108 protein-coding genes and 17 pseudogenes (2 of these 125 only partly in view) are annotated in these 115,343 nt (G+C 41.2%); 55 read left to right on the forward strand and 70 right to left on the reverse strand.

What is annotated here, in order from left to right; translation table 11 throughout:
• Positions 1–717, reverse strand: partial view of an ISKra4 family transposase gene (locus KA717_19845; GenBank protein UXE64724.1) — the 5' portion only. Its footprint begins 564 nt before the window's first position; the window shows 717 of its 1,281 coding nt (coding positions 1–717); the start codon lies at positions 715–717; the stop codon falls past the left edge of the window.
• Positions 718–939: 222 nt separating this feature from the next.
• Here KA717_19845 and KA717_19850 point away from each other — a divergent pair, with 222 nt between their 5' ends.
• On the forward strand, positions 940–1,179 hold the full coding sequence (locus KA717_19850; GenBank protein ID UXE64505.1) for a hypothetical protein: 240 nt from the start codon (positions 940–942) through the stop codon (positions 1,177–1,179).
• Here KA717_19850 and KA717_19855 read toward each other — a convergent pair.
• The 3 genes and pseudogenes from KA717_19855 to KA717_19865 form a co-directional block, all read right to left on the reverse strand.
• A pseudogene (locus tag KA717_19855) lies at positions 1,152–2,433 on the reverse strand (ISKra4 family transposase). The gene KA717_19850 and the pseudogene KA717_19855 sit on opposite strands and share 28 nt — an antisense overlap.
• 156 nt (positions 2,434–2,589) lie before the next feature.
• The gene (locus tag KA717_19860) at positions 2,590–3,273 is read right to left on the reverse strand and encodes a hypothetical protein (GenBank protein UXE64506.1); all 684 of its coding nucleotides are present in this window, start codon (positions 3,271–3,273) and stop codon (positions 2,590–2,592) included.
• The gene (locus KA717_19865) at positions 3,263–3,403 is read right to left on the reverse strand and encodes a hypothetical protein (protein ID UXE64507.1); all 141 of its coding nucleotides are present in this window, start codon (positions 3,401–3,403) and stop codon (positions 3,263–3,265) included. Before KA717_19865 ends, KA717_19860 begins: the two co-directional genes overlap by 11 nt.
• Before the next feature lie 123 nt (positions 3,404–3,526).
• Here KA717_19865 and KA717_19870 point away from each other — a divergent pair.
• Positions 3,527–4,808: pseudogene (locus KA717_19870) on the forward strand (ISKra4 family transposase).
• Here KA717_19870 and KA717_19875 read toward each other — a convergent pair.
• On the reverse strand, positions 4,781–5,353 hold the full coding sequence (locus KA717_19875) for a hypothetical protein (GenBank protein ID UXE64508.1): 573 nt from the start codon (positions 5,351–5,353) through the stop codon (positions 4,781–4,783). The pseudogene KA717_19870 and the gene KA717_19875 overlap by 28 nt on opposite strands.
• Positions 5,354–5,530: 177 nt before the next feature.
• Here KA717_19875 and KA717_19880 point away from each other — a divergent pair, with 177 nt between their 5' ends.
• Positions 5,531–6,133 carry a hypothetical protein gene (locus KA717_19880; GenBank protein ID UXE64509.1) on the forward strand — a complete coding sequence of 201 codons (603 nt, stop codon included), beginning with the start codon at positions 5,531–5,533 and terminating at the stop codon, positions 6,131–6,133.
• 205 nt (positions 6,134–6,338) lie between these two features.
• Here KA717_19880 and KA717_19885 read toward each other — a convergent pair.
• From KA717_19885 to KA717_19960, 16 genes and pseudogenes are all read right to left on the reverse strand, one after another.
• Positions 6,339–7,142, reverse strand: a pseudogene (locus tag KA717_19885) (transposase).
• Positions 7,143–7,173: 31 nt separating this feature from the next.
• A pseudogene (locus KA717_19890) lies at positions 7,174–7,575 on the reverse strand (transposase).
• Between the two features lie 40 nt (positions 7,576–7,615).
• Complete coding sequence (locus tag KA717_19895; GenBank protein UXE64510.1) at positions 7,616–9,043, reverse strand: transposase; 1,428 nt, start codon at positions 9,041–9,043, stop codon at positions 7,616–7,618.
• Between the two features lie 129 nt (positions 9,044–9,172).
• Positions 9,173–9,934, reverse strand: a pseudogene (locus KA717_19900) (ISL3 family transposase).
• 59 nt (positions 9,935–9,993) lie between these two features.
• Positions 9,994–10,533 (reverse strand): annotated as a pseudogene (locus KA717_19905) (transposase).
• Between the two features lie 735 nt (positions 10,534–11,268).
• Positions 11,269–11,448, reverse strand: a complete 180-nt coding sequence (locus tag KA717_19910; protein UXE64511.1) for a type II toxin-antitoxin system HicB family antitoxin — start codon at positions 11,446–11,448, stop codon at positions 11,269–11,271.
• A 200-nt stretch (positions 11,449–11,648) separates the two neighbouring features.
• On the reverse strand, positions 11,649–12,029 hold the full coding sequence (locus KA717_19915) for a HEPN domain-containing protein (GenBank protein UXE64512.1): 381 nt from the start codon (positions 12,027–12,029) through the stop codon (positions 11,649–11,651).
• Positions 12,026–12,385, reverse strand: a complete 360-nt coding sequence (locus tag KA717_19920) for a nucleotidyltransferase domain-containing protein (GenBank protein ID UXE64513.1) — start codon at positions 12,383–12,385, stop codon at positions 12,026–12,028. Before KA717_19920 ends, KA717_19915 begins: the two co-directional genes overlap by 4 nt.
• Before the next feature lie 230 nt (positions 12,386–12,615).
• On the reverse strand, positions 12,616–13,296 hold the full coding sequence (locus KA717_19925; protein ID UXE58361.1) for an MAE_28990/MAE_18760 family HEPN-like nuclease: 681 nt from the start codon (positions 13,294–13,296) through the stop codon (positions 12,616–12,618).
• The gene (locus tag KA717_19930; GenBank protein ID UXE58362.1) at positions 13,293–14,426 is read right to left on the reverse strand and encodes a DUF262 domain-containing protein; all 1,134 of its coding nucleotides are present in this window, start codon (positions 14,424–14,426) and stop codon (positions 13,293–13,295) included. The genes KA717_19925 and KA717_19930 overlap by 4 nt, the downstream gene beginning before the upstream one ends.
• A gap of 347 nt (positions 14,427–14,773) precedes the next feature.
• The gene (locus KA717_19935; protein UXE58363.1) at positions 14,774–15,520 is read right to left on the reverse strand and encodes a hypothetical protein; all 747 of its coding nucleotides are present in this window, start codon (positions 15,518–15,520) and stop codon (positions 14,774–14,776) included.
• Between the two features lie 24 nt (positions 15,521–15,544).
• Positions 15,545–16,375 (reverse strand): DUF2092 domain-containing protein, encoded by an 831-nt coding sequence (locus KA717_19940; GenBank protein UXE58364.1) that lies wholly within the window; start codon positions 16,373–16,375, stop codon positions 15,545–15,547.
• A gap of 49 nt (positions 16,376–16,424) precedes the next feature.
• Entirely contained in the window at positions 16,425–17,330 is a 906-nt protein-coding gene (locus tag KA717_19945; GenBank protein UXE64725.1) for a formylglycine-generating enzyme family protein, read from the reverse strand.
• Positions 17,331–17,404: 74 nt separating this feature from the next.
• The gene (locus KA717_19950; protein UXE58365.1) at positions 17,405–17,944 is read right to left on the reverse strand and encodes a type IV pilin-like G/H family protein; all 540 of its coding nucleotides are present in this window, start codon (positions 17,942–17,944) and stop codon (positions 17,405–17,407) included.
• Positions 17,945–17,982: 38 nt separating this feature from the next.
• A complete protein-coding gene (locus KA717_19955) occupies positions 17,983–18,471 on the reverse strand; it encodes a hypothetical protein (protein ID UXE58366.1) in 489 nt (162 codons plus the stop codon).
• A gap of 5 nt (positions 18,472–18,476) precedes the next feature.
• A complete protein-coding gene (locus KA717_19960; GenBank protein ID UXE58367.1) occupies positions 18,477–18,965 on the reverse strand; it encodes a glycine zipper domain-containing protein in 489 nt (162 codons plus the stop codon).
• 570 nt (positions 18,966–19,535) lie between these two features.
• Here KA717_19960 and rpe point away from each other — a divergent pair.
• Entirely contained in the window at positions 19,536–20,231 is a 696-nt protein-coding gene (gene rpe, locus KA717_19965) for a ribulose-phosphate 3-epimerase (GenBank protein UXE58368.1), read from the forward strand.
• 104 nt (positions 20,232–20,335) lie between these two features.
• On the opposite strand, the gene KA717_19970 is transcribed toward rpe, so the two are convergent.
• On the reverse strand, positions 20,336–21,103 hold the full coding sequence (locus KA717_19970; protein UXE58369.1) for a peptidase: 768 nt from the start codon (positions 21,101–21,103) through the stop codon (positions 20,336–20,338).
• Positions 21,104–21,205: 102 nt separating this feature from the next.
• Here KA717_19970 and psaK point away from each other — a divergent pair, with 102 nt between their 5' ends.
• The 4 genes from psaK to KA717_19990 all read left to right on the forward strand — a co-directional run bounded on the left by psaK (position 21,206) and on the right by KA717_19990 (position 24,202).
• Positions 21,206–21,469, forward strand: a complete 264-nt coding sequence (psaK, locus tag KA717_19975) for a photosystem I reaction center subunit PsaK (protein UXE64726.1) — start codon at positions 21,206–21,208, stop codon at positions 21,467–21,469.
• Between the two features lie 261 nt (positions 21,470–21,730).
• Positions 21,731–23,218: an acyl-CoA synthetase gene (locus tag KA717_19980; GenBank protein UXE58370.1), complete on the forward strand. Its 1,488-nt coding sequence runs from the start codon at positions 21,731–21,733 to the stop codon at positions 23,216–23,218.
• A 178-nt stretch (positions 23,219–23,396) separates the two neighbouring features.
• Positions 23,397–23,717, forward strand: coding sequence for a DUF6464 family protein (locus KA717_19985; protein ID UXE64727.1), 321 nt, complete (start codon positions 23,397–23,399; stop codon positions 23,715–23,717).
• Positions 23,718–23,842: 125 nt separating this feature from the next.
• Positions 23,843–24,202, forward strand: coding sequence for a hypothetical protein (locus tag KA717_19990; protein UXE58371.1), 360 nt, complete (start codon positions 23,843–23,845; stop codon positions 24,200–24,202).
• 138 nt (positions 24,203–24,340) lie between these two features.
• On the opposite strand, the gene KA717_19995 is transcribed toward KA717_19990, so the two are convergent.
• From KA717_19995 to KA717_20025, 7 genes and pseudogenes are all read right to left on the reverse strand, one after another.
• Entirely contained in the window at positions 24,341–25,555 is a 1,215-nt protein-coding gene (locus KA717_19995; GenBank protein ID UXE64728.1) for a homocysteine biosynthesis protein, read from the reverse strand.
• A 33-nt stretch (positions 25,556–25,588) separates the two neighbouring features.
• On the reverse strand, positions 25,589–26,632 hold the full coding sequence (locus tag KA717_20000) for an AI-2E family transporter (GenBank protein UXE58372.1): 1,044 nt from the start codon (positions 26,630–26,632) through the stop codon (positions 25,589–25,591).
• A 220-nt stretch (positions 26,633–26,852) separates the two neighbouring features.
• On the reverse strand, positions 26,853–28,055 hold the full coding sequence (locus tag KA717_20005; GenBank protein ID UXE58373.1) for a 4-hydroxy-3-methylbut-2-enyl diphosphate reductase: 1,203 nt from the start codon (positions 28,053–28,055) through the stop codon (positions 26,853–26,855).
• Positions 28,056–28,145: 90 nt separating this feature from the next.
• Positions 28,146–29,180 (reverse strand): hypothetical protein, encoded by a 1,035-nt coding sequence (locus KA717_20010; GenBank protein ID UXE58374.1) that lies wholly within the window; start codon positions 29,178–29,180, stop codon positions 28,146–28,148.
• Positions 29,181–29,264: 84 nt separating this feature from the next.
• Entirely contained in the window at positions 29,265–29,843 is a 579-nt protein-coding gene (locus tag KA717_20015) for a hypothetical protein (GenBank protein ID UXE58375.1), read from the reverse strand.
• A 138-nt stretch (positions 29,844–29,981) separates the two neighbouring features.
• Positions 29,982–30,905, reverse strand: coding sequence for a class I SAM-dependent methyltransferase (locus KA717_20020; protein ID UXE58376.1), 924 nt, complete (start codon positions 30,903–30,905; stop codon positions 29,982–29,984).
• Positions 30,906–31,331: 426 nt separating this feature from the next.
• A pseudogene (locus KA717_20025) lies at positions 31,332–32,147 on the reverse strand (ISAs1 family transposase).
• Positions 32,148–32,240: 93 nt separating this feature from the next.
• On the opposite strand from KA717_20025, the pseudogene KA717_20030 reads away from it, so the two are divergent.
• The 3 genes and pseudogenes from KA717_20030 to KA717_20040 all read left to right on the forward strand — a co-directional run bounded on the left by KA717_20030 (position 32,241) and on the right by KA717_20040 (position 34,717).
• Positions 32,241–32,564 (forward strand): annotated as a pseudogene (locus KA717_20030) (ISAs1 family transposase).
• 93 nt (positions 32,565–32,657) lie between these two features.
• The gene (locus tag KA717_20035) at positions 32,658–33,785 is read left to right on the forward strand and encodes an ISAs1 family transposase (GenBank protein ID UXE58377.1); all 1,128 of its coding nucleotides are present in this window, start codon (positions 32,658–32,660) and stop codon (positions 33,783–33,785) included.
• A gap of 35 nt (positions 33,786–33,820) precedes the next feature.
• Positions 33,821–34,717 carry an ISAs1 family transposase gene (locus tag KA717_20040; GenBank protein ID UXE58378.1) on the forward strand — a complete coding sequence of 299 codons (897 nt, stop codon included), beginning with the start codon at positions 33,821–33,823 and terminating at the stop codon, positions 34,715–34,717.
• A 327-nt stretch (positions 34,718–35,044) separates the two neighbouring features.
• Here the strand turns inward: KA717_20040 and KA717_20045 are convergent, their stop codons facing one another.
• Complete coding sequence (locus tag KA717_20045; GenBank protein UXE58379.1) at positions 35,045–36,124, reverse strand: IS1 family transposase; 1,080 nt, start codon at positions 36,122–36,124, stop codon at positions 35,045–35,047.
• Between the two features lie 356 nt (positions 36,125–36,480).
• Here KA717_20045 and KA717_20050 point away from each other — a divergent pair, with 356 nt between their 5' ends.
• From KA717_20050 to KA717_20080, 7 genes and pseudogenes are all read left to right on the forward strand, one after another.
• The gene (locus tag KA717_20050) at positions 36,481–37,149 is read left to right on the forward strand and encodes a hypothetical protein (protein ID UXE58380.1); all 669 of its coding nucleotides are present in this window, start codon (positions 36,481–36,483) and stop codon (positions 37,147–37,149) included.
• Complete coding sequence (locus KA717_20055) at positions 37,119–37,559, forward strand: hypothetical protein (protein UXE58381.1); 441 nt, start codon at positions 37,119–37,121, stop codon at positions 37,557–37,559. Before KA717_20050 ends, KA717_20055 begins: the two co-directional genes overlap by 31 nt.
• A 378-nt stretch (positions 37,560–37,937) precedes the next feature.
• Entirely contained in the window at positions 37,938–38,897 is a 960-nt protein-coding gene (locus tag KA717_20060; protein UXE58382.1) for an SAM-dependent methyltransferase, read from the forward strand.
• Between the two features lie 71 nt (positions 38,898–38,968).
• On the forward strand, positions 38,969–40,027 hold the full coding sequence (locus tag KA717_20065; protein UXE58383.1) for an ISKra4 family transposase: 1,059 nt from the start codon (positions 38,969–38,971) through the stop codon (positions 40,025–40,027).
• Between the two features lie 45 nt (positions 40,028–40,072).
• Positions 40,073–40,777 (forward strand): annotated as a pseudogene (locus KA717_20070) (transposase).
• A 230-nt stretch (positions 40,778–41,007) separates the two neighbouring features.
• Positions 41,008–41,424 (forward strand): hypothetical protein, encoded by a 417-nt coding sequence (locus tag KA717_20075; protein UXE58384.1) that lies wholly within the window; start codon positions 41,008–41,010, stop codon positions 41,422–41,424.
• Positions 41,414–42,661, forward strand: a complete 1,248-nt coding sequence (locus KA717_20080; protein UXE58385.1) for an ISL3 family transposase — start codon at positions 41,414–41,416, stop codon at positions 42,659–42,661. Before KA717_20075 ends, KA717_20080 begins: the two co-directional genes overlap by 11 nt.
• Before the next feature lie 88 nt (positions 42,662–42,749).
• Here the strand turns inward: KA717_20080 and KA717_20085 are convergent.
• Positions 42,750–43,807, reverse strand: a protein-coding gene (locus tag KA717_20085) for an ISKra4 family transposase (GenBank protein UXE64729.1) whose coding sequence is annotated in 2 segments (ribosomal slippage) — positions 42,750–43,651 and positions 43,651–43,807 — 1,059 coding nt in all. Because the reading frame shifts where the segments join, the coding sequence is not laid out codon by codon here.
• A 157-nt stretch (positions 43,808–43,964) separates the two neighbouring features.
• Here KA717_20085 and KA717_20090 point away from each other — a divergent pair.
• A pseudogene (locus tag KA717_20090) lies at positions 43,965–44,270 on the forward strand (ISKra4 family transposase).
• 31 nt (positions 44,271–44,301) lie between these two features.
• Here KA717_20090 and KA717_20095 read toward each other — a convergent pair.
• A complete protein-coding gene (locus KA717_20095; GenBank protein UXE58386.1) occupies positions 44,302–44,478 on the reverse strand; it encodes a hypothetical protein in 177 nt (58 codons plus the stop codon).
• Between the two features lie 18 nt (positions 44,479–44,496).
• On the opposite strand from KA717_20095, the gene KA717_20100 reads away from it, so the two are divergent.
• Positions 44,497–45,651 carry an ISL3 family transposase gene (locus KA717_20100; GenBank protein UXE58387.1) on the forward strand — a complete coding sequence of 385 codons (1,155 nt, stop codon included), beginning with the start codon at positions 44,497–44,499 and terminating at the stop codon, positions 45,649–45,651.
• A gap of 41 nt (positions 45,652–45,692) precedes the next feature.
• Here KA717_20100 and KA717_20105 read toward each other — a convergent pair.
• The 5 genes and pseudogenes from KA717_20105 to KA717_20125 all read right to left on the reverse strand — a co-directional run bounded on the left by KA717_20105 (position 45,693) and on the right by KA717_20125 (position 48,224).
• Positions 45,693–46,247, reverse strand: a pseudogene (locus KA717_20105) (transposase).
• A 123-nt stretch (positions 46,248–46,370) separates the two neighbouring features.
• A pseudogene (locus KA717_20110) lies at positions 46,371–46,625 on the reverse strand (transposase family protein).
• 577 nt (positions 46,626–47,202) lie between these two features.
• Positions 47,203–47,445 carry a type II toxin-antitoxin system prevent-host-death family antitoxin gene (locus tag KA717_20115; protein UXE58388.1) on the reverse strand — a complete coding sequence of 81 codons (243 nt, stop codon included), beginning with the start codon at positions 47,443–47,445 and terminating at the stop codon, positions 47,203–47,205.
• Complete coding sequence (locus tag KA717_20120; protein ID UXE58389.1) at positions 47,445–47,750, reverse strand: type II toxin-antitoxin system RelE/ParE family toxin; 306 nt, start codon at positions 47,748–47,750, stop codon at positions 47,445–47,447. The genes KA717_20115 and KA717_20120 overlap by 1 nt, the downstream gene beginning before the upstream one ends.
• Before the next feature lie 264 nt (positions 47,751–48,014).
• A complete protein-coding gene (locus KA717_20125) occupies positions 48,015–48,224 on the reverse strand; it encodes a type II toxin-antitoxin system PemK/MazF family toxin (GenBank protein ID UXE58390.1) in 210 nt (69 codons plus the stop codon).
• Positions 48,225–48,335: 111 nt separating this feature from the next.
• Between KA717_20125 and KA717_20130 the strand changes: the two genes are divergently transcribed.
• Positions 48,336–49,379, forward strand: a complete 1,044-nt coding sequence (locus KA717_20130) for an IS630 family transposase (protein ID UXE58391.1) — start codon at positions 48,336–48,338, stop codon at positions 49,377–49,379.
• Here the strand turns inward: KA717_20130 and KA717_20135 are convergent.
• The 5 genes from KA717_20135 to KA717_20155 form a co-directional block, all read right to left on the reverse strand.
• Entirely contained in the window at positions 49,361–49,483 is a 123-nt protein-coding gene (locus tag KA717_20135; protein UXE58392.1) for a type II toxin-antitoxin system PemK/MazF family toxin, read from the reverse strand. The two genes, KA717_20130 and KA717_20135, sit on opposite strands and share 19 nt — an antisense overlap.
• Positions 49,470–49,655, reverse strand: coding sequence for a hypothetical protein (locus KA717_20140; GenBank protein UXE58393.1), 186 nt, complete (start codon positions 49,653–49,655; stop codon positions 49,470–49,472). The genes KA717_20135 and KA717_20140 overlap by 14 nt, the downstream gene beginning before the upstream one ends.
• A 322-nt stretch (positions 49,656–49,977) precedes the next feature.
• Complete coding sequence (locus KA717_20145; GenBank protein ID UXE58394.1) at positions 49,978–51,747, reverse strand: lipoxygenase; 1,770 nt, start codon at positions 51,745–51,747, stop codon at positions 49,978–49,980.
• Between the two features lie 383 nt (positions 51,748–52,130).
• On the reverse strand, positions 52,131–54,602 hold the full coding sequence (locus tag KA717_20150; GenBank protein UXE58395.1) for an ATP-dependent Clp protease ATP-binding subunit: 2,472 nt from the start codon (positions 54,600–54,602) through the stop codon (positions 52,131–52,133).
• A gap of 256 nt (positions 54,603–54,858) precedes the next feature.
• Positions 54,859–55,638 (reverse strand): hypothetical protein, encoded by a 780-nt coding sequence (locus KA717_20155; GenBank protein ID UXE58396.1) that lies wholly within the window; start codon positions 55,636–55,638, stop codon positions 54,859–54,861.
• Positions 55,639–55,839: 201 nt separating this feature from the next.
• Between KA717_20155 and KA717_20160 the strand changes: the two genes are divergently transcribed.
• From KA717_20160 to KA717_20170, 3 genes are all read left to right on the forward strand, one after another.
• A complete protein-coding gene (locus KA717_20160) occupies positions 55,840–56,667 on the forward strand; it encodes an A24 family peptidase (GenBank protein ID UXE58397.1) in 828 nt (275 codons plus the stop codon).
• Positions 56,668–56,765: 98 nt separating this feature from the next.
• Positions 56,766–57,971 (forward strand): argininosuccinate synthase, encoded by a 1,206-nt coding sequence (gene argG, locus KA717_20165; protein ID UXE58398.1) that lies wholly within the window; start codon positions 56,766–56,768, stop codon positions 57,969–57,971.
• Between the two features lie 343 nt (positions 57,972–58,314).
• The gene (locus tag KA717_20170; GenBank protein ID UXE58399.1) at positions 58,315–59,556 is read left to right on the forward strand and encodes a trypsin-like serine protease; all 1,242 of its coding nucleotides are present in this window, start codon (positions 58,315–58,317) and stop codon (positions 59,554–59,556) included.
• A gap of 236 nt (positions 59,557–59,792) precedes the next feature.
• Here KA717_20170 and gorA read toward each other — a convergent pair whose 3' ends face one another.
• From gorA to KA717_20200, 6 genes are all read right to left on the reverse strand, one after another.
• On the reverse strand, positions 59,793–61,148 hold the full coding sequence (gene gorA, locus KA717_20175) for a glutathione-disulfide reductase (protein UXE58400.1): 1,356 nt from the start codon (positions 61,146–61,148) through the stop codon (positions 59,793–59,795).
• 137 nt (positions 61,149–61,285) lie between these two features.
• Positions 61,286–61,726: a hypothetical protein gene (locus KA717_20180; GenBank protein ID UXE58401.1), complete on the reverse strand. Its 441-nt coding sequence runs from the start codon at positions 61,724–61,726 to the stop codon at positions 61,286–61,288.
• Positions 61,671–61,859, reverse strand: coding sequence for a hypothetical protein (locus tag KA717_20185; protein ID UXE58402.1), 189 nt, complete (start codon positions 61,857–61,859; stop codon positions 61,671–61,673). The genes KA717_20180 and KA717_20185 overlap by 56 nt, the downstream gene beginning before the upstream one ends.
• 140 nt (positions 61,860–61,999) lie before the next feature.
• On the reverse strand, positions 62,000–62,623 hold the full coding sequence (locus KA717_20190) for a DUF4263 domain-containing protein (protein UXE58403.1): 624 nt from the start codon (positions 62,621–62,623) through the stop codon (positions 62,000–62,002).
• Positions 62,620–62,928 carry a hypothetical protein gene (locus KA717_20195; GenBank protein ID UXE58404.1) on the reverse strand — a complete coding sequence of 103 codons (309 nt, stop codon included), beginning with the start codon at positions 62,926–62,928 and terminating at the stop codon, positions 62,620–62,622. The genes KA717_20190 and KA717_20195 overlap by 4 nt, the downstream gene beginning before the upstream one ends.
• A gap of 84 nt (positions 62,929–63,012) precedes the next feature.
• The gene (locus tag KA717_20200) at positions 63,013–66,714 is read right to left on the reverse strand and encodes an N-6 DNA methylase (GenBank protein ID UXE58405.1); all 3,702 of its coding nucleotides are present in this window, start codon (positions 66,712–66,714) and stop codon (positions 63,013–63,015) included.
• Positions 66,715–67,218: 504 nt separating this feature from the next.
• Between KA717_20200 and KA717_20205 the strand changes: the two genes are divergently transcribed.
• Positions 67,219–67,404, forward strand: a complete 186-nt coding sequence (locus tag KA717_20205) for an NAD(P)H dehydrogenase subunit NdhS (GenBank protein UXE58406.1) — start codon at positions 67,219–67,221, stop codon at positions 67,402–67,404.
• Between the two features lie 11 nt (positions 67,405–67,415).
• Here the strand turns inward: KA717_20205 and KA717_20210 are convergent, their stop codons facing one another.
• Positions 67,416–67,826 (reverse strand): transcriptional repressor, encoded by a 411-nt coding sequence (locus KA717_20210; GenBank protein ID UXE58407.1) that lies wholly within the window; start codon positions 67,824–67,826, stop codon positions 67,416–67,418.
• 34 nt (positions 67,827–67,860) lie between these two features.
• On the opposite strand from KA717_20210, the gene purS reads away from it, so the two are divergent.
• From purS to KA717_20250, 8 genes and pseudogenes are all read left to right on the forward strand, one after another.
• Positions 67,861–68,139 (forward strand): phosphoribosylformylglycinamidine synthase subunit PurS, encoded by a 279-nt coding sequence (purS, locus tag KA717_20215; protein UXE58408.1) that lies wholly within the window; start codon positions 67,861–67,863, stop codon positions 68,137–68,139.
• The gene (purQ, locus tag KA717_20220; protein UXE58409.1) at positions 68,139–68,819 is read left to right on the forward strand and encodes a phosphoribosylformylglycinamidine synthase subunit PurQ; all 681 of its coding nucleotides are present in this window, start codon (positions 68,139–68,141) and stop codon (positions 68,817–68,819) included. Before purS ends, purQ begins: the two co-directional genes overlap by 1 nt.
• An 860-nt stretch (positions 68,820–69,679) precedes the next feature.
• On the forward strand, positions 69,680–70,954 hold the full coding sequence (gene rpoD / locus KA717_20225) for an RNA polymerase sigma factor RpoD (GenBank protein ID UXE58410.1): 1,275 nt from the start codon (positions 69,680–69,682) through the stop codon (positions 70,952–70,954).
• A 186-nt stretch (positions 70,955–71,140) separates the two neighbouring features.
• Positions 71,141–72,328 (forward strand): AGE family epimerase/isomerase, encoded by a 1,188-nt coding sequence (locus KA717_20230; protein ID UXE58411.1) that lies wholly within the window; start codon positions 71,141–71,143, stop codon positions 72,326–72,328.
• Between the two features lie 151 nt (positions 72,329–72,479).
• Positions 72,480–72,824, forward strand: coding sequence for an STAS domain-containing protein (locus KA717_20235; protein UXE58412.1), 345 nt, complete (start codon positions 72,480–72,482; stop codon positions 72,822–72,824).
• A 137-nt stretch (positions 72,825–72,961) separates the two neighbouring features.
• Entirely contained in the window at positions 72,962–73,381 is a 420-nt protein-coding gene (locus KA717_20240) for a ribonuclease III (protein ID UXE64730.1), read from the forward strand.
• Positions 73,382–73,713: 332 nt separating this feature from the next.
• A pseudogene (gene rlmB / locus KA717_20245) lies at positions 73,714–74,457 on the forward strand (23S rRNA (guanosine(2251)-2'-O)-methyltransferase RlmB).
• A 134-nt stretch (positions 74,458–74,591) separates the two neighbouring features.
• Positions 74,592–74,873 carry a DUF1816 domain-containing protein gene (locus KA717_20250; protein ID UXE58413.1) on the forward strand — a complete coding sequence of 94 codons (282 nt, stop codon included), beginning with the start codon at positions 74,592–74,594 and terminating at the stop codon, positions 74,871–74,873.
• Positions 74,874–74,989: 116 nt separating this feature from the next.
• Here KA717_20250 and KA717_20255 read toward each other — a convergent pair whose 3' ends face one another.
• Both KA717_20255 and KA717_20260 read right to left on the reverse strand, forming a co-directional pair.
• Complete coding sequence (locus tag KA717_20255; GenBank protein UXE58414.1) at positions 74,990–75,328, reverse strand: divalent-cation tolerance protein CutA; 339 nt, start codon at positions 75,326–75,328, stop codon at positions 74,990–74,992.
• A 23-nt stretch (positions 75,329–75,351) separates the two neighbouring features.
• Positions 75,352–76,230: a pentapeptide repeat-containing protein gene (locus KA717_20260; protein ID UXE58415.1), complete on the reverse strand. Its 879-nt coding sequence runs from the start codon at positions 76,228–76,230 to the stop codon at positions 75,352–75,354.
• Positions 76,231–76,693: 463 nt separating this feature from the next.
• Between KA717_20260 and KA717_20265 the strand changes: the two genes are divergently transcribed.
• The 4 genes from KA717_20265 to ychF all read left to right on the forward strand — a co-directional run bounded on the left by KA717_20265 (position 76,694) and on the right by ychF (position 81,041).
• The gene (locus tag KA717_20265) at positions 76,694–79,033 is read left to right on the forward strand and encodes a DUF3488 and DUF4129 domain-containing transglutaminase family protein (GenBank protein ID UXE58416.1); all 2,340 of its coding nucleotides are present in this window, start codon (positions 76,694–76,696) and stop codon (positions 79,031–79,033) included.
• Positions 79,034–79,119: 86 nt separating this feature from the next.
• Positions 79,120–79,308 (forward strand): hypothetical protein, encoded by a 189-nt coding sequence (locus tag KA717_20270; protein UXE58417.1) that lies wholly within the window; start codon positions 79,120–79,122, stop codon positions 79,306–79,308.
• Positions 79,309–79,341: 33 nt separating this feature from the next.
• Complete coding sequence (locus KA717_20275; GenBank protein ID UXE58418.1) at positions 79,342–79,692, forward strand: phosphotransferase; 351 nt, start codon at positions 79,342–79,344, stop codon at positions 79,690–79,692.
• A gap of 257 nt (positions 79,693–79,949) precedes the next feature.
• A complete protein-coding gene (gene ychF, locus KA717_20280) occupies positions 79,950–81,041 on the forward strand; it encodes a redox-regulated ATPase YchF (protein ID UXE58419.1) in 1,092 nt (363 codons plus the stop codon).
• Here the strand turns inward: ychF and KA717_20285 are convergent.
• Positions 81,038–81,385, reverse strand: a complete 348-nt coding sequence (locus KA717_20285; protein ID UXE58420.1) for a metal-sensing transcriptional repressor — start codon at positions 81,383–81,385, stop codon at positions 81,038–81,040. The genes ychF and KA717_20285 overlap by 4 nt on opposite strands.
• Before the next feature lie 256 nt (positions 81,386–81,641).
• On the opposite strand from KA717_20285, the gene KA717_20290 reads away from it, so the two are divergent.
• Both KA717_20290 and mazF read left to right on the forward strand, forming a co-directional pair.
• Positions 81,642–81,878 (forward strand): hypothetical protein, encoded by a 237-nt coding sequence (locus KA717_20290; protein UXE58421.1) that lies wholly within the window; start codon positions 81,642–81,644, stop codon positions 81,876–81,878.
• Positions 81,879–81,882: 4 nt separating this feature from the next.
• Complete coding sequence (gene mazF, locus KA717_20295; protein UXE58422.1) at positions 81,883–82,227, forward strand: endoribonuclease MazF; 345 nt, start codon at positions 81,883–81,885, stop codon at positions 82,225–82,227.
• A 49-nt stretch (positions 82,228–82,276) separates the two neighbouring features.
• On the opposite strand, the gene KA717_20300 is transcribed toward mazF, so the two are convergent.
• The 10 genes and pseudogenes from KA717_20300 to KA717_20345 form a co-directional block, all read right to left on the reverse strand.
• Entirely contained in the window at positions 82,277–83,602 is a 1,326-nt protein-coding gene (locus KA717_20300; protein ID UXE64731.1) for an IS4 family transposase, read from the reverse strand.
• A gap of 187 nt (positions 83,603–83,789) precedes the next feature.
• A pseudogene (locus tag KA717_20305) lies at positions 83,790–84,593 on the reverse strand (IS4 family transposase).
• A pseudogene (locus KA717_20310) lies at positions 84,592–85,660 on the reverse strand (IS4 family transposase). Before KA717_20310 ends, KA717_20305 begins: the two co-directional pseudogenes overlap by 2 nt.
• Before the next feature lie 73 nt (positions 85,661–85,733).
• Entirely contained in the window at positions 85,734–86,120 is a 387-nt protein-coding gene (locus KA717_20315; GenBank protein ID UXE58423.1) for a hypothetical protein, read from the reverse strand.
• Positions 86,121–86,137: 17 nt separating this feature from the next.
• Positions 86,138–86,332: a transposase gene (locus KA717_20320; protein ID UXE58424.1), complete on the reverse strand. Its 195-nt coding sequence runs from the start codon at positions 86,330–86,332 to the stop codon at positions 86,138–86,140.
• A gap of 409 nt (positions 86,333–86,741) precedes the next feature.
• Positions 86,742–88,169 carry a transposase gene (locus KA717_20325; protein ID UXE58425.1) on the reverse strand — a complete coding sequence of 476 codons (1,428 nt, stop codon included), beginning with the start codon at positions 88,167–88,169 and terminating at the stop codon, positions 86,742–86,744.
• 19 nt (positions 88,170–88,188) lie between these two features.
• On the reverse strand, positions 88,189–88,461 hold the full coding sequence (locus tag KA717_20330) for a hypothetical protein (GenBank protein UXE58426.1): 273 nt from the start codon (positions 88,459–88,461) through the stop codon (positions 88,189–88,191).
• Complete coding sequence (locus KA717_20335; GenBank protein ID UXE58427.1) at positions 88,461–88,670, reverse strand: hypothetical protein; 210 nt, start codon at positions 88,668–88,670, stop codon at positions 88,461–88,463. Before KA717_20335 ends, KA717_20330 begins: the two co-directional genes overlap by 1 nt.
• A 174-nt stretch (positions 88,671–88,844) precedes the next feature.
• Positions 88,845–89,162, reverse strand: coding sequence for a clan AA aspartic protease (locus KA717_20340; protein UXE64732.1), 318 nt, complete (start codon positions 89,160–89,162; stop codon positions 88,845–88,847).
• Between the two features lie 47 nt (positions 89,163–89,209).
• Positions 89,210–89,485, reverse strand: coding sequence for a hypothetical protein (locus KA717_20345; protein ID UXE58428.1), 276 nt, complete (start codon positions 89,483–89,485; stop codon positions 89,210–89,212).
• 540 nt (positions 89,486–90,025) lie between these two features.
• On the opposite strand from KA717_20345, the gene KA717_20350 reads away from it, so the two are divergent.
• Both KA717_20350 and KA717_20355 read left to right on the forward strand, forming a co-directional pair.
• Complete coding sequence (locus KA717_20350) at positions 90,026–90,211, forward strand: hypothetical protein (protein ID UXE58429.1); 186 nt, start codon at positions 90,026–90,028, stop codon at positions 90,209–90,211.
• Positions 90,198–90,533, forward strand: coding sequence for a type II toxin-antitoxin system PemK/MazF family toxin (locus KA717_20355; GenBank protein UXE58430.1), 336 nt, complete (start codon positions 90,198–90,200; stop codon positions 90,531–90,533). The genes KA717_20350 and KA717_20355 overlap by 14 nt, the downstream gene beginning before the upstream one ends.
• A gap of 154 nt (positions 90,534–90,687) precedes the next feature.
• Here KA717_20355 and KA717_20360 read toward each other — a convergent pair whose 3' ends face one another.
• Positions 90,688–91,368: a Uma2 family endonuclease gene (locus KA717_20360; GenBank protein ID UXE64733.1), complete on the reverse strand. Its 681-nt coding sequence runs from the start codon at positions 91,366–91,368 to the stop codon at positions 90,688–90,690.
• Between the two features lie 113 nt (positions 91,369–91,481).
• Here KA717_20360 and KA717_20365 point away from each other — a divergent pair, with 113 nt between their 5' ends.
• The 4 genes from KA717_20365 to KA717_20380 all read left to right on the forward strand — a co-directional run bounded on the left by KA717_20365 (position 91,482) and on the right by KA717_20380 (position 98,401).
• Positions 91,482–91,658 carry a hypothetical protein gene (locus KA717_20365; GenBank protein ID UXE58431.1) on the forward strand — a complete coding sequence of 59 codons (177 nt, stop codon included), beginning with the start codon at positions 91,482–91,484 and terminating at the stop codon, positions 91,656–91,658.
• Positions 91,659–91,947: 289 nt separating this feature from the next.
• Complete coding sequence (locus KA717_20370) at positions 91,948–92,424, forward strand: hypothetical protein (GenBank protein ID UXE58432.1); 477 nt, start codon at positions 91,948–91,950, stop codon at positions 92,422–92,424.
• A 305-nt stretch (positions 92,425–92,729) separates the two neighbouring features.
• The gene (locus KA717_20375; GenBank protein ID UXE58433.1) at positions 92,730–96,992 is read left to right on the forward strand and encodes a hypothetical protein; all 4,263 of its coding nucleotides are present in this window, start codon (positions 92,730–92,732) and stop codon (positions 96,990–96,992) included.
• Positions 96,993–97,318: 326 nt separating this feature from the next.
• Positions 97,319–98,401: a PIN/TRAM domain-containing protein gene (locus KA717_20380; GenBank protein UXE58434.1), complete on the forward strand. Its 1,083-nt coding sequence runs from the start codon at positions 97,319–97,321 to the stop codon at positions 98,399–98,401.
• 492 nt (positions 98,402–98,893) lie between these two features.
• Here the strand turns inward: KA717_20380 and KA717_20385 are convergent, their stop codons facing one another.
• The 3 genes from KA717_20385 to KA717_20395 form a co-directional block, all read right to left on the reverse strand.
• A complete protein-coding gene (locus tag KA717_20385; GenBank protein UXE58435.1) occupies positions 98,894–99,217 on the reverse strand; it encodes a thioredoxin in 324 nt (107 codons plus the stop codon).
• A gap of 239 nt (positions 99,218–99,456) precedes the next feature.
• A complete protein-coding gene (locus KA717_20390; GenBank protein ID UXE58436.1) occupies positions 99,457–100,248 on the reverse strand; it encodes a PspA/IM30 family protein in 792 nt (263 codons plus the stop codon).
• Positions 100,249–100,422: 174 nt separating this feature from the next.
• Positions 100,423–101,478, reverse strand: coding sequence for a tetratricopeptide repeat protein (locus KA717_20395; GenBank protein UXE58437.1), 1,056 nt, complete (start codon positions 101,476–101,478; stop codon positions 100,423–100,425).
• Positions 101,479–101,742: 264 nt separating this feature from the next.
• Between KA717_20395 and KA717_20400 the strand changes: the two genes are divergently transcribed.
• The 4 genes from KA717_20400 to KA717_20415 all read left to right on the forward strand — a co-directional run bounded on the left by KA717_20400 (position 101,743) and on the right by KA717_20415 (position 104,978).
• The gene (locus tag KA717_20400; protein ID UXE58438.1) at positions 101,743–102,117 is read left to right on the forward strand and encodes a cytochrome c; all 375 of its coding nucleotides are present in this window, start codon (positions 101,743–101,745) and stop codon (positions 102,115–102,117) included.
• Positions 102,118–102,268: 151 nt separating this feature from the next.
• Positions 102,269–103,867, forward strand: a complete 1,599-nt coding sequence (gpmI, locus tag KA717_20405) for a 2,3-bisphosphoglycerate-independent phosphoglycerate mutase (protein UXE58439.1) — start codon at positions 102,269–102,271, stop codon at positions 103,865–103,867.
• Positions 103,868–103,915: 48 nt separating this feature from the next.
• Positions 103,916–104,149 (forward strand): preprotein translocase subunit SecG, encoded by a 234-nt coding sequence (gene secG / locus KA717_20410; GenBank protein ID UXE58440.1) that lies wholly within the window; start codon positions 103,916–103,918, stop codon positions 104,147–104,149.
• 25 nt (positions 104,150–104,174) lie between these two features.
• The gene (locus KA717_20415) at positions 104,175–104,978 is read left to right on the forward strand and encodes a hypothetical protein (protein ID UXE58441.1); all 804 of its coding nucleotides are present in this window, start codon (positions 104,175–104,177) and stop codon (positions 104,976–104,978) included.
• Here the strand turns inward: KA717_20415 and KA717_20420 are convergent.
• The gene (locus tag KA717_20420) at positions 104,975–105,586 is read right to left on the reverse strand and encodes a PEP-CTERM sorting domain-containing protein (GenBank protein UXE58442.1); all 612 of its coding nucleotides are present in this window, start codon (positions 105,584–105,586) and stop codon (positions 104,975–104,977) included. The genes KA717_20415 and KA717_20420 overlap by 4 nt on opposite strands.
• Before the next feature lie 153 nt (positions 105,587–105,739).
• Positions 105,740–106,810 carry a tRNA 2-thiouridine(34) synthase MnmA gene (mnmA, locus tag KA717_20425; GenBank protein ID UXE58443.1) on the reverse strand — a complete coding sequence of 357 codons (1,071 nt, stop codon included), beginning with the start codon at positions 106,808–106,810 and terminating at the stop codon, positions 105,740–105,742.
• A 729-nt stretch (positions 106,811–107,539) separates the two neighbouring features.
• Here mnmA and KA717_20430 point away from each other — a divergent pair.
• The 4 genes and pseudogenes from KA717_20430 (at position 107,540) to KA717_20445 (ending at position 111,372) form a co-directional block, all read left to right on the forward strand.
• The gene (locus KA717_20430; GenBank protein ID UXE58444.1) at positions 107,540–108,394 is read left to right on the forward strand and encodes an ISAs1 family transposase; all 855 of its coding nucleotides are present in this window, start codon (positions 107,540–107,542) and stop codon (positions 108,392–108,394) included.
• Positions 108,395–108,513: 119 nt separating this feature from the next.
• Positions 108,514–108,882, forward strand: a complete 369-nt coding sequence (locus KA717_20435) for an ISAs1 family transposase (protein UXE58445.1) — start codon at positions 108,514–108,516, stop codon at positions 108,880–108,882.
• A gap of 412 nt (positions 108,883–109,294) precedes the next feature.
• Positions 109,295–110,632 (forward strand): annotated as a pseudogene (locus tag KA717_20440) (IS5 family transposase).
• A gap of 533 nt (positions 110,633–111,165) precedes the next feature.
• Positions 111,166–111,372 (forward strand): annotated as a pseudogene (locus tag KA717_20445) (transposase).
• Between the two features lie 59 nt (positions 111,373–111,431).
• On the opposite strand, the gene KA717_20450 reads toward KA717_20445, so the two are convergent.
• Positions 111,432–112,811 (reverse strand): DUF4407 domain-containing protein, encoded by a 1,380-nt coding sequence (locus tag KA717_20450; GenBank protein ID UXE58446.1) that lies wholly within the window; start codon positions 112,809–112,811, stop codon positions 111,432–111,434.
• A 132-nt stretch (positions 112,812–112,943) separates the two neighbouring features.
• Here KA717_20450 and KA717_20455 point away from each other — a divergent pair, with 132 nt between their 5' ends.
• On the forward strand, positions 112,944–113,993 hold the full coding sequence (locus tag KA717_20455; protein UXE58447.1) for a hypothetical protein: 1,050 nt from the start codon (positions 112,944–112,946) through the stop codon (positions 113,991–113,993).
• A gap of 129 nt (positions 113,994–114,122) precedes the next feature.
• Here KA717_20455 and KA717_20460 read toward each other — a convergent pair whose 3' ends face one another.
• Entirely contained in the window at positions 114,123–115,079 is a 957-nt protein-coding gene (locus tag KA717_20460) for a transposase (protein UXE58448.1), read from the reverse strand.
• A gap of 153 nt (positions 115,080–115,232) precedes the next feature.
• Here KA717_20460 and KA717_20465 point away from each other — a divergent pair, with 153 nt between their 5' ends.
• Positions 115,233–115,343, forward strand: partial view of a hypothetical protein gene (locus KA717_20465; GenBank protein ID UXE58449.1) — the 5' end (the start) only. The gene runs 978 nt beyond the window's last position; only the first 111 of its 1,089 coding nucleotides appear in the window; the start codon lies at positions 115,233–115,235; its stop codon lies off the right edge, out of view.

Here is a 115,343-nt window from a genome sequence, read left to right on the forward strand (position 1 = left end):
CTCAATTTCTCTTTCTAATCTTTCTAGAAAACTCTTTTTTCCATACTCTGGTGCCGCACCTAGATAGATTGTATGTTGACGTTCTCCCTCACTATCGTATAGGGAAACGGTTCCCACCATTGCTTCACGGTAGCCATCCTCACACATCAGCATACAGGTTCCATCTAATCCTATTCCCACTGTTGCAATTTGGCTATCCTCCTTGGGCGGGGCATAACTCCACGCTTCTTCTTTTGCCTGTACCACACTTCCTACTGCTTCACTCAATCTTTGGATATAGGATAGCGCTACTTTTCTACCATGATTTTCTAATAAATCATTTTTCACCTCTTTGCCTGCCATCCCTGACATTTTTGAGGATACCTGTTTTGCCAATAATGGCGTTGATGTTATGATTATCCTTGCTTCTCTTTCTAAGGGGCAATACGTTTTTCCTCCTACTGAACGCTGATATACATGACGATTCACTATAACCTCACCATAAGGTGTTTGATATTCTTTCGGTTGCTCTCCCTTACTCTTCCAGATTTCTTCACCGATTTTTAAGGGTGAACCATCTGTATCTAAATATTTCAAGGCTTCTTTGCTGGCGATGCAACCTACTTCGTTTAAGCCTTTTTGAATATTTATTTCTGTATCCAACATTGAACGACTGAGTTCTAATGTTAGTTCTATTTTTATCTTTGAACCCTCTACATTAATTAGTTTTGCTGTCATCATTGTTTCCTCTTTGTCACTTTTCATCTCATGTTAACACTTTTCTTTTCCTTCATCAACTAAAAGTCGCACCCATGTGAATCATTCCTAGAACATCAAAGACAACTGCATAGTCGCAACGGTAGGGATAATCTTCAAACTCTATTCGGTGCCATCAAAATACCTAGTGACAATCAAATCCGCAATATCCTGGATAAAATCAAAGCCAATTCGTTATTTGTGGTGTTTAGTGACATTTATCAACTACTAAAGACCAGAGGAATATTGACTCGGTATGAGGTGTTAGACAAGCAATTACTAATTCCGCTAGATGGCACAGAGTATTTCTCCTCCCAAAATATCCACTGTGAGCAATGTTCCCATCGAACCCATAAAAACGGGACAGTGACTTACTTTCATTGGGTGCGACCTTTAGTTGATAAAAGCTGTTGTAATCAGGGTTCTACAGGGAACCCATATTGATCAAGTTTTGCCCAAAATTGACTCCATCGTTCCTTGGTCAATACCAAAGCTCGTAGGCTCAAAATAATTCCTGCTCCTTTTTCCTTCCATCGCATTCCTGAACAACATAATCGTTGTTTGACCAACGTCTTACAAGCTGCTTCCGTAACACCTGAACCAATCGGATACTTTTTCTCTAAGTATTCAGCATAATCCATTTGATGCTGATGATTCTCGTAATAAGTAATCGCCGCTTGTAGTTTCTCGGTAAGATTCTTAGAATGACTTTTTTCTTCTTTGACTTCTTTCATCAGATTTAGCAGTTCTCCTGCTTTTCCTTTTTCATGCTTGAGTTCTCGACAATTTTCAGTCAACCATTCTTTTTGTTTTGACACGGTATTCGGATGCAACGCTTCTGCCAACGCTCCTAAGTAACCAGAGGCATGATAGAAATCTAATATCTGTTCTTCCGTCTGCTTTTCTAAAAACTTCCAATTTGATTCTGCACCATCTGCTATACCGACAAATTTTGCCTCTGGATAACGGTTTTTCGCTCGCTCAATTTCTCTTTCCAATCTTTCTAGAAAACTCTTTTTTCCGTACTCTGGTGCCGCACCTAGATAGATTGTCTGTTGACGTTCTCCCTCACTATCGTATAGGGAAACGGTTCCCACCATTGCTTCACGGTAGCCATCCTCACACATCAGCATACAGGTTCCATCTAATCCTATTCCCACTGTTGCAATTTGGCTATCCTCCTTGGGCGGGGCATAACTCCACGCTTCTTCTTTTGCCTGTACCACACTTCCTACTGCTTCACTCAATCTTTGGATATAGGATAGCGCTACTTTTCTACCATGATTTTCTAATAAATCATTTTTCACCTCTTTGCCTGCCATCCCTGACATTTTTGAGGATACCTGTTTTGCCAATAATGGCGTTGATGTTATGATTATCCTTGCTTCTCTTTCTAAGGGGCAATACGTTTTTCCTCAAAGGTGAACGCTGATATACATGACGATTCACTATAACCTCACCATAAGGTGTTTGATATTCTTTCGGTTGCTCTCCCTTACTCTTCCAGATTTCTTCACCGATTTTTAAGGGTGAACCATCTGTATCTAAATATTTCAAGGCTTCTTTGCTGGCGATGCAACCTACTTCGTTTAAGCCTTTTTGAATATTTATTTCTGTATCCAACATTGAACGACTGAGTTCTAATGTTAGTTCTATTTTTATCTTTGAACCCTCTACATTAATTAGTTTTGCTGTCATCATTGTTTCCTCTTTGTCACTTTTCATCTCATGTTAACACTTTTCTTTTCCTTCATCAACTAAAGGTCACACCCCTTTCATTCGGCAATTTTACCTGTAATTGTCTCACCTCAGCAAAAAGCAGTGATTAGTCTCAGCAATTCTAAATTTGAAAAATCAGGAGGAATTAGTGGCGGGCAGAGAGTCAAATGGCTCAAGCATAAAATCAAGAAGGTGTTGCCAGCTATCAAAGACAAAATAGGTAGTAAGAGTGCGTAAATGGGAAAAAAAGCATCTTCGAGTCCCTAAAAGTAGTCGGATACGTTGGTAGGACTCATCTAAAAGCTGTAAAACGGTGTGAAACAAGAAAGCCAGTAAATTTAAGGTGAGCAAAAAGGTAGCAAGATGCTCGTCACCATGTCCAAAATTGTGTTCTAGATGGTAGCCCTGAGTCTTAAGAGTATTATGGTTCTCATTTTCGGTTTTCCAACGAGAGCGAGCGACACTGACTAACTCAACAATGTTATCGGCTTGGGGAAAAAGGTCAGTAATCCAATCGTTGTGAAAGAGAACCTGACCGTCAGAACGGCGAGTAACAGTGACCTCAAACCAATGAGTATTGAGGGCGGCGGAACCATCTCTTAGGGGCAAGTGATAAGTCCAACGATAATGATAGTCATGCCAATCGCGACCATGACGACGACGCTCATGGAAAGAGTAAACTTCCCCAATCTTCTCGGCATAGTCCAAAAACTCATAGAGAGTAGGGTGAGATTCAGGCAAACAGACAAAAAGATAGTGAAAGTGGTTTTGAAGAGCCTCTTCGCACATCGGTTGACGACTATAGAGGTCATCCCCCAATCATAGTAACGCTAAACGGGTCAAAGAATTCTCGATGTCTGTGGAGCCAACGTTTTGCCGCCGCTACCTCACAGTCCTGTTTCTCGTGACCATCTTGAGGAGTAATAAATTCAGGGTCAAGACTAATCACCGCTTTTTGCTGAGGTGAGACAATTACCGGTAAGATTGCCGAATGAAAGGGGTGTGACCTTTAGTTGATGAAGGAAAAGAAAAGTGTTAACATGGGATGAAAAGTGACAAAGAGGAAACAATGATGACAGCAAAACTAATTAATGTAGAGGGTTCAAAGATAAAAATAGAACTAACATTAGAACTCAGTCGTTCAATGTTGGATACAGAAATAAATATTCAAAAAGGCTTAAACGAAGTAGGTTGCATCGCCAGCAAAGAAGCCTTGAAATATTTAGATACAGATGGTTCACCCTTAAAAATCGGTGAAGAAATCTGGAAGAGTAAGGGAGAGCAACCGAAAGAATATCAAACACCTTATGGTGAGGTTATAGTGAATCGTCATGTATATCAGCGTTCACCTTTGAGGAAAAACGTATTGCCCCTTAGAAAGAGAAGCAAGGATAATCATAACATCAACGCCATTATTGGCAAAACAGGTATCCTCAAAAATGTCAGGGATGGCAGGCAAAGAGGCGAAAAATGATTTATTAGAAAATCATGGTAGAAAAGTAGCGCTATCCTATATCCAAAGATTGAGTGAAGCAGTAGGAAGTGTGGTACAGGCAAAAGAAGAAGCGTGGAGTTATGCCCCGCCCAAGGAGGATAGCCAAATTGCAACAGTGGGAATAGGATTAGATGGAACCTGTATGCTGATGTGTGAGGATGGCTACCGTGAAGCAATGGTGGGAAACGTTTCCCTATACGATAGTGAAGGCGAACGTCAACCTACAATCTATCTAGGTGCGGCACCAGAGTATGGAAAAAAGAGTTTTCTAGAAAGATTAGAAAGAGAAATTGAGCGAGCGAAAAACCGTTATCCAGAGGCAACATTGGTCGGGATAGCAGACGGGGCAGAATCAAATTGGAAGTTTTTAGAAAAGCAAACGGAAGAACAGATATTAGATTTCTATCATGCCTCTGGTTACTTAGGTGCCTTGGCAGAAGCGTTGCATCCGAATACCGTGTCAAAACAAAAAGAATGGTTGACTGAAAATTGTCGAGAACTCAAGCATGAAAAAGGAAAAGCAGGAGAACTGCTAAATCTGATGAAAGAAGTCAAAGAAGAAAAAAGTCATTCTAAGAATCTTACCGAGAAACTACAAGCGGCGATTACTTATTACGAGAATCATCAGCATCAAATGGATTATGCTGAATACATAGAGAAAAAGTATCCGATTGGTTCAGGTGTTACGGAAGCAGCTTGTAAGACGTTGGTCAAACAACGATTATGTTGTTCAGGGATGCGATGGAAGGAAAAAGGAGCAGGAATTATTTTGAGCCTACGAGCTTTGGTATTGACCAAGGAACGATGGAGTCAATTTTGGGCAAAACTTGATCAATATGGGTTCCCTGTAGAACCCTGATTACAACAGCTTTTATCAACTAAAGGTCGCACCCAATGAAAGTAAGTCACTGTCCCGTTTTTATGGGTTCGATGGGAACATTGCTCACAGTGGATATTTTGGGAGGAGAAATACTCTGTGCCATCTAGCGGAATTAGTAATTGCTTGTCTAACACCTCATACCGAGTCAATATTCCTCTGGTCTTTAGTAGTTGATAAATGTCACTAAACACCACAAATAACGAATTGGCTTTGATTTTATCCAGGATATTGCGGATTTGATTGTCACTAGGTATTTTGATGGCACCGAATAGAGTTTGAAGATTATCCCTACCGTTGCGACTATGCAGTTGTCTTTGATGTTCTAGGAATGATTCACATTGCATTAGAAACAGGCTGAAACCACCTAGTACCGCATCTTTTAGGCTGTAGGTTGTATTTGGACTGGGTTGGCGAGGGTCTTTCATTTTCTCTATACTTGCTACCAAGTACGCTATCAGACCAGTCATACTGATTATTCCTTGCATCTTTTCTTCCTCTCTGGCTACCTTGTTGTCCTTTCCCATTATCCTTTTTTTCTACAACCCTTACCTCGCCTTAAATTTAGAATTGCTGGATTAGTCTTGACCCTGAATTTATTACTCCTCAAGATGGTCACGAGAAACAGGACTGTGAGGTAGCGGCGGCAAAACGTTGGCTCCACAGACATCGAGAATTCTTTGACCCGTTTAGCGTTACTATGATTGGGGGATGACCTCTATAGTCGTCAACCGATGTGCGAAGAGGCTCTTCAAAACCACTTTCACTATCTCTTTGTCTGTTTGCCTGAATCTCACCCCACTCTTTATGAGTTTTTGGACTATGCCGAGAAGATTGGAGAGGTTTACTCTTTCCATGAGCGTCGTCGTCATGGTCGCGATTGGCATGACTATCATTATCGTTGGACTTATCACTTGCCCCTAAGAGATGGTTCCGCCGCCCTCAATACTCATTGGTTTGAGGTTACCGTTACTCGCCGTTCTGACGGTCAGGTTCTCTTTCACAACGATTGGATTACCGACCTTTTCCCCCAAGCCGATAACATTGTTGAGTTAGTCAGTGTCGCTCGCTCTCGTTGGAAAACCGAAAATGAGAACCATAATACTCTTAAGACTCAGGGCTACCATCTAGAACACAATTTTGGACATGGTGACCACCATCTTGCTACCTTTTTGCTCACCTTAAATTTACTGGCTTTCTTGTTTCACACCGTTTTACAGCTTTTAGATGAGTCCTACCAACGTATCCGACTACTTTTAGGGACTCGAAGATGCTTTTTTTCCCATTTACGCACTCTTACTACCTAGGGCTTGCTGAAAAAGTCAAAAAACGAAAGAAATGTGGGTTAGGGAAGTATGGACTGAAAAAGCATAGATAACTTATCCTTATGGAAACAAATCAAAATACAGATTTTGTTTAATCTATTGTTCCTTTCTGTCTAAAAAGGTCAACACAAATCACTCCTCACAAAAGAGAGGAAAATTAACACCATTTTTCACAAGAAAAACGACTCTACAACTTTTTACTTTTTGTCTTCTGAAGTAGAGTAGAAAGATTCATTACCAAAAAGTTCATCGCAATTACCGTTTCCGAGGTCTCAGGTAGTTTGGCCATCACTCGACCAAGACTAAATTTCCTCTTTCCCTGTCCGAATTTACCCTCAATGGCATTACGCACTCTTTCATCTGAGCGTGCCTCTTTCTTTTTTTCTTTGCTCACCTCTTTCGGCGGTCTTCCCAATCGGGGACCACTCATTCTTATATCCCTTTCTTTACAATAAGCTCGATTCGCTTTTGTTCGATAGATTTTATCCACATGAACCGATTCCGGATAACATCCTGTTTCCCTTTTATATTCTTCTATTCGCGCTTGTAAATCTCCCGATTCGTTGTAATTATCCCAACTTAATTTGTCTAAGAAGACAAAGCCATTCACATTACTTGCCGATATTTTAGCTCCAAACTCTACTGCTTTTCCCGCTTTTCCACGCACTATTGGACGCACGTGAGGTTGGCTTACACTCACAATTCTGTTTTCTACTTTATTTGTCTTTTTTTCATACATTTCTAACTGTTGCTCATACACTTTTCCTATCGTTACAAGCTCTTCTTGCTCTTTTTTCGTTAGTTTTTCTAACTTTGCTCCCTCTTCTATCATTTTTTCTATATCAGACAAGTTTCTTTTTATATATCCTAGTTGTTTTTTTGTTCCTTTTCTTCTTTCTTTTTTTGACACACGACGTTTTTTTGCTATGGCTAAGTACTCTTTTCTTGCCACTTCCCTATAAGTCCTCGGCTTTTCTTTCCTTTTCTCTTTGGCTCTCCCCTTGTCTGTGTGTAATGTTATGTTAAGAGTTAAAGCAAGCTAACAATTTAAGCCGTAGATGCTCAAAATTAGCAAATCCATAACTTTTCCTTTTTATTAATTTAATTTTTGTATTCATCCCTTCCGTTAATCCATTAGTTGTATGGTTTTCAAAATAATTGCATATGCCTGTCAAATGAGTTTTCAGCATACCCACACTTTTTTTATAGAATAGGCTCGCTGTTCTCATCCATTTTTCAAATTTTCTCCTTGCACCATTTGTCGTTCTTGAATGCTCATAAATATCTCTAATCTCTTCCTTCATTTCATACGCTATTCCTAAACAAGGATACATTTTCAATATCTCTTCTAACTCTTCTCTTTTTTCTTCTTTTAACTCTTCTTTATTTTTCCATAATAGGTATGTTAAACCCTTTTTATGGACTGGACAGTGGGAAGTTTATGGATGCCAGATAAGGTAATGACTATGCGACGAAAGTAAGCATATCAGGGCTTGGGGAAGAGGCAAGTTTAGCGGTAAGGAATTTAGGCAAAAGCAGACTGGGTGGACTTTGAGGAAAAATCATTTGGGCTTGATGTTGAAGGGCTAGTTGAGCAATCCGTTCACTAGGGTAGCCATGGGATGGTAATGTCCGAAACCATCGAGGAAAATTAGCCCAAATCCCCTGGGGTAACTCTAAGGCGAGAATTTGAAGTAGCCCTAAAGCAATGGCATTAAGGTTAACAAAACGCTCAAAGGCTTCTACCTTGTTTAAAATCTGAGTCTGAACAGCTTGTGGATAGTCACTGAGGATAAGATTGCTGGGCCAGGTAGGTAAAGTAGGAAGACTCTTAAGCCAAAAACGATAGGCAAAGCTGCCCAAAAGATGGACTAATTGACGAAAAGTGACTTCAATCTTAAATCGGAGACCGTAAGCGGCAATAATCTCAGGTCCAGTCAAACAGAGATCAGTAGAAAGCAGAATCAGTCGTCGTCCGTTAGGCAATTGGGTCAGAACAAACTTGACGAGCTGATGGGGACTATCCCAGTGGAACTCAAAGCACTGATAAGAAACCGTGACTTGTTGACCATAGAGCCAGACTTTAGCTGTCGGAAAGTCCGCCGCCAGAGCGAACAGCTTTTCTAGTTTTATCGAACTCCCCCAAATCCGTGGTCGTCCTCTCCCCGTCAGCGTCGGCACGGAACAAAAGGGGGCATAGGCGACGGTGGAGCAACGCACTCTTGTGATTAGATGCAAGGCGTTCTGGCGAAAACTTTTGAGCACTGGTTCGCAAGCAAAATAAGCATCCAAAATTACATAACTCCCTGCCTCTGCGTAAGTAACACAAAGGTCAGCCATTTTTGTCACCAGGCTCGTCTTCACCTTTTTTTTGCCTTTTCCCTCCCCCTTCTCGGTTGCTTTGGACTTGATGCCATCGTCTAGCCGCAACACTAAGGGCAAGGCAAAGCAGGCTTTCCCTACTCCCACCAAAATACTCAAGGCATTGAAGTAATGACCCCTTATCCACTCTGGCTTGGACACATCTTCCGATTCTTGGTGTAGTCGTTTTACACCTGGCATCTTGCGTCCTTCTTTCCCCACTTTGATGCCATCACCCACATACACCCGTTTCCCTTTAATTCTGTATAGACTTTCATGCTGACTTAGCCACTTTGACCATTGTAAAGTTAGTCCTTCGACCCTAAACGCCTTGGAATCAAACCAATGTAGAGCCTGATTGTAGTAGCTCTCTGTTAAGCCAATGGCATTGACATAGCTAGTTATTGCGCTGGGTTGGCTGTTGAGCACTACTCCCCAGACTAACAGGATAAACCATTGGAACGTTGCTTCTCGGCTAAAGGCTGGACGGAGATTATTGAGGATTTGCTCTAGTCGCTGACATAGTTGCATAATTGATAGATAGCACTGGCTATCGATTTTCTTATATCAGCCAGTTTCGGACATAACGGCACTCTTTTGTATCGGATGTCCGATTTTCTTTTCTCCACTTACACGCCTCGAGAACTTCCCACTGTCCAGTTTATGGATATTCATTTTCTTTCTCAATTTATTCAATTCTTCATTTATATTTTTCATTACATGAAATCTATCATAGACGATTTTAGCATTTACAAATAACTCCTTTATTGCTGACGTAAATCCCTCCCACATATCCACACTTACTTCCTTTACATTCTCTCTAACCCTTGCTGGCTGCACTTTTAGGGCTTCTATTATCTCTTCTTTTTTGTGTCCTTTTATTACTTCTAACAATTCCTTTTTATTTATATCTATCACTGTTGTAATAAAGTCTTTTTTTCCTTTTCTATTACTAAATTCGTCTAAACTTATCTTTTCTGGTAATTCCCATTCCTTCTTTTCTGCCTGCTTTGCATACTCTTCAAATATTGATTCCAATGTTCCCCAACTTATTTCTTCTTCTTGCCTTACCTCTTCTACATTTTTCTTTTTTACTTGCTCATAAATCTTTTCTTCATAACGAATTGTATAATGTTTTCTTAGCCGCATAAAGTCCAGTCTTTCTGTTATGTATTTCTGACATTTTTCACAATGGAACTGGCGGCGGGGCACTTCCAGATATACTTTCTTTCCCAATAGGGATAAATCCCGAACCAAATTATATTCTATTTGATTTATATCTTCCAATTCTTTATGACAATTTGGACATTCCATTACTTCGTTTTTCATTTTTAATTTTAAGAACAAAGCACCATCTATTTCTCGATAGTTTACGACTGTTACCTTTGGCAAACCTAGTAGCTCATCCAAGTTTATCCACATACTCCACCTCCTACTGTGGTATTACTATTATACACTTTCCACACAGTTGGGGGAAGAGCCTTCTCTTTTATTTCTTCATACAGCTTATCTATTATTTTTTCTGTTTTTTCTCTGGCATCATTCAATATTCCTATATCCGTTGGATATTTTATATCTGCTGGTGTACAAGTCGCATCTAACAATAACTTTCCTTCATTTTCTTTTTTTTCTGACGCTACACCCGTCGCTTTTTTTTCTATTTCTTTATTAATTTTATTTATTAATTCCATTCCTATTTTTTTACGAAAATGAACCATCATTGACGCATTAAATGCTTCTTTGCTACTATAGCTTTCCATTCCTATAAAGTACTGTAAATAAGGGTTCTCTTTTATTTGTTCTACTGTTTCTCTGTCACTTTTTCCTGAAATTTCTTTGATAATTAATGCTCCTAATGCCATTCTAAATGATTTGGCTGGGGCTCCTTTTTTTTCTGTGAAGTTTTTTGCATATTCTTCCTCATATTCTTCCCAAAGAATCATTTTTGACATTTCTATCCAACGATTTTCTTCGTCTAACTGCCCGCCGAACAGATTTTTCAAGTTTTCTGGTGTTTCAATTGAGTACTGTTGCTTTCAGTACATCTGCTTTCTCTCTTCTTAATGCAATGGTTTTGAGGCATTCTACCCTATTTTCGTGCATTCTAGCGGTTCTTAATTCGCCTACTATTTTTCTCCGTAAAGGTTTCAGCTTTTTTCAGCAAGCCCTACCTATTTTGTCTTTGATAGCTGGCAACACCTTCTTGATTTTATGCTTGAGCCATTTGACTCTCTGCCCGCCACTAATTCCTCCTGATTTTTCAAATTTAGAATTGCTGGAATATCAATTTTGCACATATCCAAAAGTCAGTTTGAGTCTAGCTTTTAAAAATCTCATAAAAGAAGATTCATACTTCAAATCAGCAACGCCATATATTTTCTCAGGCTCTTCTGAATAAACAGTACGATCTCCTCTTTGAATTAAGAGTTAGAGCTGATCGCTTTCTCTGATTAAGTGCGATCGCCTCTCAATTAAAAAAGCGATCACATTTAAAGGATTTTGTCTTAAATCCCACATTCCGCAAACGCTACAGATAGCGCATAAATACAAATAGATGCTCTTTCTGTATGGCGTTAATTTGTTCTAATGCACTATGAATAGAGTAGTTTAAATTAATTACTCTATAGGTGGCGGCAACCTGCGGAATGTCGGTTAAATCTTTTCACAGGAAGCAATAAAATCATCTCGTGAGATACCTGCTTGAGTGCAAATACTCCTTAATGTAGAGCTTTCAATTTGCTTGTGATTTGGTAATGTTAGTCGGCTTCGAGAACTGATTCCCCAAAAGTTTCAATATGAAAAGCGATCGCTGATCGCACGTCATTAAGAGCATCTTCATAGCTATCACCTTCACCGACTACTACGCCTTGAATTCCCAATGGATAAGCAATATAGCCATCAGAATGCTTTTCCACAATGATTTTAATGGATTTCATAAATTGTTTACAGTTTACAGGAGTGTTTTGATCTTATCTCATTTCTATATGACTTTAATAATGAAACGGTGAGCGCACTTTATAAAGGCAAAAATGATCGCACTTTCGTCAACCAAATCTACATTTGCTAAATCGCACTTTCAAAGGCTAAAATGATCGCAATTTTAAAATTAAATCAATAAGATAAAGGCGATCGCCCTTTATGCCGTTTCAACATTTTCTTGAGCAAAATCGAGCATTCTTTGAGCATTCTCTATAATATCTTGGGCTTTTTTGGGGGTGATATTTGGAGTCAGGCTATAGTCCGCATCTGTTCGCTGTTCTTGTGCGTAAATTAAATAACGGTGATATTCCACAGGCAGGCGTTTTGTTTTGATAAAGGTTTTGCCAAAGGCAGCAATAACGGCTGAATGACTAGAAAAAGTTAAGTCTTCTCCTAATAAAAATGCTTGTGCAATATAAAACATTAAATAATAAGCTCTTGCGGTTGCAAAGGCGGGTAAATTGTTGTTGGCTAATAATTGTGCAGCCTGCAAACTTTCTTTAGCTTTTTCTAATAACTGTTGTTGCTCAATTTTCATACAATAATTCCCTCTCGCTCAATATTTAGGAGCAATGGACTTTTTTCTTGGTTAAATTGAGCCTCGCTAACATAAACACAACTGATCAATACTTCGTACTCTAAACACAAATCAGAGATAAGATTAATAATTTTCTGATGTTGCTCATCGTTAATTAGCTTATCTTTTAAAATCACTAAAATATCAATATCAGAGTCAGGTTTAGCCTGTTTTTTTGCTTGGGAGCCAAAGAGAATTAATTTAACTAGTTGCTCTTGATAAATATTTTTGATTTGTTGTTTAAATTTTTCTAGAATTTCTGCAAGATAGGGATGTTGTTTGGAAAAATTAAGGTTTTGAATTAAGGAAGTATCCATGATAATTTTTTTTGCTACTTAAAAATTCTAAACTAGTTGTGTTGACTAGATTTCTTTAACTTTTTTTATCAACTCAACTTACAAAACGGCGATCGCAATTTCAAACCAAAATGATCGCGGTTTTAAAGTTTAATCAACAGGACAGTGGAGATCGCACTATTTTGATTATGTGTGATTTAGATATGCAACAGCTTATCTTATTAAAAAGATATTATAGAACAGTCAAGATATCACTTCAAGTAATTTTGTTGATCAACGTAATTTTGAACATCCATCAAAACTTGTTTTAAAAATAAAGTCACTCTTTTTTGCATTGCGAGTAAATCACCTGATGTATAATTACGACTTTTTTCAGAAAACGAACTATATCCATGAGCGAGATCTTTTCTAGCATTTTTAACGATGAGTAAATCTTCACCATTTGTCATATTACCAACTTGTTTTGTAAGTGTAATTCCGTAATTTTTTAAGGTTTCTTTGATTTTTTTAGCATCTAAATTACCAGCAAAGGATAGATCTTTATCGGCTGAGATGGTAATGAGAGTAATAGCTATAGTCGGCTGCCATACTTTATCTTTCAAAGAAGAATCTTTTAAAATCTTAATAATATGATTTTGAAAACTCTGATTCAAATCATCGAAAGAAATTTGGTTATTTTTCAAGTCGTCATAGATGTATTCGACTGCTCTTCGTATCGTTGATTCTACCAAATTATAAAGCAGTAAAAAGACCGTCGCTTTCAGTGTTTCTTCTAGTTCTGAATCAAGAGATTTGATTTTATTTCGATTAGCAGAGTGATCTCCAATACTTAATTGAATCATTTTTGACTCAACATTTTTTAGCCATAGACAATATTGCTTAACTTCTTTTGATTTTTCTTGGAAATCTTGAATTAATCCTGAATCACTCATGGCTTCAATAAATAATCCCTAACATATTCAATGCGCTGTTCAACTTTCTGTCTCGAACTACTGGAATTTTTATCTGTTAAACGATCAAAACGATCAGTCTTTAAGAAATCAAAGTTTTTACAGCTTAGATTTGGATTTTCTCTTAAAGCAAGGGAAATGCCAACCGAAATTGATTCAAACTTACTTCTAGTTGTTGGTCTTATTTCCTTAACTCCAACCCTGAAAACCTCTGGACAATTTTTAGACACAAAATCAAGCATTGAATTAAATTCTTGATTTATTTGGTTGATTTTGTCATCAAAATCTTTTAAGTTTTTTTCTCTCAATTTCTTAAGTTCTTCATTTTGATTAATCAAAAAATCGTCTAAAAAAACGTGAACTTTGCTAGGGTATTCTTTATATTTATATAGAAAAGCATAGAATCGTAAAACATATTCTTGGGGATCTCTTCTATCTTTTTGAACTTGTGAAAAATGGCATAATTCTTGGAATTTTAAAGTTTTAGCAAGATCTTGGATAAGGTCTAAGAATAAGCCAGGTTGTCCTCCAATTCTCTTCTCCATTTCATTTAATTCAATACTACCTGAATTGATTCGCTCGAACAAATCGCGACGAATTCCTTCGTCAGCTTCTTCTGTAAGCTGGATCATTCGTAATGGTATTCTTCTAAATCTTTTTTGACGTGAACCAGAAAGATTGCCAAAACGTAAACCGTTTAACTCCGTGAGTTTTTTAAGATCTTTTAGAACTAATTCATTTTGAAGAAATCGAGCAAGAGTTCTCACCCGTTGAGTCCCGTCAATAATTTCCAATCGCGCAGAGTCCTCTGACTCAACTTCCGATGAAACATCCGCAATAAAGATATATGGGATAGGCAATCCTAGAAAAATTGACTCTATAAATTTAGATTGATTCTCATCACTCCATACCATTTCTCTTTGATAATCTGGAATGAATATTTCATTTTCATCTTTATCTTCACCATCCAAATATTTCTGAACAATAATCTCAATTGGATATTCAAGAGTGTTATAGTCAACTGGTTTACTTTGTTGACGTATTTGCTCCTCTACTTTATTAATTTTGTCTGGATTAATTTTATCCGATGATATCTGAATTGTATTTATCATAGTTTTTTGAAAATTAAGGATATTTGCTTAACGAAATAACATTTGATTTTAACTACTTGTACTTAAGAATATAATTGAGGGCGTTGCTTAATCAGGGTATGAAATAGAATTTTGCATACATCTAGAAACCAGTGTGAGTCAATGTTTTAAAAATTGCATCTTTAGAGATTCATACCTCAAGTCAGCAACGCCGAGTTTTATCTAAATCTTGAGTTTGTAGATAATTTATTTTAGAAAAAAGACTTTTGCCTTAACTTTCGTGCGATTATCGATCCAGCCGGTTGGGTTAAGGAACGCAACCTGACTAGAGAAATTATAACCTCATTTTCGATTACTGTGCAAGGACATTAAGGCGCAGGAACCACACGGTAATAAACACCATTCGCACCATAGGCAGGACTAAACCAAACCCCGTTGTAGAGATAATAATTTGCATTTCCAATCGTCTGCATCGCCGCTCCTGGGGGTAAAGTCGGATAAATTGCTCCCATCGCATAGGCCGTACTTACGGCTCCTGCGGCGTAACCTTCTGCATAGGTATTGGCATTATTCGCATTAGCGGCTGTCGCTCCTATGACTGCTCCTGTAGCGGCGGCTCCTGCGGCATACCAACCCCCACAAGTCGTACAACCTGTCGAATAAGTGTTGACAACCGTTGGCGGATGATAGCCCCCGTAATAGGCTCCGCCGTAATAGTGGTCATAACCACCTGATGCCGTTGCTCCATAAGCACCCGTCGCGTTCCAGGAACCGTCCCCACCCGATGCCGTTCCGCCGCGATAACCCGTCCCACTCCATGAACCATCGCCGCCCGAAGCAGAGCCACCGCGATAACCTGTCCCACTCCAGGAGCCATCGCCACCTGACGCAGAACTTCCTCGAAAGCCCGTGCCACTCCAGGAGCCATCGCCACCCGAAACCGATCCGCCGCGATAACCATCCGCACTCCAGGAACCATCACCCCCAGAAGCCGTTCCCCTGGCACCACTAGCACTCCAAGAGCCACCGCCACCGTGAAACATTGCTTGGGCTGGACTTAAATTTAGGCTAGTGAGTAAGAGACTCGTAAAACCGATCGCCATTATTTTTTTCATAGAATTAACCTCAAAAATAGAAAATTAGGGTTTAGAAACAGGCTTTTTCTCAAGCGGTTCGGGTTCAGGACGTTTAAAGGGAATGGGTTTCGCCGAATTCGCACGGGTCGAACCAAAGGTATCAGCAGAAATAGGTACATCTAACTGCCAATTGGAAAATGCCACTTGATGGCGTAACCGTGAGGGATCATTTCGATAAACTGCCCGAATCATGCGGGGTAATTTGTCCTTTGTGCCGATCCAAATTTGGGCAAAAACTTTATCAGTAGCGATCGCAATCATGTCGGTAGTTGTACCATCAATAACTTGAGATTGACCAATATAAAAGGCCGTTTTTAAATCCCCTGCAATATCTCCATAGGGATCAGCCACTAAAAAATCCATAAATGGAAAATAAATGGCCGCTGTGTCATAGGCAAATTTTAACGCTTGATCAATGGTGTCAGGAGCCTCGGCGATCGCCACTAAATTTTCTGTAGGTGCAAAAGCTACTAAGGTCTTACCGTTGTAATAAAACTCTGAGGCGGGGCCATCGCCAGGGGAAATAACTTGTAACTTATTCGGTCGTTGCAAAATTACATTAGACAGGGTGTGATAGGCCAAAGCTGGCCCCAAACGACTCGGACTTTCATAGGTGGTAACTGCGGTAAATTGTAAAGTGCGAGCTTTTGCTAGGCGATCGCTCATGGCTTTGAGAATTGCGATCGCTTTTGGTTCCAAATTTTTCTGGGGATTGGCCGAAATTAAAGGCTGATTAAGTGGAGCAGTTTTGGGTAAATTATCAGCCCTCACACTCGAAATCAAAAAACAGCTACCAATCAGAGGAAAAGCAACTAAAAGCAATGGAGTAATCAATAATCTCAAATAAAATTTTGGGAAAATTTTGTGCATAAAAATCTATAAATTATTCAGCTTTATTAACTAAACGAAAACCAATGTGGGAAGTTCCTGTATCAGGGGATTGTGCTTCCCGTGCAGAGGGACGATACCGACTGCAATAATTGCGAGCGCATAAAAACGAACCGCCTTTAATAACGTGTTTGGCAACGCCTGGATCACGGGGATCAAAACTTGCTTTTTCGTTATTCATAACTGGATCAACTTGATGGGCTTGGCGATCATGTCCCACCTCATACCAATCCTGCGTCCATTCCCACACATTACCTGTCATATCGTACAAGCCATAGCCATTAGGGGGAAACGAACCTATGGGAGCCGTACCGAAATAACCATCTTCCTTGGTATTTTTGACGGGAAATTCTCCCTGCCAAGTATTGGCTTTTTTGGGGTTATAGGTGTTACCCCATGCAAAAATCTGGTCTTTTAGGCCCCCTCGTGCCGCAAATTCCCATTGTGCTTCCGTTGGTAATGCTTTTCCAGCCCAGTTTGCATAGGCTTGGGCATCTTCAAAAGCTACATGAACAACGGGATGATTTTCCTTCCCTTGAATCGTACTACTTAGACCTTCAGGATGTTGCCAATCTGCTCCTGGTTGCCAATGCCACCAACTTAATTCTGCGATCGCTTGCCCTGGGGATAATGCTTGAAAGACGACGGAACCAGGCGATCGCTCCTCTTCCGTTAGTTCAGGAAATTGTTCTTTCGATAAGGGTCGTTCGGCAACAGTAAGATAACCTGTCTCTTTCACAAACTGGGCAAATTGGGCATTGGTTATCTCCTGGGCATCCAAACAAAAGGGGCTAACCGTAACCGCTTCAGCAGATCGTTCCTCTGGCCATTGATTATCAGCTCCCATCCGAAAAGTTCCCCCTGGCATTTCCACCATACCGTCAGGACAGGCCCAAGCCATTGGACTCAGGAGCAACCAAACGGCGATCGCGAACCAAAAGACCCCTAACTGTTTAAAGAATAAAGCCATACAACCTATTCATTGAACATAGAGGCAGGAACTTGCGTAGAAAAATCCCCACAGATTAAAGCAAGCTTAGTGGGATTATTCAAATCAGTTCCTCGGACAAGTTGAGGATCGGCGGGACGAATGGTTCCTGGTTTATTATTCTCACAAATAATTGTCGTAATTTTAGGATTTTGATTTGGGGTGAGAAATGCAGCCCCCACATAGGCTTTCAACTGATCTTTTAAAGGAGATTGGGCTGGAATAACGTAACTATATGCCGCTTCCGACGTTGTTCGTACCGCATAGTCAAAGGTTTGAGGTAGAATAACCCCAAAGTCTTGTTGAATATTGTCAACTGTTGCTTTAAATTGACCATTTGTTTGGTAATAGGTACGCTGGCCCTCAGTCATTTTGGCAACAGCTTGTAGCGCGGCATTTTGAGCCTGATCAGGTGGATTATCCTGGGCTTGGACGGGAGCAATGAGGGAAAATTTTTGTCCTAAAAAACCTAATAGAACAGAGGAAATTGTCCCTAACAAGAAAATAGAAATCTTGCGTACAGCCATAATTCAAATGTCTCCAGTAGTTGTTAATAGGATAACAATCATTGCGGTGGTTTAAAGAAAAATTTGCTAAGATTACCTTTGCCTAAATACTGGTCAAGTTCCTGAAAAATGTTGTGAATTAAGAAAACGGCTGAGACGCAGAGGAGAATCGCTAAAAAACGATCAAAACTGCGAGTCTTTAGGAATAGGGTCAAGGCTGGTATTAGGGCCTTCGTTTCGTGATAAGCATGAAAAAGATTTTCAATCAAACTCAACACGAAAACCGCAAATGTATAAACCGCAGTTTTGTAAAGAACTTGGAGATAACGAGGAGATTCGGCAAAACGATTCATCCAAGGAGTCATATCCATAATCGCGACGGATTTAGCTGAAACTAAGGCATAAATCACAACTTTGGTAAAAATACTGACATCAACCGAAAACTCCTTCAGAAAAAGCTTCATCAGAATGAGAATATACCCATAGCCAATAAAGAAAAAAAGACTAAGAGAGCCAATTTTCTTGAGTTCGTGTTTTAGAGCTTCCATAATAATTAATTAACGGTATAACCGCGTCCCTGCATACAAGCTGTCCATGCACTATAGTAGGTTTGCAATTGTTGTTGTTCTGCTTTATTTGTCTGGGCTTGAACTTGAGCCTGTTGCTGTTGTTCTTCCCGCTTCCGAAATAATCCAGCTAAAGCTCCCACGCCTGCACCGATCGCCGCACCTTCCCCCACATTTCCGCCGATCGCCCCACCTACGACACCGAGGAGAGAACCTTTTGCGGCTCCTTGTACCACTTGACCTTGTTGGGAAGATTGAGTAGTGGTAGCAGTGGACAATTGGGAAGGATCAACCCCTGTTTGTTGTTTTGCCCAAGTGTAGCAAGCAAAATGATCCTGTTGTTGTTGTTCTGGAGTTTGCCCTTTGGTCGGGTAGGCAAAAGGTTCAGGGAATTGCTGTTGAGCTAACACTAAATTCGTCGGTAATAAAATAGAACTTAAAAGCCCTAGGCTAATTCTTTGGATTTTGGGAGCCATAAATTGAGATTAGATAAGGGTGTGACCTCTAATTGATAAATCCTTGTTTAATGAGTCCTTTTGCCGGTAGATACTTCAGAACATCGTATGTTACGATTGATTGAAAAATCGATGTCCAGTAAACTTTTTAAAAACCTTATTTAATATCAACTAGAGGTCGCACCCTTAGATAAAATACTTGGCAAGTCACTAAGGTTAATATCGAGGACTGTTTAAGGTACACTCAGATAATTTATTCAACATCAGTGAAGAAGTTTGACGAAAAATTTCTGGAAAGGATGGAACATCTTGCAGTAATCATTGAAAAACACCGACGAATTGAGTTGCGATTTGTTCCTTGAAAGCATTCTGATGATCAGGGCAAACGCATCAAAATTCTAGACTCCTTATCTGATAAGACTTTCAGCGTTTCATAAAAAATCAATCATGATCTCGGAAACCTTTATCCAGCCTACCTTTCAAAAATAAGATGCGTTCGCCCTGAGAATCAAACCGTCGATAGTTACAGAAAATACCATTTTTGTTTACACTGAAGCCATAGCCAAAGTTTGCCTCAGTTAAGAAATAGTCATGTCCCAAAAACCCATTGTCGTTTCCCCCTCGATTTTATCGGCAGATTTTAGTCGCTTAGGGGAAGAGATTGAAGCTGTTGATCGGGCCGGAGCCGATTGGATCCATGTAGATGTCATGGATGGACGCTTTGTTCCCAATATCACCATTGGCCCCTTGATTGTGGAAGCCATTCGTCCCTATACAAAAAAGCCTTTAGATGTTCATTTAATGATCGTTGAACCCGAAAAATATGTAGCAGACTTTGCGAAGGCAGGGGCAGATATTATCTCGGTTCATGCAGAACACAATGCTTCTCCCCATTTACACCGGACTCTTTGTCAGATTCGGGAATTGGGTAAACAGTCTGGGGTTGTGCTCAATCCTTCGACTCCTTTGGACTTTTTGGAATATGTGCTGCCCGTTTGTGACTTGGTGTTAATTATGAGTGTTAACCCTGGTTTTGGTGGCCAAAGTTTTATTGCTGAAATGGTTCCCAAAATTAAACAACTGCGTCGGATGTGTGATGAGCAGGGCTTAGATCCCTGGATCGAAGTCGATGGCGGACTAAAACCCAATAATACCTGGCAAGTTTTAGAAGCGGGTGCTAATGCGATTGTTGCAGGTTCGGCTGTCTTTAAGGCTCCCAATTATGCAGAGGCGATCGAAGGGGTACGTCATAGTAAACGCCCTGAACCTCAACTCGTTGGTGTATAGCCTTCTCTGTTTAACTTGACAGGGTTAGAAAGACTAGAAAGGCGATCGCTTAGGAGTGCAAGTCGGTAATCCCAGGGTCGTCTTTTTGGTTTTTAATTTATGCTTTAATCAATAAAAATATTTTCTCCAGAATCGACTAAATTGGCATCCCATTCCACCTCTGGCATGGATTCAAAGGCATGGCGCACATATTCTTCCCATAAACCCCGCATCTTAGCCAGATAGGGATCACCCAGTCTTAACTGTAATTTGTTTCGCAGCGTTAGACTATCGGTTTTATACATGACTAAATTAATAGGTGGGCCAACAGAAATGTTGGATTTCATGGTCGAGTCAATTGATAATAACGCACACTTGGCCATGGCTTCTAGGGGCGTATCGTAGGTAATGGTGCGATCCAATAGGGGTTTACCGTATTTCGTTTCGCCAATCTGCAAGAAAGGGGTTTCTTTGGTTGCCTGAATATAATTTCCCTGGGGATAAATGAGAAATAGCTGGGGTTCTTCGCCCCGAATTTGTCCTCCCAACAGAAAGCTGCAATGGTAGTCAATCTTGTCTTGCTCTAACCAAAGGCGATCGCGGTCTTGAATTTGACGAACTTTAGTGCCAATGTAGTGAGCCACGTCATTCATGCTCATCAGGGTGTGCAGGGTCTGCTCCTCTTCACTACGAAGATCCCGCTTAATTTGATTAATCACGCCTTGACTGACGGATAAGTTGCCAGAGGTACAAAGAATGATGACCCGTTCTCCTGTTACCGAAAAGTCAAAGAGTTTGCGATAGGCAGAAATGTAGTCAACACCAGCATTCGTGCGGGAATCGGCTCCCATGACAATGCCAAAACGGTTAATGAGTCCTAAACAGTAGGTCATAGTTGAAGATTTCGTTAAGTATTGCAACAGGTGAGTGGTGAAGGTCAGGTTGGCCTTTAAGATAAAAAACTTAATATGACTCTGATTCTTGAGGAAAATCTCATGTATTCTACTTTATTACTGGCTACCACTGTCCCCACTACTCTGGAATGGAGTCCTAAAGTTGCTGTGGTGATGATCATTTGCAATATTTTGGCGATCGCCTTTGGTAAATTCACGATTCAACAACCCAGTACTGGCCCGGCTATGCCTGCTTCCAATATGTTTGGTGGATTTGGTCTGGGTGCAGTATTAGGTACAACTTGTTTTGGACATATTTTAGGAGCCGGTGCTATTTTAGGCTTGGCCAGCATTGGCGTTCTCTAATCGTCAATGGCCTAAGTTTTTGCTAGGGGCAATGCTTGTGAATTGTCCCTAATTTGTTTTTTGGTAATTTTCTTACAACAGTCAAGCTATCTTAATCCATAAGCAGGGCGAACGCATCTTATTTTTGAAAGGTAGGCTGGATAAGGGTTTCCGAGATCATGATTGATTTTTTATGAAACGCTGAAAGTCTTATCAGATAAGGAGTCTAGAATTTAGATGCGTTTGCCCTGAATCCATAAGAGAAAATATAGGCAAAAGACCGTGACTCTTCCTCTTTTTGCGCGTGCGCGGCAATCTTCTCAAAATATCGCCATTGTTGCTTCTGGCCAGGCTTTTTCCTATGGATTGTTACTTCAACGTTCTGGCCAGTTAGCGAGGCGACTGCTACAAGCAACGGCAGATTTGCAAGAACAACGGGTGGCATTTCTCGTTCCGCCTGGCTTTGACTATGTTGTCACTCAATGGGGCATTTGGCAGGCAGGAGGAATTGCAGTTCCGCTCTGTGTTTCCCATCCTCGCCCCGAATTGGAATATGTGATCAACCAAGCCGATGCTTCCATTCTGATTGCCCATCCTCAATTTGAGTCAGCATTAAGCGCGATCGCCGCCGAAAAGCAAATACCGCTTATATTGACGACTGACCCCTTACCGGAAGAGATTGGCCCATTACCCCCTTTAGATCCCCAACGACGGGCCCTAATTCTCTACACCAGTGGCACAACGGGCAAACCCAAGGGAGTTGTTACCACCCATCACAATATTCAGGCACAAGTCACCAGTTTAATGACGGCCTGGCAATGGACAAGCCGCGATCGCATTCTGCACGTTTTACCCCTACACCACATTCACGGCATTATTAATGTGCTTACCTGCGCTTTATGGGCCGGAGCCGAATGTCATTTCCTCGATAAATTTGCCGCCGACGTGGTTTGGAATCGTCTCAGTCAAGGGGATTTAACCCTTTTTATGGCAGTTCCCACCATCTATGCTAAATTAATTGCCGCTTGGGAGGCCAGTGACCGCGATCGCCAACAACAATATTCCCAAGGCTGTGCTAACCTGCGTTTAATGGTATCGGGTTCAGCCGCCTTACCGGTCAAAGTATTAGAAAAATGGCAAGGAATCAGTGGTCATTTCCTCTTAGAACGCTATGGCATGACGGAAATTGGCATGGCCCTCTCTAATCCTCTCCATGGTCAACGACAAGCGGGTTGTGTGGGCAGACCTTTACCGGCTGTTGAAGTGCGTTTAGTGGATGAACAGGGCCTAGAAGTCAGTGTCGAGAACCCTGGCGAAATTCAAGTCAAAGGCCCCAATGTCTTTTTGGAATATTGGCGAAATCCTACTGCCACCGCTCAAGCTTTTCAGGATGGTTGGTTTCGCACTGGAGATATGGCCATTGTCAGCCAAGGGAACTATAGGATTTTAGGCCGCCTCAGTGTGGATATTATCAAAACCGGCGGCTATAAGGTATCAGCGTTGGAAATTGAAGAAGTTCTGCGTACCCATCCCGCTATTCAAGACTGTGCCGTTGTAGGTGTAATGGATGCCGAATGGGGGGAACGGGTCTGTGCGGCTCTGGTACTACAACCAGAATGTCATTTAAACCTAGAAACCTTTCGTCTCTGGGCCAAGGAACAATTAGCGATCTATAAGGTGCCAACTCGCATTCTGACCCTAGAATCCTTGCCCCGTAATGCTATGGGTAAGGTGACAAAGCCCGCCGTAGTTAAATATTTCTACCTGTAAATAATTCGTTGATAGCTTATCCTGGGTCACGGCACTGTAAGACTTCCGCCATTGGATCAGAAGATATCATCAACGAAAAAATTACAGCAAGATTAGAGTTAAGGTTTGGCAACGAAAATCCCAGACATTGAAAAATTCAATCTAGAATTAAGAAGTCACAATCATCGTCTTTGAGTTGGTGTTCCTTTCTTATTTCGCACTAGAAATCGTTCTTGTTTTGGGGATTGCGTTAATTTCTGCCCTCGTTTCGTGGTTTCTTGTTCGTAGAGCTAAACGAAGATTCAATGAACGTATGAGACGGATTCGAGTATTAAACTACTATCGAACTCGAACCCTCTTTTCCTCGTTGCCAGAGACCTCTCAAATTGAACATTATGAGGATTTTATCGGTGATTCTAGTTGCCGCTATAATGCTCATTCCTATCACCTTCGCTGTGCTGTGAATCCGATGGGCCCTTGTGAAGGATGTTCTTTCTATCAACCAGAATTCTCACCGTAATCCCCCGAACAACTATTGAGTCAAAATTTACTACATGATGGCTCAATTAAAGAGGAGATGTCTGACAAGTTTTTGGGTATGATGGTTTCATGACACTGTAATGTTACTACCAACTCAAAGCCAAAATGTTTGGAAAATTCCCCAAAGACTCTCAAGATAGCGAAGGTAACGACCTTGAAGCAATTCTATTTTCTAAGGAAATGGAATTAGAGAATACGGATGCTGAAATGATGAATGATGACACTGAGTTTAATTTAAATAAAACTATGAATAACTCCCCTGAAATTGTCAATGTAGTTGAGAGAATTAGTGGCATTCTTTCACCTTATTTTATTGTCCTAGTGGGTCTATTTCTTTATGACAGCAATGTTCTGATTGGAACTGTATTAATTGCGGTAGGGATTTTTTCTCTGCTTAAGTTTTCTTGGCAAGATCTCCAAGGTGTTATTGAGAAGATCAAAAGCTTTTTTCAATCAGATTCTTAATTGATCTCTAGCATTATTCTGTCTCTTGGTTTTGCAGTAGAGATTGCTTTAAAATCCATATTCTGTACGTAACATAGAAAAACTAAAAATAATACAAATTAGCTGTTTTTTTAAATAGTTCACTAACTTATTGCGAGGCTATTCCGACAATCTTTGACTGCCTAATAAATCCTGGGGAATAAAAGTGCGATCACGGGCTAAAGGAACCACGCCTTCAGCTAATAAGAATTGCCCGTTTTTAATCCAAGTTTGTAATTCAATGGCGACCTGACGCGATCGCGCAATACTACCTAGGGGGGCAACTCGCACACTTTTTCCCTCAATAGTCATGCGACCCGTTTTAAGTTGAGCATAGGAAACCAAACCAAACGTCGGACGAACACGGCGCGGAATCGAAAAGTCCACCACCGGAGCCACAATATCCTGATCCAGCACGGCACAGCGTTCGATCACCTTTTCAGAAAGAACAGGTAAGGGAACCCCCACTCCTAACATCAGAGATGTCCCATAATTTTTAAAATAACAGCCCCGTACCCAACGAGCATTCATTTGTTTAGCATCTCCTATTAATGCTAAGGTTGCAGCCGGGCCAATGGGCGTATGATTCGGTAATCGTTTTTGTAAGGGAAAATATTGAGTTCCTTCCCAAGCGATATAGCCCACTCCCCCTCCTAGAAAAATACGAGTGCCAATGCCAATTACCTCTAGTTCTGGATCATTGAAAAGGGGAGAAATGGCCCCAGGATTACAATAAACAGCATTCGCTAGACGGGGCAGCAAAGGGCCAAGATAGGTGAATAAAGGGCGATCACCGCCATTAACCCCGACAATAAAATTTTGATAGAGATTACGGGGATTGTAGAGATAAAACTGATTAATACTTTTACTGGTAATCAGGGTTTCTAAGGAGGAGCGGGGATAACAATCCGTACCTTGGCCGATCGCCCGCAAAGAGACAGCTTTACCCGCAATTAAATCCTCAATCACATGGCCTCCCCCCCGTTCTGAAGCGGCCGGATGATTACGCAACTCTCCCTCTAGACTATCTCCACTGCTCTGATAGTCACTCATGGCCGTTGCCCCAATATATAAGTCCACAGCCCCAAAGCCAGCATAGGCAGGAACCCCATCTAGCCAACATTGACGAATCTTGATGGGGGGATCGGTATGACCTAAATTAATGATCGCCCCAGAGGATTCCATCGACTCAAAGGTTCCTGTACAAACCACATCCACCTGTTTAGCAACTTTCTCAATCCCTAATTCCAAGACTTTAGCCTTGACCTCATCCACTGTCCAGACCACTGCTTTTTTTTGGCTAATTTTTTCGTTAATTTCGGCAACTGTTCGCATCATAAAATAGGAAAATTAGGAAAATAGGCAGACTTAATGATCAGCATGGGGAGACGAATATCGCCATTGATCGAGAATATCTTTAATGAAAATTTCCTTAAGTAACACTTGGCTAACTACGCTGAGAGGAACGGCTAGAAATAGCCCCAAAAAACCAAATAAACTGGCAAAAAAGACTTGAGCTAAAAGAATCATGCCAGGTAACAATGGTAAGGGTTTGGGAATCACTTTGGGGGTGATCCAATGGCTTTCTAACTGGTGAATAATTGTATAAATAATTAAAATAATAACGGCCTTCCAAGGATGATCTAAAAGGGCGATCGCCATTGCGGGAATCAGACTAATCAGTGGCCCAATATAGGGGATAAAGGTAAACAATCCAGCGATTAAAGCCAAGGCCAAAGCGAGGGGGACTTGCAGTAAAAATAAACTAACAAAGCTCAGGGCAGTGACAACGCCCATATTCACCAGCAGGGCAATTAACCAATCTTCCAGGGAAGCTTCACACAAACTTAGAATTTGATCGAGACGGTGACGATAAAAGGCTGGAAAGAGACGAACAAATCCTCGGCGGTAAGGTTGAGGATTCACTAATAACATCAAACTCAAAACTAATAATAATAATAAACTCAGGGGCAAGCCAAGAGTACTATAAAAAATATTGAGTCCCTGACCTGCAATCTGATTTAATAAAGGTTGTAATTGTTGACCGAGTTGTTGCCAATTGGGTAAAGCATGGATTAATTCAGGATCAGTTTGGGCCGCGATCTCTTTCAGTTGCTCTATAACTTGATTAATGCCTTGGGGAGCCAGGGTAACCAGTTCTCGTAACTGACTTAAAAAAGGAGGAATAATCAGCCAAATAAATAATCCCAAACTACCCAGTAAACTCGTAACGGCCACAGCGATCGCCCCACCTCTCGGTAATCTCTGACGCTGTAAACGGATCACGAAATGATTGAGAGCATTGGCCACAATAATCGCCGCAAAGAGTAACAGCAACAATTGCCGAATACGCCATAACGTCGTTAAAGCCAATAGTAGGGTGAGAAAACCAACCCCCTGGGCAAAAGTCACGTTGACTTCCTCCCCAGTCCCATCTGCCAAATAAGTACAAAGGCAATGATTAACGGGGGAACCGTAATGCCGAACAGAGCATTCAAAGCTGTGGGTTCAATCTCTAAAGCTGGCCCCCCATACTTGATCGCCAAGGATATCAGCAAAGACACCAACAAAACCTGGGTAATAAATCCGACAACTTTCATGGGCCTTGGAAATTAATGTCATTTTTAGACGGCTAATGATTAATGCCTTTAATAGCAAATAGGCACTCCATTACCTCCTCTACAACCTTATCAGGGGTAGAAGCTCCAGAGGTAATGCCAACAACAATTTTCCCATCTGGCAACCAGGGTTCAGCGATTTCTAACGGTTTACCCAGGGGTTTATGTTCGACTCGATTACCGGGCCCAATGCGGCTGGCACTGTCAATGTGGTAGGAGGGAATCTGACGCTCAACGGCGATTTCCTGTAAATGGGTCGTGTTGGAAGAATTATAACCGCCAATAACCACCATCAAGGAAAGCTCTTCCTCTACCAAGCCAAACATGGCATCTTGACGTTCCTGGGTCGCATCACAGATGGTATTAAAGCTCATAAAATGTTCGTTTAAAACCGTCGGGCCATACTTTTTCATCATGGTTTTCTCAAAAAGCTTGCCAATTTGTTCGGTTTCACTTTTGAGCATGGTGGTTTGATTTGCTACCCCTAAACTTTCCAAATCTCGATCTGGATCAAAACCGACGGAATGGGCATTTTTAAATTTGTCGAGAAAAACCTGGCGATCGCCGCCGTGCAGAATGTAGTCACAGACATCATTAGCCTGCTCTAAATTGAGAACAATTAAATAGGTTCCCGCAAAGGAACTGGTCGCGATTGTTTCTTCGTGATTATATTTACCGTGAATAATGGAAGTATATTGACTTTTTTTATGCTTTTCGACCGAATTCCAGACTTTGGAAACCCAGGGACAAGTGGTATCAACAATGGTGCAACCCTTCTGATCGAGAATCTGCATTTCCGTGACGCTGGCTCCAAAGGCGGGCAAAATCACCACATCTCCTTGAGCGATTTGGCTAAAGTCCTTCACATCTCCCTCAACCGGAATAAAACCCACCTCCATTTGTCGTAACCGTTCATTAACCGAGGGATTATGGATAATTTCATTGGTAATCCACAGCCGTTGGTTAGGAAAATGCTGCCGGGTTTCGTAGGCCATGGCCACGGCCCGTTCCACTCCCCAACAAAAGCCAAAAGCCTCCGCCAGACAAAGGGTGACATCGCCCCGTTCTAAGCGATAGTGATTTTGTCGGATCTCTTGGATTAATTGGCTTTGATATTCGGTATTCATTACCCCCATGACTTCCTTATCGTGGCCAAATCCTTTGCGGTGATAATTATCCGATTTTTGTAAGGAGCGTTTAAATGCTTTAGTATCCATCGGTATTGATATTGCTAAATTTAAGTGATGATTGCGTCTGACAAACATCCCCTATTGTAGAAGGTTCGGTCTAATTCGCCGCTAATCGCCTTAAACAGGATTGGGTTGGGCTTCTAAATAGACGAGGAATTCTAATAGTTCTTCATCTGAAAGCAGTTGCCGCGATCGCTTGCCATAGGTTTGCAACAGATAATTACGACCTTGATCACTTGTCCAGCCCAAGCGTTTCAATTCCACATTGCTACGGGAAATAATTTCAGAGAAGTCAATGGGGGCATTCGGATCAATCCCCAAGGGAGTCACTTTAGAGGGTTCAGCCGTTTCGGGAACTTCAGGAATTTCAACTGTTTCAGACACTTCCGATTCAACGGGCGTAACGGAGATCGCTGCTTCTGTGGTCATTGCCAAGGGTTCCTGAAGCGTTTCCAGAGGAAGAGGGACTTCTTCCGGCGGTGACAAAGATAAAACCGGCTCTAGGATTTCTGGTAAAGGTAGGGGTTCAGGAGACGACAAAACAAGTTCTGGTTCCATCGTTAGAGTAAGGGCCGGAGGTGGGGTTAAGGTTAATGCTGGTGCGGGTTCTGGGGTTAATACGGGTTCCGCCGCTTCAGCCGAGGATTCTAGGGGCAGAGCCGCCCGTGCTTCTTGCTCAATGACAGAAGGGACAGTAGTTGAAACATCGGGAATAGCAATTTCGGGAACAGTAATTTCGGGAATAGCAGCTTCTGGCTCTGAGATTAAAGGCATCACTTCTGCCTTTGCCGGAGCAACTTTGGCTGTTTTTCGGGGGGTTTTCGGTACAGGAAAGGATTCCGAGACAGCAGGGGGAGTGGAAAGAGGGGGAGAAGTAGGAAGGGTGGGAGGAATGGGAAGAGCGGGGGGAATGGGAAGAGCAGTAGGTTCAAGGGTAGCGATCAGGTTGAGATCCAATAGGGATAAAGCTCTCAATCTTGCCTGATCTTCTGCGTCTTCAAGCTTGGCGGCGGCGGCTAACCCACTGGCTAAGGGGATATTTTCTACCTGAACTATCGCTCGAACGATGTAAAGCCCATGATCAATCATTAACAGTTCACTAGTCAAACTGCCCTGGGGATATTGCTGACGAAACTGACTCAACATAAGCACTGATAAACTGACTGTTTTCTATCCTAACAGACTCTTTACCTAGGGCTATTAATATTGCTGTCGTTTAGATGCACAGCAACTCATCTATACCTCGGCTGTTTTGGTCATCAATCCTTCCTTACGATTTAACTTAAAAAAGGCAACAAATCTTTGAACTGATTCAACATCTGATTTAACTTTTCTCATCATGATCTTCATTTTCTTTAATAAACTTCTTTCTGAAACCTCTGGAAAAAGGGCATACATACCAGAAGCGGCATTAAAATCAGCAAATGGTTCAATGCGAGTAAAGATAAGAAGTCCAGGGTAGGCCGTTTGACTGAGATTGATATTAATGATTTTTAACTCCTGATTATTATTCAGAAGATCACTCAAAGTAACGGTCGCATTAACCGGATCGGTTTCTGTTATTTTAAACAAAGATGTGTAGGATAAACCCTGGGCAGCAAGTATTTCTGTTTCTATCTCTGTTTTCTTGGCTGTCTCATCTTCTTGGTATCTCTGGACAAAATTTTTACCCTCAACTTGATACTCAAAAATGCTAAAGTCCATGACAAAATTAAGTTCTTCCTCTGAGTCTAGAACCACAGTTGTTCCTTCTGTAATGCCCAGTAATTTACCAACGACTTTGAGACTTTGATTGTCTGTAAACTTTTCTATCACTTTTTCGCTTAATTTTTGGGCAATGCCTCGATATTGCTGATATTTCCGAATCCGTATTTTTTGATCTTTGTCTGCTTTTGACCATGAAGTAAACATGTGCTTGCCCTTATTAATTTAGTGTTTCATTGTTCAAGATTTTTAAGCCGACACTCTGGCGATCGCGGTACGATGACGCGAACTATTCGGCATAATTTCCACTTGATCAAAACCGGCGGCTAGTAATTCCTGTTCCAGATCCAAGGCAAAGTATTGATCCATAAAGGGTTCAGTACTTTTAAGTAAAGTCATCACGTAGGGAGGCATGGTCAGATAGGCCTGGGAACGGGGATTCATATCCATCAGGGTAAAACAACCGCCAGGAGCAACTAAACGACGAACTTCACGAAAAATACGACGGGTGGGTTCCTGAGGCATTTCATGGAAAAGGAGAAAGGCGGAAACTAAATCAAAGGATTGATCGGCTAATCCAGTTGCTTCAGGTAAGGCATGAATCCAATCAATATGAGTTTGCTTTATCTGTCCGTTATAGTGGGCAAGGGCGATATAGTAAGGGGAAAAATCTAAGCCTGTCACTTTTGCATGGGGATAACTTTCTTGCAAAATAAAAGTGCTTAAACCAACGGTACAATGTAAGTCTAAAATCTGCTTAGGTTCATAACTTAATTTTGCCTTAAGAATATCGTGATAGCTATCTCTTAAACAGCGATCGCCCTTGGCTCCGGCTTCAGGATAAAGACTAGAATGAACTGCATTAGCGGCTACCTCAAATTCAAAGGCCGCATCCCAACATAAATGGCCTTGATCGTAGCCATGAAAGGAGGCTTGGTAATAATCGGGATAGCTTAAATCGGCATTATGAAGCGTAGCCCAATCGCTTTGCCAGTCATGATTCTGCAACTGATACACGGTTTCTCGCCAGGGAATCCCTAACCGTTCTGCCCGTTTGATCATCATACTGCGGGCCTGTTTTTTGGCGATCGCCCAGATAGGTTTAATATTTAATAGTCCACTGACTAGTCGAGTGGTCAAATCGGGGGAAACAGCTAGGGGACTTGCAGTCATAAATAAGGAAAAATTTTAAACAACTAAATTTATGGTTGACTATGATATCATAATTGTGCAGACAGAATGATCGTTTCTATATTACGTTTGATGTGAGTTAAAATAACCTAATAGTCAGCAAGGGTTTTAGCCCCCCCTTTAATTAGAGAAAGCATCAATTAAACGAGTTTATGCCATTCCATGCCCCAACTCACATCAGGCGTATATTTTTCAACAATTCTTTAAAGACAAAAATGACGGTATTTGGGTATTGGCACTAATCAACTTACTTTGGGGCGCATGCACTAAGGGTTGCGTTGCTTTCAGACTTGGGCTTTTCTGCTTATCATCATACTATGCTGATGTGATTTAAGAGAGTAATTATTTTGTAGGGAGTCGCTCACATTCTGGATGGAGAGCGAGGTCGTTTTACAGGGCAAACGCATCTTATCCGAGTAAAACCTTAAGGAGATAGTCCTCGTCCCAACCAGCGCGTAGCCGTTTATTCTTGATACCAAGTTTCAGAGTATTTTCCTTTGTGAGCAAGTTAAGAGCGATATGGCGTAAGACGGCTAAATTCTCAGGAGCAAAATCCTTACGAATGCGACAAGCATCCTCGTTGAAGGCCAAGTCTAGAACCCAATGTAAAGAGTTTTCTATCAACCAATGACTACGAACAGATTGGGATAATTTTTGAGCATTACTCGGCAGGCTACTGATATAGTAGCGAGTCTCATACTCTGTTTTGTCTTTCAATCGTCTCTCCGCTTTAATCATACAGATGCTCGTCAACTTTGCCCATTTCTCCGCACCCAGCAAAAATTCTGTTTGTTCCATCGTCCAGCAACGGCGAATTTCAATCCGTCCATGTCCCTTGTCTATTGTTTGATGAAAATCATGCTTAATTCCCACAAAATTAACCGATTGAGCATGAGCAAATAATTGTTCAACATCCTCACATAAATTACCTTGATTGCCTTTCAATGCCAAAACATAATCTCCCCCTCGCCCTACTATCTGTTGGGCAATCTTTGTCTGAGTTCCCATGGCATCAATCGTTACGATACAACCTTTGACCTCTAGCATTTTCAGGAGTTTAGGAATCGCCGTGATTTCATTCGATTTGCTTTCCACCTTGCACTGTCCTAGTACTAGACGATTTGCTGTTGCCCATGCACTTACCATCTGAATTGCGCCCTTTCCGTTGGCATTGTCATAGGAGTGGCGAAGGGTTTTGCCGTCAATCGCTATCACTTCTCCTTCAGGGCGAACGCATCTAAAAATGATACAGATACAAGAACATTATAGAGGGATGGATAAGGGAAAATAAGGGAAAGTGCATAGAAAACAAAAGCGATGAAACTCCGACCCAAATATAGACTGGTAGAACACTTTGCCGAAATAGATGACCCTCGCATCGAACGAACAAAACGGCATAAACTCATTGATATTCTAACGATTGCCATCTTAGCCGTCATTTGTGGAGCAGAAGGTTGGGTAGCCATGGAAAGTTTCGGCAAGGCTAAACATCAATGGCTAAAAAAAATTTTGGAATTGCCGAATGGCATCCCCTCCCACGATACGTTTGCGCGTGTATTTGCTAGTCTGAATCCAGAGCAATTTCAAGACTGTTTTCTGCATTGGGTCAAAAGTATAGCGGAGGTAAGTGAAGGAGAAGTCAGGGCGAACGCATCTAAAAATGATACAGATACAAGAACATTATAGAGGGATGGATAAGGGAAAATAAGGGAAAGTGCATAGAAAACAAAAGCGATGAAACTCCGACCCAAATATAGACTGGTAGAACACTTTGCCGAAATAGATGACCCTCGCATCGAACGAACAAAACGGCATAAACTCATTGATATTCTAACGATTGCCATCTTAGCCGTCATTTGTGGAGCAGAAGGTTGGGTAGCCATGGAAAGTTTCGGCAAGGCTAAACATCAATGGCTAAAAAAAATTTTGGAATTGCCAAATGGCATCCCCTCCCACGATACGTTTGCGCGTGTATTTGCTAGTCTGAATCCAGAGCAATTTCAAGACTGTTTTCTGCATTGGGTCAAAAGTATAGCGGAGGTAAGTGAAGGGGAAGTGATAGCGATTGACGGCAAAACCCTTCGCCACTCCTATGATAATGCCAACGGAAAGGGCGCAATTCAGATGGTAAGTGCATGGGCAACAGCAAATCGTCTAGTACTAGGACAGTGCAAGGTGGAAAGCAAATCGAATGAAATCACGGCGATACCCAAACTCCTGAAAATGCTAGAGGTCAAAGGTTGTATCGTAACGATTGATGCCATGGGAACTCAGACAAAGATTGCCCAACAGATAGTAGGGCGAGGGGGAGATTATGTTTTGGCATTGAAAGGCAATCAAGGTAATCTATGTGAGGATGTTGAACAATTATTTGCTCATGCTCAATCGGTTAATTTTGCGGGAATTAAGCATGATTTTCATCAAACAATAGACAAGGGACATGGACGGATTGAAATTCGCCGTTGCTGGACGATGGAACAAACAGAATTTTTGCTGGGTGGGGAGAAATGGGCAAAGTTGACGAGCATCTGTATGATTAAAGCGGAGAGACGATTGAAAGACAAAACAGAGTATGAGACCCGCTACTATATCAGTAGCCTGCCGAGTAATGCTCAAAAATTATCCCAATCTGTTCGTAGTCATTGGTTGATAGAAAACTCTTTACATTGGGTTCTAGACTTGGCCTTCAACGAGGATGCTTGTCGCATTCGTAAGGATTTTGCTCCTGAGAATTTAGCCGTCTTACGCCATATCGCTCTTAACTTGCTCACAAAGGAAAATACTCTGAAACTTGGTATCAAGAATAAACGGCTACGCGCTGGTTGGGACGAGGACTATCTCCTTAAGGTTTTACTCGGATAAGATGCGTTTGCCCTGCCTTTGGAAGAGTATTTGGAATGTTAGAAACAGAAGAACTAGAAAAAAGTTTTCTGAGCTGGATAAGCAGTCTAACGGAGAAAATGGACATAGAGCTGATACAGATAGATGGAAAAACGAAAAGAGGTTCTTATGATAGGGAAAAAGGACTAAATGCGTTACACAGCATAAGTGCGTGGAGTAGTGAGCGGGGACTGATGTTAGCGCAAAAGAAAGTAGATAGTAAATCTAATGAAATAAAAGCAGTCCCCTTGTTACTGAAGTTACTTAACATCAAGGGGGCAGTAGTAACCCTAGATGCAATGGGAACGCAGACAGAAATCGCAAAACAAATAAAGCAAGGTGAAGGTGACTATGTATTGGCTCTCAAAGGAAATCAGGGCAAACTTAATAAACAAGTTAGGGATTGGTTTAAACAAGCGGTCGCTCAGAACTGGCAAGGAATTGAATACAGTTATCATGAGAAGACAGAAAAAGGACATTACCGTTTAGAAACTCGTCAAGTCTGGACAGTGTCAATCAATCAGCTTTCCGCATTGCATCGCCAAAATCAGTGGGTCGGTTTAGCAACTGTTGTGATGGTTAAAAGTAAAACTCAATTCGGTCATAAAACAACAGAGACGTTTCGCTATTATATTAGCAGTCTTCCTACGGATGCCGAACGTCATAGCCATGTGATTCGTTCTTACTGGAGTATTGAAAATAGTCTGCATTGGGTTTTAGATGTCACTTTTAATGAGGATGCGAGTCGAGTGCGTCAAGGTAATGCGGCTGATAATTTGGGCTTGCTCCGTCGTTTAAGTATTAATTTGCTTAAACATGAGCCATCTCAAAAAAGCTTGAAGATGAAGCGTTATTTGGCGGCGATGGACAACAATTTTCTTCTACAGGTTTTAGCAGCTAGTTCACGGGAGTGATATTCATGAGTATATTTAGCTTCAAATAGGGCTTGCTGAAAAAGTCCACAAAACGAACCTAGATGCCACAGGGCGCGAAAAATGGTGACTTCAGAGCTCAGTTTCCAGTTTTACCTCACATTTTTCCAGCAAAGTGCATGGATTTTGAGCCTCCAAATGCCATAGCCTTGCATCTGATCGTTTGTAAAATGCCTGAAAGTATTGTCTAGCAAGGATTTCATCCTTATTCAGCAAGCCCCAAATAGGAGGATTGGCAAAATATTGACACCAACAATTAGGCACTGGTATCGTCTAGCTAGAAGCTATAAACGTTGCAATACAAGAGGTTCAACAAATCAGGCGAATTTGGAGTAAGTCCTCCCAAGTTAACCCTTTTTGAATTATACCGAGAGCTACCGCAGGAACTTTTTTCGTCGTAAAATGGCTGCGAACAAAGTTATGAACCATCCAGAAAATATCTAGCACTCGCTGTAATCCCACAACAGATTTAGCATAAGTATTTGTTCGACGACGAAAGGCGGCTAAATAGCGTCGGATAGAACTATTAAATGCCTCAACGTGGTTGGCATGAACATCCTTGTCTTCTGGTTTTTCTGTTGTCTCAGGATGTTCAGTTTTCGGAGTTTCTACTTTCTCTAGTTTACCCTCAGAATCTCGACGTTTACTACTCTTATTTTTTAATCTTACCACCATACCCTTCGGTAATACTTTGGTGGAACGACCTCGCTTCCCAGTCCTTAATACTTCGTGACAAATATTAAATAGCAGTTGACTATATCGCTTTTCTCCATCTGTAAATAACTGGAGAGATTCTGCACTCCTTTCAAATAATTCCGCTACCGTCATCATTGCTTCTAGAAATAATTTCTGCTCTTTTTTACCACATTTTAAATGCCAAATAAAGCGGCTTGCCCTGTCCATGAGCACGATTGTCCACCCCTCAGAGGCACTTGCTTCTTTATTTTTTCCAACTTTTGTGTATAGTTCATCCCCTTCTATTACTAATTTAACAAATTCATTCACTAAGGCGTATAAAAATAATGTCTCTTGTAATCCTGATAATTTCTTTTCCCAATTCAATATTGTTGTTTTTGCGTAGCCGAATACTCGGGCTGCTGCATTTAATCCTATTCCTTCCATTCTGGCTTTTAATACTTTTACAATTTCACTTAATGGGGTTTCTAAGCCAGCGATTACGCTACCATAAGTCTCAGCAAAACAAGAACCACATTCTTGACAGATGAACATTTTACGTTCCCCGTTACCTTTCGTTTGGTAATGAGAATGTATTTTTACTTTTTCACTATAGCAATGAGGGCAGTTTTTCTGAAATAAGGCTTCCTCTTTCTCTTGAGGTAAGCCAATATCACTTAGGAGGTCAATTGAGCTTTTATTCAATGTTGACATTGCTTTCCGTTTTCCCTTTCTTTAATATAATGACAATAATAATAGTATAACAAAAACGGGAATATGTCCAGTCGTAAGTTATTTTCTATTTTCTCAAAGCCTTACACCATAACTTTTTCTAGCTTTGATCACACGATACCAGTACCAACAATTATGAATTAGCGAAATTACTTAATCTTTTAGAGTTTAAGTTGATTTTCTTCTCTTTTGGAACTGGTATCGTCTGATCAAAGTTGGAAAAAGTTATGGTGTAAGGCTTTGAGAAAATAGAAAAATAGTTTAAGACTAGACATCGGCCCATTTTTATTGTACTATTATTATTGTCATTATATCAAAGAAGAAGGAAACAGAAAACAATGTCAATATTAAAGAAAAGCTCTATGGAAATCCTGAATGATGTTGGCTTGTGCCAAGAGAAAGAGGATGCCTTATTCAAGAAAAACTGTCCTCATTGCTATAGTGAAAAAGTAAAAATACATTCTCATTATCAAACGAAAGGTAACGGGGAACGTAAAATGTTCATTTGTCAAGAATGTAGTTCTTGTTTTGCTGAGACTTATGGTAGCGTAATCGCTGGCTTAGAAACCCCATTAAGTGAAATTGTAAAAGTATTAAAAGCTAGAATGGAAGGAATAGGATTAAATGCCGCAGTCCGAGTATTCGGCTACGCGAAAACAACAATATTGAATTGGGAAAAGAAATTATCAGGATTACAAGAGACATTATTTTTATACGCCTTAGTGAATGAATTTGTTAAATTAGTAATAGAAGGGGATGAACTATACACAAAAGTTGGAAAAAATAAAGAAGCAAGTGCCTCTGAGGGGTGGACAATCGTTCTCATGGACAGGGCAAGCCGCTTTATTTGGCATTTAAAATGTGGTCGAAAAGAGCAGAAATTATTTCTAGAGGCAATGATGACGGTAGCGGAATTATTTGAAATGAGTGCAGAATCTCTCCAGTTATTTACAGATGGAGAAAAGCGATATAGTCAATGCTATTTAATATTTGTCACGAAGTATTAAGGACTGGAAAGCGAGGTCGTCCCACCAAAGTATTACCGAAGGGTCTTGTGGTAAGACTAAAAAATAAGAGTAGTAAACGTCGAGATTCTGAGGGTAAACTAAAGAAAGTAGAAACTCCGAAACCAGAACATCCAGAGACAACAGAAAAACCAGAAGAAAAGGACATCCATGCCAACCACGTTGAGGCATTTAATAGTTCTATCCGACGCTATTTAGCCGCCTTTCGTCGTCGTACAAATACTTATGCTAAATCTGTTGTGGGATTACAGCGAGTCCTAGATATTTTCTGGATGGTTCATAACTTTGTTCGCAGCCATTTTACGACTAGAGAAGTTCCTGCTGTAGCTCTCGGTATAATTGAAAAAGGGTTAACTTGGGAGGACTTACTCCAAATTCGCCTGATTTCTTGAACCTCTCGTATTGCAACGTTTGTAGCTTCTAGCTAGACGATACCAGTGCCTCTCTTTTTAGTTTTTGATATAGTCTATTTTTAAGCTAGATTTCTTTTTTGATTCCACTCTACTAATATGCGATTACCCTGGAAATGGATAGGGGGCGACTTTTGTTTTATGTAACCTTTAACGGTGGAACGGCATATCTTAATGTTGATAATTTGATTAACATTCTTGGTATTGATATAGAAGAGTTCTAATGATAGATTTAAAAGACATATCGTTATCAACAAACAATCAGGTTGAAAAAAGCTACTCTAAATCAATTTCTTTAGAGCATAGGAAAAAATTTGCCCAATTCTTCACTCCTTTTCAGTTAGCATCATTAATGACTGATTGGTTGTTAGGAAACCAAAATCTAAACACTGTTTTGGAACCAGCTTTTGGGCTTGGCGTTTTTTCCAGAGCCTTACTAAGCAAAAATCCGAGCTTTCGATTAAAGGCTTTGATATTGATGAAACAATTTTTGCAGAAGCAAAAGAGATTTTTCACGATATACCAAAAGTTGACATTCATTTAGAAGATTATATGTTCAATGATTGGAACAATAAATATGACGGTATTATATGCAATCCACCCTATTTTAAGTTCCACGATTACGACAATAAAACAATCTTGAATGAAATTGAGAATCATTTAAAAATAAAACTTAATGGCTTTACAAATATTTACGCACTTTTTCTGCTAAAGTCTATTTATCAGTTAAATACCAACGGCAGGCTTGCCTATATAATTCCTTCTGAGTTTTTAAATTCAGATTATGGCAAACTTGTAAAATCGGCTCTAATCAAAAACAAAATTTTAAGACATATTATCGTTTTCGACTTTGAAGAAAATGTTTTTGATGATGCCCTAACAACTGCCTGTATTCTCTTCTGCTCAAATGATAAGAATTATCAAAAAGTGAAGTTTTCGACAATCAAAAAAATTGATGAATTGGAAAATATTCAGGCCTACATTGCAAACTATTATGTTAAAAGTGATGATAATTCTACATATACCTATAATGAGCTTGACCCAGAAATTAAGTGGCGTAAATACTATCAAGCACAAAACGGAATTAAATATAAAAATTTAATTCCTTTCTCAAGTGTTGCTAAAGTTGTTCGTGGAATTGCAACAGGGGCAAACGAGTATTTTATTTTTTCAAAATCAAAAGCAAGTCAGTATGGAATAGATGAAAAGTATTTACTTCCTTGCATTTGCAAAGCGATTGACGTTAAAGACAACTTTTTTACAAAAGATAAATTTAATTCCTTGGTTAATGCCGACGGGAGCATCCCAAATTTGCAGTAAGTATAAATGCTTAGTTACAAAGAAGGGAAAAGGGGATAATCTAAAAAGTTATAAAAATTGGAGTACAAAAAATGAACGTTGAAGATAAGCAAAAATTAGACGACCATCTCAAAGCTATCGCAGAAATCATGGTCAGAAATACGCAAAAAGAAGACTTGAAAAGCTTTGAAAGTATAGAACTAGCGGTACGAGAGCAAATGTTGACGGTCGTAAGTCCAGCTATTGGCCGTTTTTTTTGTGAAACAGCAACAGGAACAAAAGCAGGAAGAGAAAGAACAGTGGACAGTATTATCGGAAAAGTAAAAATTACAGAAAAACAGGCGAAAAAGCTAGGGTTAGAAAAAAATAAACAAGTGAGTCCTTATTTAGAAAAATGCTGCTTAAATATTGTAGCCTGTGAGTCATTTGAGAGAGGAGAAAAAACAATCAAGATGACGACGGGAATGTCCATCTCAAAAAGCAGTCAACACCGATTAGCATTAGGGTATGAATTTCAAGAAGCTCAAGGTAAAGGGAAAATAGAAAGTCTAAGCATAGATGGCGGAACAGTAAGAATACGAACGAGCGTAGGCGAAGAAAGTATCTGGAAAAATTATAAAGCAGTAAGCTTACATGGTCAGGTATGTGCGGCATTTTTTCAAGCGCAGGAAGAATTAATCGCTTGGACAAATAATCAACCATTAGCGAGAGTAGTAACTTGCTTAGGAGATGGACATGATGGGATTTGGAATCTGATAGAAAAGATAAGGGATAAAGACGAAAGAAGGGAAGTATTGGATTGGTATCACTTGGTGGAAAATATCCATAAAGTGAAAGTTTCAAAAAAGGTAAAGAGGCAAATAGAGACGTACTTATGGCAAGGGGAGCAAGATTCAGCAATTAAAGAATTGAACGGTTCAAAACAAAAGGAAGCAATTAACTTCATCAATTATATGAAGAAACATGAAAGCAGAATGCCAGATTATGGACTCTATCAAGACTTAGGTATCTGCATTGGCTCAGGAAGTGTAGAGTCAAAAATCAAACAAATTGGCAAGAGAATACAAATAGCAGGGGCTTGTTGGAAGTCAGAAAACGTTCCTCAAATATTGAGATTACGCTGTGCTTATCTCAATGAAGCTATTGCCTGAGTACTTTTACTCATTGCAAATCTGGGATGCTCCCGAAAAGGAACAAAAAAACAACTAGGATATATAAAAAGAAACTTGTCTGATATAGAAAAAATGATAGAAGAGGGAGCAAAGTTAGAAAAACTAACGAAAAAAGAGCAAGAAGAGCTTGTAACGATAGGAAAAGTGTATGAGCAACAGTTAGAAATGTATGAAAAAAAGACAAATAAAGTAGAAAACAGAATTGTGAGTGTAAGCCAACCTCACGTGCGTCCAATAGTGCGTGGAAAAGCGGGAAAAGCAGTAGAGTTTGGAGCTAAAATATCGGCAAGTAATGTGAATGGCTTTGTCTTCTTAGACAAATTAAGTTGGGATAATTACAACGAATCGGGAGATTTACAAGCGCGAATAGAAGAATATAAAAGGGAAACAGGATGTTATCCGGAATCGGTTCATGTGGATAAAATCTATCGAACAAAAGCGAATCGAGCTTATTGTAAAGAAAGGGATATAAGAATGAGTGGTCCCCGATTGGGAAGACCGCCGAAAGAGGTGAGCAAAGAAAAAAAGAAAGAGGCACGCTCAGATGAAAGAGTGCGTAATGCCATTGAGGGTAAATTCGGACAGGGAAAGAGGAAATTTAGTCTTGGTCGAGTGATGGCCAAACTACCTGAGACCTCGGAAACGGTAATTGCGATGAACTTTTTGGTAATGAATCTTTCTACTCTACTTCAGAAGACAAAAAAGAAAACAAAAAGTAAAAAGTTGTAGAGTCGTTTTTCTTGTGAAAAATGGTGTTAATTTTCCTCTCTTTTGTGAGGAGTGATTTGTGTTGACCTTTTTAGACAGAAAGGAACAATAGATTAAACAAAATCTGTATTTTGATTTGTTTCCATAAGGATAAGTTATCTATGCTTTTTCAGTCCATACTTCCCTAACCCACATTTCTTTCGTTTTTTGACTTTTTCAGCAAGCCCTACATAACAGAAAGACTGGACTTTATGCGGCTAAGAAAACATTATACAATTCGTTATGAAGAAAAGATTTATGAGCAAGTAAAAAAGAAAAATGTAGAAGAGGTAAGGCAAGAAGAAGAAATAAGTTGGGGAACATTGGAATCAATATTTGAAGAGTATGCAAAGCAGGCAGAAAAGAAGGAATGGGAATTACCAGAAAAGATAAGTTTAGACGAATTTAGTAATAGAAAAGGAAAAAAAGACTGGCTCTACCGAACTTATGAGGTAAAACTAGATTATAAAACTTCAATAAAGTTCATGGGAAGTTTATGCTATAATTGCTGTAATCCTTTCTCAGAAATGGTTTTAAAGCATAATATAAAGTTTTGGATTTTCTCCAAAAGCATTTTATTGCCTTTCAGTTATCATTGTATTTTAATAAAGTTAACCTATGCCTTCTAATAGTGAATTAAGCCTTTTAACTAAATGTTTAGACTTAGATGATGTAAAAGTCATCAATTTTGGATTCATACCTGAGTTCGGTCTAGTCATTTCAGTGGAGAATAAATGTCCAATAGTAGAATGCCCTAAATGTCAAAGCAAAACGGGTAGAGTAAATAGAAATGATAGCCAGTTGATTAGAGATTTACCGATGATGGGTAAAATGGTTCATTTAAATATTAATCGTCGTCAAATGAGATGTCAAAAGTGCGGTCATAAATTTGTCGAAGAATTAAGCTATGTGAAGAAAAACAGAAAATTTACCAATAGAATGGTAGAGAAGATTATCAAAGAAGTCATCAATAGTGACATAAAAAATACAGCGCTCAATAATGAAGTGAGTGAGCAAGAAATTCAAACAATGCTAAAAGACAAAGGAGAAGAACTAAAAAAGGGGAAGCCAGTAGGGCTGAAAAAGTTAGGGATAGATGAAATAGCGTTAGAAAAAGGTAAGCAGAATTATTGTGCAGTATTAGTAAATATAGAAACGGGGGAGCTGTTAGGGATATTAGAAAAGCGAAACAAGGAAGAATTGATAAAATACATGAAAGAATGGGGGGAAGAAGTGCTTTTAGGTATTGAGGAGGTAAGCATAGATATGTGGAGACCCTATCAAAAAGTGGCGGAAGAAATGATGCCAGAAGCGGAGGTAGTGGTGGATAGATTTCATGTAATGAAGCAGATTAATGAGGAGTTAGATAAAGCGAGAAGAAGTGCGAAAAGAGAAATGGAATTAAGGATCAAAAAAGCAAAAAACAAAAAGAAGAAACAGGAATTAAAAAGCCAGTTAGAAATACTTAAAAATAGCAAATATGTCTTACTGAAAAATCGGGAAGACTTGGAAGAAGAAGAGGTGAAAAAAATGGATGATATCCTCAAAAATTATGAGGAGCTGGGGAGTACGTATCGCCTAAAAGAAAAGCTAAGACAGATATTTAACACCTGTGAAAACTGGGCGGATGGTTTATTAAGAATAACCAACTGGATGCGAAAAGCGATATACTATTTACCGAAGAGTTGTGGGGTAATAAGAAGATGGTTAGGGGAGATAGTGGCTTATTTTGATAATAGAACAACTCAAGGGGTTGTAGAAGGAATAAATAATAAGCTAAAGGTAATTAAGAGACGCAGTTATGGGTTTAGAAACTTCGACAACTTTGTGCTACGATGTGAGCTAAGTTTTGCTTCTGTTTCTTAATTTTACCTAGCAACTCTGGTAGAACCAAAAGACGGGAGCATCTCACCTTTGCAATAAGTAGAAATACTTAACGAGGTAAATGAAAGAGTCAAAAAAGGTAATCATTTAAATAGGAACAGCGATGACGAAGGACTTGTGGTACATTGTCAGAATTCCAACTCGCACCAGTAATTTTAAGACGATGACCAATTTGTTTAACTTGAGATTCGACAGAGCCAGAGCCAATGGAAATGCCCTCTGCCTGCAAATAACCATAATTGACAATCCGATGTTTATGCTTGTTTAAATAAATGATAAAATTCTCAGCTTGAGGCTCTGACCATCCCTCAAAACAGGAGATAGCGGCATCCACTTCACCCGTCCAAAGAAAAGACTTGACCTCCTCAATTCGCTGGAATGACCCCCCAACTTTATAGAGGTTTTCAATTAAGTGATACCAGTCCAAAATTTCAATTCGCTCATGTTTCTGTCCTATCTCACGAAATAAGTTCCAGATACCATCATGTCCATCTCCCAAACAAATTAAAGGCTTAGCCAAAATTTGAGAATTAACCAAATCTAATAAAGCCGAGTTATCTTGAAAAAAGGCAGCTACCCCCAATTGATGAAAACTGACTCCTTTATAATCACGCCAAATTAAGGGTTCTCCCTTGGGAGTTCTGAGTCGTACCTTCCCACCATCTATGCTAATTTCTTCGACTTCTGTGTTAGAGGGTAATTCTTCAAAATGATAGCGATGTACAAGGCGTTGTTGCGTACTGTGAGAAACAGCAATTCCCGTCAATGATTGGATTTTCTTAGCTGCTTTTTCATAAGACTCATCGCCACTCAGTAGCAAACAGTTCTTCTCTAACATTGGACTCATCTGAGTTCGAGGCTTTAGTTCTAATTTCTTCGCTTGTTTTTCTGTAATGGGCAATTCCCCCAAAATACTTTTTACTGTTCGTATCCGACCTGTGGTTTCCTCGGTACTTGTTTTGACAAAAAAATACCTATTTCTGGGTTGACATACTGAATCATTAAGTCTCTGACAGTCTCCTCTATTTCGCCCAAATTATTAAATGTTTTAACTTGAGATTGTTGATAGAGACATTCTCCCAACTCTTGACATAACTCTTGAATCCTTTTTTCATTTTCTGATAACACTGATAACATGAGATTGTTCCTCAATTGGGATAGATTTTGGAAAGTGGGTCTCGACTATTATACTCTCATTTCTTTTTTTGATAAAGTTCGATAAAGTTCAAAGTCTTATTTTTCTGCCCATAAGTATTAATACTTATTGCATAAGTGAGATGCTCCCCAGCGAATTGAGGAGGTCAAGTCTTTTCTTTGGACGGGTGAAGTGGATGCCGCTATCTCCTGTTTTGAGGGATGGTCAGAGCCTCAAGCTGAGAATTTTATCATTTATTTAAACAAGCATAAACATCGGATTGTCAATTATGGTTATTTGCAGGCAGAGGGCATTTCTATTGGCTCTGGCTCTGTCGAATCTCAAGTTAAACAAATTGGTCATCGTCTTAAAATTACTGGTGCGAGTTGGAATTCTGACAATGTACCACAAGTACTTCGTCATCGCTGTTCCTATTTAAATGATTACCTTTTTTGACTCTTTCATTTACCTCGTTAAGTATTTCTACTTATTGCAAAGGTGAGATGCTCCCCCCTTTTCTTCTTTCTTTTTTTGACACACGACGTTTTTTTGCTATGGCTAAGTACTCTTTTCTTGCCACTTCCCTATAAGTCCTCGGCTTTTCTTTCCTTTTCTCTTTTAGGTTCTTCTGGCTTTGCGGTAGAAGATGTATAATAAGATACACTATATGAGGATGGCATCAATGTTATTTTTTCTAGAAAATCTGGTAGATTTGCCAAAGGTAAACATAAGAAATGTGATTCAAGAGGGAAAACAAGCGTTTTTAATACTGAGTTGTCAAGAGGAAGAAGTCAAATGTAATTATTGTGGTAGCTTAACGGATGAATTACATCAGACGAACAGTGTATTAGTAAGGGACTTGTCTATCTCTGGTCAAATGGTATATCTGAAAGTCCCTCGTCGTAAATTTTACTGTAAAGATTGTCAAAGGTTTTTTACAGAAAATCTAGAATTTATGGAAGCCCGTAGGAAATACACAGTGAGGTATGAAGAATATATTTATGGACGAGTAAATGTGAGCAGTGTGGAACAAGTAGGTAGAGAGGAATCTCTATCATGGGATCAAGTGAATGGAATTTACCAACGTCAATGTGAAGCTAAAAAAAAAGATTGGCAAGGAGTAAAACACCTCGGGATGGATGAAATAGCGAAACGAAAAGGTCATCAGAATTTTGTAACAGTGTTAGGAGATATAGAGAAAGGAGAATTAATAGAAGTGATAGATAGTCATCAACAAGATAAAATCATCGAAGTGCTGATGGAGAAAGAATTAGAGGTGAGGGAAGGAGTAGAACAAGTGAGTGTAGATATGTGGGGAGGATTTCCTAAAGTAATAGAAAAAGTATTTCCGAATGCAGTAATTGTAACAGATAGATTTCATGTAATGAAGGCGTTGAATGAAGAATTGAATAAAATCCGTAAACAGACAAAATTGAATGTAAAAATCAAGGGAGAAAAGTGGCTATTATTAAAAAATAAAGAAGACCTAAAAGAGGAAGAGTTAGAAAAACTAGAATTGGTGTTAAAGCAATCTGCTCGTTTGCGTAAAGCGTATGAATATAAAGAGTCATTTAGAGAGATATATGAAAAAGTAAATGATAAGGAAGAAGGAAGATTAAAATTTACAGAATGGTTAGAGAATGCAAAGAGCATTTATACAGATGTAATTAGCACAATTCGTAGGAATTTGGACTCTATTTGTAACTACTTTTTGAGTCGAACGACGAATGGGGCAATGGAAGGCATCAATAATCGTCTTAAACTAATCAAGCGTCAAGCTTATGGATTTATGAACTTTGATAATATGCGAAATCGTTTTTTAGCTTGCTTTTCATGATAAGCTTTAATTATCACTCTTTGTTCAGGAGAACCCTCTTTTATTTCTTCATACAGCTTATCTATTATTTTTTCTGTTTTTTCTCTGGCATCATTCAATATTCCTATATCCGTTGGATATTTTATATCTGCTGGTGTACAAGTCGCATCTAACAATAACTTTCCTTCATTTTCTTTTTTTTCTGACGCTACACCCGTCGCTTTTTTTTCTATTTCTTTATTAATTTTATTTATTAATTCCATTCCTATTTTTTTACGAAAATGAACCATCATTGACGCATTAAATGCTTCTTTGCTACTATAGCTTTCCATTCCTATAAAGTACTGTAAATAAGGGTTCTCTTTTATTTGTTCTACTGTTTCTCTGTCACTTTTTCCTGAAATTTCTTTGATAATTAATGCTCCTAATGCCATTCTAAATGATTTGGCTGGGGCTCCTTTTTTTTCTGTGAAGTTTTTTGCATATTCTTCCTCATATTCTTCCCAGGGAATCATTTTTGACATTTCTATCCAACGATTTTCTTCGTCTAACTGCCCGCCGAACAGATTTTTCAAGTTTTCTGGTGTTTCAATTGAGTACTGTTGCTTTCGGTACATCTGCTTTCTCTCTTCTTAATGCAATGGTTTTGAGGCATTCTACCCTATTTTCGTGCATTCTAGCGGTTCTTAATTCGCCTACTATTTTTCTCCGTAAAGGTTTCAGCTTTTTTCAGCAAGCCCTATGTATTTCTGACATTTTTCACAATGGAACTGGCGGCGGGGCACTTCCAGATATACTTTCTTTCCCAATAGGGATAAATCCCGAACCAAATTATATTCTATTTGATTTATATCTTCCAATTCTTTATGACAATTTGGACATTCCATTACTTCGTTTTTCATTTTTAATTTTAAGAACAAAGCACCATCTATTTCTCGATAGTTTACGACTGTTACCTTTGGCAAACCTAGTAGCTCATCCAAGTTTATCCACATACTCCACCTCCTACTGTGGTATTACTATTATACACTTTCCACACAGTTGGGGGAAGAGCCATAAATCTCACCACGTTTCATCACTGAGTCCATCTCCTGCCGTATTTTCCCAGGTTGAATCAATTTCAAGGGAGGCTTCTCGATAGGCTTCTTCTAATTCGCGTAAGCGCAATAACTGATAACTGAAGAGCTTCGGAGATTACCTGAGAACGGGAGCGACAACCTGTGCTGTTTTGATAATGGTCTAGGAACGCTACCATTTCTGGCGGTAAGGAAATTGATATTTTTTGCGACTGCATGGTATGACTGACAGGTAGGAACACGACACCATCATATCCTTTTTCGCGCGATCGCCGCCTTCAATTCCAAGCAAGCAAGTAATGGTGTTTTTTCAAGAAAAGAGCATAGTACCACCGCACTTTACATTTCCCAAAAGACATCACGGTTTTAATTTAATCAATAAGAAAACAGCGATCGCACTTTAATATTTTCTTAGGGCGATCGCGGTTTTAAAGTTTAATCAACAAGAAGACAGCGATCTCACTTTCAACAGCCAAAGCGATCGCAGTTTTAAACTTTAATCAATTAATTGTGCTTCTACTAAAGATAATGGGACAGTCGGGCGTTTTCTGCGATCGCTAATCATTTGCCAAAATTGTGCTGACAATTGCAAGTTTAATTGCTCTGGCTCAGAGTTTTCTAATCCTAACAAAAGAGCGATCGGTTTACCGTTGTCAGTGATCAGGATTTGTTCTCCTTGAGCAGAGCGTATATAGTCCTGTACTTGCTCTGATAGTTGTTCTAGGGTTAGTTGTTTCATTACACTATATCCTCTGTGGTTTGTTCAGGTGTTTTCCGGCGAATAGCTCGAACGTAAACAATTTTTTCACCTTCATCTACATCATAGAATATTCTGTATTCTCCCACTCGTAATTCCCAAATGGGGGGAACTGATTCAAAACTAGGTATTAAAGATTCAAGAAGTTTGCGATTTCGTGTAATAACGGTAGGTTCGTAGGTGAGTTGTTGACGAATTGTCTCCAGAATTGGACGACGCTCAAATGCACGAATATTGCTCAATTCTTCAATGGCTAAATCAGTTACTTCAATGGCATAAGTAGTCATACTAAGTTTTCCTGCTCAAAACTCCCAAATCTCAAAATTAGACGCAAACGTTAGGATGCTATTGCTATACATTATAATTTACGATTCTTTGTGTGATCGCCTCTCTCGAACTTTAACATTTCCCTAAAGACATCGCGCTTTTAGTTCAATCAACAAGAAGATTACGATCGCACTTTAACATTTCCCCAGAGCGATCGCACTTTTAGTTTAATCAACAGAAGGATGGCGATCACTATAAAATCTATCCCAATAGATTAGATTATATCAAAGACCCAAATGTAATCTAATGGCTGCATCAACTAAACTCATTAATTGATCATTTAAGCTACCAACACGATCACCATTAATACGCTGTTTAGATATTGTTCTAATTTGTTGAGATTGAATTTTGGACGGTTTCGGCAAACCACTTTCTGAAAGTTGTAGAAAAATTTCAAATGGGTAGATTTTAGAGACGTTAGAGGTGATTGGCAAAATCGTTATTGTCGTTGCGGCCTGATTATACTAAACACGGTCACAGGTTGCGAATTCTAAAAATAAGAGATAATATAATAAAAATAGAAAAATTAGTCAAGAGGCTGAGAAATGATTAAGTTAGAATTTACAGAAGAAGACAAAAGACTGTTGTCTTACGGTCGGTTTAATCACCCGCATCCTAGAGTGCAGCTAAAGATGGAAGTTTTATGGCTAAAAAGTCAGGGATTGTCTCATCAAAAAATTGCTCAATTCGCAGGAGTTTCAGTAAATACGGTGACAAGCTATATCCGTGATTATCAAGAGGGCGGGATAGAAAAACTAAAAGAAATAAAATTTAATCGCCCGAAAAGCGAGTTAACAGAGCATCAAGGGACAATTGAGGCATATTTTGAGTCAAATCCACCAGCAACAATAAATGAAGCAGTAAAAAGAATAGAAGAATTAACAGGAATAAAAAGAAGTCCGACGCAAGTCAGAAAATTTTTAAAGTCAATAGGAATGAGGTGTCTAAAGGTGGGAACAATTCCATCAAAAGCAGATGTAGAAGCTCAGGATAGCTATAGAGAAAAAGAGCTAGAACCAAGGCTAGAAGAGGCAAAAGCAGGAAAAAGGGCAGTTTTCTTTGTAGATGCCTCTCATTTTGTAATGGGAGCATTTGTAAATTTTATATGGTGCTTCAAGAGGATTTTTATTAAGTCACCATCAGGGAGAAAACGTTTTAATGTGTTAGGAGCATTAAATGCAATTACCCATGAAGTAATTATGGTAACGAACAGTTCTTATATTACGGGAACTCAGGTTTGTGAACTCCTAGAAAAGATAGCAGAATTAGGACTATTAATACCGATTACGTTGGTATTAGACAATGCTCGTTATCAAAAATGCCGAATTGTACAGGAGTTGGCAGAATCATTAGGAATAGAGTTACTGTACTTACCTCCTTATTCTCCTAACTTGAATTTAATTGAAAGACTGTGGAAGTTTGTGAAGAAGAAGTGTTTATACGCAAAATATTATGAAGATTTTACGCAGTTTTCTGCAGCAATTTCAGGATGTCTTGAGGATGCTAACGTAAAATATAAGGAGGAGCTTGATTCTCTGCTCACCTTACGATTTCAACGCTTTGATAAATCTCAGATTATGAACGTTTGAAGTATATTAATATCATTACTAACAATCAAAACTGGACGGCGTTTTGCGGTTTCGGAACCGATAGAAGGATCAAGATTTGCAAAATAAATCTCACCACGTTTCATCACTGAGTCCATCTCCTGCCGTATTTTCCCAGGTTGAATCAATTTCAAGGGAGGCTTCTCGATAGGCTTCTTCTAATTCGCGTAAGCGCAATAACTGAAGAGCTTCGGAGATTACCTGAGAACGGGAGCGACAACCTGTGCTGTTTTGATAATGGTCTAGGAACACTACCATTTCTGGCGGTAAGGAAATTGATATTTTTTGCGACTGCATGGTATGACTGACAGGTAGGAACACGATACCATCATATCCTTTTTCTCGCGATCGCCGCCTTCAATTCCAAGCAAGCAAGTAATGGTGTTTTTTCAAGAAAAGAGCATAGTACCACCGCACTTTACATTTCCCCAAAGACATCACGGTTTTAATTTAATCAATAAGAAAACAGCGATCGCGCTCAGTCTCAAACGAGATCGCATTCTGGGTTCATGGGTTTAGTTTACCCAAAAGTGTGATGAAGAAAAGAGCCCTTCATACCAAGGGGCTAGGGCTAGCCATATTAAATATTAATGCTCTGGGGGATGAAGGAAGGAATCAGGTAGGTGTAGGGCGCATAACGGCGGCTACGATCTTCATTGATGGCACGAATATGTCCTTCAATAGCTTTGAGCTGATCTCGGAATTGGGTTAAAGATAGTTGAATGCGAGGATCAATCAAGTCCGTGTAATCGCCCAGTTTAGTGTAATAAACTGTCCCAAGTAAATAGGTTAGGGACAATTGACTTTGGGCTTGGCTGATCGGCGGTAACAGATCGAAGTAGTCCTGCTTGGTCGCACTATCGCTGGTCAGAGGAGCAGGCATGTAACCCGCCATCGGTATCGGGGGTACATAGCTCATCAAGGAGCTTTGGGAGAAGTTCACTGCTGCGTGCTGGGCACTGCTCGTGAAAATAATCAAGGTCGCGGCTTGGATAAGATAGCTCAGGGTCTGAATGCCACCTGCTTGACCGAAGTTGGTGATTCTGCCGCCATCTCCAGCTAACAGTTCCTTAGTCCAGGCTTGGAGTTCAGTGTCACGACTCACATCGTCATCGTCGTGATAATAGACCGATAGGTAGTTTGTAACCCATGCTTCAATCGCATTCCAAATCAAAAGACCATCATCCCGATAGGGGTAATCGGGCAGGAGGGTTTTGTCCTCAACCCCACGTTTTTTAAAAGTATCGGGTAACAATTGATCATTGAATCCAAAGGTTTCTACCCCTTGTACCGCTAGGGTTCGAGATGCCTCAATCGTTCCCGCCAAGAGTTGGTCTACCGGGTCTCCAGCCTGAATCAAAAAACGTTGCGCCAAATCATTAATGCTGAGCGTGCCTTCAAAATGAGGCACCAACAGGAGATTGAGGGGATGGTTTGGAGCCAATTGGCGGTGGGTGGCGATCACAAACGGTTCAACCACAAGGTGAGTCCGTCCCAAATGGGAAATCAATTCGTGATAGTTGGCATCGGCAATCTGCACAATCGTTTTTGCGATTAACCAAGTCCAATAGGCATTGGTGGTTTGATCAGCCGTGGTCGGTGTAAAAACCGCACCACCGCGAGAAATCTGAATGGCAACCGGGGTCAGCGCGCCCGCTTTAACTGCAAAGAGAGCCAAGGGGGCGGTTAAATATTTTTGTTTGGGGTTCGACCCAGCTTCTACCGTACTCAGCACGCTATAGTCAGCGAGGTATAAACGACCGCTTGCTACGGCGGCAGCGATGGTATCCGATGGAAAAACGCTTTGATATTGAGTTTCGCTGAGCCAATCCAATTGGCTGATGTCCGTTACCCGCGCCAGGACTAGGGGATTAGGTCCCGCAACCCGAAACCAAGCAAATTCAGCATCTTCGGTAAAGACTTTGCTAATTGCTGGCAGGGGAATCGCTTGGAAAATCTCTTGATATTCCTGCCAACTGTTGCCCGGTCCCTCGACTTGAACTGCTTGGATCGTGTTCAAAATATCCGCTAAGCCTTTCTCCACTTCTTGTGGATTATTCTTTCTCAAAAGTTTAGTGAACTTAACGTAACTGGCAAGGTTTTCGATCTTGTCAAGAAGGGAATCCTTGTGTTTCACCTGGAGGGAGTTGAGAACTAGTTTCACCGACGCGTCTAGTACGCGGAGGAGCCACCGCAGGGAGGGCTGCTCCGCCGAAGGTAGGCTTTGCACCATTGGAAGGGGGGCAACGTAGGTGTAGTTGTATTGGTATTTAGCTTGCTGCTGATGCAGTTCAGCCTCGCGTTCAGCAATTTGGGGATCATTTTGAGGGAGAAGGGGTAAGAAGCCCATAGTTCACCATATAAGTTCGACAACGCAATTATATCCCATATTCCGTACCAATTAGAAGAAAATAAATAATTTAAAATTTACACGCTATATGCAGGCATCATTAGCCATCACAAAACTAGATATAGACGGAGAAGGAAAGACTATAGTAGTGCGCTTATCAGTGCTTTTGTACTGCATAAAGAGGCGTACTTTTGTTGATCAGCAGATTGTGATTCCTGAAACCTTTGTGGGGAAGCACTTCTGCTAATCTAGACTTGTTCGTATTAATTAAAATTCTTGTTGCCAAGTACGGAATGTGGGTTATATAGTGCGATCGCCCCTTATCTCTCAAAAAAAAGTCCCCCTTTGAAAGGGGGATTTAGGGGGATTCCGAGAAACCCTATTTATTCAACACCAGCACCAACTAAATCACGGACTTCTGGCTGAGAAACAACAACCTTGCCTTCCTCATTTACATCCACCAGAGCCGAAGACCCTTCTCGCAGACGACCCGTTAGAATTTCTTCCGCTAGGACATCCTCCAGTAAACGCATAATCGCTCGACGTAACGGCCGCGCACCGTAGGCAGGATTGTAACCCTCCTCCACTAAACGCTCCTTAAACTTATCCGTCACACTGAGAGCAATATTTTTCTCAACGAGACGGGCAAAGACTTCGCGCAGAAGGATTTCGGAAATTTCCTTGACCTCTTCCTTGTTGAGTTGACGGAAGACAATAATTTCATCCAAACGATTAAGAAACTCTGGACGGAAATAATTCTTCAACTCTTCATTGACCAAGGCACGAATGCGATTGTATTGAGACTCAGCTTGATCCGTTTCAAACTCAAAGCCCAGACCACCGCCACCTTTCTCAATCACCTTAGAACCAATGTTCGAGGTCATAATTAGAAGAGTATTCTTGAAGTCAACAGTACGACCCTTGGCATCCGTCAAACGACCATCTTCCAAAATCTGCAACAGCATATTAAAGATGTCGGGGTGAGCCTTCTCAATTTCATCAAAAAGAACAACTGTATAGGGACGACGACGTACCGCTTCCGTTAACTGACCGCCTTCGTTATAGCCCACATAGCCTGGAGGAGAACCAATTAACTTAGAAACCGTATGCCGTTCCATAAATTCCGACATATCCAGACGGATCATGGCATCTTCCGAACCGAAGAAGTAGGCAGCCAGAGCCTTGGTTAACTCGGTTTTACCGACCCCTGTTGGCCCAGAGAAAATGAAACTGGCGATCGGACGATTGGGATTTTTCAGACCAACCCGCGCCCGACGGATAGCACGAGAAACCGCTTTAACAGCATCCTCTTGACCAATCAGTCGTTGATGCAAAGTGTCTTCCATGTGCATCAGTTTGTCAGACTCACTTTCCGTCAGCTTTTGAACGGGAACACCAGTCCAGGAAGCGACAATGTGAGCGATTTCTTCTGATGTCACCTGGGCCTCATCACCATCGCCTTGAGTCCCTTTCTTGGCAGAGGCAATATCACGGATTTGCTGTTTGATCTCCATTTCCCGATCGCGGAGTTTACCCGCTTCATCGAATTTTTGGGAACGAACGGCATCATCCTTATCCTTAAGAATTTGGCGCAATTGTTTATCTAATTCCTTGGCCTCTGGAGGCAACTGGGAATTGATTAAACGTACCCGCGAACCCGCTTCATCAATCAGATCGATCGCCTTATCGGGCAAATAACGGTCGGAAATATAGCGATCGGAAAGTTTAGCCGCCGCATCCAAAGCCTCATCCAAAATCTTGAGCTTGTGATGTTGTTCGTAACGTTCCCGCAGACCGTAGAGAATTTCAATGGTTTCGGCAACGGAAGGTTCACCCACCATCACAGGTTGGAAACGACGCTCTAGGGCCGCATCCCGTTCAATATGTTTGCGGTACTCGTCCAACGTGGTTGCACCGATACATTGCAGTTCACCGCGAGCCAAAGCTGGTTTGAGAATATTGGCCGCATCAATGGCCCCTTCTGCTGCACCCGCTCCGATCAGAGTGTGGACTTCATCAATCACGAGGATAACGTTACCCGCCGTGCGAATTTCGTCCATGATTTTCTTGAGGCGTTCCTCAAATTCCCCGCGATATTTAGTCCCTGCTACGAGTAAACCAATATCCAGGGTCATTACCCGTTTTTCTTCGAGAATGTCGGGAATATCTTTATTAGCAATGCGTTGGGCCAATCCTTCGGCGATCGCGGTTTTACCGACCCCAGGCTCCCCAATTAAAACGGGATTATTCTTGGTACGACGACCCAGGATTTGGATCACCCGTTCAATTTCCTTTTGCCGACCGACAACGGGATCAAGTTTACCGTCCGCCGCCAATTGGGTTAAATTCGAGCCAAATTCGTCCAGGGTAGGCGTTTTCTGACGACCACCGCCGCCACCGACACCTGCACCGACTTCCGCCGTTTCGCCCAACATCCGAATCACCTGGGTACGAACCTTGGTTAGGTCAACCCCCAGATTTTCTAAAACTCTAGCAGCCACACCTTCACCCTCTCGAATTAAACCGAGGAGTAGGTGTTCTGTCCCAATATAGTTATGTCCCAGTTGGCGGGCTTCTTCGAGGGAAAGCTCCAAAACTCGTTTTGCCCTGGGGGTGAAGGGAATTTCCACCGCCACAAACCCTGAACCGCGCCCGATAATTTTTTCAACTTCAATACGGGCATCCTTGAGATTGACCCCCATTGACTTCAAAACCTTGGCGGCGACTCCAGTGCCTTCACCAATCAAGCCCAAAAGAATCTGTTCCGTCCCCACGAAGTTATGTCCGAGGCGACGGGCTTCCTCTTGTGCGAGCATGATTACTTTAATAGCTTTTTCTGTGAAGCGTTCAAACATAATCTAATCCATCACCTCAGCTTGCCCTATGTGTTGCTAATTCTAGCACAGAGATTTTTACACGCTGTTGTTTGCTGTACATCTTGTCAGCTAGAATGGCGGTTAACTGGAAAGCTGTGTCAATAAGACTCAGAGAAAAAAGCGATAATTTCCAACAATTCCTTGGGTTTTTTAGACATTGATGCCATTTTTCTGCTGAGTTGCACTGGGTTCGGTAATCTCTCTTTCAAACTTATCTAAAAATTCCCACCGTTAATTATCCCTTACCTTTTCTTTTTGCAGATTTACTCGTGGGAGAACTTTGGGCATGAGTGTCTCCAAATCCTTTGGCTTTAGGACGCGATTGTCCTGCTAGGTGGATAATGTCTTTGATAGTGGCTTGACTCGGATCGGGATCGTTGATCTCAAAGGAAATCTGAACATCTTCCCAGTTGGCTATAAACGTATTTAACTTGTCTTCAAAAAAGACTCTTTCAATCAGGGGCAAAGCTTCACGCCCGCCAAAATCGCAGAGCAATGCGATCAAAAAGCCATTAACCGCATCCGTATCATGACGATAGTTTTCCAGATGGCGAGCAGCAATGGTATTAATCTGGGCCTGGCAATGGGGATAGTGTTCTCCTAGTTCCTTAAAACACTCCACTACAAAAATACGTTGATCCTCGTCTTTGACGGCATTGTCCCATTCTTGCTCTAGGACAGGAATAATCAATTCCCCCATGTTACCAATGACTTTAGGGATTTCAATTAATATCCAGTCATCATCTGGCACAAGACCCGGTAAGGTCAGTAAGGGTTCTAGTGCCGCGATCGCGGCGGGGCCAAATTGATACAAAGCACGCCAGGCATGAACCGGTGCCCAAACTTCCAAACTAGAATCCGCACTAAGCAGTTCTAGATCGACCGCCATAGCAATCAAGGCAGGGATATGATCAATGGTGAGGGAAAATTCTTCTCGATAATTAGCCCAGTCCTTGTGTTCACCACAATTGCAGTAGGTTAACAGTTGACTCACGGGAGGTTGATAATTGGGCATACGAATTCACTGAATTTAGAAGCAATGGGGTAGATCAATCACCCATTTATCCTATTATGGTCTTCTTTAAGATCGGCAGAAAAACATACAATTCTTAAACAAACTTCAGCAAACCAGTTAATCAAAGACTTTACCTTAGCGATCGCTCCAGCCACCGGTATCAGCAATGTCTTCACCACTCATCATTAACTTTTACTGAACATGAGTTTGCCCATCTCAGCCGATTTAATCTTTACATTGGGGATTTTACCCTTTGTCTTTGCCTTTGGTGCTTCTGTGGGTAGCTTTCTCAACGTTGTCGTCTATCGTCTGCCGGAGGGTCTTTCTCTAATCCATCCTCCCTCTCGTTGCCCGCATTGTTTTCATTCCCTGGGTAGAACGGAAAAGGTGCCTGTCCTGGGTTGGCTTTGGTTACAGGGTAAATGTCGTTGGTGTCATACGAAAATCTCAATGCGCTATCCCCTGGTGGAATTAGTAACGGGGATACTTTTTTGTTTCACTCTGATGCAATTTGGTTGGACAGGTCAAACTCTCAGTTATTGGGTATTAATCAGTTTTTTGCTGGCCTTAGCTCTGATCGATTGGGACACGATGACCTTGCCCAGTGTTTTAACCAAGTCGGGTTTAGGGGTGGGTTTAAGCTTACAACTGTTTTTGGGTAGCCAACGGGGAGAATTTGCTCAAGCTTTGATACAAGCTTTGGGAGGAGCCTTAGTAGGTCTCTGGTTATTGGATTTAATTCGCATTATCGGCACTTTTTGGTTGGGTCAAGAAGCCATGGGAGACGGTGATCCCAAGTTAGCGGCCATGATGGGGGCTTGGTTAGGCTGGAAATTACTGCTGGTTTCTGTTTTTCTCGCCTGTAGTTTAGGGGCAATCATTGGGGGATTGGCGATCGCGATTGGAGAACTGAAACAACGACAGGGATTCCCCTTTGGTCCTTTTTTGGCCGGAGGAGCCTTATTGAGTCTATTTTGGGGCGATCGCTTGCTGGCCCTCTATTCTCAAATTTTCCTACCCAACTTTTAACAATCCATTAACCGTCAAGGTTTCCTGTGCATTTCTCCCCTTGACCTGGGTGATACCTGTTAAAATAGCCCGTTAGTCATTTTTAGGGTAAACCATCTATGGGTCGTGCCAATAAAGTTGTTTTAGCATATTCGGGTGGGGTTGATACCTCCGTTTGTATTCCCTACCTCATCCACGAATGGGGAGTTAAAGAAGTCATTACCCTCGCAGCAGATTTAGGTCAGGGGGATGAACTGGGGCCAATTCAGGCAAAGGCTCTACGTTGTGGTGCCATTGAATCTTTAGTTGTGGATGGCCAAGCTGAATTTGTCACGGATTATGCCTTTCGCTCCATTCAAGCCAATGCCCTCTACGAAAATCGTTATCCTCTCTCTACTGCCCTAGCCCGTCCTTTGATTGCCAAAATGTTGGTAGAAGCGGCGGAAAAATACGGAGCTGATGCGGTGGCTCATGGTTGTACCGGCAAAGGCAATGATCAGGTTCGCTTCGATATTAGTATAATGGCCCTCAATCCTGAGATCAGGGTTTTGGCTCCTGCCAGGGAATGGAACATGAGTCGGGAAGAAACCATTGCCTACGGAGAACGTTTTGGCGTGGAATCACCCGTTAAAAAATCTTCTCCTTTCAGTATTGACCGCAACTTACTTGGTCGCAGTATTGAGGCTGGCCCCCTAGAGGATCCCATGACCGAACCGCCGGAAGAAATTTATCTGATGACCAAGGCGATCGCCGACACTCCTGATGAGCCGGAGTATGTGGATATCGGTTTTGAAAAAGGCATTCCTGTTAGCTTAAATGGCGTTGTCTTAGATGGAGTTACCCTAATTAGCCGCTTAAATGAGATTGCCGGTAATCATGGTTTTGGTCGTTTGGATATGATCGAAAATCGGGTTGTTGGTATCAAATCACGGGAAATCTACGAAGCTCCTGCTTTGTTGGTACTCATTGACGCTCACCGTGATCTTGAAAGCTTGACTCTCACCGCCGATGTAAGTCATTACAAAAATTCCGTTGAAGAAATCTATAGCCAATTAATCTATCGCGGCTTATGGTACAGTCCTCTCAAGGAATCCCTGGATGCCTTTATCCTTAAAACCCAGGAACGGGTCACAGGAATGGTACGAGTTAAGTTCTTGAAAGGGACTGCCAAAGTGGTTGGCCGCCAGTCTGATTACTCTATTTATGATGCCGATTTAGCCACCTACGGTATGGAAGATCAATTTGACCATAAAGCAGCGGAAGGTTTTATCTATATTTGGGGCTTACCGACCAAGGTTTGGGCACAAAAATTACGCGGTGGTTAATTCCGTGTTAGTTTTCTGAGCCGGTGGATAAAATGGATCGTAATTTAAGAGACTGACTGCTTTCCAAAAGTATGTCCCACAGGTCTAGAACGTTACCTTTCTCTACTATACTCTAAACGGCTAAGAAATTGACTTCTTGGAAAAAGGGCTGAAACCATCATCTGATAAAAATTTTAGGCATTTTCAAAAAGTTAAGCTCCAACCCGTTCAGAGTATAGTTAACTCTCTCAGCGTGTTTTTTTGGTTTTGGTACTAGAGAATATTTTTTCTGAACTACTTGTCAACTTGCACAATATGTATTAAAGTGAACCCAAGATATAAAATAAATAGGGAAGACTGAAGTATGAAACCGAAAATCTCTTTCATGTTACGTTGCCTAATTAGTTCTCTCGTTCTGTCGGCAACAGGTTTCGTTAATACGATGGATGTCTCTGCTCTGCCAAAACCAGCAAGAGTAGTTTCCTCTGACACTGATGGTGTCGGGCAGGCATTTAAGGACAAGAAGTTCGATACCCTTTCGCCAGATAAACTGCGATCGCGGATGCCAATGCTCGTTAGCCCCCCGACTGGTACCTCAGTAGCACCAGCAAATGTACAGGGGGAATCTTCAGGTAGTGCTCAGGGATCTGGCGACCAGAATGTTGTTCCAGCCGCCTTTGGCTCAGCTAGTGGAGTCCCTTTTTCCACATCCCGCGTCTTGGGTGGTACGACTAATGAAGCTCAAGCTGATACCTACAGGCGCGCAGGAAAACTGTATATGGCTTTTGGCGGAACTACCTACAACTATATTTGTTCTGCTTCATTGATCGGAAAAAGTCTTGTCGTGACTGCGGCACACTGTGTTCATAATTTTGGACAACAGGCTAACGGATGGGCCACAAAGGTTAAATTTGTTCCGGCCTTTAAAGGTACTACCAACAGCAGGCCCTACGGAGAATTTGAAAGTTCGACCTATTTGATTTCTGGTACCTACTACAATGGGACTGATACTTGTGACAGTTCTGCGCCTGGAGTTGTCTGCAACAATGATATCGCTTTAATTGCACTTCCTAATAATAGTTCAGGTCAGCAAGCAGGTGTTATGGCTGGCTGGTTTGGCTATGGATGGAATGATTTTAGTTTTGCTACTCCAGTTTCAGGTTTTTTCCAAAACGTCTTTGGTAACAAGAAGTTTGCGGCTATTACTCAATTGGGATACCCAGGTTCTTTTGATTCGGGTAACATAATGCAGATTAATACTGCTTACGGTGCTTCTTACATCAACGGTAATCTACAAAATACTGTGTTAGGATCCGCGATGACAGGTGGATCCAGTGGTGGTCCTTGGCTCGTTAATTTTGGAATCAATGCTACAGGTGGTACCTACGGTTCTGCAACTAACCGTAACATTGTTGTTGGGGTTACAAGTTGGGGCTATACAGATCCTAATACCAAGGTCATGGGTGCCTCTCGATTTGGACAAAATGTGCAGTTTCCTAACAGTGCCTATGGTACCCGAGGAGCTGGAAACATAGGAGCCTTTGTCAATTTTGCCTGTGATGATCCTGCCGGTTGGAAACTCCAAAGTCTGGGACGTTGTAGTTAAAGGTTAGTGTTCTAGATTGGTGGAGAAGATAGGTCGCAATTCACAATGAATGGACTGACTACTTTCTGGAAGCAGGCTCCACCAGTTTAGAGCATTACCGAAACAACTTATCGATCTTAGGAACCAGAACTCCTGCCATTGAAGACAATGTAAGACCAAAAGAATCTACGAAGTGCTGGAGGCCGTTGAATTGAGAAGCTCTAGCTTGATCACTCAACTAATCGGTGTAAGGTCGTTCACCGCATGGTGACAAATTCCTCGGCAGAGGTGGGATGAATGCCCACTGTGGCATCGAAATCAGCTTTTTTGGCTCCCATTTTGACCGCGATCGCCATTCCTTGAATAATTTCTCCGGCATGATTTCCTACCATGTGGGCCCCTAAAACCCGATCGCTTTCTTGATGAACAATTAACTTCATCAGGGTTTTATCGTCTCCATTGGGCAGAACATAATACATGGGACGAAACTTAGTGCGATAGACCTTAATGGCTGCCTCTCCATACTTGGCGATCGCCTGGGCTTCTGTTAAACCGACTGTTCCGGCTTCTGGGGTAGTAAACACGGCAGAAGGAACGTTTTCGTGGCTCATTAAACGGGGTTTACCGCCAAATTCTGTATCGGCAAAGGCTCGGCCTTCATTAATGGCCACGGGTGTTAAGTTAATTCTGTTAGTACAATCTCCCACGGCATAAATATTAGCTTGGGAAGTACAACTAAAATCATCAACAGCGATCGCGCCATTCTGAACCGTTACGCCGGCCAAATCTAATCCCAGCCCTTCCAGTTTCGCTTTTCGGCCAGTGGCAGCTAAGGCCAAGGCATTGGCAATCACCAGTTCTTCTACTTGGCCATTATGATCCAGTTGCAATGTTAACTCTGATTCTGTCTTGGTAATCGCTACAGGTTGACGATGGGTCAGAATACGAATTCCCTGGCGTTCCATTGCGGTCTGAATTTCCTCACGAATATCATCATCAAAACCACGCAAAATTTTATCCCGACGAATAATTTGAGTCACTTGCACACCTAGATGGTGCATGACACAGGCGAACTCAACACCAATATAACCCGCACCAAAAATGACTAAATGTTGGGGTAATTCAGGCAAGTGAAAAAGATGATCCGAAACGAGTAAATGTTCCGAGCCTGGAATATTGGGTTTTACTGGCTGGCCACCCACCGCAATTAAAATCCGATCCGCCGTAATCCTTTGTCCAGCAATTTCTAGGGTATGGGGATCAAGAAAACGAGCAAAACCCGATAGTAATCTAACCTCAGAATTATCTAACATACGTTGATAAATCCCATTAAGGCGATCCACCTCTTTATTCACATCTGTAATTAAGGTTTTCCAGTCACAATGGCTTGAAATTTGACTCCAACCATAGCCAGGTGCTTCTTTAAACTGATCAGCGAAACGGGAAGCATAGACTAGTAGTTTTTTTGGCACACAACCTCGATTCACGCAGGTTCCCCCCAATCGATCAGCTTCGGCAATACCCACTTTGGCCCCATACTCTGCTGCTCGACGAGCCGTAGCTATTCCCCCTGAACCAGCCCCAATGACAAATAGGTCAAAATCAAAAGACATAATTAACTAGATAGATAAGGTGTATATAACTGCTTTTACTGGAACTTGTCTTCAATAATAGCTTTTTCTTCGGGAGTTAAGCCATAAAGTTGATAAACAATTTCATCGATTAGGCGATCGCAGTATCAGAATTTTTGTTAATTTTGTAAATTCTCAAGATCAGCTAAGTCCTGAAAACGACCAGAGGCCAATTTGTTTTTTTTGAGATTATCAAGATCGATAAAGTTGACTATAATATCGCTCAACAATACCTCTGTCCTTGAATTATAGCAGGTTTGAAAATCAACACCATCAGGCGTTGTAATTAAGTCAATACGGTTGGGAGGGTAGCCAAGTTGGATAACTTGATCTGGAGACTGAAAATCCTGGGAAGTTAAGCCTAAGCTACCAAATCCAAATTGAGTTAAGACTGTAATTAATTTTTCGGCATTTTCTTGGCTTATTTCAATCCAAATATCAATATCTTTTGTGTAACGGGGATGGCCATGAATAGCAACTGCATAACCACCAATTACCAGATATTTAACTTGGTTTTCGTTTAATAATTGTATAAACTCTTTGAAATCTTGGTTGAGCATTATATTTATAGTGATGATATTCTTGACGAATTTGTTCTAGAGCTTCTAGGCGTTTTTGAGGTGGTTGATTTTGCCAGTATTCAAAATCATTTGTTTGTTGTTGTTTGGTTGTTTTATGAATAATTTTTTCCATAGTTGTTTTATTTTGGTTGCAAAGAGTTTTCAATGATTGCTTTTTCTTCAGTGGTTAGGCCATAGAGTTGATAAACCATTTCATCGATTAGGCGATCGCTGTTTTTAAATTACATTTTAATTTTATTAACTTTATTAACTTTAAACATTATAACGAGTGGTTAAATAAAAATTTAAATCTTCACTTAACTGATTAAACGAAATACAGGATATGGGATTTGAATCAATCATCGTTCTATCCATTCGCCATTTTAAACGATCAGCCTCTTGAGGCGCAAGATTCATATCTTTACCAATAATAATTAAGCCTTCAAATGTAGCTCTTCTACTACCAAAAGTATTTTGAAAATCCGCCGTACTTCTCATATCTTCTAATTTCCAGAGCCAATCTACTAACTGGGAAAAAGCGGCTTCTATTCTGGGCGACCAATCGGGAGTAGATTTATTTCCTTTTTTTAAAAAAATACTTTCTGGTTTACCATCTTCAAATTCCACCAGCAGATAATGATTAGTTACAGAATCACCAATCACTAAATCAGCAATAAAATCTCCATAAATTTCATACTCGTGAGCAAAAACATCTGGCTTTTTAATTTTTGAAAAAAACTCACCAATGAAAATTGAAAGATCACGACTTTGTTTAAAAAATGGCAGAATATGATTCCGTTCACTTAGCGTCTGATTTTGAGCTAGTAATCGAACAAAATCATTCCATTCCTTGCGACAGTTATTTGCATCAAAGGAATGTTTGGTCAGAATCTTCATGCTTTTTCCACTGGGCTAGTTTCTAATTCTAAACGGCGATATTTATCTTCCAGACCTAAACGACGATATTTGTCATGATCGATAATGTCTTCTACAACCCATCCAGCATCATTTTTAGACAAAATAATTCTCAAGCGACCGGCAGGATAGCTATACAAATCAGTGGATTGCAATTTACGAATATTTCCCGAATAAGATAATTCTGCATCGGTAAGCAAGTGCAATTTATGAAGAACTTTTTTGCGTTCGGAGGGGCTAAGGGAGCGCAAAGTTATTTCTGCTCTTCTTTGAATGGATAAATCCATAGCGACTAAATCCGAATGATGGCGACTTTTCTATTCTACATTGTATAATTAGGATTGTCTATTGCTGATCAAGGCGATCGCGGTTTATTTGGCCAGTGAGTTTTCAATGATTGCTTTTTCTTCAGTGGTTAGGCCATAGAGTTGATAAACAATTTCATCAATTAGGCGATCGCAGTTTTTGAGTTGAGTTTTAAGGGGTATTAAGATATTTAAGCTGGCTTGGTATTCGGTTTTAATGCGGGTATGGTCTTGGCGAGAACTGGGATCAATTTTGATTAATTTTTTATTTTGGTTAAGAATGCTAATTAAACCGTCAAGATCGAGGGCGGGATCAAGGGTCATTTGTTTGCTGTAATCACCGAGATAGTTTTGAATCTTGCTTTTATTTTTAAGATTAGCAATGGGACAACCAATTAAACTTTCTAACCATTCTAAAAAGCCTTTAATTTCGGTTTGTTTTTGTTGATTGAGAGCAATCATTTGTTCGGCAAGATAGGCTAAAAAGTCGTGGATGATATCGGCTTCTTCGGGTTGTTGGTTTAAGTGTTGTTGGCATTGGGAAAGAATAGGCACAAGATCAAAATTAGTTTGATAGGTTTGATAAAGGTTAATTAAGTTTTCTAGTCCTCGTTGACGGCGATCGCTCTTTGTTGTGAAGTTAATTTTACGAATTGGTAGAAGTTTTGCATCTTTAATCAATACTTTTTGAAAACGTTGTAATGCAGCATCAAGAAAAGTTTTACGATGATAAAAGCTTATAAGTTGAGATGCTAAAATAGAAAGTATAAATTTTAAATTAATTCCTTCATGAGCAAGAAGATTGAATTGATTTTGAGTATTGTATAACTCCTCGTTTGTATATGAAACAAAAATTCTGAGAGAACTCCAATCAATAATTTGTTGAACTAAAATTCTTTCATCTTTAAAAAATCTGGATTCTCTTGAAGCAGCTAACCAAGTACCATATTTAATCCATTTTTCACCATTCCATTGAACTTCATATCTTTTGACATCCCCACTTACAAGCAGTTTTTTATAAGTCGAATCAATTTTTGTAGTTGCATGAAATATTTGTTTTTTGATTTCTTCATCAGTATGACCTCGATATTTATCGTAAGGAGTTATCCCCAAACAAAATTCACAGTAATTTTGTAAATCGTTAGAACAGTCTTCAATTTTTCTTGTGAGTGAAAACTCACTTTGATTTACAATAGTTATTGTAAAATCATTGCTGTTCAACCAGTTCCCTTGTTCAATATTTAAATAACTGGATGCAGAATCAGAAGAGATAGCATCTATTCTTTCAAAGGAATCATAAATAAGAATATCGGTTGTAAGCACATTTGATTCATTGCTTGGTTGTGGATAAATAAGTATTAAACAGGTATCAACTTTTACCTCTCCCATTTTTTCACCAAATAACTCATTAGGTAATCTTACAATACTTTTAATCCATTTATTTTTAAGAATGCTTTGGCGAATTTTGGAATAAGAGACCTGAGTTAAAAAAGATGAAGGAATAATAAAGCCACATTTTCCTAACTTAGAAGTAATTGGAGGAAAACAACTTTCAAGAAATGCTGCAAATATATTAATTCGTAATTGCATATTTGAATAACGCTCAAATAAGTAATCTACCATTCCTTTTTCTAGACCCTTTATATCTACATAAGGGGGATTACTAATAACTGCATCAAAACCAGGATTTTCAGCCCAATTTGCATTTTCTAAATCAACAAAAACCTCTGGAAACTCCAAATCCCAATGAAAAAAATGCTTTTCTTCATATAACCGATGAGAATCTTCTAAAACCGTTAAATCAGCTTCCTTCATTGAGGCTAGATCAGGATTAATTAACGCCGTTCCTAAACGTTCTAATAAATTTTTCGCTTGTTTCACTCCAAAAAATTGCGACACATAAATATCTAATAATTGCTTAAACGGTTTCGCCGCCGCATCAAACTGTTTAAATAATCGCTCACTTTGTTCCACTTCCGCAAAAGTCGCATCACTTAAAACACTCACGCCGCGCATAATTTCTGCCGCACGCAATAAACCTACAAACGGCCCCGTTAACAAATTAAACTGCACCGTATTGCCATTTTTTTCCTGAGACATTGCCAATTCTGCTTCCCTGGCTGTTGTCCCAATTAAGGAATTACCACAACGCAAATGGTGATCCAAAAAACTTAACGGCGCACCAATCGTAAAGGAATGTAACCATAAACTAACCTTTGCTAACTCCACCGCCATCGAGTTTAAATCCACCCCATAAATACAGCGTTTCATGACAACCCGTTGTAATAATTGTGTCGGTTCCAAACGACTCGGATCCAGTTGAATCCCTTGAGAGCGTAAATTGTCAATAATACTTTGACGCATCTGATCCAACATCTTTAAAATGGGATTATAGTCAGGGTAACGGTTTAAAATTTGGATTAACTCATCCGTTAAAAAATCCACCGCCTCCACCAAAAAATGACCACTGCCCATCGCCGGATCACAAACCTTAATATCTAACAAAATAGTTTGCGCTTGACGTTCCAACACTGCTAATGTTTTAGAAAGACTATTTAAAGTTTCTAAACTTAACTTTTTATTGTTCCGTTGTTGCTGTAACTGCTCAATCTCCCCCATTAACACCTTAAATTGCTGCTCCCGTTCCGTCAAAATGGGCTTCAAGGTATGACTGACAATATACTTAACAATATAATCGGGCGTATAATAAGATCCCGAAGCTTTGCGATCGCCCTTATCATTTTCTAAATGGACTTGACCCGTTTCTGCATCATCAATAATCAGACGATATTCTAATAAACCCTCATAAATAGAGCCTAATTGTCGCACTCCCAAAAAACTATAATCAATGGCTTGACCTTCAAATCGAGCTAACTTATCAATCACAGGAGCCAAAATTGTGTCTGATAACTGATAACTTAATAAAAAATGATTAGGTTGATTAGAAGAAAGAGAGCCTTCAAAATGAAATAAACCACCATTGTAACGAGGAACCCCTAACGACGTATCACCTTGATCAATGGTTTTAAATAATTCAATTAATTTTTGATAAATAAAAGACTTAGAACTAAAAGCCCTTTTCTGATCTATTTTAATCGCAATTTCCTGAGCTAGGGTAATTAAACTATAACTGCGATAATCCCGATCCATCGGTAATAAATTCCGCGCTTCTGCATAAAATAAAAACAACAACTTATACAAAAATGATAACGTTGCTTCATAAACCAGACTCGCTTTAACCGCTTGCCCTGGCTGTGTGATCTGAGCCACAAATCCTCCCGCCAACTGGGAAAAAATTTGCTCAAACACTAAACTTTTTAACTCATTACCAACCCTGGTGGCATAGGTCGCACTACCTTCTCTGACCCGCTCTAGAAAATTTTTGCCTTGACTATCTGCTTCAAAAGCCTCCCGTCGAAAAAATAACCAAAAATATTTAAATCGCGCTAAATCGTCTGATTCTAATAGTTCTACTAAATCAATCGGATAAAATTCCGTTGCCGTTGAAGACGCTAACCGATAATATAACCGCCATTCCCGCCCGTTAGTTAAAATACCCCAATTAACCCCCGTACCAATTAAATAACTGGCAATCTGAAAGGACGGATTTGTGTTTTTATAATAATCCCGTTGATCATTACTGGAAACCTTACTTAAAGGCCGCTCCCAATATTTAGCCTCCGCGATCGCTACCACCTGACGATAAAAAACCGACTCATTATTTTGTTCAGAATAAGCGGCTGATTTCTGGACTGGATCAGCAAACAAAGCATAATCAGGCCGTTCAGCCCGTCCTTTTCCCTTAGTAATGATCTGGGGAATATAACTAAACCCTAAAATCTCTAGAGCTGGTTTAATAAACTCCTCCTCCGTTTGAGCTTCATTCAAGCTAGATAAAAGATCTTTTTGGGCTAAATATAAACTTTTTAGCCTCTCAAAAATGGGGCTAGGGTCTAACTGCCATTCAGGAGATTCAGGCAAATAAAACTCCAAATAATGACTGGAAAATAAAGGCTTATTGAGATTTTGAATTGTCATAAGAATCTTTTTCCCTGCTCAGAACCCCGAATCAAGCGTCGCCCTGGTACTAAACGATCAATATTCTAGCGCAAGTTGGTTGACAGGCAGATTGATACATCGAGATCTCTATCGGGAAAGCAATGAAAGTGTTACTATCAGACAGAATCCTTGTCAGTTGGCTTTACACTCTGTTCAAGAGTTGAATCATGGCCATTATTTATTTTTGTCAATGTTTAAGGAGTTCTAATTTCAATGATTCTACCTGGCTCAACCGTGCGAGTTGTCAATCCTGATGACACTTATTATCGTTTTGAGGGCTTAGTGCAGCGCGTTAGTGATGGCAATGCTGCTGTATTATTTGAAAATGGCAACTGGGACAAACTAGTCACCTTTCGTCTCCATGAATTAGAAGCTGTTGTGCCTGTGGGCAAAAAATAAGTGTTTCTGTGCTATCTCGCTGACTCTATAGTTTGGGCAGTCTGAAGTTGACAGCGATGGCAAATTCCAAAAAATTCTAGAGTGTGATAGTAAACCTTGAATTGATGAGAACGTTCTAAGCTATTTTCAAGCTCTCTCACGGGACATTCGGAAATGGCAATAGAGGCTCCACAATTCACGCAGGTCAGATGATGTTGATCCTGTTGAGTCAAACTGTAAAGAGACTCTCCCGTCGTCAGAGTGCGGCATTGAATCGCCCCTTGCAGTTTTAAACCTTCTAAGGCACGATAGACAGTGGCAAGCCCAATGCTCTCCTGGCGTTGTCGCAATTCTAGATAGAGTTCCTGAGCCGAAACAGCGCGATGGAGGGTCTTTAGTAGGCAAAAAATACGCTCTTGAGAACGGGTTCGTTGGGCTTTCATTATCGAGAACTGTTTTGAATTAATTACTATCCTAATGTCTCAACAATACCAGTGTCGCATCTATGTCACCCTGCGCCCGTCCGTCTTAGATCCCGCCGGAACCGCTATTCAGTCGGGTTTACAACAATTGGGGTATCACGAGGTAGAGCAAGTCAGAATTGGGAAGTATATTGAGTTAAAGCTTCGGGCTGCCAATGAGGAGATAGCACGACAAAATTTAGATCAAATTTGTGATCAGTTATTAGCCAATACCGTGATTGAAAACTATCGTTTTGAGTTAACGCCGGTGGAGCAGGGAGTCGTATTAAGCTGATGAAATTTGGCATAGTTGTTTTTCCTGGCTCTAATTGTGATCGCGATGTGGAAATGGTAACGCGGGGGATTTTTAATCAACCAACCCGTTTTGTTTGGCATCAGGACTCGGACCTTCAAGATCTGGATGTGGTGGTTCTCCCTGGTGGTTTTAGTTATGGAGACTATCTGCGTTGTGGGGCGATCGCTCGTTTTTCGACCGTAATGCGCTCAGTGGTAGAACATGCCAATCAAGGTAAATATTTATTGGGTATTTGTAATGGTTTTCAGATCCTAACGGAAGTGGGATTGCTGCCAGGAGCTTTAATTCGTAATCGAGATTTACATTTTATTTGCGATCGCGTCCCCATTAAAGTAGAACAAAATCATTCTCCCTGGACAAAGGCCTATCAAGCCCAACAGGTGATCACCCTGCCGATCGCTCACGGTGAAGGTCGCTATTTTGCCGAGGAAGATACCCTCAAATCCTTAGAAGATCAGCGACAAATTTTATTTCGTTACTGCACCACCGGGGAAGATAGCACCGCAATGGCTAATCTCAACGGTTCTCTTCACGATATTGCCGGTATTATCAATCCAGCCGGTAACGTCTTAGGTATGATGCCCCACCCCGAACGGGCTGCTGATCCAATGCTCAAGGCGATCGATGGGCAAGGGGTATTTGCTAGTTTACTCGCCTAGTTTCAAAGACAAAATTTGTCCATTTTCCGACTTTTCCCTCCTCAACTGGACTTTTTTGGTATTCATGCCTACTTCAATCGCCACAAAAGCCCTGTAAAAGTTGATATTTGCTGACAGTTTACTGCTTAACCACATCCCACTTTTCTGAGTCTTTGCTAAGGTAGTGTTCAGAGGACTACAAAATTCACTTTAGCCAGCGTATGCGTACCATTTAATGATCGCTGTTTTCTGAAATCTTTTTCTTTATTTCTAGCTATTCGGGTTCCCCTGAGCCAGAAAATTCATTACAATAACAAAAGATTTTTTGTAACGGCGATCGCGCTCTCTAGAGCAAAAGGGCAAGTATTTAGTCATCCGGGTTGATTGATCAACGCTCAGTCACCATGGTCTAGGTACTATATTCTCTTTGATTTGACTCGTCAAATATCTAGCATCACTAACATTAGGCAAACTCCCTCTACTGTCAGTCATTTCAGAAGATTAGGGGGTCAACAGAATGCTTGTTCTTGTTTTCCGAGGGATTGTTGTCTAGAACCTTAGGAAACTACAGCACATAAACTTTTTGTTAGTTGCATAATTGTCAGATGCTATTGCAATTTAAACAAGAGTAGTCCCCATTTTTTTGTCATCAGGGCTACAATCAATAAGGTCTTTTTGACTTGACCCCGATACCACTGGTAATTGTCGTCTCTACTTGGTCTTTCGGACAGTGAAGATTCATTATCTTCTTTATTGCCAGAAAATCTAGGAGAGGAACTGTGGTCAGGGCATTGGATCTTTACAGTCAATTGACGTAAGTCAACATTAAACTTCCCCCTATATTGTTCTGTTTTGCACGAAAGGAGTAAGAGGAAAACGGCATGACCCAGGCTAATGAGCTACTAACAATGACAATGACAACCGAGATTGTAATGGAACTAGACCTCGACATTATCGAGATTGACATTGACTTCGATGAAGATAATTTAGATAACCTAAACGACTCAGTTCTCATTGAACCTGATGGCAAAAAACCAAGGAAAGTCACTGCTTCTCGCCGTCGTGATCCGAGCAAGAAAAAGCCCTATACCGAAGACTCCATTCGGATTTATTTACAGGAAATTGGCCGCATACGACTATTGCGAGCCGAAGAAGAAATTGAACTCGCACGCCAAATTGCTGACCTCCTCCATTTAGAATTGATTCGGGAAGATCTGTGTAAGCAGTTGAAACGAGAGCCTCATGATCGGGAGTGGGGCAAGCAGGTCTGGAAAATTGAACACACCAAACAATTACTGGTTGAAAAGAATAAACGAGAACCGAAGAAGTCTGATATTGCCACTTATTTAGCTGAGAATCAGGTTGACCTAGAAGAAAGTTGGAACTTTCAAGCTGATAAAAATTTTTCTACTTTTCGCCGCCGTCTTTATTTAGACCGCAAAGCCAAGGATAAAATGGTGCAGTCGAACCTCCGTTTAGTGGTATCGATCGCCAAAAAGTATATGAATCGAGGTTTATCGTTTCAGGACTTGATTCAAGAAGGTTCTTTAGGTTTGATCCGGGCCGCGGAAAAGTTTGATCACGAAAAGGGTTATAAGTTCTCTACCTATGCTACCTGGTGGATTCGTCAGGCCATTACGAGAGCGATCGCCGATCAATCCCGCACCATTCGTCTCCCCGTCCACCTCTACGAAACCATTTCCCGTATTAAGAAAACCACCAAAATTCTTTCCCAAAAGATGCACCGCAAACCCACCGAGGAAGAAATTGCGGAAGAAATGGAAATGACCATTGAAAAATTACGGTTCATTGCCAAGTCTGCCCAGCTACCAATTTCCCTAGAAACACCTATCGGCAAAGAAGAAGATTCCCGTCTAGGAGACTTTATTGAAGCAGATGGTGAAACGCCAGAGGATGAGGTTGCTAAAAACCTGTTACGGGAAGATCTCGAAAATGTGCTGGATACCCTCAGTCCCCGTGAACGAGATGTGTTACGGTTACGCTACGGTTTAGATGATGGTCGGATGAAGACCCTAGAAGAAATTGGTCAGATTTTTAACGTTACCCGTGAACGCATTCGTCAAATAGAAGCTAAGGCTTTGCGGAAATTACGACATCCCAATCGCAATAGTATTTTGAAAGAATACATTCGCTAGAATCTGATACTGAATAATGTCCCTGATCTCGTTCTTCTGCGACTGGAATCAGGGCTTTAATTTTTCGTTGATTTTAAGCATTGCAGTTTAAGCATTAAAAGGAAACGGCGGGATTTACCCTCAACCGCCACTTGCCGTTTTAGAGTGCCGTTTTAAAGTGCCGTTTTGAAGTGCCGTTTTGAAGTAATGACCTACGATTTTCAATCCCTAGCCCATCAATACAAAACCACCCTTAAGGACAATATTATTCCTTTCTGGAGCAATCATTCCCTGGATCATGAGCAAGGTGGCTATTTTACCTGTTTGGATCGCAATGGCAAAGTTTACGACACGGATAAATTTATTTGGTTACAAAACCGTCAAGTTTGGCTTTTTTCCCTGTTATATGAACAACTAGAACCTCGCCCTGAATGGTTGGCGATCGCCCGACATGGAGCCGATTTTTTAGCCAAGCATGGTAGAGACAAAGAGGGAAATTGGTATTTTGCCCTAACGCGATCGGGTCAGCCCTTAGTCCAGCCCTACAACATTTTTTCCGATTGCTTTGCCGCCATGGCTTTTAGTAAATTCGCCCTTGTTTCCGGCGAAGATTGGGCCAAGGAAATCGCGCTTCAAGCCTACCAAAATGTTTTACGGCGCAAGGATAATCCCAAAGGCCAATATAGTAAAACCTACCCTGGCACTCGTCCCCTCAAATCCTTAGCTGTCCCCATGATTTTGGCTAACCTGACCCTAGAAATGGCTTGGTTATTATCGCCAGCAACTCTGGATCAGGTTTTAGAGACAACCGTTAAAGAGGTCATGACCGACTTTTTTAATCCTGAACAAGGTTTAATGTACGAAAATGTCGCACCCGATGGTTCTCTAGTGGATTGTTTTGAAGGTCGTTTACTCAATCCAGGCCATGGGATTGAAGCCATGTGGTTTGTGATGGATATTGCCCAACGTCGTCAGGATCAAGCTTTAATTGAGAAGGCAGTGAAGATTGTCTTGAATATTCTAGATTTTGCCTGGGATCGAGAATACGACGGCCTCTTTTACTTTTTGGATGCCCAGGGTTATCCCCCCCAACAATTGGAATGGGATCAAAAACTGTGGTGGGTACATTTAGAATCTCTGGTGGCCCTAGCCATGGGCTATCGACTTACCCAAAATCCCACCTGCTGGCATTGGTATGAGCGTTTGCACGACTATACCTGGTCAAAATTTGCTGATCCCCAAGGTGGAGAATGGTTTGGTTATTTGAATCGTCGGGGTGAGGTTTTGTTAACATTAAAGGGTGGCAAATGGAAAGGCTGTTTTCATGTTCCCAGGGCGTTATGGCTTTGTTGGCGTAATTTTGAACAGTTAGCCCAATCTCAAATTGCTCAGTAGCAAGGTTTTTTCAGAAAAAAGCGCATTTTTTGAAGTTTAGTAATGGCAAAGTCATTCTTGTGCTACGAAATAAGCTATAATTATCGACTGTCCAATCTCAAACTATGTGCTAGTTAAGGGGGATATTATTGCTGAACCACTAAACCTGACTGTGAGTTTACGGGGAACTCGTACAGTTAAGGAGACTTACCAAACTTTTCACCTGACGGGCCAACTCGATGCTTTTTCTGAGCCAACGTTTCGCAAACTCGTCAGTGGTCATATAGGGGAAGGCCCGGCCCATGTCGTACTTGATCTCTCCAAAATTGATTTTTTAGATAGTTCTGGTTTAGGAGCCTTGGTGCAATTAGCCAAGCAAGCCAAGAACCAGGGGGGAAGCTTACAAATTGTCACCAACTCCCGCGTTACCCAAACGGTAAAATTGGTGAGATTAGAAAAATTTCTTCCCTTACACAATAATGTAGAGGAAGCGATCGCCGCTCTGGCCGCCAGTTAAACGATATCAATCCTAGGGTCGCTGATAACTAGGGCAGATTGAGCAATTCCCAAGATCCTCTTCGAGCCGCTTATTTCTCAGATTTTTAGTTAGTATCTTGCCCTCAATTAAATCTTGCTTCATCGACGATGGTCGCCATGACTATTTTTGAGACTCATATTGCCTTGATGAAGTCGTCAGGGAGAGAGGGACAGATACCCCTAGGACAACTTTCGCCAGGAGCCTTAGCCTATTTAGGGGATGCGGTCTTTGAACTCTATGTTCGTTCCCGTTTTTTATGGCCGCCCCAACGTTTAGCCCGTTATCATCAGCAGGTGGTGGCCCAGGTCAGAGCCGAAAGTCAGGCCGCGATGCTCCAGGGCTTGCTTCCTCATTTAACGGCTACGGAGCAGGATTGGGTTCGTCGTGGGCGGAATGCGGCCAATGGCTGTCCCCGTCGTCTTGCACCAGAACTATATCAGCAGGCTACTAGTTTAGAAACTCTATTGGGTTATCTCTATTTAGAGAATCCAGAGCGTCTCCACGAACTCCTAGAACTTGTAGCGATTTCTGGTTAATTTTTCGAGATTTTTTCTATATTTCCCCATACCCCTTTTTCAATCGCATCAATACCATAATGGATAAACCTCGTCGAGATCAGAAGCCGGGTCGCAAGCCTGATCACAAGCCTTTTCGTAAATTTGAGAGTAAGTTTGAGGGTAAATCTGATGGTCAAAAATCAGAGAAGATGGGCCAGTCAGGGGATCAAAATCACGCGAAACCTTCCCTTAGAAAAGGACGCTTCAGCAATCATAAACCCTCTAGCCTTAAACCCCATAACACGAAGGTAATTCTTCCTCGCCATGATCATCGTCCCGCCGAAGAGGAGGCTGCACCGTCTGAAGACAATGATCTTCTTTATGGTCGTCATGCTGTTTTGGCTGCCCTAGAAGGCGATCGCCAACTGAATCGTGTTTGGATTATTCCCCGTTTATTTTACGACTCCCGTTTTCGGACATTATTAGTCGAGGCCAAGGGCAAGGGAACGGTTATTGATGAAGTTGATAATTTTCGTCTCAATCAATTGACCCAAGGGGGTAATCACCAAGGTATTGCCGCCCAAATCGCGCCCTATCGTTATCGAGATTTAGATGAGTTAATCCAGCAGGCCAAAGCAAATGCGGTGGATCCTGTACTGGTGGTCTTAGATAGTATTACCGATCCCCAAAATTTGGGGGCCATTATCCGTACAGCCGAGGCCTTTGGAGCACAAGGGTTAATTATGCCCCAGCGTCGAGCCGTTGGCATTACCTCCACGGTGATGAAAGTAGCAGCAGGGGCCTTAGAGCATTTTCCCGTGGCTAGGGTGGTCAATTTGAGTCGTGCCCTAGAGGAACTTAAAAGTGCTGGTTTTTGGATCTATGGAACGGTGGCAGGACAAGGCAAGTCCATTGATCAGATCGAGCTAAGAGGAGCCTTGGGCCTCGTGATTGGTTCAGAGGGTCAGGGATTAAGTATGTTAACCCAACGTCATTGCGATCATTTGATTTCTATCCCCCTCGGTGGCAAAACTCCCAGCCTAAATGCCTCGATCGCCGCCGCTATTGGTCTCTATGAAGTCTATCGGCAAAGGAGTATCAGCAAACTCTATTAAAGATCTGTATCTTTTATAACTGCCATTTTTCTCCATTCGAGCTTATAACTAAAGTGCTAACCCAAAAAATGTTAAGAAATATTTCAATTCCCAGGTTAAAATAGCAGCTAAACAATTGCATTCGGGCAGATAACATGAAAGATTTTTTAATACAACTACTGAATTCTATCGGTTTGGCCTATTGGATTGAGATTGTTACTACCACTCCCCGTTGTACCTATTACTTTGGACCTTTCTCCAGTAAAGGTGATGCAGAAGTTGCCCAGGCAGGCTATTTAGAAGATCTGTCTAATGAAGATGCCCAAGGAATTTTCGTGGAAATAAAGCGTTGTAAGCCCCAAAATTTGACCATCTTTGATGAAACAGGGGAGGAATTTCGCCCTTTTAAGGTCATGATGCCCATCAGTTTACAGTAAGCTTGTTAACTGTCGGATTTAGAGAACCATTTTTGTCCTCCTTAAGTGGGTGATTCTATTGCCATTTAGTGTTAGCCTACTAAACTATGGCTTATTTTAAGGGGGGACAAGATGTTTTAGGTGGATAAGCTGTTTCCTAACCAGGCTAAATAGGACATTGAGCCTGAGACAATGGGTAAGGCAATAATTTCTGGCACTTCATAGGAATGTAAACGTTTAATCTGATTTTCCAATTCTCTCAAGCAAGATAAATCAGTTTTAATCAATAACTGCCATTCCGATTCTTTGGCGATCGCTCCTTGCCAACGATAAATGGATTGGATCGGAAAAATACTCACACAGGCAGCTAGTTGGGATTCAATTAAGGCAGCCGCGATCGCCTCTGCTTCAGTCGAAGAGCTAGTTGTCACCAGAACGACCCCATAATTTCTAGTTTCTGGAGAATTTTCGGTCATGATTTACTGGAATTTTTACGGGACTAAATCGCAAAGCTAGGCAAAAAACTTCCCAAATTTCCCCTAGATAAACTAAACGGCGAAAGATTATCCTCTGACATTTGGTTGGAATGGCTTTCTAGCTTTGGCTTGAAAATCGCCTCATTGACATTGGTGTTGCGTAAAATGGTTCCCTCTAGATTCGTGTCCATTAAATTGGCCCCTTCCAAATTCGCCTCGGTTAGATTCGCCTCACTTAAATTGGCTCCCCTGAGATCGACGTGACGTAAATTAGCCCCCTGTAAATTAGCTCCCCGTAGATTAACTCCTTGTAAATTACTATTGCTCAGTTTCGCCCCTGTTAAATCCAGTTTTTCTAAGTTAGCTCCCTGTAAATCCACTTCTCGAAGAAAGGCTTGACGCAAGTTAGCTTCAAAAAAATTAACTCCACTTAAATGGGCACAGCTTAAGCGGGCTTCCTGCAAATTAGCCCAGGCAAAATTCACCGACTGTAAATTAGCTTCCCGCAGATTTACCCGAAAGAGATTGGCTCCGCAGAGATTCGCCTGTTGTAAATTGGCCGCTCGTAGATTGCTATGAGAGAGATTCGAGCCAGACAGCTTTGTCTTAGGCAGGCAGGCCTTAACTAAGAAAGCACCACTCAAATTAGCCTTGGTTAAATCAGCCATTGCCAAAATTGCTTGATTGAGCTTGGCATAGGTTAAATCAGCCCAATTCAAACTTGCCCCCGTTAAATTGGACTTGGTTAAAAAAGCACGACTGAGATTCGCTCCCATCAAGTTGGATTTCGCCAGATCCACCGCGATCAACATCACTCTTGAGAGATCTATGCCTTGCAAATTCTGTTGGGGAAATCGGCGATCGCCTTTCTCATAGGCACGAAGTAGTTCATTGACGTTCATAGCCTGTTTTCTCCTGTAATAGGGTAATGGCATTCCCGAACACGAAATTAAGATGGCTAGTTGGGCAAAGGGGGAGCCATCAACGATAGGGGTAGTTTGGCAGTGGAATTTGATTTTTTCTGTATTAAATTTTACGCTAAGATTTTTTAGAAGCAGGACTTTTTTGGGGAGTTGTTATAATTCTTAATTTTTTATTAAAAGTTATCTTATTGCCCTGTAGCCTAGACAGTGAGGGTAATCCTAGGGATTTCAAGAAACAGTTTAAAGAGGATTTCCGCAAAAATACTGACAAGAGAGGGGGTATGGGGCTGGGTGACTGCTTAATAATCAGAAATGTTTCCTTAACCAGAATTGAGATAGTTCTATCATGATTATTCCCAGTTTTAATTCTTCTGAGTTAGCGAAGAACCACGATAGGATAGGGAAATAACGCAACATTTTGTCCCCTTGTCAGCGGAAAGCAATGGAAAAGACCATCCCCCAACCCCGTAACTGGTGGTCGCAGATGCAACAACAGATGCGCTCTCTGCCCCAACCGAAAACCGAAGATTCCCTGCTCTTTCGGATTCTAGTACAAGCAATGGTGATTGTGGGTATTGTGGCGACGGATGTGGCTGCCCAAACGGAATGGAGCATCTGGGCGGTTCCCCTGAGTATTCTCGGTGCTATCTGGAGTTGGTATCGCCGCGCTCATCGCAATGTGGCCGTTAAGTTTCTGTTGGCGATCGGGATGCTATTGGTACTCTTTGTCTTTCTCAGCAATTTACTGGTTAATCTTAATGATAGCCGCATTGCCCTAGCCGGATTATTAGTGCAATTGCAGGTGCTGCACAGCTTTGATCTCCCGCGACGCAAGGATCTGGGTTATTCCATGGTCATTGGTCTGATTCTGCTAGGAGTCGCTGGAACTGTTTCCCAATCCATGACCTTTGCACCCTGGTTATTATTATTTTTGATCATCGCTCTACCGACTTTAATTTTGGACTATCGATCGCGGTTGGGACTAACCGAAATTGACGCGCAATGGGGATGGTTCCAAAAACAGCGTCTTAAAATTGCTAAGACTCAAGAATTTCGCTATTCTCCCCTCTTTCCGGGCCGTTTGGCCGCCATTTTAGGGATTATTTTGGCCTTGGGCTTAATCTTCTTTGCGATCATGCCCCGTTTTCCCAGCTATCAACTACAAAGCTTTCCGGTTAGTGGGACAGCAGACACCGAAAATAAGCAATTTACGGAGAAGAATCGAGATATTGTCAATCCGGGCTATGTTAATCCAGGTAAAGACGGTAAAGGCGGTGGTACAGGTAAAAGTCCCGCCGAGGGGCCAGGGTCAGTGGATGACACAGTGTACTATGGTTTCAATAATAAGATTAACCAGAATTTGCGCGGTGGCATGAAACAGCAGTTAGTGCTGCGGGTACGTTCCCAAACAGCCGGATTTTGGCGGGCCTTGGCCTTTGATCATTACACGGGCCAGGGGTGGGAGATCTCGTCCAATGATGATATTACCAAGATTCCCCGTTCTTCCTGGTCTTATCGCTTTGATCTGAATCCTTCCCTGGGTTTTATGAAAACGAAGCAAATCATTCAGACCTATACGGCTGTCACCAATTTACCCAATGTTATTCCCAATTTAGCGATGCCCCGTTATTTGTATTTTCCGACCAAGGAAATTGGCATTGATCACAATGGAAGTTTGCGATCGCCGGTGGGATTGGTGGAAGGTTTGACCTATACGGTGGTGTCGGAAGTACCCTATCGCGATCGCACGGTCTTGCGTCAGGCTCCCCAGGAATATAGCCCAGGTGTACAGAAGAAATACTTACCCATTCCCCCGCAAATTGAAGAAAAGGTCAGAAAGCGAACCTTGGAGTTGTTATCTAAATCGCCTAAACCGATTAATTCTGCCTACGAAGCGGCCCTCTATCTAACCCAAGCCTTAAAGCAAAATTACACAGTTAAGGAAATTCCTTTTTTTGACCCCAAAGAAGATTTGGTAGAGGCCTTTTTATTCAAATATCAAGGCGGTTATCCCGACCACTTCTCGACAGTGTTAACGGTCATGTTGCGTTCTATTGGGATTCCTAGCCGATTAGCGGTGGGGTTTGGATCGGGCCAATTCAATCCCTTTACCGGTTACTATCTGGTTCACAATACCGATGCCCATGCCCTGACGGAGGTTTATTTCCCCTATTTTGGTTGGTTTAGTTTTGATCCCATTCCAGGTCATGATTTATATCCCTCTTCCTTTGAAGACGAAGAAACCTTTAGCGTTTTAAAACAAATTTGGAATTGGGTGGCCAGTTGGCTGCCGTCCCCAATCACTAATTTTTTAAGTCTCTTTTGGACAAATATGATTGGGGCTTTGTTAGGTTTTCTGGGATGGCTTTGGAATTTGGTCTCAGGAAGTTTGCTAGGTGCTTTATTAGGGCTGATTTTAGCGATCGCGGCCGGTTTTGTCGGTTGGCTCGGTTGGGAACAGGCTCGACGCTGGCTCTATCAACAACGTTTAGCGAAAATGCCCCCGATGGCCAGACTTTATCAACAAATGTTAATCGCGCTTAAAGGTCAAGGTCATGGCAAAAGTGTGGCCCAAACGCCGTCGGAATATGTCCAATCTTTACGGGAATATTTAACGGTTGAACAGCTAGAAGTGGTAGAGGAGATTTCCCTTGCCTATGTGAGTTGGCGATACGGTGGTCAACCTCAAAATCTGGATTACCTACAGCAACAATTTAGAACGCTGTTACGAAGTCTGGAACGCCAAAAATCCCAGGCTTTTCTCGCTCAATTTCATCGCTAATGATTAAATTTTCCCTCACAGTTATTATAAGGCGATCGCTTTGGGTAACATCTGATTAAAATACAAGAATCCTGATCAATGATTCTATGGCGACTCAATGTTTAAATCCTGATTGTTTGGCGGTTAATGCTGAAACCCACCGTTTTTGTCAGAAATGTGGACAGAAGCTCTGGCTCAAAGACCGTTATCAAGCTCTTAAACTGATCGGTCAAGGCGGCTTTGGTAAAACTTTTTTGGCCATTATCACGATATACCCAGAAAACCCCGTTGTGTGATTAAGCAGTTTTCCCCCCCAAATTCCAGCTTTATTGGCCTATTTTATCCCTGAAGATCAACGTCAATATTTGGTACAAAAATATATTGAAGGGGAAAACCGACAGCAGGAGTTAAACAGTCTAGGGGTTTTTAATGAGGCTAAAATTCGGGCTTTGTTAGCGGATTTATTGCCTGTTTTGGGTTTTATTCATCAACGCGGAGTCATTCATCGGGATATTAAGCCAGAGAACATTATTCGCAGAAAACAGGATAATAAGTTAGTTTTAGTGGATTTTGGAGCGGCTAAAGCGATCACTCCAGCTAATCGTTCGGTGACGGGAACGGTAATCGGTTCGGCGGCAGCAATTCTAAATTTGCGCTATAGCAAGGGTTTCAGGTTTTAGTTCGCGTAATACGGGGTAAGATTCAACGGGATTAACAAGTTCATTTTACGAGTCTTCAGGCTTTTGCGTACAACAGTGCGCCTGGAATGGCCCCAAAACCCCCTTTAAAATGTTCTTTAAATCTCTAAAAGGTTTACTGTGTCTAAAACTGAGAATTGTTGGTACAAAGGGATGGATCAGGGTTAGCGACAATCCGTTTGCTATAATAAGATGCCCTTTTTTGCCAATCCCGTCCCGATGGGTTGAGCCGTCACCCTATGTTAAGAGCCGGAATCGTCGGATTACCCAATGTGGGAAAATCTACCCTATTCAATGCGTTAGTTGCCAATGCGAAGGCGGAAGCTGCCAATTTCCCCTTCTGTACCATTGAACCCAATGTGGGCGTTGTTTCTGTACCCGATCGCCGTTTGGAGGTGTTGGCCAAGCTGTCCCAATCCCAGAAAATTGTACCGACCCGGATTGAGTTTGTGGATATTGCCGGTTTAGTGAAGGGAGCTAGTCAGGGAGAGGGTTTGGGGAATCAATTTTTGGCCAATATTCGAGAAGTGGATGCCATTGTTCAGGTGGTTCGTTGTTTTGACGATGATGATATCATTCACGTTTCTGGTTCCGTTGATCCAGCCAGGGACATTGAAGTCATTAATTTAGAATTGGCCCTTGCGGATTTAGCCCAGGTGGAAAAACGTTTAGATCGCTGTCGTAAACAGGCCAAGGGGAATAAAGAATTTCAAGCAGAAGCCGCAGTATTAGAGAAACTTTTTGTGGCGTTAAATGAAGGCCAACCGGCTCGCCAGGTGGATCTCAGTGAAGAAGAGGCGGAACTCATTAAAAATCTAGGTCTGTTAACCCGTAAGCCGATTATCTATGCAACAAATGTTTCAGAAGATGATTTGGCATCGGGCAATGCCTGGGTGGAAGCGGTTAAGGCGATCGCGGTTAAGGAAAATGCCAAGGTGGTGGTTATTTCTGCCCAGGTGGAATCGGAATTAGTCGAACTTGCGGCTGAGGAACGGTTAGACTTTTTGCAAGCCTTGGGCGTAGAAGAAGGGGGACTGCAATCCTTAATTACGGCAACCTATGAACTGTTAGGATTGCGAACCTATCTGACCACCGGCCCCCAGGAAACCAGAGCCTGGACAATTTTGGCTGGCATGAAGGCTCCCCAGGCGGCGGGGGTCATCCACACCGATTTTGAACGGGGTTTTATTCGGGCGGAAACCGTTGCATTTGACGATTTGGTGAACACGGGTAGTATGCAAGCGGCTAAGGAAAAGGGGTTAGTACGGAGTGAGGGCAAGGAATATGTGGTACAGGAGGGGGATGTGCTGTTATTCCGTTTTAATGTTTAGAGGAAGCGATCTAGGGCAGATTTTAATTCCTCAATTTCACTTTCAATGTTGCCCTCTTTGGCTGCGCGGGTGATACATTCACTTAAATGTTCATCCAAGATGAGACGGGCGACCCGATCAATTGCACCTCGGACTGCGGCCACTTGGATTAAAACTTCTGGGCAAGGGCGGCTTTCTGTCACCATGGTTTTAATGCCGCGAATGTGTCCTTCTATGCGCGAGAGACGGTTAATGATTTGTCGGAGAGAGGCTTCACTGTGGATATGGGGATGATCCGCTTCCGTATGCAAATGTTCGGATTTTGGGGCGATCGGGTTGCTGGTTGGGAGGGGATCGGTTGCCATCAGTTCGGAGGTCAAGACAGGGGCCAAAAAAGAGCTTCCCTATTCTAACGGCTTTGACCCTGGGACTGTTTCTGATCTGAGATTGAGTTTTGCCAATCTGTTCTCTACAATATCACTTTCCTATTTTTAGCCTTGCGAGATCGCGTGACGGCACTGCGTGATCGTATAATCTAGCCAGTAACGATTAAAAATCTATTAGAATAGGTATAAAATATTTCTCGCTCATAATTGTAGCTAGTCAATCTTAGGTAAGCCGATGAAAACTCGACAATTAACCCTAGAAATTTCTGAATCATTATTTCAGAAACTAGAGAAACTGTCTGAATTAACCGAAGAGCCAATCAATGAATTGGTGATTCAAATGATTACCAATAATATCTTAAATTCAACTCAAAAAGCGAAAGACTTAAATGAGCTTCTCACCATAAATTTTCCTGAAGCTCTACCTGAAATTATAGAAATAGGGGAATTTGTTGGAACCGAGATTTTCTAAGAAGATGCTTAAAGCTCACATTCCTAAAAAAGGAGATATTATCTGGATTAATTTTAATCCTCAGTCTGGACGTGAACAAATGGGAAGAAGGCCCGCCTTAGTTATTTCTCCTAATATCTATAATCACAAAGTCGGACTAATTGTTGTCTGTCCCATCACCACAAAAGTTAAAAATTATCCCTTTGAAGTCGAGATTCCTGACGGTTTAACAATTTCAGATGTTGTTTTAGCCGATCAAGTAAAATCTCTGGATTACCGAACGAGAGAAGCCGAATTTGTTTGTAAAATTCCTAGTGAGACACTAGCAGAAGTAATTATTATGATTAATAAATTATTTACTCAAATTTAGGCGATCGCATTTCTATTTGGCTGTAGTAGCAAGTAAACACACATCCGTGTCAACTTAAAGGAATGGGTTCCCAAATTTGTTGATTGAGAGCGGCCTTTTCTCGATGTCGCTTTCTCTCAGCTTTGACCAAACCAAATAACTTAGCACGTTCAGCCAGATAGGTTACTGTATCAGGCTTTTCTCCTCTAGCAATAGCCTTCGCTACATAGTATAGACTCCGAAACACCATCTCTACTGAGATTTTTTCTTTCGGTTGATTTAGAGCAATCGCCACTTCCCCTACCAATTGATTTAAGACCGTATAGAAAATCAAAGTGCAAATAATCTGGATTTGGACACCATTCTTATTCCCTACCCATAAATAGGCTAGTCCTAAAAGTCTTTTCGTTAATAAAAAGGCTTCTTCGATTGTCCATCGTCTTCGATATAAATCACAGACCTCTTCGGCGGACAGTTGTTCGGGAGACAACACATTTGTTAAATACTGATACCAGATTGTTCCCCATAATACTGAGACTAATCTCACCGGATGCTTGCAAGGATTAGAACGGTAATTTCCCATAATGATAATCTCATCTCTGTAATGACTACCTTGAGACAATACTTGTTTGGTTTTGTAAGATGTACCCGCTCTAAATCTGGTTAGAAAAAACTTTTTAGCTTCTGTTAACAAATCAAACCACACAAAGCTAAAAAATCCCATATCTACGAGAATTAAACCATTTTCTGGTAATTTAGCTGCCAATTCTTCACACCATATTTTATCATTTGATTTATCATTTTCTGTGTACCATAAAGTAACGGGTCTTTGGGTAAAGGCTTCCACTACCATCATTATTTTACCCCCCAATTTACTCTTTTCTTCTTTACTTATTTTCATATTTTTCCTTATCTGCTCTAGCGTTGAGCCATCTGCTATCCACACTGCACTAAACTTTTCTCTTATTTTTTCCCATTTTTCTCCTACTTGGAGCTTCTTCCCTTTTTCGGCTGCTTTTTCTAACACTCCTTTTAGTAATATTGCAAATATTTCGGCTGGCACATTCATCATTCTTTTTGATACTGCCTGTTTGCTTACTTTTAATGATGCTACCCATAGCAATCCCTCTTCCTCTAACAGTCTTACCGCTTCACTTATACCCGCTATTTGACGATACACTATACTTAACACTAATGCCACCATTACTGGTAAATTTAGCACCCTATCTCTCATCATTTTCTCATGAGTTCCCTGTAAATATTTTAATGGTGTAAACATTGTGGGTTCTAGTAATTCAAACAACTCTTTTGTTATTTCAGGGATTTCTACCCCTGGCTGATTTGTCTTACGACGTAAGTCTGGGTTTCCTTTTCTCCGAGGATGTTGTCTTGCCATTTGTTTTTTGCTCACTTTTTTATATACTAACCTTTTTTTCAGCCTACTCTTACTTCCGCCTGCTTTTAGGCTAATCTTTTGTGAGTAGGCATTTTGGCTTAAGTTGACACCAATGGTAAACACATCGCTCTCTCATTTTAGTGTCGCATCCACAGTTACAGCTTAAAGTGCAATCTGACTTTTCCCGTTAAGTGCGGATTGCAAGCTGCCAGCCTTGGCAAAGGTCATGCAACTTCAACCAACCGCGCCAAAGGACTTGGATACCGAGAGGAGTTTTACGACGATGTTCAAGATAACCACCAAGAAAAGCAACAGACTCGACAGCCCAAGCAACAGTCAAAATAGGGGGAAGTTTTTGAGAGGCGGCTGCTTTTAACACCTGAAGTTGAAGAGGATTAAGAATTTCAATCGCGAGAGCATCGGGCTGGGTACGATGAAGATAAGTAACGTGTAAAAGTTCAACAGCAATGACACTTAAAAAACCCAAAAGAGTTTTCATTCCATCAGAGGCAAGTCGATAACGCTCACTCTGACAACCAGACTTAAGGACTTTATGAAATTCTTCAACCCGCCATCGGTAGGTGTACCAACGAAGAATAGTGACAGCCATCTCAATAGTCTCAACAACTTCTGTAGTCAGAAGCATCCAAGATAAAGGAGTTTCGCCTTCGGGACAATCGATTTCTGTCGCATAAACAGCATAGACATTCAACGGGTCACGATTATCAAAACGATAGGGAGTTCGTAGATTAACTGAGCAAAATCGGACGGCAAGCTTAACCTTCCGTGCTTTTCTTTTTCCTGTACTCGGAATCTCGATTTCTTGATGAAAACGAATCGGTTCTGATTCCAAATGTTGCCAAAGTCGTTCACTATTTTTGTCTAAACTACGATTATGAGACGCTCTGACCAGCACTCCTGTATGCTTGAGTTGACGCACTGAGTCAAAGACTTCTGAAACATCTCCTTCTCTGTCAAATACATGAATTCTAAGTACAGGACAAAAAATGTAGGGAGTCGAGAAAAAGAGAAAAATTGGGTAGAGAAGGATTAAGAACAAGATGACGAAGATGGTCAAAACCAAGACGAAAAAGACTCTGCGCTAGGCGACCATGTTTCTTGAGGGGAATGGGATGAAGATGATGAATTGCTAGACCAGTTTTGAGAGACCAAGCCAAAGCTAAAGTCAGTAAAGCCAAAAGCTTACGAAGACGCTTGGGGTCAGTAAAGTGAGTAGATTCCAAGCAAAAGCCACGAGTCTTAAAGATGCCAAAAAGGGTTTCAATGCCCCAACGCAGGGCATAATCGTGAATAAGACCTTGGGAATCGGGATGTCCAATGACGATGAGTAGAGAATTATCAGGCAAGCGAAGAGCCTCTACAGAAACAGGATATCCCCAAACCCGACAACTCCCTTGAAGACGTTGAGATTCACTCTTTTGCAAGATGGGCAAAAATGACTTTGGCGGCCAAAAGCTTGCCATTGTGCTCAATCTTGTCCGTAGCCCGAATTCTCAGACAGAAAGCCAGTAGCGGTTCGAGCAGAAGATAGCGAAGCCAAGCCTGACCAATAAACTCACGGTCGCCACATAAACAACGAATCAGGGCGGTGGGAAAAATCTTGAGCATCTCCTCGATAAAACGCATTCGTTCATCACTGTTAGAATTGCCCTTTTTCTTGCTAAGCATCCACCACAAGATGGGAATGGCTACTCCTTCATGGACAATGCCGACAGTGAGGATATTATAACCATGACTGCCAAACTCCCAGGTTGTGCGGTCAATACTTAATACCCAAGGTTGAGGGATATCCAGCCAACTGACTACAATACGGGCAATGTGATGGTAATCCAGCTCAAATCCTGAGAAAAAGCGTTGTAAGCGTTTGTAATGAGAATCCACCAATGCCCGACCTTCAAAACCCAGAGCCAATTCTTTAAGGTTAACCGTTTTCACTTTGAGGAGGGCGAGTAAGAACAAGGCTAGGAAGGAGAGTCTGGCACCATGCCATCCCAAATGGGGTTTTAGGGCTTGTTTCAATGCGTTATATTGGTTCATGGGTTTTCTTACATTACGTTCATCTTCCATGAAACCCCTTTCTCGTATACTTTTCAAGCCTTTTGTCCTGTACTTAGACATGAATTACCCTCGTTGAACTTTCTACCTGTTTCTCACAGGTGTTTAGAGCCTCTACCCATTTGTAGGATTCTTTTTCCTCAAATGGTCTTTGACGAGCTGCTTTTCTTTGTTCTTTCTGTCTTTCTTTTTTCTGCTTCGCCGTTTCATCTGTTGGGGGCTTTTCTTTTACCTCCCTATTCCACAGTTTTTGCCATAATAAACCTAATACTTGTCCTTTTTCTGGCTCAATTGCTAAAGCACTATGCAGTATTAATCCATTCCCTCCTTTTCCAGTCGGCCCATACCCTTCCCTTTTTTCCTTGATATTGCGATAATCTAAGAAGGTCGTATCTCCGACTGATAGCATTATCTTATATTCTTCTACGGCGGCAGTTGTCATTTCACAGTGCGGCTCTATTATCTTGACAAAGTCTGTTTTCGGATTCCCAAAAATTCATAGGCCCTCTTTAACTCGTTTCCTCCCTTAAACACTTCTGATAAGGCTTTTCCAAACCCCTCACTTAACTTTTTCCCAATCGAGAAGGCACGATTGTTTAGCCTCTCGTCTCCCAATTCACAACTGGCAAAGTTTTTTGTCCACCATTCCAACATTTTTTGACCTGCCCTTTAAGATTTTCTCCATTTTACAGTCTCATACTCCCTTCATCCTTTGTTTTTGAAATTTGAACGATAAGCGGGATGATGGCTTCAGAATATTTTTTTCCTGTCAAGAGAATCATTACTCAAACCCTTGCCAGATAAAGCCTCTAGAAGTTTGCATTGCTGGATTTTGGACTTAACGGGAAAAGTCAGAAAGTGCAATCTGGGTTCTGGTTAGTACTACTAGAGAAAAACAATCACTTTCAATTAATAGACTTGATCGTGATTACCAATATCAACAAAAACGGCTTTTTCTTCGTCTGTAAAATAAAATATGACTCTTTGATTATACTCAATACTAAAACTCCAAAGTTCTTTAACTGGACAGTGGGAAGTTTATGGATGGCAGAGAAGGTAATGACTATGCGGCCAAAGTAAGTCTATCAGGACTTGGAAAAGGGTCAAGTTTAGCGGCAAGGAATTTAGGCAAAAGCAGACTAGGTGGACTTTGAGGAAAAATCATTGGGGCTTGATGTTGGATGGCTAGTTGAGCAATGCGTTCACTAGGATAGCCATGGGAGGGTAGAGTCCGAAACCAGCGAGGGAAATTAGCCCAAATCCCCTGGGGTAACTCTAAGGAAAGAATTTGAAGTAAGCCGAGAACAATGACATGAAGATTAACAAAACGCTCAAAGGCTTCTACTTTGTTTAAAATCTGAGTCTGAACAGTTTGGGGATAGTCAGGGAGGATAAGATTGCTAGGCCAGGTCGGTAAAGTAGGAAGAGCCTTAAGCCAAAAACGATAGGCAAAGCCGCCCAAAAGATGGATTAATTGACGAAAAGTGACTTCAATCTTAAATCGGAGACCGTAAGCGGCAATAATCTCAGGTCCAGTCAAACAGAGGTCAGTAGAAAGCAGAATCAGTCTTTGTCCGTTGGGCAATTGGGTGAGGACAAACTTAACGAGCTGATGGGGACTATCCCAGTGGAACTCAAAGCACTGATAAGAAACGGAGACTTGTTGACCATAGAGCCAGACTTTAGCGGTGGGAAAATCCTCCACAAGAGCAAACAGGCTTTCTAGTTTTATTGAACTCCCCCAAAGCCGTGGTCGTCCTTTCCCCCTCAAGGTCGGAACGGAAGAAAAGGGAGCATATGCCACTGTAGAGCAACGCACTCGGGTGATGAGATGCAAGGCATTTTGGCGAAAACTTTTGAGCACTGCTCCACAAGCGAAGTAAGCATCCAAAATCACATAGCTTCCCGCCTCTGCGTAGGTAGTGCAAAGCTCCCCCATTTTCGTGACTAGAGTAGTCTTCTCTTTTTTGCTGCCTTTTTTCCCTTCCTTTACCGTTGCTTTGGACTTGATGCCATCGTCTAGCCGCAACACTAAGGGCAAGGCAAAGCAGGCTTTTCCTGCTCCCACCAAAACACTCAAGGCATTGAAGTAATGCCCCCTTATCCATTCTGGCTTCGCCACATTTCCGGATTCTTGGTGTAGTCGTTTTACCCCTGGCATCTTGCGCCCTTCTTTCCCCACTTTGATTCCATCCCCCACATACACTCGTTTTTCCTTGATTCGATATAGATTTTCATGCTGACTTACCCACTTCGACCATCCCAAGGTCAGTCCTTTGACGTTAAATGCCTTGGATTCAAACCAATGTAGTGCCTGATGGTAGTAGCTCTCTGTTAACCCTAAGGCATTGACATAGCTTGTTATTGCGCTCGGTTGGCTGTTGAGCACTACTCCCCAGGCTAATAGGATAAACCATTGGTACGTTGCTTCTCGGCTAAAGGCGGGACGGAGATTCTCTAGGATTTGCTCTAGTCGCTGACATAGTTGCATAATTGATAGATAGCACTGGCTATCGATTTTCTATATCAGCCAGTTTCGGACATAACGGCACTCTTGGGTATCGCATGTCCGATTTTCTTTTCTCACTTACCCTGCTCGAGAACTTCCCACTGTCCAGTTCTTTAAGTTTACCTGATAATTTATGAGTTTTGAGAGATGGGTCAAACGGATTTTCTTTAAATTTTTCTAGCTTTGTCCGAAATTTTCTTTCTAACTCATGGTTGCCTTGAAAACGTTTTTTGAAGGCTCGCTTAAAAGAATCATCAAAACTAATTTCTATCATTATTCTTCTTCTAAAAATTGCATTAGTTGATCAATATCTGAAGAAAATTGTAGTTTTCCTTCTTTCTCGTTCTGTTTGGCTAATAAATAGTTTTGATAAATTTCGTCACGTTGCTCTTCTCTTAAAAATTGTTCCAAAAGAGATTGTATTTCTTCCTTTTCCCCCAATGATAGGGTTTTAATCGCTTCTACGACTTCACTAAAGGTCATATTTATCTCCTTAAAAATTTTATATTTTTGTTTCTATAGATAGTTTATCAGCGATCGCCTCTAACTCAAAACCTATACCCCGATCGCCCTCTCATTTTAGCCTTGCGATTGAAGATTCTCGGTTTCGGTATAACGGTTTAGTTAGATTGTTCTTGCCGATAACTTTCTACTGCGTCATAATACTTCAACTCTGACAAGACCACCCTCGATCTCATCTATCCGCAACCCATATTTATAGAGTAGTGACATTCCAATCAAAGGGTCAGTCTCTGATTCAGCAACATCAATTTCCCGAAATTGTCCATCCCAGATAATTGTTACTGAATACAGATCAAACACAGTTTCGCTACCGTCACCCAAGGTCACAATATCGGAAGCGTTCCATGACAAATCGAGAGCGGTAATGATTGAGGATGGCAAAGTGAGAAAACCGTTGAATCCTGTATCAATCACGGCATCAATAACCTGCCTTTGTCCATTCGTATTACCCACAATCAATGGAAGTGTTGCTTCACATCGCCGATTCACAACTCCCTGCATCATTGGGGTTTCACCAAACTCCGTGAGCCAAAGTGATACACAGCACGATGTCCAATGCGGATGACCCAAGGTTGAGCATCAGGATAACGCTTGAACAATTGGTTCGTTGCTGGCAAAATGTGGTCGGCGACTTCAAAGGCTCCAGTTTCAATGTCGATCGCTACGATCTTACCTGTATTGCCAGATTCTACTTGTGGCTGAATGCTGGATTCATAGAGTGCTTGCCCACGTCGAGCTAACTCTTCTTTGCTATAACGTCGTTGGCGAACTGCCATCGGTTTGACCTCGTTGCGACTTGACCCATTTATTTTAGCTTGGGGAGCGGCGATCCACAGTTACAGCTTAAAGCGCAGTCTGGTTTCTGATTAGTACTAACAGAGAAAAGCGATTCTGGATTTCCTGTTGTCAACCCAGCCTTGTATGTTGGGAATGGAGGATAGGAGCTATCCTAATCTCAAGAAGAACAAGAAAAAGAGTGACTCTGAACCCAACCTTGTATGTTGGAAGGTGGAGGGAAAGGAGTTATCCTAACCTCAAGAAGAACAAGAAAAAGAGTGACTCTGAACCCAACCTACCGAATTTTTGAAAAATTTGACTGCGATCGCTGTTTTCTTATTGATTAAATTAAAACCGTGATGTCTTTGGGGAAATGTAAAGTGCGGTGGTACTATGCTCTTTTCTTGAAAAAACACCATTACTTGCTTGCTTGGAATTGAAGGCGGCGATCGCGCGAAAAAGGATATGATGGTGTCGTGTTCCTACCTGTCAGTCATACCATGCAGTCGCAAAAAATCTCAATTTCCTTACCGCCAGAAATGGTAGTGTTCCTAGACCATTATCAAAACAGCACAGGTTGTCGCTCCCGTTCTCAGGTAATCTCCGAAGCTCTTCAGTTATTGCGCTTACGCGAATTAGAAGAAGCCTATCGAGAAGCCTCCCTTGAAATTGATTCAACCTGGGAAAATACGGCAGGAGATGGACTCAGTGATGAAACGTGGTGAGATTTATTTTGCAAATCTTGATCCTTCTATCGGTTCCGAAACCGCAAAATGCCGTCCAGTTTTGATTGTTAGTAATGATATTAATAATCAGGCCACAACGACAATAACGATTTTGCCAATCACCTCTAACGTCTCTAAAATCTACCCATTTGAAATTTTTCTACAACTTTCAGAAAGTGGTTTGCCGAAACCGTCCAAAATTCAATCTCAACAAATTAGAACAATATCTAAACAGCGTATTAATGGTGATCGTGTTGGTAGCTTAAATGATCAATTAATGAGTTTAGTTGATGCAGCCATTAGATTACATTTGGGTCTTTGATATAATCTAATCTATTGGGATAGATTTTATAGTGATCGCAATCTTCTTGTTGATTAAAGTTTAAAACCGCGATGTCTTTGCGGAAGTGTTAAAGTGCGATCACCGTCATCTTGTTGATAAAAGTTTAAAACCGCGATCGTCCTAGGAGAAAGTTTTAAAGTTGGGGTTCAACACCCAGCGATCGCAATTGAACAATCAGTTGATCAACCCTTTGTTTTTCCAGATCAGCCCGTTCTTTCTCTTGAAGAGCCGCTTCTTTGGGCGTAGGAACAAGCATTTCATCGGCGGTAAAATAGCGCAATTGCTGATTATGAATACCTAAAAAGAGTTCCAGTTCCTCGCTCCAACATTTACCAGAGGTCGTAAAGGGAATTTCTTCGTATTGATGCCCTGCGAGCCGATAACCCTTAAATTCCAAATCATCGGGAGAAAACCAGAAATATTCAGGGGTTCTAAAACGGTCTTGATAAAGTTGTTTTTTAATACCTCGATCCGATTTAGCTGTGCTATCAGAAAGTAATTCAATGATCAAATTTGGATATTGACCATCTTCTTCCCAGACCACCCAGGAGGGACGAGGATGATTGCTCACATTTTTCACAAGAAAAAAGTCAGGGCCGCGAAAGTCATGGTTTTTGAGTTGTTGGCGGCTAAAATAAATGGTCAGATTAGCCCCAACAAAGTAATCGTTTTTATCTCGCCAGTACCAGTCTAAACAGGTGACGAGCAGTAATAATTGAAGATAGTGGAGAGAGCTTTCCATCTCAGGTTCATCACTCATTAAGACCCTAGCATCGGGCATGGTGAGAGCAAATTGTTCGGCGGTTTGATACATGGTCAAGATTCCTCGTTCAATCTCTACAAAATCACCCAAAGTTCTGTCAGTACATGATAACATATAAAAATCTCTAATCGTTAACACATCCTAACGAGGGCGGCGATCGCGTTATGAAGAAAATTCTACCTAAAATCATGAGTGATGAAGAAGCTGAATCTCTGCTTGCGGCTGATCTTTCTGAGTACCTGACCCCAGAAAATTTTAAGGCCAACTTCACACCCGTATCTTTTGAGTTTACCCCTAAAGAGAAAACAATTCCCGAAGCAAATGTTATGGTTAAGAGGTGAGCATTTAGGATAAAAAAGGCGCGTTACATTTTTTAACGTATCCTACGAAAACGGCGATCGCGCTTGAATCCTCCGTTTTATCCCTTAAAATGGTGATGACTGAAGTAAGGTCAGCAAACAAACATTAGTTGGGTTTCCTTTTGTCAACCCAACCTACCGAATTTTTGAAAAATTTGACTGCGATCGCTGTTATCTTGTTGATTAAAGTTTAAAGCTGCGATGTCTTTGGGGAAGTGTTAAAGTGCGATCGCACTGGTCTGAGTTGGAGTCTAGTCTAAATCCGTTTGCTATGATTGTGATGGCACACTTGAAGACTAAGGCAACGACAGGCAATCCTGAACAACGGGAGGTTTGGAAGTGGTCTTTGATTCGAGGGTTGTATGATCGAGGTTTAACCAGGGAAAAGATTATCAAGCTGTTTCAAATTATTGACAGGATGATGACTTTGCCTAGTTTTTTACAAGAAAGTTTAGATGTTAAAATTCAACAATTTGAGGAGCAAAGAACTATGCCTTTACTCAGTAATATGGAACTTCGTGGTATGGAACGAGGTAAGGAAATTGGCAAAGAAATTGGTAAAGAGATTGGTGCATTGCAAAATGCTCGTGACTATATCAAGGCAGTTTTACGAGTTCGTCTTGGTGAAATTCCTTTAGAAATAGAGACTTATCTAATGCAAACTGCTGATTTATCAATATTAGATAAATTATTAATATTAGCAGCGACAACAAATTCTTTTGAGGATTTTAAGCAGTCCATAGAATAAATGATTTAATGATTTTCAAATTATTGACAGGATGATGATTTTGCCTAGTTTGTTATAAGAAAGTTTTAGATTTTGAAATCCGACAATTTGAGGCGGTGAAAACAATGTTTTTATTCAGAAATAGTTCGCTTCGTGGTATGGAACGAGATAAGGGAGAGGACAATTTCTAGGATTAAGGCGTGATCGAGATCGCCGTTGGGCTGTGTTGATGATCACAAGACTATAAAGTTTTGTAAAAAGACTAGTATTTTTGCTGTGGATACAGATACAATAACGGCGGTGATCTTGAGTAGGATTGGTTGGTTATGGTTAGCTCTGTATTAGCGGCAGGTTTGACGACGGTTTATCAACAGTTAACCGCTTTTGCAGGGCTGGAGAGTTTTTGGACGAATTTTGACTCGATTTTTGGGACGGAATACAAGTTGGCTGTGGCGCAGTCGTTGCGTTCCCAGTGGCAGAGTGGGAATTTTAGTCAATTACCAACGATTGAGGTGATTGATGATGAGATTTTGGGTAATGCGCGGGGAGCCTATGCCAGCAGTACGAATGTCGTTTATTTGTCGGATCAGTTTGTGGAAACGGCGAGTTCCCAGCAGTTAGAGGCGGTGTTAATTGAGGAGATTGGGCATTTTGTGGATGCTCAGGTGAATGCAACGGATACGGCTGGGGATGAGGGGGAGTTGTTTTCGGCGATCGTGCGAGGAGTTAGTTTAAGTGCGGCTGAGTTGAGTCGGATTAAAACGGAAAATGATTGGGCGACTCTATCCTTCAACGGTAATCTAGTGCCAGTAGAACTTTCCAGTGCCGACCCAAACTATCCCTGGATCAAAGGCAGTTACGACACTCCAGGTAATGCATGGGATGTACAAATAGTGGGCAACCTGGCCTATATTGCTGATGAAAATTCATTACAAATAATCGACATCAGTAATCCCGCTTCCCCTTCCTTCAAAGGCAGTTACAACATTCCAGTTTCTGGCTTTCCAAGTGGTGCCATTGATGTAGAAATAGCGGGTAACTTGGCCTATATTCCAGGTGGAGGTTCACTACAAATAATAGACATTAGCAATCCCGCCTCTCCTACTTTCAAAGGCAGTTACAACGCTGCCTATGCCTCTAGTGTACAAGTAGTGGGGAACCTAGCCTATCTTGCATCCCATATTCCTTATGGCTTTTCAGGATTACAAATAATAGACATTAGCAATCCTACCTCTCCTATTTTCAAAGGCAGTTATCCTAACTATTCTCCCCAAGATGTAGAAATAGTGGGCAACCTGGCCTATATTGCTGATGACTCTTCAGGATTACAAATAATCGACATTAGCAATCCTGCACTTCCTACCCCTAAAGGCAGTTATGACACTCCAGATTTTGCTTATGATGTAGAAATAGTGGGCAACCTGGCCTATATTGCCGATGGTAATTCACTACAAATAATCGACATTAGTAATCCCGCTTCTCCTACCTTCAAAGGCAGTTACGACACCCCATATTATGCTTTTGATGTAGAAATAGTGGGCAACCTGGCCTATGTTGCTGATGGCTCTTCAGGATTACAAATAATCGACATTAGCAATCCAATAAAACCTACTTTCAAAGGTAGTTACGACACCCCAAGTGAGGCTTTAGGTGTACAAATAGTAGGCAACCTGGCCTATGTTGCAGGTTACTCTTCAGGATTACAAATAATCGATATCAGCAATCCCCCTCCCTTCAAAGGCAGTTACGACACCCCAGCTTCTGCCTTTGATGTACAAGTAGTGGGCAACCTCGCCTATATTGCTGATGATAATTCATTACAAATAGTAGATATCAGTAATCCTGCAAACCCTACTCTCAAAGGCAGTTACGGCACATCAGGTGGGGCTTTAGGTGTAAAAATAGTGGGCAACTTGGCCTATATTGCAGATCTTTATTCAGGACTACAAATAATAGACATCAGCAATCCTGCTTCCCCTTCCTTTAAAGGCAGTTACGGCCTATCTGGTTCCTATGATGTAGAAATAGTGGGAAACCTCGCCTATGTTCCTACTAGTAATTCAGGACTACAAATAATAGACATTAGCAATCCCGCTTCCCCTTCCTTTAAAGGTAGTTATGACACCCCAGGTTATGTCTTAGATGTAAAAATAGTGGGCAATTTCGCCTATATTGCTGACGGTTATTCAGGACTACAAATAATAGACATCAGCAATCCCGCTTCCCCTAGCTTCAAAGGCAGTTACGACACCCCAGGTTATGCCTTAGATGTAGAAATAGTGGGTAACTTTGCCCATGTTGCTGATCTTTATTCATTACAAATAATCGACATCAGTAATCCAGCACAACCTATTCTCAAAGGCAGTTACGACACCCCAGGTTATGCAAAAGATATAGAAATAGTGGGCAACCTCGCCTATATTACAGGCGATGAAAGTAGTAATGGTGGGAGTGGAGTTTCAGGAGTACAAATAATTGACATCACCAATCCCTCCGTTCCTACTTTTAAAGCTTTCTATGGTACTCCAAGTAAGGCTTTGGGAGTAGAAGTAGCAGGAAATAATGTTTATATAACCAGTGGCACGGATGGAATCAGTATCTTTGGAGCCTATAGCACTGGTGCAACTCTCAGTCTTGCCCCCACTAATGCCAACCAAACCGAAGGCAACTCTGGCAGTAAAGCCTTTACCTTTACCGTCACTCGCACAGGTAACACCACCGCAACTAATACGGTGAACTGGGTCGTCACAGGTACAGGAACTAATCCAGCTAATGCGACAGACTTTGTGGGCGGCGTTTTACCTTCTGGAACCGTCACCTTTGCAGCTAACAGCACTTCCCAGGTTATTAGTGTTTCTGTCAATGGCGATACCACCGTTGAACCCAACGAAACCTTTACTGTTAATCTTTACAATCCTAACAATGGCGCAGCCCTTTCCACTGCCACCGCCACAGGAACCATTACCAACGATGACTTCCCCAGCATTAATCTGAGTCCTAATGGTCAAACTGTTGTCGAAGGCTTAACCAGTCCCCAAAACCTGAGTTATACCGTCAGCTTATCTAGCAGTAGCACTCAAACTATTACTGTTCAGTACAATACCGCCAATGGAACCGCTTTAGCTGGCTCAGACTATACCACTACGACAGGAACCCTCACCTTTAACCCTGGTGTCACCAGTCAAACGATTTCAATTCCCATTCTCAATGATTCTGTTAATGAAGCCAATGAAACCTTTACGGTCAAGTTAACAAGTCCTACCAATGCAATCTTAGGGGGAACAGCGACAGTAACAACCACCATTACTGATACCCTTTCAGCTTCGACTACTACGACCCTAGCCGCTAATGTCGAAAATCTAACTCTCACTGGTTCTAGTGTTATTAATGGTACAGGCAATACAGGGAATAATGTTCTAACTGGCAATAGTGTCAATAACACCCTCAATGGCGGCGATGGCAATGATACTCTCAATGGCGGTGCAGGTAATGATACCCTCAATGGCGGTAATGGTAACGATTTTGCTTACTATTACAGTTCAACCGGCAGTGTCACTGTTAACTTAGCAACAGGCATTGCCAGCGATGGTTTAGGAGGAACCGATACCCTCTCTCAAATCGAGAATGTCCAAGGCTCCAATACCGCAGGCGATAATCTCACAGGCAATACAGGCAATAATGTACTGTATGGCTATGGTGGTAATGACATCCTCAACGGCGGTGATGGCAATGATACCCTCAATGGTGGTACTGGGAATGATACCCTGATCGGTGGTCTAGGCAATGATGTTTACCAAGTGGATAGTACTACAGATGTCATTACCGAAAATTCAGGACAAGGAACCGACACCATTCAATCCTCTGTCACCTATACGATCGCCTCTCTAGCTAATATCGAAAACCTGACCTTAACTGGTTCTAGTGTCATTGACGGGACAGGGAATACTGTCAATAATTCCTTAACAGGTAATACGGCCAATAACACCCTCAATGGCGGCGATGGTAATGATACCCTCAATGGCGGTGCAGGTAATGATAGCTTGATTGGCGGTAATGGCAACGATTTTGCTTACTATTACAGTTCCACTGCCAGCGTTACAGTGAATTTAACAACCGGAACTGCCAGCGATGGTCTAGGGGGAACCGATACCCTTTCCTTCATTGAAAACGTTCAAGGCTCCAATACCGCAGGGGATAATCTTACCGGCAATACCGGCGTTAACGTTCTCTATGGCTACGGCGGTGCAGATATCCTCACAGGAGGAGGCGGAAATGATCTGCTCTATCTCGGCAGTGATACCGTTAAAGACACCGTTAACTATACCAGTGGTGATGGGACTGATACGGTTTACAACTTTGTGCGTGGAGCAAGTGGAGATCTGCTCAAATTTACTGGCATAACCGCGATTGACGTACAGGTTTCTGGCACTAATACCCTATTTAAAGTGGGTGATGGCGTAACAGGCAACTCCGGCTTTGGTACAGGAACCTTACTGCTAACCACCAGTGCCACGACAGGTTTTACGGCGACAGATATTGGGGTTAATTTGTTTAACGTGACCAATTCAGCCGGCTTCTTTTTCAGTTAGTTTCAATTAGACACGAAAGTTTAACCACACCCTTAGAACACTGGTCAAGATATAATCGGAAGCGGGTGTGACCTCTAATTGATAAATCCTTGTTTAATGAGTCCTTTTGCCGGTAGATACTTCAGAACATCGTATGTTACGATTGATTGAAAAATCGATGTCCAGTAAACTTTTTAAAAACCTTATTTAATATCAACTAGAGGTCGCACCCTCGGAAGCACTGATACTTTTTCGATTATTAGCGGCGATCGCTCCTTTAAAAGGCTCCTTTGGCAGCAGAGAAGCATTAGAGGAATCAGATCACCTTAAGTCATTAGGATAGCCCTATGCTAGATGCCATCATTGTTCTAATCTTTATCTTTGCCTTTGCCGGTGTAGGCTTTGACAGTGTGGACTTATTGCCAGAAGCCGTCAAAGTCCAAATTTCCAATATTGAGGCCTTGCGGTGGTTAGGGGCTGGTTTTACGGCGGTTATTGGCTTGGCAATGGGTTTAGTCGCTCAAACAACCTATCGACGCTTAGAACAGCGCATCCGCAAAACCCCCATCGAAACGATTTTAACCCGTGCCGTTGGTTTGGTGATCGGTTTATTGATTGCTAATTTGATGTTGGCTCCCATCTTTTTGTTACCGATTCCAGGGGAATTCTCTTTCCTGAAACCAACCATGGCCGTATTAGGGAGTGTGGTTTTTGCGTTTTTAGGAATTAGTTTGGCAGATACGCACGGACGCACTTTTTTAAGATTGATTAATCCCAATAGCATTGAGACGATGTTGGTAGCCGAAGGAACCTTGCAACCGATCGCCCCTAAAATATTAGATACAAGTTGTATTATTGATGGCCGGATTGAACAACTTTTAGCGACAGGATTTATCGAAGGACAGATTTTAGTGCCGCAATTTGTCCTAGCCGAATTACAACAATTAGCTGATACGAGCAATGATCAAAAGCGGGTACGAGGACGGCGGGGTTTAGATATTCTCAGAAGTATTCAGCAGGATTTTCCCGAAAGAATTATTATCCATTCTGCCGATTACGATGATATTGCCACAGTAGATGCTAAATTAGTCCATCTCTCCCAGGAAATTAATGGTATTCTGCTTACCAATGATTACAATCTCAGCAAGGTTGCCAATTTACAAAAAGTTTCTATTTTAAATGTCAATGATTTAGCTCAGGCGGTGCGTCCTGTTTATTTACCCGGCGATACGCTCGATTTAAAAATTCTTAAACAGGGCAAAGAACCCGCCCAGGGCATTGGTTATCTAGAAGATGGCACAATGGTTGTTGTCGAAGAGGGACGAGAATATGTGGGGGCAGAATTGCGGGTGATTGTTACTTCTGCTTTACAAACTTCGGCAGGACGGATGATTTTTGCTAAACCACCTTCTGTGTTAGCTTCTTCCTAAAGTTTGGGTTGCTCGTCCAGTTAACTTTGGGGCGATCGCTCAGCAATTCTAGATTTGCGCTGTAGCAAGGGTTTCAGGTTTTAGTTCGCGGAATACGGGGTAAAATTCAACGGGATTAACAAGTTCATTTTACGAGTCTTCAGACTTTTAGGCATAACAGTGCACCTAGAATTGCCCCCAAAACCCCCTTTAAAATGTTCTTTAAATCCCTAACAGGTTTGCTGTGTCTAAAACTGAGAATTGCTACCTTTCCGGTTGTTAAATTTGTTAAACATCTGAAAACTCCTATGTAAGTCTTGGTAATTTATTAAAGATTGTCCTAGTCGTCTCACTAGAACGGGCTTAATTGACTGATACTCTCAGGCTACAACACTCAAAAGTTTCTTTCCCAGAGAGGTTTACACCTTGATTTTTGACCCTAATTTTTTAATAAATTCTCATCCACTCCTTAGCCAAGTAAGCTCTTAAGCAGATGAGTAATATCGTGAGAAATTAACCCAGATAATCTTTTAACAGAGCAATCAGTTTGGGTTTAATCATAGCTCCTTCATGGGATAGCAATAGTTTTTTATTCTTAAATAATCGCAGGGCTGGAACGCCAGTAACACTGCATTGAGCAACCGCTTTGGGATTGGGATCAATGGATAATTTAAGGACTTTGAGGCGATCACTATATTCATTGGCCAGGGCGGCGATCGCGGGAGCCATTAAACGGCAGGGGCCACACCAATCTGCCCAAAAATAAACCAAAACTAGTTTATTACTATTTGACAATTCCTGTTCAAATTCAGTATCGGTAATTTCAAGTAAGCTCATAGTTAAAAAGACAAAGTACGCATTAATAAAGAATAGTTAGACAAACAGTAAGAATCTCCCTCAACCGATCTCGAACAGAAAGATATCTCGGTGGGTTCTAGCCGTCCAATCCTGTCTTCCCTAACCCATAGAGCCGTCACTAAGCCTAAGGGCAGAGCAAGAAAGATCGCTATTTAATCAAGCCAAACGGCTCTAAAGGAGAATTTTCCCCACCGCATTGATTCAGAGATAACGAGTTTTTAAAGCTCATTTAATTTGCGTCGTAGATCCTCTAGTTCTGCATCTACGACGGAATCCTTGGGAACATCTGTCTTGGTTGGCGTGGACTTGGCCGCTTCAATCTGGGGAACCTCTGCCGTTCCAGGTAAGGCTCCACCACTCATTTGTGCCTTGAGAGCCGCCAGTTCATCCTCCACATCTGCACTGGACTGAAGCAGAGCAAATTGCTGTTCAATGCCCACCCCACCTAATTCTCCCATCGCCTGGGAACGGGCCTCTGCATCCAATACCTTATTCTCCATGCGTTCAAAAGCACTCATGGCACTACTCGTATCAATACCACTCAGGGTTTTTTGGAGATCTTCATTGGCCTTGGCTGCCTTGGCTCTGGCCTGAAGCATATTTTTCTTGGTCTTGGCCTCAGAGATTTTACTTTCTAGGGCGACTAAATTGCGTTTTAAACCATCTACCTGACCCGTTAGTTGCTCCAGTTGCGCCTTATAGGTGGCTGCACTTTCTGAAAAACTTTTTTTACGGGTTAAGGCTTCCCTGGCAAGGTTTTCATCTCCTTTACTTAAGGCGAGGGCCGCCCGTTCCTGCCATTTATTAGATTCACCGAGATCCTGGTTATAGCGTTGTTCCGTCCGTTTTTGTTCTGCAATGGTACGAGCTACCGCTTGACGCAATTGAATGAGATCTTCTTGCATATCAATAACGGCCTGCTCCAGTACTTTTTCTGGATCTTCAGCCTGACTAACGAGATCATTTAAGTTGGCACGAACCACTCGACTAATACGATCAAAAAGTCCCATGATCTTAATCTATCCTTGTTAACAACGCTTAAGGGTGAACGGGTTGTAGGTCACGGGGAACGGTAAACCTACAAATCAGGGTTTGGCACAAAACAAACCTATTTTCTTCTAGTTTAAACCACACTTGAGAAGAGGTGACGGGACTGGCCCAACATTCGTTCAGGATCTGCCTGTTTAATGATTGAGAAGTAACTCAACTTTTTTCAGCCCTTCAACATTATTGTGCTGCCGATAGAGTTGTTGCGCTTTTTGTAAATAGGGTTGGGCTTCCTCTGTCCTCTCTTCTTTTTGGAGAGCTAACCCTAAACCATAGTAAAAATCCGCATTATTGGGTTCTCTGTTTACCAAGGCTTGAAAGGCGATCGCGGCCGCTCCATAGTCTTCTTGGCTGAGTAATACCCGTGCGATCGCGGCTTTAATCTCTAAGGACTGAGGCTGCTTTTGGCCAGCCTGCTGATAAAGCTGTAGTGCTTCTGACCATTGACTTTCTTTTTCGAGGACTTGCCCAGTTTTTAATTGGATACTGAGGTTATCTGGATCTTGTTGTCGGAGACTCTCAATTAAGGACTTAGCCGCCTCCAGATTATTTTGATCAAGATAGGCTGTCACTAACTGAAGTTGTAATTCTAAACGTTGCGGGAAACGCTGTACCGCCTTTTGTAAATAGGAAAGGGTTGGTTCAGGCTGTCCCTGTTGAAGTAAGGCTGCCCCCATCATCACCGCCGCCTCTTCGTTATTAGGATCAAGGGCTGTAATCTGTTGATAAGCATCGAAAACCCGTTGATAATCTCCCTCTCGCAATAGCAGAATACCCATGCCAAGGTAATATTTGGGAGAATTGGGTTCTAATTCGATCGCCGCAGCATAGGCTGTAATGGCATTATTGTTATTCCCAAAACTCGCATAACTGACGGCCAGACCATCATAGAATTCTGGACTATTGGGATCGAGGGACAGAGCTTTTTGGTAAGCTTGTATGGCTTCGTCGTAGCGGCCTTGATGAACATACAGATACCCCATCCCACCAAAAATCTTGGCATTGTTTTGATCCAGGGTTGCCGCTTGCTGATAAACGGCGATCGCCCTGCTAAAATCCCCCCTATCGACATATTTTTGCCCCTGAAGTAACAATTCCCGCAGTTGTTGACGGTTCGGTGCTGACGGTGGGGTTAGCGTTGTGGGGTTAGATGCATTAATTAAATCCCTGGCCTGGGTCGTTGTGAAAGACAAAATTCCCCCACCTAGCAGGGCGCAAGTACAAATGCTTAACAACAAAAAGTAGGATCTTAGAAAACCAAAGACCATAAATCAATCTCAAGAGACTAAAGCTATTATTCTAGGATTTTTTAATCAATCTTAACAAAAGCTGACAATCCGAGAATTAGGAGCTTGTCTTCTGGCCCAACTGTGACATGGCTGTTACAAAAATTCAATTAAGATCATAAATCAGCCCAATAATATTGCAGAATATTAACAATATGCCAAACCAAACTCATGGATAAGACTCTCATCGCCGCTCCCAAGATTCTCTCCTATCGTCTGGTGGGGTTGTTGGTAGTTATCCTATTGGTCATTGCTGTCCTGATAGGTTGGTATTGGCCACAAAACCTTGACCCCTATATACAGGATGTTCTCTCTCGCCCAGGAACAGTCCGCCAAGGACAGGCTATTTTTGAAGCAAATTGCGGGGTTTGTCACGGATTAGATGGTCGAGGGAATATTGGCCCTAGTCTTCAAAGCGTTTCGCAGCATAAATCCCCATCAGGCTTAATTAATCAAGTGATTAGTGGGAAAACCCCTCCCATGCCGAAATTTCAGCCGAATTCCCAGGCAATGGCTGATCTCCTCAGTTATTTAGAAAGTCTCTAAAACATAACATCTATCGGGAATGATTTTTGGGCTTTCTAAGTAATTTATCAGAGGAAAAATGATCTTAATATAGAAAAATTGAGAGGAAAATGGGAGGCGGTGGTATTATCAATGTTCATAACGCTGTAACTGTCGAAATGGGGCAATACATATGGCACAAGCATCTGTTTCTCCGTTGGTGCTAGTTATCTTAGATGGCTGGGGCTATCGTCAAGATTCACGGGCTAATGCGATCGCTTTGGCCAAAACTCCCATTATGGACAGCCTGTTGATGGCCTATCCCCACACCTTAATCAACACATCGGGAAAAGATGTTGGCTTACCCAAGGGACAAATGGGCAATTCCGAAGTGGGCCATCTCAATATTGGAGCAGGTCGGGTTGTTCCCCAAGAATTAGTCAGAATTTCTGATGCTGTCGAAGATGGAACGATTTTTGAAAATGAAGCCTTGGTCAATATTTGCAACAAAGTTCGTCAAGGTCAAGGCAAGTTACATTTAATTGGTCTTTGTTCTGATGGGGGAGTACATTCCCATATTGATCATTTATTAGGATTGTTGGATTTAGCTAAATTACAGGGCGTAAATAATGTCTGTGTTCATGCCATCACCGATGGGCGAGATACGAATACAACGGAGGGAGTGGATGCCCTAGCCAAAATTCAGAGCCACATTGATCGCATTGGTTTGGGACGGATTGCCACCCTTTGTGGTCGCTACTTTGCGATGGATCGCGATCGCCGTTGGGATCGAGTGGAAAAGGCCTATCGTTTACTGACAGAGGATGGTGTTGGGGATGGCCGAACGGCTCAACAGGTTTTAAAAGACTTTTATGCCCAGGACATCACTGACGAATTTATTCCCCCTACTCGTCTAACCAACGGAGCTGTAACTTCAGGGGATGGCATTATCTTCTACAATTTTCGACCTGATCGAGCAAGGCAACTCTGCTATGCCTTTTTGATGCCCAGTTTTGACGGTTTTGAACGGGAACGAATTCAACCCCTCAGTTTTGTCACCCTTACCCAATATGATCCTCGTTTACCGGTTCAGGTCGCCTTTGCTCCTCAAAATCTGGATAATATTCTGGGTGAAATTATCGCCAATCATGGTCTAAAACAATTTCGGACGGCTGAGACAGAAAAATATCCCCACGTTACCTACTTTTTCAATGGTGGTCGCGAAAATCCCTTTGTCGGAGAAATTCGGGAATTAATCCAAAGTCCGATGGTAGCAACCTATGATCAAGCACCGGCTATGTCGGCTGAAGCCGTTACAGATACTGTTTGTGCTGCTATTAACGAAGGCATTTACAGCTTGATTGTGGTTAATTATGCCAATCCCGATATGGTCGGTCATACTGGCAACCTAGAGGCCGCGATTCAGGCGATCGAAACGGTAGATAATACATTAGGGCATTTATTACAATGTGCCAGTAATAAAGGAGGAACGGTTTTAATCACTGCCGATCATGGTAATGCCGAATATATGAGTGATGAAAAGGGAAATCCCTGGACAGCCCATACCACCAATCCGGTTCCTCTGATTGTCATTGAAGGAGAAGGTCGAAAAATTCCTGGTCATGGCGGCCAGGTTCAATTACGGGATGGCGGCAAATTGGCAGATCTTGCCCCAACCATTCTCGATATTTTACAATTGCCTAAGCCAGTGGAAATGACGGGCCAAACCCTGATCGAACCCTGTACAGTGGAAATAAAACCCAATCGAACGCCTGTGCGGATTACTCGTTAATGTTCGTTTTTCCAATCACCTTAAAGTTTTTGAGACTGAAAATTTACCATGACCCTTGTCACCTTGATTCGTATTATTTGGATTATTTCTGCTGCTTTGCTCGTTGTTTTGGTCTTACTCCATAGCCCCAAAGGGGATGGCTTGGGAGGAATTGGTGGTCAAGCTCAACTCTTTACCAGTGCCAAAAGTGCAGAGAAAACCCTCAATCAAATTACCTGGACATTGAGTAGTATTTTTATTGGACTGACTATTGTTCTGAGTGCAGGTTGGTTAGCCCGTTAATTTTAGGTTAGATAGCCTTGGCTCTATGCAACGATGGTTAGGATTATTACTGTTAACGATTTTGGGAATTAAAATGATTGGCATCCTTGGACTTCCAACCCATGCGATCCCTTTGCCTTCCCCATCTACCCTAACTTCCCCCTCTCCATCAAGCGAGACCAATCAAAGCCAGGTAAACCTTCCGCCCTTAAAAATTCATCCCTTGCCACCCAGTTTGGCCAAGTTTCGTTCGTCCCAAAGCGATGATTATTTTGAACAGATAACGGCTTCTCCCCTGGGTTATCTCATTTGGTCAACATTTCCGATCAAAGTCTATGTGGATCAATCTACCAATCCCCAGGATTCTGCTGCCAGCAATCAACGTTTTTTACAATGGACTCAAGCGGTTCGTCAGGCGATCGCTGATTGGGGTTTATATTTACCGATCCAGGAAGTATTAGACCCTAGCCAGGCAGATATTCGCATCGAACGACAAGAACCGCCGCTTAGTCGTCAGCTAGACCCAAAAACCGGACAACTGCAAATTCCCCGTGCACGTAACGCCCAAACCCGCTATGAATTCTATGACAGTGGTGACATTCCCTCCCGATTACGGCAAAGAATGACGATTCAAATCAAACCGGGCCTCAGTCAGTCTGGGACTCTAGCCACAGCTCGCCACGAAATGGGCCATGCTTTAGGCCTGTGGGGGCATAGCACACAACCAGACGATACCCTCTATTTCTCTCAGACAAAAGAATCGCCCCCAATTTCAATTAGGGACGTTAACACGCTCAAAAAGGTGTATCAACAGCCAACTCGCTTAGGTTGGCCTTTACCTCAATTTTAGGTGAGATCAGAATCACTATTTTGAGACTGTTTTTTAGCATATTCCTTTTGGCCAAAGGCACCAAAGCCCAGAGCGGCTAAAGAACCGAGGATAGTGAAAGGTTCAGGCACAGGAATCTGTACGGCGCCATTAGGCAGTAAGGAACTCCCATTGGGCAGTTGATAATCCCCCAAGACATATCCGGTAGGAACCGCATCAGCAGTGACAACAAAGGTTTGATACTTTACGTTACCGTTGATCTGACTCAAATTAGAGAGAGCGGTATAAGTAACTTCCCCAATGGAGAGATCCACATTTATTATCTCTTGAAAAACGATGGAAGTGGGGACAACGATTGTATCATTGGTAGAAGAACTCATAGTAGGACCAAAACCGGCTGATTTAAGTCCACTAAAACCACCAAAGACAATTCTGTTATCATTGCCGAGGGATTGGTCAAATCCTTGCGAATTGAAGCCGAACTTCCAATCAATGGAACCAGCATTGGCACCGCTGCTAGGACTGGCACCCAAGAAGTCAAAACTGTAGGCTTGTGCATCCGTCGCCAAGGCAAAAAAACCTAGACTAGAGACTGCCAGTCCCAGAGAAACTGTTTTAAAATTGATCATTTAGAGAACTCCTCACGTTAAACTAGGAGGGAAAGGCGAACAAATGCAGAGTATTGAGATAAGAATACTGGGCGTTCCCAATACAATATCCCTCATTATAGTAGATGTTATTGTTTTTGCAAGATCTTTAAAGCTTGATCTTTGACGATGGTCTCAAGAATGGTTTTCTTCTTCTCGAAGGATAATACCGCCACCGAGCAATAGGTCGCCATTGTATAGAACAGCCGCTTGACCAGGGGTAATGCCAAATTGAGGTTCATCAAAACTCAGTTTGAGGCGATCGCCTGACAGGGGAATCACATTAACAGCGACGGGAGCCGAACGATAGCGCACCTGAACTTGACAGCGTAGGGGAGTCGTCGGTTCAGGAATCGAAACCCAATTAAGACGACTAACATAACAATCTAAACTGCCTGCACTGGCGCGATCGCCAACCACGACACGATTCATAACCGGATCGAGTTCAATTACATAGAGCGGTTCTGGAGCCGCAATGCCGAGTCCCTTCCGTTGACCAATCGTATAATGCTGGATGCCTTGATGGTTGCCCAAAACTTTTCCAGCGCGATCCACAATTTCCCCTGTTTTAGGCGTAATATACTTATCCAAAAAATCTCGCATTGACCCATGCGCTTCAATCAAACAGAGATCTTGACTGTCCCGCTTTTCCGCCGTCGTTAAACCCAATTCGGTGGCAATTTGTCGTGTTTCCGTTTTGGTCTGGTTGCCTAGGGGAAATAGGGTGGCAGCCAAAATAGATTGCTCTAAATCGTAGAGAAAATAGGACTGATCCTTTTGCCGATCTACGGCTCGCAGCAATTGATAACGTTGAGAAGCCTGATCATAGGTTAAACGGGCATAATGGCCCGTGGCAATCTTGTCGATCCCCAATGTTTCCCTAGCATAGGACAACATCGGCCCAAATTTAACCGCTTTATTGCACTGAGAACAAGGTAAAGGCGTGATTCCTTCCCCGTAACCAGACACCAAATAGTCCACAATCTGAGTTTGAAAAAGATCACGGGTATCGACAATTTGATGGGGAATGCCCAATTGTTCGCAAATTGAGGCCGCATCTACCATGCCTTCAGAACAACATTGTCCTTTGCCCTTCATTAACCAGAGGGTAACACCAACAACCTCATAACCTTGACGATGAAGAACTGCCGCTGCAACGGAACTATCGACCCCACCGGAGAGGCCCACCACCACTTTTTTAACCATGCTTACAATCTTGGACAGCTTTTACAACCAATTCCTGTTTCTAGGCTAACATCCAGTTTACAATTCAGGTAAAACCTAAATCCTAAAAATGGGACTGCTTCCCAGGGGTTAAGGGTGTGAGGATCACTGTTCGAGTAGTCTAAAGATGAGCACTAAAATTTTTATATGCCTAGGGCGTGTCATCAATCAGCAATTCCAAATTCAGAATGTAGTCAAAGATACAAAATCCCTGAAGTGCTTACGGTCAAGGGGTTTAATGCCAATATTTAGAATCAATGTAATGCTCTATTTAGTGATTGATCAAGTTTGTTTGCAGGTTACTGACTCTCTAAGAGACCGAGATTCGAGGAGGGAATGCAAAAAAACTCAGAGATTAGGTTAATATCTCTTACATCCATAAAAACAAGATCGTGTCTGTATCCTATGTTACCGTTTGAATTTGGAATTGCTGGTCATCAATCAGCAATTCCAAATTCAAATGGTATAAATAGAGACAGAAAAACTTTGACCTATAGGAAGTTATGAATAAAGAGAAAAGTGTCTACTGATTTTGCAGAGAGAAAGATGGAAGTAAACGACCTAAGTTTTGACGGAATCGTTCAGGGTAATCGCATCTTATTTGTTACAAAAAATACAGACAAAAAGAGAGAAATATAGTGTAAAAAAGAAGCAGTCATCTAAGAGAAGAAAAGGCTATTATTTAAAAAAAGTAAGTGAGTGAGGTCAAAGATGGCAAAAGGCTTCGGCGCAAGAGTTCTAACCCCACAACAAGAAAAAGAAGTCAAAATTATCAAAAGAAGCATACTGAAACATTTTCAGTGCCTAAAAGAACCGAGAACAGGGAGAAGGCAAGACCATAACTTAACAGCAATTGTCACCATAGGAATATTGGCAGTATTGTCAGGGGCAGATGGCTTCGTAGCAATTGAAGCCTATGGCAAAGCCAAACGAGAATGGCTAGAAATGTTTCTAGAGTTACCAAAGGGAATTCCCTCTCACGATACCTTTGGAAGAGTATTTGGAATGTTGGAAACAGAAGAACTAGAAAAAAGTTTTCTGAGCTGGATAAGCAGTCTAACGGAGAAAATGGACATAGAGCTGATACAGATAGATGGAAAAACGAAAAGAGGTTCTTATGATAGGGAAAAAGGACTAAATGCGTTACACAGCATAAGTGCGTGGAGTAGTGAGCGGGGACTGATGTTAGCGCAAAAGAAAGTAGATAGTAAATCTAATGAAATAAAAGCAGTCCCCTTGTTACTGAAGTTACTTAACATCAAGGGGGCAGTAGTAACCCTAGATGCAATGGGAACGCAGACAGAAATCGCAAAACAAATAAAGCAAGGTGAAGGTGACTATGTATTGGCTCTCAAAGGAAATCAGGGCAAACTTAATAAACAAGTTAGGGATTGGTTTAAACAAGCGGTCGCTCAGAACTGGCAAGGAATTGAATACAGTTATCATGAGAAGACAGAAAAAGGACATTACCGTTTAGAAACTCGTCAAGTCTGGACAGTGTCAATCAATCAGCTTTCCGCATTGCATCGCCAAAATCAGTGGGTCGGTTTATACCTCGCACGGTGATAATTTGCGTTTTTTAGTTCAGCCCCCCTAGCCCCCCAAGTTTTGGGGGAACCATTCTCTATTTATCGGTTTCAAAGTCCCCCAGCATTGGGGGATTCAGGGGGCGAAAATCTCAATCCATGACCGTGCCAAGTATAGCCACTGTTGTGATGGTTAAAAGTAAAACTCAATTCGGTCATAAAACAACAGAGACGTTTCGCTATTATATTAGCAGTCTTCCTACGGATGCCGAACGTCATAGCCATGTGATTCGTTCTCACTGGAGTATTGAAAATAGTCTGCATTGGGTTTTAGATGTCACTTTTAATGAGGATGCGAGTCGAGTGCGTCAAGGTAATGCGGCTGATAATTTGGGCTTGCTCCGTCGTTTAAGTATTAATTTGCTTAAACATGAGCCATCTCAAAAAAGCTTGAAGATGAAGCGTTATTTGGCGGCGATGGACAACAATTTTCTTCTACAGGTTTTAGCAGCTAGTTCACGGGAGTGATATTCATGAGTATATTTAGCTTCAAATAGGAGGATTGGCAAAATATTGACACCAACAATTATGAATTAGCGAAATTACTTAATCTTTTAGAGTTTAAGTTGATTTTCTTCTCTTTTTAGTTTTTGATATAGTCTATTTTTAAGCTAGATTTCTTTTTTGATTCCACTCTACTAATATGCGATTACCCTGCTGCTACCACTTTTTGAAAATGCCTAAAATCTTTATCAGATGCGGATTTCAGCCCTTTTTGCGAGAAGTCCATTTCTTAGCCATTTAGAGTATATAAATAGGGCTTGCTGAAAAAAGCTGAAACCTTTACGGAGAAAAATAGTAGGCGAATTAAGAACCGCTAGAATGCACGAAAATAGGGTAGAATGCCTCAAAACCATTGCATTAAGAAGAGAGAAAGCAGATGTACCGAAAGCAACAGTACTCAATTGAAACACCAGAAAACTTGAAAAATCTGTTCGGCGGGCAGTTAGACGAAGAAAATCGTTGGATAGAAATGTCAAAAATGATTCCCTGGGAAGAATATGAGGAAGAATATGCAAAAAACTTCACAGAAAAAAAAGGAGCCCCAGCCAAATCATTTAGAATGGCATTAGGAGCATTAATTATCAAAGAAATTTCAGGAAAAAGTGACAGAGAAACAGTAGAACAAATAAAAGAAAACCCTTATTTACAGTACTTTATAGGAATGGAAAGCTATAGTAGCAAAGAAGCATTTAATGCGTCAATGATGGTTCATTTTCGTAAAAAAATAGGAATGGAATTAATAAATAAAATTAATAAAGAAATAGAAAAAAAAGCGACGGGTGTAGCGTCAGAAAAAAAAGAAAATGAAGGAAAGTTATTGTTAGATGCGACTTGTACACCAGCAGATATAAAATATCCAACGGATATAGGAATATTGAATGATGCCAGAGAAAAAACAGAAAAAATAATAGATAAGCTGTATGAAGAAATAAAAGAGAAAAGGAAAGAAAAGCCGAGGACTTATAGGGAAGTGGCAAGAAAAGAGTACTTAGCCATAGCAAAAAAACGTCGTGTGTCAAAAAAAGAAAGAAGAAAAGGAACAAAAAAACAACTAGGATATATAAAAAGAAACTTGTCTGATATAGAAAAAATGATAGAAGAGGGAGCAAAGTTAGAAAAACTAACGAAAAAAGAGCAAGAAGAGCTTGTAACGATAGGAAAAGTGTATGAGCAACAGTTAGAAATGTATGAAAAAAAGACAAATAAAGTAGAAAACAGAATTGTGAGTGTAAGCCAACCTCACGTGCGTCCAATAGTGCGTGGAAAAGCGGGAAAAGCAGTAGAGTTTGGAGCTAAAATATCGGCAAGTAATGTGAATGGCTTTGTCTTCTTAGACAAATTAAGTTGGGATAATTACAACGAATCGGGAGATTTACAAGCGCGAATAGAAGAATATAAAAGGGAAACAGGATGTTATCCGGAATCGGTTCATGTGGATAAAATCTATCGAACAAAAGCGAATCGAGCTTATTGTAAAGAAAGGGATATAAGAATGAGTGGTCCCCGATTGGGAAGACCGCCGAAAGAGGTGAGCAAAGAAAAAAAGAAAGAGGCACGCTCAGATGAAAGAGTGCGTAATGCCATTGAGGGTAAATTCGGACAGGGAAAGAGGAAATTTAGTCTTGGTCGAGTGATGGCCAAACTACCTGAGACCTCGGAAACGGTAATTGCGATGAACTTTTTGGTAATGAATCTTTCTACTCTACTTCAGAAGACAAAAAGTAAAAAGTTGTAGAGTCGTTTTTCTTGTGAAAAATGGTGTTAATTTTCCTCTCTTTTGTGAGGAGTGATTTGTGTTGACCTTTTTAGACAGAAAGGAACAATAGATTAAACAAAATCTGTATTTTGATTTGTTTCCATAAGGATAAGTTATCTATGCTTTTTCAGTCCATACTTCCCTAACCCACATTTCTTTCGTTTTTTGACTTTTTCAGCAAGCCCTAAATAGGGTCTGCTGAAAAAGTCCACAAAACGAACCTAGATGCCACAGGAGGCGAAAAATGGTGACTTCAGAGAGTTGTTTCCAATTTCAACCCCCAGTTTTCCAACGACGTGCATGGGCTTTGAGCCTCCAAAGGCCATAACCTTGCACCTGATCGTTTTTAAAATGCTTGAAAGCATTATCCGGCAAGGGTTCTATACTTATTCAGCAAGCCCTAAATAATTTTCCCTAAGCACTTACTCCTTTTTCCTCTCTTTTGACCCTTTCCGCCAATCGTTCTTTTGTTCTGCTGCAAGATGTAAGTCTATTTACCACCATACTCACCTAATTTGAATCTAATCGCAAGACTCTGGACGTTTGTGAAAAAGAAGTGTTTACATGCAAAATACTATGAAGATTTTACTGAATTCTCTTCGGCGATTAAGAGATGTATTAAGGATGCTAATGTAAAATATAAAAAGGAACTTGATGCCTTGCTAACTTTACGATTTCAACGCTTTAATAAATCCTAGATTATGAACGCTTGAAGTATAGCACCATTGGTTAATACTGTTTGGGAACATATAAAAAGTTATATTTTTTTCTTTTTAGGTAAAATTAGCGGGATATAGAGTTTAACAAGGTTGGTAGCTGTATCAGAATCGTCAAATGGAGAAAATCCCCAAGAAAGATCGTCATAATCAGGAGCATAATTCTTTTTTTCTTCCTCATCATGTAAACGTTCAATCTCATCACGCAGCCAATCTTTCAACTCATAATAGCAATTTTCACTAGTTTTCCATTGACCTTGATCGAATTCGAGAAAAGCGACATTAGGGTGACTTAGCTGATAAAAAAGCTCATCAAAAGCTGAACTATTCAAAGTTTTTTGCAATACTTGATAATCAATGTGATTGGGATGTTGTAGCGAAATAGCTTGGTTGAATTTTAGTAAAAAATCGGAGCCTTTACCTTGCAACCTAAGACTTAATTGCTTGTGATGAGTGTAAATAAGTTTATTTTTTACCGGTGCCTCAACTGCACCTAATATATAAGCAAAACCTATCCTAATATCGTTAATAATATTTGAAATCGCCTCTCCGAAAACGACAAAAAATGATTTTTTCTCTTGTTTAACAGTTATAACCGTCCCTAGCAGTACGGCTAGTCCATCAACACTAAGAGCCAAAAATAACGGCCCAATCGCGCTAGTTTCCCAACGTCTAACCTTGTTATAAGGAGTCAGCAAATCTATGTCTTTTTCAGTATCAATATAATTTTCCCTTTTAATTTCAAAATTATTTTTAAATTCAGGAGGAACAAGGGCAAGAGCCTCTCCGTCCCTTCTCAGTATTTCTTTGGGAGTCAAACTAGAATCTTCCAGATCATAATTGAGCTTTTCCTCAACTACATTTGTTTTAGTCTTAAACTCCTCATACTTCCCCTTTGCTTCTCGTGCCTTAGCCTGCAAACGAAGATACTCAGGCCCCTTTCCAAACAGACCTGTGGTACATCCCTGTTGTTCACAACCTGCTGCTTCGGTCGCCTTATTCGCAGAAGCTTCGAGTTCAATCAGTTGTTGCTGCATCGGTGAATAGACTTGAGACACTAATTGATTGTGGGCTTGGATTGCCTGATCTTTTGCTAACTCTTTATTAAGATTTTGAGTCAAGCTGCCATAATAGGTGACAAAGCTAGTATAGATACTAAAAAAACTCAAAATCAATACTGTGAGCCATTTAATGCGGGGAGCGTGTCGGAGCATCAACTCGGCCAGGGAAAGAAACAAAATCCCCTGAACAGACAAACCCAATATCCAGGCCCATCCCCAACTTGGCAGTATTTGAGCAGCTCCCGTCACCGTTGTATAACCACTAACTAAATTCAAAAAGGCTAAAATTACCATCAATAGCCAATCACGGTCGTCTTTTGGCCGTTTGTTTGCGACTCGGTTGGGACGTGTATAAGTCATCGTTTAATGAAAATTAACTGAGGTCAAATAGATGCCTGGTTTTATGTTATACTAACACATCTTAAAGTACACTAAAAAAAGTTGGTTTTAATTTTAAATCATCTAAAATCGAAATTACGACAAAAAGAACAGATGTCTGAATGGTCTCCTCTTATCTATGGCCGAACCTATGAAGTAGATTTCCGCTTCCTAGCTGTTCCCGAAGATTTTTGCGTTTCTCAACAAAATTGGTCGTTGCGTTACATTCATGCAATGTTACAGAGACCTGTGTACTTGAGACAAGTTTCACGTTTAGCCATCTTTGCAGACCAAAGCTATTGTGTCTTTGGTATAGCTTGTGAAGTTAGCAGGCTGGCTAGTGAAAATGAAAAATTCTGGGATAAGTTTATGAGAGATAAAGCGGGAAGACCGTTATATTTATTTGCTGGTTTTGTCACAAGATTTGATAAGAAAATGGGAATAAGAGACATTCCTAAATATGAAACGGTTAAAAACGATTTGTTTTTTAGTAAAGTGTTTTGTGAATATTTTAAAGAACTTTCTAAATTTGAAACTGAAGAAGTGAGGAAATTTGAGTATAAGAAACAAAATTTTGATGATAGCTCTGCAATCAATTTTAACTATAGAATAACTTATAAAATACATAAGGCTAGATATAGAGAATACGATTTTATGCTAACAAGGTATGATCTCAATAAATCTGAAAAACTCCAAAATATCTTACGTTTTGGGATTTTTGCTAACTCCGAAACTGATCGTAACGGTTTTTGGGAAAATGCCTGTATAGGCATGGGGCAAACTAAGCCCTTTCCACTTTCCTTATGTCTTGGCTTGCACTTAGAAAAAGACGTTTTAGAAACTCCATTTTTAAATGCTACAGTGGATAAATTAACAGATGAAAATGAGAAATCAGGTGAATCAGAAGAAAATGAGAAATTAGAGTTAGGTAAAGTAGAATCAATTGATTCCCAAGTTTTTGAATCTAAAAATGGCAAAGTAAATATTGACCGATTTATAAAAAAAGAAGTTAATGATTTAGCAATAATTACTTCTATTGTTTTGGGTATTATAATAGTTGTAAGGGTTTCACCGAAAGTTTTAGTTATTGGCATTATTGTTTCCCTAGTATCATTGTTTTTTCTTAAAATAATTAAAATAATAATAAATAAACTTCATATTTAATAGATTTATTTATTGGTAAAATCTTGTATATTAGACATCTCCAAAAACTGGAAAGCCTAGTCTAGCAAGCAGTGTAGCTAAATCTAGACTCAGTAGACTTCTTGGTACATAGACGAGTTTACAGGGCTTTCAGACCTCCAAATTCAATTCTGGCAAAAAACAATGACTCATCTTTACCTCAATTACCTGCCCTGATTCGCTACATTTTATAATGCTTAATATCAGCGCATTTATCCTTAGTCTCACCAATCCACATACTGTTGAGATTAATGACTTATATCTTCCCTTTCTTAGTCTAAATTTTTCTTGCATCACTTTGAATACTTTGAGCAATCGAATCATATGTTCAACCACTACTCGTCGAGACGATAACCAACTATTTCTTTCTTTTTCTTCTTTGCTTAATTCTCGCCCCTTTGGTTTCTTTTTTGGTGTTGTTAATTGGAATTCTCCCTCGTAGGCTTTATCACCTAGAAAGCCTTGTTCTTGATGGAATTTAGCCAATCTTTGACGTAATATTTGTACATCGCTCTTTGAACCTATTTCTCCTATCACAACATCCACAATCTCCTTGATTTTTGGGCAAATGATTATTTGGCTTTTTGAGGTATGCCTTTTTTGTTTACCTGAGTAGTATGGTTTTTGTGCCTCCTGCCCTAAAGGTCTTTCTACTGGTTGTTCTGTCGCATCCACTATTAGTTCATGTTGGATTAGCTCCTCTTTAACTTTTTCTATTTCTTCTGGCAACTTTTTTAGTTGTTCAAATAGACTTGCTGGTAAATTTTCTCCGAATAGTGACTGCCAATAATTGAATATATTATGGGCAGACGATTCACTTATTTCAAACATTATTCCTAGTAGCTGAAAGGTCGGATAATGCCTTAAGTAAACTAGCATTAAAACTATTTGCTCCTCCTCTGATAATTTCGGTTTATTTCCACCACCTGCTTTAATCAGTGTGGTTTTGCTTTCTTCAAATTCTTTTTTAAGTAATTTGCCATAGGTTATAAGCTCTAATAATTTTGGGTACTCTATTCCTAACAACCTCTTTGTTTCTTGAGGCTGTTTTTGAATATAAGCCCACATATAGATGTATTCAGGCATAGTTACTCCTGTCTAAATTTCTATGATTATAGCATATTTGTCGATTTTATAGTATTATGGAGATGTCTATTGATAATTATTCAATATAATATATCTAAGAATTGGCTATTTTAGATTTTTTAATCAATAATAAAGATGCTTAAAGAAAACCCAAAATCAATTAAAATCACCATGCTAGGAGATCAAGCTTCTGGGAAAACCTGCTATATTCTAGGGATATATGCCAATATCGCATTGGGAAATCAC

The sequence above is a fragment of the Woronichinia naegeliana WA131 genome (genome assembly GCA_025370055.1).
Classification (GTDB): Bacteria; Cyanobacteriota; Cyanobacteriia; order Cyanobacteriales; family Microcystaceae; genus Woronichinia; species Woronichinia naegeliana.

Bases quoted from the DNA above. Each gene is read 5' to 3' on its own strand.
- KA717_20130 (UXE58391.1), top strand. From the start codon at position 48,336: ATGATTAAGTTAGAATTTACAGAAGAAGACAAAAGACTGTTGTCTTAC.
- KA717_20115 (UXE58388.1), bottom strand. From the start codon at position 47,445: ATGAAACAACTAACCCTAGAACAACTATCAGAGCAAGTACAGGACTAT.
- KA717_19950 (UXE58365.1), bottom strand. From the start codon at position 17,944: ATGGCTGTACGCAAGATTTCTATTTTCTTGTTAGGGACAATTTCCTCT.
- KA717_20370 (UXE58432.1), top strand. From the start codon at position 91,948: ATGATTGTGATGGCACACTTGAAGACTAAGGCAACGACAGGCAATCCT.
- KA717_19910 (UXE64511.1), bottom strand. From the start codon at position 11,448: ATGAAATCCATTAAAATCATTGTGGAAAAGCATTCTGATGGCTATATT.
- KA717_20180 (UXE58401.1), bottom strand. From the start codon at position 61,726: ATGCTCAACCAAGATTTCAAAGAGTTTATACAATTATTAAACGAAAAC.
- KA717_20415 (UXE58441.1), top strand. From the start codon at position 104,175: ATGCAACGATGGTTAGGATTATTACTGTTAACGATTTTGGGAATTAAA.
- KA717_20455 (UXE58447.1), top strand. From the start codon at position 112,944: ATGTCTGAATGGTCTCCTCTTATCTATGGCCGAACCTATGAAGTAGAT.
- KA717_20290 (UXE58421.1), top strand. From the start codon at position 81,642: ATGAAAACTCGACAATTAACCCTAGAAATTTCTGAATCATTATTTCAG.
- KA717_20240 (UXE64730.1), top strand. From the start codon at position 72,962: ATGACTATTTTTGAGACTCATATTGCCTTGATGAAGTCGTCAGGGAGA.
- purQ (UXE58409.1), top strand. From the start codon at position 68,139: ATGAAATTTGGCATAGTTGTTTTTCCTGGCTCTAATTGTGATCGCGAT.
- KA717_20205 (UXE58406.1), top strand. From the start codon at position 67,219: ATGATTCTACCTGGCTCAACCGTGCGAGTTGTCAATCCTGATGACACT.
- KA717_20255 (UXE58414.1), bottom strand. From the start codon at position 75,328: ATGACCGAAAATTCTCCAGAAACTAGAAATTATGGGGTCGTTCTGGTG.
- KA717_20300 (UXE64731.1), bottom strand. From the start codon at position 83,602: ATGGCAAGACAACATCCTCGGAGAAAAGGAAACCCAGACTTACGTCGT.
- secG (UXE58440.1), top strand. From the start codon at position 103,916: ATGACCCTTGTCACCTTGATTCGTATTATTTGGATTATTTCTGCTGCT.
- KA717_20375 (UXE58433.1), top strand. From the start codon at position 92,730: ATGGTTAGCTCTGTATTAGCGGCAGGTTTGACGACGGTTTATCAACAG.
- KA717_20325 (UXE58425.1), bottom strand. From the start codon at position 88,169: ATGCAACTATGTCAGCGACTAGAGCAAATCCTAGAGAATCTCCGTCCC.
- KA717_20355 (UXE58430.1), top strand. From the start codon at position 90,198: ATGAAACGTGGTGAGATTTATTTTGCAAATCTTGATCCTTCTATCGGT.
- KA717_20135 (UXE58392.1), bottom strand. From the start codon at position 49,483: ATGAAACGTGGTGAGATTTATTTTGCAAATCTTGATCCTTCTATCGGT.
- KA717_20390 (UXE58436.1), bottom strand. From the start codon at position 100,248: ATGGGACTTTTTGATCGTATTAGTCGAGTGGTTCGTGCCAACTTAAAT.
- KA717_20430 (UXE58444.1), top strand. From the start codon at position 107,540: ATGGCAAAAGGCTTCGGCGCAAGAGTTCTAACCCCACAACAAGAAAAA.
- KA717_20450 (UXE58446.1), bottom strand. From the start codon at position 112,811: ATGACTTATACACGTCCCAACCGAGTCGCAAACAAACGGCCAAAAGAC.
- KA717_19895 (UXE64510.1), bottom strand. From the start codon at position 9,043: ATGCAACTATGTCAGCGACTAGAGCAAATCCTCAATAATCTCCGTCCA.
- rpoD (UXE58410.1), top strand. From the start codon at position 69,680: ATGACCCAGGCTAATGAGCTACTAACAATGACAATGACAACCGAGATT.
- KA717_19920 (UXE64513.1), bottom strand. From the start codon at position 12,385: ATGGATACTTCCTTAATTCAAAACCTTAATTTTTCCAAACAACATCCC.
- KA717_20035 (UXE58377.1), top strand. From the start codon at position 32,658: ATGAAACTCCGACCCAAATATAGACTGGTAGAACACTTTGCCGAAATA.
- mazF (UXE58422.1), top strand. From the start codon at position 81,883: ATGCTTAAAGCTCACATTCCTAAAAAAGGAGATATTATCTGGATTAAT.
- KA717_20160 (UXE58397.1), top strand. From the start codon at position 55,840: ATGAGTTTGCCCATCTCAGCCGATTTAATCTTTACATTGGGGATTTTA.
- KA717_19930 (UXE58362.1), bottom strand. From the start codon at position 14,426: ATGATAAATACAATTCAGATATCATCGGATAAAATTAATCCAGACAAA.
- KA717_19945 (UXE64725.1), bottom strand. From the start codon at position 17,330: ATGGCTTGGGCCTGTCCTGACGGTATGGTGGAAATGCCAGGGGGAACT.
- argG (UXE58398.1), top strand. From the start codon at position 56,766: ATGGGTCGTGCCAATAAAGTTGTTTTAGCATATTCGGGTGGGGTTGAT.
- KA717_20170 (UXE58399.1), top strand. From the start codon at position 58,315: ATGAAACCGAAAATCTCTTTCATGTTACGTTGCCTAATTAGTTCTCTC.
- KA717_20315 (UXE58423.1), bottom strand. From the start codon at position 86,120: ATGACAACTGCCGCCGTAGAAGAATATAAGATAATGCTATCAGTCGGA.
- KA717_20100 (UXE58387.1), top strand. From the start codon at position 44,497: ATGTTATTTTTTCTAGAAAATCTGGTAGATTTGCCAAAGGTAAACATA.
- KA717_20075 (UXE58384.1), top strand. From the start codon at position 41,008: ATGCGGCTAAGAAAACATTATACAATTCGTTATGAAGAAAAGATTTAT.
- KA717_20345 (UXE58428.1), bottom strand. From the start codon at position 89,485: ATGGCAGTTCGCCAACGACGTTATAGCAAAGAAGAGTTAGCTCGACGT.
- KA717_20250 (UXE58413.1), top strand. From the start codon at position 74,592: ATGAAAGATTTTTTAATACAACTACTGAATTCTATCGGTTTGGCCTAT.
- KA717_19935 (UXE58363.1), bottom strand. From the start codon at position 15,520: ATGAAAAAAATAATGGCGATCGGTTTTACGAGTCTCTTACTCACTAGC.
- KA717_20435 (UXE58445.1), top strand. From the start codon at position 108,514: ATGACCGTGCCAAGTATAGCCACTGTTGTGATGGTTAAAAGTAAAACT.
- KA717_20195 (UXE58404.1), bottom strand. From the start codon at position 62,928: ATGGATTTATCCATTCAAAGAAGAGCAGAAATAACTTTGCGCTCCCTT.
- KA717_20045 (UXE58379.1), bottom strand. From the start codon at position 36,124: ATGTCAACATTGAATAAAAGCTCAATTGACCTCCTAAGTGATATTGGC.
- KA717_20210 (UXE58407.1), bottom strand. From the start codon at position 67,826: ATGAAAGCCCAACGAACCCGTTCTCAAGAGCGTATTTTTTGCCTACTA.
- KA717_20050 (UXE58380.1), top strand. From the start codon at position 36,481: ATGTCAATATTAAAGAAAAGCTCTATGGAAATCCTGAATGATGTTGGC.
- KA717_20420 (UXE58442.1), bottom strand. From the start codon at position 105,586: ATGATCAATTTTAAAACAGTTTCTCTGGGACTGGCAGTCTCTAGTCTA.
- KA717_19960 (UXE58367.1), bottom strand. From the start codon at position 18,965: ATGGCTCCCAAAATCCAAAGAATTAGCCTAGGGCTTTTAAGTTCTATT.
- KA717_20265 (UXE58416.1), top strand. From the start codon at position 76,694: ATGGAAAAGACCATCCCCCAACCCCGTAACTGGTGGTCGCAGATGCAA.
- KA717_19970 (UXE58369.1), bottom strand. From the start codon at position 21,103: ATGACCTACTGTTTAGGACTCATTAACCGTTTTGGCATTGTCATGGGA.
- KA717_20230 (UXE58411.1), top strand. From the start codon at position 71,141: ATGACCTACGATTTTCAATCCCTAGCCCATCAATACAAAACCACCCTT.
- KA717_19955 (UXE58366.1), bottom strand. From the start codon at position 18,471: ATGGAAGCTCTAAAACACGAACTCAAGAAAATTGGCTCTCTTAGTCTT.
- KA717_20350 (UXE58429.1), top strand. From the start codon at position 90,026: ATGGTAGTGTTCCTAGACCATTATCAAAACAGCACAGGTTGTCGCTCC.
- KA717_20020 (UXE58376.1), bottom strand. From the start codon at position 30,905: ATGACTGCAAGTCCCCTAGCTGTTTCCCCCGATTTGACCACTCGACTA.
- KA717_20065 (UXE58383.1), top strand. From the start codon at position 38,969: ATGAACGTTGAAGATAAGCAAAAATTAGACGACCATCTCAAAGCTATC.
- gorA (UXE58400.1), bottom strand. From the start codon at position 61,148: ATGTCTTTTGATTTTGACCTATTTGTCATTGGGGCTGGTTCAGGGGGA.
- KA717_20365 (UXE58431.1), top strand. From the start codon at position 91,482: ATGAAGAAAATTCTACCTAAAATCATGAGTGATGAAGAAGCTGAATCT.
- purS (UXE58408.1), top strand. From the start codon at position 67,861: ATGTCTCAACAATACCAGTGTCGCATCTATGTCACCCTGCGCCCGTCC.
- KA717_19925 (UXE58361.1), bottom strand. From the start codon at position 13,296: ATGAGTGATTCAGGATTAATTCAAGATTTCCAAGAAAAATCAAAAGAA.
- KA717_20270 (UXE58417.1), top strand. From the start codon at position 79,120: ATGGCGACTCAATGTTTAAATCCTGATTGTTTGGCGGTTAATGCTGAA.
- KA717_19990 (UXE58371.1), top strand. From the start codon at position 23,843: ATGTTTGGAAAATTCCCCAAAGACTCTCAAGATAGCGAAGGTAACGAC.
- KA717_20285 (UXE58420.1), bottom strand. From the start codon at position 81,385: ATGGCAACCGATCCCCTCCCAACCAGCAACCCGATCGCCCCAAAATCC.
- KA717_20120 (UXE58389.1), bottom strand. From the start codon at position 47,750: ATGACTACTTATGCCATTGAAGTAACTGATTTAGCCATTGAAGAATTG.
- KA717_20150 (UXE58395.1), bottom strand. From the start codon at position 54,602: ATGTTTGAACGCTTCACAGAAAAAGCTATTAAAGTAATCATGCTCGCA.
- KA717_20260 (UXE58415.1), bottom strand. From the start codon at position 76,230: ATGAACGTCAATGAACTACTTCGTGCCTATGAGAAAGGCGATCGCCGA.
- KA717_20080 (UXE58385.1), top strand. From the start codon at position 41,414: ATGCCTTCTAATAGTGAATTAAGCCTTTTAACTAAATGTTTAGACTTA.
- psaK (UXE64726.1), top strand. From the start codon at position 21,206: ATGTATTCTACTTTATTACTGGCTACCACTGTCCCCACTACTCTGGAA.
- ychF (UXE58419.1), top strand. From the start codon at position 79,950: ATGTTAAGAGCCGGAATCGTCGGATTACCCAATGTGGGAAAATCTACC.
- KA717_20335 (UXE58427.1), bottom strand. From the start codon at position 88,670: ATGACCTTTAGTGAAGTCGTAGAAGCGATTAAAACCCTATCATTGGGG.
- KA717_19875 (UXE64508.1), bottom strand. From the start codon at position 5,353: ATGGGAAAGGACAACAAGGTAGCCAGAGAGGAAGAAAAGATGCAAGGA.
- KA717_20185 (UXE58402.1), bottom strand. From the start codon at position 61,859: ATGGAAAAAATTATTCATAAAACAACCAAACAACAACAAACAAATGAT.
- KA717_20330 (UXE58426.1), bottom strand. From the start codon at position 88,461: ATGATAGAAATTAGTTTTGATGATTCTTTTAAGCGAGCCTTCAAAAAA.
- KA717_20145 (UXE58394.1), bottom strand. From the start codon at position 51,747: ATGGGCTTCTTACCCCTTCTCCCTCAAAATGATCCCCAAATTGCTGAA.
- KA717_20140 (UXE58393.1), bottom strand. From the start codon at position 49,655: ATGGTAGTGTTCCTAGACCATTATCAAAACAGCACAGGTTGTCGCTCC.
- KA717_20385 (UXE58435.1), bottom strand. From the start codon at position 99,217: ATGAGCTTACTTGAAATTACCGATACTGAATTTGAACAGGAATTGTCA.
- KA717_20055 (UXE58381.1), top strand. From the start codon at position 37,119: ATGCTATTTAATATTTGTCACGAAGTATTAAGGACTGGAAAGCGAGGT.
- KA717_20040 (UXE58378.1), top strand. From the start codon at position 33,821: ATGTTAGAAACAGAAGAACTAGAAAAAAGTTTTCTGAGCTGGATAAGC.
- KA717_20360 (UXE64733.1), bottom strand. From the start codon at position 91,368: ATGTATCAAACCGCCGAACAATTTGCTCTCACCATGCCCGATGCTAGG.
- KA717_20320 (UXE58424.1), bottom strand. From the start codon at position 86,332: ATGTTGGAATGGTGGACAAAAAACTTTGCCAGTTGTGAATTGGGAGAC.
- KA717_20400 (UXE58438.1), top strand. From the start codon at position 101,743: ATGGATAAGACTCTCATCGCCGCTCCCAAGATTCTCTCCTATCGTCTG.
- KA717_20190 (UXE58403.1), bottom strand. From the start codon at position 62,623: ATGAAGATTCTGACCAAACATTCCTTTGATGCAAATAACTGTCGCAAG.
- rpe (UXE58368.1), top strand. From the start codon at position 19,536: ATGTCCCAAAAACCCATTGTCGTTTCCCCCTCGATTTTATCGGCAGAT.
- mnmA (UXE58443.1), bottom strand. From the start codon at position 106,810: ATGGTTAAAAAAGTGGTGGTGGGCCTCTCCGGTGGGGTCGATAGTTCC.
- KA717_19915 (UXE64512.1), bottom strand. From the start codon at position 12,029: ATGAAAATTGAGCAACAACAGTTATTAGAAAAAGCTAAAGAAAGTTTG.
- KA717_20460 (UXE58448.1), bottom strand. From the start codon at position 115,079: ATGTGGGCTTATATTCAAAAACAGCCTCAAGAAACAAAGAGGTTGTTA.
- KA717_20005 (UXE58373.1), bottom strand. From the start codon at position 28,055: ATGGATACTAAAGCATTTAAACGCTCCTTACAAAAATCGGATAATTAT.
- KA717_20155 (UXE58396.1), bottom strand. From the start codon at position 55,638: ATGCCCAATTATCAACCTCCCGTGAGTCAACTGTTAACCTACTGCAAT.
- KA717_20380 (UXE58434.1), top strand. From the start codon at position 97,319: ATGCTAGATGCCATCATTGTTCTAATCTTTATCTTTGCCTTTGCCGGT.
- KA717_19995 (UXE64728.1), bottom strand. From the start codon at position 25,555: ATGCGAACAGTTGCCGAAATTAACGAAAAAATTAGCCAAAAAAAAGCA.
- gpmI (UXE58439.1), top strand. From the start codon at position 102,269: ATGGCACAAGCATCTGTTTCTCCGTTGGTGCTAGTTATCTTAGATGGC.